The following is a 113910-nucleotide window of genomic DNA, read 5'->3' on the forward strand; positions in this document are numbered from 1 at the left end:
CGAGCATCGGCGGCATCGACCTCGACGTGGTCGGCTGGATCCTGATGGCGGCCGGCGTGCTCGGGCTCATCATGACCACCCTCATCTGGGGCCGGCGCCGCCAGGTGGTCAGCACCACCGAGCCCGTCGAGCCGGTGGAGTACCGGCGGGTCGAGGAGCGCCGGGACATCGCTCCGCCGCTCTGACCGCACCGGCGCGGCCGACGGAGCTGGACGGTCGCGACGGCGACGTGCCGACCACCACACCGGTGGCCGGCGCGTCGCCGTGCGCGGGTCAGCGCATCAGGGTGTTCAGCGCCCCGTAGTCGAACCCGCCGGCGAGCGACTGGTACGTCCCCGGGCCGAACGCCTCGTCGGCGGCCCGCCGGGCCACCGCGTACGCCGCCTCGGCCACCGACGAGCCCAGGCTGACCCGGGCGACCCCCAGCCGGGCCAGCTCCGGCACCGCCGGGGCACCCGCACCGGCCAGCACGTTGACCGGCGCCGACAGGTCGGCGACCAGGGCCCGGATGGTCTCCGGGTCGACCACGCCCGGCACGAACACCCCGTCCGCGCCGGCGGCCAGGTACGCCCTGGCCCGCGCCACGGTCCCCGCGACCCCGGCCACGCCCCGCAGGAAGGTGTCCGTACGGGCGTTGACGAACACCGGCACGCCCGCGGCATCGGCCGCCGCCCGGACGGCGGCGACCCGGGCGCACTGGTCGTCCACGTCACGGAGCACCGGCCCACCGTCGTACCGGGCGTCCTCGATGTTCACTCCGACCGCGCCGGCCGCGATCACCGCCCGCGCGGTCTCGCCGACCTCCGCCGGATTCGCCCCGTAACCGGACTCGATGTCCGCCGAGACCGGCACCGGTACCGCGGCGGCCACCCGGCGCACCAGGTCGACGGCCGCCTCGCGGCCGAGGGCGTCGCCGTCCGGCGCGCCGAGGCTCCAGGCCACGCCGGCGCTGGTGGTGGCCACCGCGCGGGCGCCGGCGGCGGCCACGATCCGGGCGCTGGCCACGTCCCAGGCGTTGACCAGGACCAGCGGCGAGGCGGCGGTGTGCAGGGAACGGAACAGCTCTGCTCGGCTGTGTTGGTCACTCACCCGGCCAGTCTGGGCGGGTCCGGCCGCCGGCAGTATCGTTTCAGTCCCAGCTGAATCCACCGGGGGTGCCGTGGTCTCGATCGGGCTGTCCGCGGCCGGCGTCGCCCGGATCCGCTTTGCCGTCTCCTGCCTCTGGGAGGTGGCCGCCGGCGTCCGGGTGCTCCGCGAGCCCGGCCGCCACGCCGTACACCTGCCCTGGGCGCGCCGGGTGCGGCCGCGCCTGGTCGAGGCCGGGCTGGTCGGCCCGGACGGGCTGCTCTGGCAGCTGATCCCGGCCGCCCCCGGCTACTTCCCCGACTTCCTCACCCCGCCGCCGGCCGGCCTCACCCCCGACCTGGCCGCCGAGCTGGCGGTGCTGCGGGCCACCCCGGCCGCGACCGTACGCGCGCAGCTCGACCTCGGCCCCGGCGACCGGCCGCCCGCGGTGGCCGCCCTGTACGCCGACCCGGAGGCGGGCCTGCGCCGGCTGGCCGGGGAGATCGAGGCGTACTGGCGGATCGCGGTGGCCGCCGACTGGCCCCGGATCCGGGTGCTGCTCGACACCGAGGTGTTCGCCCGGGCCCGCCGGCTGGCCGAGGACGGCGTCGCCGCACTCCTCAACGACCTGCACGAGTGGGTCCGCTGGGAGGACGACACACTACGCATCGCCCAGCGGCACTGCGCCGCCCCCGACGTGCCCGCCGGTGGCGCCCTCGTGCTGGTCCCCTCGGTCTTCGTGTGGCCGTCGGTGCTCAGCGTCGCCGCCGGGGACGCGCCGCAGCTCAGCTACCCGGCCCGCGGGGTCGGCACGCTCTGGGAGAGCCCGGCCGGCGCCCCCGGGGCGCTGGCCGCGGTGCTCGGATCGGGGCGGGCCCGGCTGCTGGCCGAACTGGCCGCGCCGACCGCCGGCGGCGAGCTGGCCCGGCGCACCGGGCTGTCCCCGGCCGGGGTGTCGCAGCACCTCACCGCGCTGCGCGCGGCCGGGCTGGTGACCACGCACCGGCAGGGCCGGACGCTGCTCAGCGTCCGCACCGAGGTCGCCGAGGCGCTGCTCGCCGCCGCCGGCTGACCCACCGGCGGCGAGGGTTCGGATGCCGCCCGACGCCGGTCCGACAACCCATCAAACGCATTTGATGTAAAGTCGGCCCATGGTGCCATCGAGCCCCGACGCCCCGGCCTTCCTGTACCTGGCCGCCCACCCGCTGCGCTGGCGGCTGTTGACCGCACTCGCGGCTGGCGACTACCGCGTCCGGGAGCTCGCAAGGCTGGTGGGCGAGCCGCAGAACCTGGTGTCCTACCACCTTCGGCTGCTGCGTGACAGCGGGCTCGTCACCGCCTCGCGCAGCAGCTTCGACGGCCGCGACAGCTACTACCACCTCGATCTGGACCACTGCGCGCAGGCGCTGGCCGACACCGGAGCGGCCCTGCATCCTGCACTGCACCGTGCAGCGGCGCCCCCTCCGGTGGACCCGCAGCGCTCGCCGCCGCTCGATGTGCTGTTCGTGTGCACCGGCAACAGCGCCCGGTCGCCGATCGCCGAGGCCCTGCTGGGCCATCGCACCGGCGGCCAGGTCCAGGTTCTCAGCGCCGGCACCCGGCCCAGACCGAGGCTCCATCCCTACGCCGTACGGGTGCTGCGCGACAGCTTCGGCATCGACGTCACCGGACAGCAGCCCCGGCACCTCGACACGGTGACCGACCGCCGGTACGACTACGTGATCACGTTGTGCGACAAGGCCCGCGAGGTCTGCCCCGACTTCGCGGACGAGCCTCGGCGGATGCACTGGAGCGTCCCCGACCCTACGACGACCGGCGAAACCGGCGACCCCGACTACTCCGCCTTCCAGCGCGCCGCGACCGACATCGACACCCGCGTCAGACATCTGCTGCCCATGCTCAGCGCCACCCGGCCCGCGAAGGAGACTCGGCCATGACAGCACCCAGCCAGTACGCGAGCGTGCGTTACCTCGTCGACGACGTCCAGGCCGCCGTCTACTTCTACACGACCCATCTCGGGTTCACCGTCCACACCAGCGCCGCTCCTGCCTTCGCCGACGTGGTGCGCGGCCCGCTACGGCTGCTGCTGTCCGGACCGACCAGCTCCGGCGCCCGCGCCACCCCCGCCGACGCCGCCACCGCCGGACGCAACCGCATCCACCTCGTCGTCGACGACCTGGATGCCGAGATCGACCGCCTGCGCGGCAGCGGACTGACCTTCCGCAGCGAGGTGGTCGCCGGCCTGGGCGGACGCCAGATCCTGCTCACCGACCCCGCCGACAATCTCATCGAACTGTTCCAGCCCGCCGACAGAACGCCCACCGCACCAGTCACGCCCTGACCAGAAGCCCGCCGGCTACTCCTCACCGACTGTCCGACGCCGCTGATATGTTCGCCCGCGCTGAACGGTGCTGGACCGGCGTAGGAGGCAGTTGTGGTTGACGTGGCGTTGCGGCCGATCGACGACTCCGATCTCGACGCGTTGTTCGAACAGATGCGGGACCCCGAGTCGGTCCGGATGGCCGCCTTCACCGCCGAGGATCCCGCCGACCGCGCCGCGTTCGATGCCCACATGGCGAAGGTCAGGGCGTCACCCACGGCCATCAATCGCGCCATCACCGCCGAAGGACGGCTGGTCGGCAGCATCGCCGCCTTCGTCATCGACGGAGTCACCGAGGTCACGTACTGGATCGACCGGGCCTACTGGGGGCAGGGCATCGCCAGCCGAGCACTCGCCCTGCTCCTCGAGTCGGTTCCCGTCCGGCCCCTGTTCGCCCGCGTCGCCAGTGACAACGCGGGATCGCTCAAGGTGCTGCGGAAAGCAGGCTTCGCCATCACCGGCACGGAGATCGCGTACGCCAACGCGCGGAAGACGGAGATCGAGGAAACGATCCTGCGCCTCGACGAGCCCGCCAAGACAGCACCGTCCGGTGCGGCGAGCGGAGAAACGGCCTAAGGATCAAGCGGGGCTGTCGCGGATGGCGAGTGCGGCCTGGACGAGCGCGGCGTGGTTCAGCGTCTGCGGATAGTTGCCGAGCTGGGCCCCGGTCGCGGGGTCCAGCTCCTCGGGCGGTGGCCGGCCTGGACGAACACCCAGGCGACGTCGACCACCCAGCCGTAGCCGTCGAGCTGGTGCTGGTCGGCGGCGCCGTTGCCGACCCGTACCGGCACGCTGTCGTGGTAGCCGGGCCAGCCGGCTGGCGTGCAGCAGCCACGCCAGGAAACCGTGGGCCTCGTCGAGTTTGCCGACGCCGAGGAACGCGTTGACGCCGATGCTGGCATCCCTGGGCCAGACATAACGGTAGTCCCAGTTCCTCGCCCCACCGGGATCCTCGGGCAACGACGTCGTCGGTGCGGCCACCGGGGCCCGCGAGGGGGAATAGGTCAACAGGCGCATGGTCATCAGGCTGCGTACGCCGAACAGCGCACCGACCCACCAGGTAGCGCGGTCCAGCAGGGCGAACGCGGCCGCGTACCCCCAGGGCGAAGCCCTGACCGGCGATGAGGTGGACGAAGAAGCCGACGACCCGCGCCCGGTCGGGGTCCTCGGTGACGAGGGTCCCGAGCACCAGGGGCAGGTCGAGGCGAGTGAGCCCGGCCAGTTGCGCCGCGATCATCGCTGCGGTGAGCGCGGCGGTCGCGACCAACCCGAACACCGCCCATCCGGCCCAGTCCATCTCAGCGGCCGTCGGTCACGCACGCCCGCGCGGGTAGCGGACCGGGTCTGGAGCTGTCGAGCGGCAGCCTCCCTGCGTCCCGTACGCGGCCACGCGCACTTGTCTCGGACATCGATGCCTTCCGGCTGGACACACGAGGCCGGGGCGCCCGCCTCGCGACCGCTCTCGAGGGCGCTGGTCGCCCGGGTCTCCACCCTGGGCCCACCAGACCCCGGACACCGTCGGCTTGCCGGAATGCACACCGCGCACAACCGGGGAAGCCGTACGGCCACCACCGCCGCCGGTGGCTGTCAGTGTGCGGACCGGAGTGTGTCCACGACCGGGCGCCGGGCGGCGACCATCGCGGGGATGGCGGTGAGCGCGGCGATGGCGAGCAGAACCCCGAGCGCGGTGGTGAGCAGCCAGGACCCGGGCGGGTACCGGACGTCGCCGGTGCTGACCACCTCGAGGAGCCCGATGCCCGCCGGGATCCCCGCGACGACACCGGGTATGGCGGGAAGCAGTTGCGCCACCGCGAGGCCCATGCCGGCCTGCGCGGGCGTGGCGCCGAGCGTCCGCGCGACGGCCAGCGGCTGCCGGGCGTCGAGGACGGCGGTCCAGGTGCTCACGACGGCGTTGACGAGCGCGAGGACGCACAACACGACGATGACGACGAGCAGGGCCCGGTCCATTCGCTCGCTGCGCGGGTTGGCGAGTTCGGTGTAGCCGAGGTCGAAGTGCTCCACCCGGGCGTTGACCATGAGCATGGCGACGAGCGCGGTCATGGTGATCAGCGTGTTCACCGTGACCAGCCGGGCGCGGCGCGGCCGGCGCGCGTTGATCCGCACGCCGATCAGCAGAGCGGTGGGCAGCCGCCGCGACAGCCAGATCCGCCACCGCCGGCGTCGCGGTGGCGTCGCCGCGTCGGCCAGCGCGTGGACGGTGCTGCTGGCGGCGGCGCGCACCACCGGCACCAGGGTCGCCGCCACCGCGATCGTGAGGGCGAGGGCGGTGACGGCGACCACCGTGCGCAATGCGGGTGGTTGGGCGTTGACGGAGCCGATGAGCCCGGCGCTGGGGCGGATCAGCACCGGCGCGGCGATCCAGCCCGCGGCCAGCCCGGTGGCGGCGGCGGCAAACCCGATCACGAGGTACTCGGCGAGGTGGACGGCGGCGATCATGGCCGGTCCGGCGCCGACGGCCTTGAGCAGCCCCACCCGGCGGCGCTGACCGATGATCCGGCCCGCGACGATGCCGCCGACGCCGGCCAGTGCAAGGCCGGTGAGCAGCCAGCTGCCGACGAGCAGCGTCATCCGCGCGTCGCCGTACAGCCGACCGTTGAGGTAGCTGACCTCCTGCCAGGTGGTGAGGTGGGGGCCGACGTCGTGCTCGGCGCTGGCCGCCGGGTCGGCGAGTTTGAGTTTGGCGGTGTACGACAGCGGTTGGCCGCCCGCGAGCGTGCCGATGTCGCTACGGTCGACCCAGACCAGGCCGCCGCGCTCGACCAGGATGCTGCCCGGGTGGTGCCATCCGGCGTAGGGATACGTCGGTCTCGCGGCGGTGACCGCGGTTCCGATCACGCGCAGCGGATGACCGTCGATGCTGACCGTGTCGCCGGTGCGGATGCCGAGGGCGTCGGCGAAGGCACGCTCGACGACCACGCCGCCGGGGCGTACCCAGGTGCCGTCGGTCACGGCGGGCCGGTCGACGGACGCGGGTGCGGCGTCCCGGCCCTCGACGACGGTGTGCGCGGACGTGCCGCCGGCCGTCATCGTCAGGTAGGCGATCGGGAACGGACCGCTGTGCTCGGTGACGCCGGCCGCGCTGGTCAGCGATGCGAGCTCGTCCAATGCCGCCTGGCCGGTGGCCAGGGGCGTCACGGCCACGTCCGGGCCGGCGGTGGCGGTCCGGGTCTGCTGGTACGGCCGGTCGGCGATCTCGGTGAGGGCGAGGCCGACGGTCAACGTGGCGGTGGCGGCGGTGATGGCGGCCAGCAGCAGGGCGGTCTCGGTCCGGCGGCGGCGCAGGTCCCGCACCAGCAGCCGGCAGACGAGCAGCAGGCGGCCGGCCACGTCAGCGCCGCCCGTCGTAGCCGGTGCGGGCGAGCCGGTTGTCGTCGACGAACGCGCCGTCACGCATGGCGATCACCCGGTCGGCGACCGCCGCGATGCGCGCGTCGTGGGTGACCACCACCAGGGTCTGCCCCGCGGTGCGCAGGTCCTCGAACAGCCGCAGCACCTCCAGGGTGGCGGCGCTGTCCAGGCTGCCGGTGGGTTCGTCGGCCAGCACCACCAGCGGCTCGTTGCTCAACGCGCGGGCGATGGCGACCCGCTGGCGCTGCCCACCGGACAGCGCCGAGGGAAGGTGCGCGGCGCGGTCGGCCAGCCCGACCCGGTCCAGCAGGTACATCGCCCGCCTGCGGGCCTGTCCCGGTGACCGGCCGGCCAGCAGCGCAGCCAGCTCGACGTTCTCCACCGCGGTCAGCTCGTCCATGAGGTGGAACGACTGGAAGACGAACCCGATCCGGTCGCGCCGCAGCCGGGCCAGGGCTCGCTCGCTCATCGCGTCCATCCGGCATCCGGCCAGCCACACCTGCCCGCCGGTCGGGCGTTGCAGCCCGCCGAGCAGATGCAGCAGGGTGGACTTGCCGCAGCCGCTGGGTCCCATCACCGCCAGCGCCTGCCCTGCCGGCACGTCCAGATCGACCTCGTCGACCGCGCGGACCAGCGCGTGCTCGCCGCCGTACCGCATGCTCAGCCCACGCGCCTGCAACACCGTCGACCCGGTCACGCTCCCGCCTTCCGTCCGGTCCGGTCACGCCCGCTCCACAGGCGTTCACACGCCTCCAGCCAGTCCAGGTCGGCCCGCAGCCGCAGCACGACACCCTCCAGCAGCAACCCGGCGACCGGATCCACCGCCCGGTCCAACGCGGCCCGCTGGGCGTCCCGCAGCCGGCGCAGCACCTCACGCCGCTGCGCGTCGACCAGAGCCAGCGGGTCGGCCAGCCGGGCGGCCGCGGCGGCCACCAACTTGAGATGGAACTCCGCGAGGTCCGGCTTCGGCCAGTTCACCTCGGTCAGCCAGGCGGCGACCCGCTGCTGTCCCGCCGGGGTCAACGCGTACACCCGGCGATCGGGCCGGTCCGGCAGGCCCTCGGCCCGCTGCGAGGTCACCAGCCCGGCCTTGGCCAGCCGGGCCAGCGTCACGTAGATCTGCCCGGCGTTCATCGCCTCGCCCAGCGGGCCGAGCGCGGTCCGCATCCGGCTGCGCAGCTCGTACCCGTGCGCCGGCTCCTTCGCCAGCATGGCCAGCACCACGTCCTGCACCCGGGCAACCCCTTCGATCAGATCGCTAATGGATAACCGTTAGCTACGGCGCTGTCAAATCGCCGCGGCGTGTGCGGACGCGGTCGGCCGGCGACGTGAGTGTGTGCCGGGTGCGCCGACCCGCAGACGTTCCGTGCGCACTCCGGCGCGGCCGCGAGCGGCTGTCACGCCCGGGCGGCCAGTTGGACGGGCGGAAGCGTCGGGCCACCGGCCGAGGCTCGTGCGGGCCCGGTCGTAGCGCAGGCGGTGCACGGGTCGGCGGCGGCGATCGGCCGCCCGGCCTGCTGCTCACAGCCGGGAAGCGAAAGGCAGCGGGCCCGTCACCGATCGGTGACGGGCCCGCTGTACTTCTGGTGGGCGATACTGGGTTTGAACCAGTGACCTCTTCCGTGTCAAGGAAGCGCGCTCCCACTGCGCCAATCGCCCGCGTCTGTGTCGAGGTGGGGACGGGATTTGAACCCGCGTACACGGCTTTGCAGGCCGTTGCCTCGCCTCTCGGCCACCCCACCGAGGTTGCCCCCGTCATGCGTGGCGGCAGCTCCGAGCGGACGACGGGATTCGAACCCGCGACCCTCACCTTGGCAAGGTGATGCGCTACCAGCTGCGCTACGTCCGCGTGCCCCCGGCATTCCCCGGTGACGGATGAGAACTTTAGCCGAGCCGACGAAGGGTTGCCAACTCGGGGGGCGACTCGGCGCGTCCGTGTCGGTACACACGCCCTCCAGAGCTTCCTAGGAGGATCTCTGAGCCTCGGCCGGCAGCGAGCGCCGATCCTCGCAAGGCAATGACCGACGACTATTCGTGATTCACGTTTTCGCAGGTCAGGAAGTGTCCGACATCTGACTTTAGCTTCGCGGCAGGCCGTTTCGGTAACGGCTCGTGTTCGGGCAAATGGGTTACGGTGACGGGCGTGACGAGACGTGCGGCCGAGATCCGCCTGGATGCCCTGCTGCGCACCGCCTGTGACGTGATCGCCGAACGTGGCCTGGCCAACACCCGGACGGCCGACGTGGCACAGGCCGCCGGAGTGAGCCAGGCACTGGTCTTCTACCACTTCGCCACCAAGGACCGGCTGCTCGCCCAGGCGTTCGCGTACGCCGCCGAGCAGGACCTGGCCCGGCTCGACGCGGTGGTCCGGTCCAGCGCCCCGCCGCTGACCAAGCTACGCCGGATCCTGAAGATCTACACCCCAGCCGGGCGGACCATCTCCTGGGCCATGTGGATCGACGGTTGGGCCGAGTCGCTGCGTACCCCCGAGCTGGAGAAGGTCTCCCGCCGGCTGGACCTGCGCTGGCGGGAGGACCTGGCCACGGTGATCGCCGACGGCGTTCGCGACGGCACCTTCCAGTGCGCCGACCCGGCCGGCGCGGCCTGGCGGATCAGCGCGGTGATGGACGGCCTGGCGGTGCAGCTGGCGGTGCACGACCGGGTCATCTCCCGCCGGCAGTTCACCGAGTGGGTCCGCCTGGTCACCGCGCGGGAACTCGGCCTCGACCCCGCCGAGCTGGACTGACCGCCGCCGCGCGGGGAGCCGGACCGGTTCACGGCGCCTCGACCGGTCGGTGGGGCCGGCGGTCGCCGTGGGTGGCGGCGCGCCGGCGGTGCCGCTCGTGCAGCCGGGGCAGGGCCGGCGGGTGCACGTTGGCCCGCTCGATGTCGCCGGCGTAGTGCTCAATCACCCGGTGGTCCATCATCCGCCGCCACAGCGGCGGCATCAGCGCGGCGACCACCATGGTCGCGTAGCCGGCGGGCAGCTGCGGCGAGCTGTCGAAGCTGCGCAGCGTCTGGTAGCGGCGCAGCGGGTTGGCGTGGTGGTCGCTGTGCCGCTGGAGCTGGAAGAGGAACACGTTGGTGACCACCCGGTCGCTGTTCCAGCTGTGCCGCGGATCCACCTTCTCGTACCGGCCGGCCGCGGTCCGCCACCGGGCCAGCCCGTAGTGCTCCAGGTAGTTGACCGCCTCCAGCAGGGAGAACCCGACCACGGCCTGGAGCAGCAGGAACGGCAGCACCCCCGGGCCGAACGCGACGACCAGCGCCGCGAACAGCGCCACCGTCATGGCCCAGGCGTTCAGCACCTCGTTGCGCCAGGTCCACGGCGACCGGCCGCGGATCCGGAACCGGCCGGTCTCCAGCCGCCAGGCCGAGCGCAGGCTGCCGACGACGGTACGCGGCCAGAACCGCCAGAAGGTCTCCCCCAGTCGGGCGCTGGCCGGATCCTCCGGCGTGGCCACCCGTACGTGATGGCCCCGGTTGTGCTCGACGTGAAAGTGCCCGTACCCGGTCGGCGCGAGGGCCACCTTGGACAGCCAGCGCTCCAGCCGTTCCCGCTTGTGGCCCAGCTCGTGCGCGGTGTTGATGGCGATGCCGTCGACCACCCCCGCGGTGAGCACCAGGCCGGCGGCGCCGAACGGGGAGAGCCGGCCGTCGGCCCACACCGCGCAGCAGAGCACCAGCGCGGCGTACTGGGCGGGCAGATAGAGGTAGGTCAGCCAGCGGTAGTAGCCGTCGGCGGCCAGCTCGGGCACGGCCGCCTCCGGCGGGTTGCCGCGGTCGTCGCCGATCAGCAGGTCGACGACCGGGATCAGGCCGAAGACGATCGCCGGGGTGAGCCACCACGCCCAGCCGCCGTCGGTGCCCCGCCAGGTCGCGTAGCCGAGGAAGGGCAGCGCCGGCACGAGCAGCGCCAACGGCCAGAACGGGCGGCGCGGGTCGCGCCAGCGGTCAGTGGGGACGGTCGCGCGGACACCGGTCGCCATCGTCAACCTCCGATGCGGGACAGTCCCGACCCTGACACCGGAGCGGGACCTTTACAAGGCTGCTCCTTTTGTAAAGAGCCTGGCCGCGAAAACGGACAGTCGCCGACCTTGTCGCCACCGTCACCGGCTGATATCCACAGATGCGCATGCGTCACCGCGCTGCGCCGGGCCGGCGAGGTGCCGGCCATCCCGCTCCCACGAGGAGGACCCGTGGCACAACCGGAGTGGACACCCTGGATGAGCCGGCGCCGACGCCGGCTCATCCCCGTTCTGGCGGCGACCGCGGTGGTCGCCGCCCTGCTTCCCGCCGGCCCCGGCACCGCCGCGCCCGCCGGCGGCGGCGCCACCCAGGAACGGCGCTCCGGCCCGTTCGCGGAGGGCCACCAGCACGCCGACGTGGACAACCGCGCCGGCACCGCCGCCCCGGACGCCCGCCAGCGCGGACTGGCCCGCAAGGCCGACCCGGACGTGCGGTGGAACCGGCTGGGCACCCCGCACGCGCTCGGCCCCGGCAACGCCCCGCTCGCCACCGGCCTGCCGGCCGACCCGGAGGCGGCCGCCCGCGCCTACCTGACCGGCAACCAGGACCTCTTCGGCCTCGGCGCGGCCGAGGTGGCCGCGATGGACCGGCTGCTGGTGCGCCCGGTCGGCACCGGCGCGGTGGTCACCCTGCGGCAGCGCTTCGGTGACCTGCCGGCCGGACACGACGGCCTGGTCACCCTCGCGGTCGCGGACGGCAAGGTGCTCTCGGTGAGCTCCTCGCTGGCCCGCGACGCAACGGCGCCGGCACCGGCCACCCTCACCGAGGAACAGGCGTACGCGGCCGCGCTGGCCGACGCCGGCCTGGAGCCGGCCGGGGTACGCAGCCACACCGTGCACCGGGTCGCCGTGCCCACCCCGCTGGACGGGGCCCGGGACGCGTACGAGGTGACCCTGATCGGCGCCGACGCCGACCACCCGACCGCCTACACCACCTACGTCGACGGGATCACCGGTCAGGTGCTGGTCCGCGAGGACCTGGTCGACTACGACTCGGACAACCCGAGCTGGGCGGTCTTCCCCGCCACCCCGCCCCGCGACCTCGGCCCCGGGGTGGACCCGCGGGTGCGCTGGTGCGGCGACCCGGCCCCGGACTGCCAGGCGGCGTTCCGCGACCCGGCCACCGGCCAGCCGTGGGACGTCGACGCGGCCACCGGCACGCCGACCCTCACCTCGCGGGGCAACTCGGCCAACACGGTGCGCTCCTGGGGCGCCGGCACCCCGGCCGTCCCGGCCACCCAGAGCCCGGAACGCCGCTACGAGTACCCGTTCACCGACCAGTGGCACCAGGCCCGGTGCAACCCCGAGGTGTTCACCTCCGCGCAGCGCAACGACGACGACGCGGCGATCGCGAACCTCTTCGCCATGCACAACCGGATGCACGACTGGGCCTGGCACCTCGGCTTCACCGAGGCGACCTGGAACCTGCAGGCGGTCAACCTCACCCCGGACGGCCTGGGCGGGGACGCCGAGCAGGGCCGCGCCCAGCAGGGCGCGCTGAGCGGCAACCGGAACAACGCCAACCAGGGCACGCCGCGCGACGGCCTGCCGCCGACCACCAACATGTACCTGTGGCAGCCGCAGGCCGGCGGCCCGTACCCGCCGTGCGTGGACGGCGACTACGACATGACGGTGATCGGGCACGAGTACACCCACGCCATCACCAACCGCATGATCGCCGGCCCGAACAGCGGAATCGGCGGGCACCAGGGCGGTTCGATGGGTGAGTCGTGGAGCGACCTGCTCGCCGCGGAGTACCTGTTCCAGCACGGGCTGCGCGCCCCGGGGGAGACGCCGTACATCACCGGCGGGTACGTCACCGGCAACCTGGTCAGCGGCATCCGCAACCACGACTTCAGCCGCAGCCCGCTGAACTACTCCGACGTCGGCTACAACACCGGCGGTCCGGCGGTGCACGCGGACGGCGAGATCTGGAGCGCCACCAACTTCCGGGTCCGCGCCGCCCTGATGAAGCGGTACGGGGTCGGCACCCCGCAGCGCCAGCTCGACTGCGCGCGGGGCAAGGTGCCGGTCGATCAGTGCCCGGGCAACCGGCGCTGGTCGCAGTTGGTCTTCGACTCGTTCCTGCTGCAGGCCGCCAGCCAGGTGAGCATGCTCGACATGCGGGACAACCTGCTCACCGCCGACCTGCTCCGCTTCGGCGGCGCCAACCAGGACCTGATCTGGGCCGAGTTCGCCCGCTCCGGGATGGGCCGGGACGCCGCCACCAACGGCGCCTCCGACACCGATCCGACGCCGAGCTTCGCCGCCCCGAACGCGGACAACGCGCTGCTCACCCTGCGGCCGAAGGGCGACAGCGCCGACGCGCCGATCCGGGTGTACGTCGGGGCGTACGAGGCGCGGGCGGTGCCGGTGGCCGACACCGACCCGGCCACCCCGCTGCCGGACACCATCGAGCTGGTACCCGGCACCTACCAGTTGCTGGCCGTCGCGCCCGGCTTCGGGCACCAGCGGCTGACCGTGGTCGCCAAAGCCGGCAAGGAGGGCTACGTCGACCTGCGGATGAGCCGGAACCTGGCGTCCACCGCGTCCGGCGCGACGATCAGCGGGGACGGCGTCAACCTGGACCGGATCGCCGACGACACCGAGGCGACCAACTGGGCCTCGCTGGACGGGGTGGCCGGCCGGCAGGTCACCGTGGCGCTGCCCGGGGACGCGCCGCAGGTGGTGAAGCGGGTGAACGTCAGCGCCATGCTGCGCCCGGCGATCACCGGCGACACCGACCCGGGCAGCCAGAACTCGCTCAGCGCGCTGCGGTCGTTCGCGGTGTCGGCGTGCAACGCGGGGACCACCGACTGCGCGGATCCGGCGAACTGGCGGCGGATCTACACCAGCGCGGCGGACGCCTTCCCGGGTGGGGCGTACCGGGCCTACGTGCGGGACATCAACCTGCGCGAGTTCCGGGTGCCCACCACGCTCGCCACCCACCTGCGCCTGGAGGTGCTGGCCAGCCAGTGCACCGGCGGCCCGGCCTACGCCGGTGAACAGGACGACGATCCGGCCACGACCACCGACTGCGCGACCGCCAGCCCGGCCCGCGACCAGGTGCGGATCGCCGAGTTCCAGGCGTTCTCGAAGTGACGCCGCCCGGGGCCGGTCGGCACGCGCCGGCCGGCCCCGGGACACCGGCCGCCCATCACGGCCCGCAGGTCACAGCCCGCCGGGTCACGGCCCCGCCGGGCACCCGCCGCCGGGTCACGGCCCGCCGGTCACCACCGCCGCCGACCGGTGGGCCGCTCCCACCGGTCCAGCGATTCCGGCTCGCCGTCCCCGGCGGCGGTCCGGGTCAGGTGGCGCAGCCGCAGCAACAGCCCGACACCGAGGAAGAGCAGCAGCCCGCCGAGCAGGAACGCGGCCTGCACCACGCCGAACCCGCCGGACTGCGCGACCGGCCGGCCCGCGGCCGGCGGCACCTCGGCCACCGGCTCCTCGGCCGGCTCAGCCGCCGCGGTCTCCTCGGCCGGCTCGCTCGGCGGTGCCGGTGGCGTGCTCTCCGGCGCCGGCTCGGTCGGGGTGGCCGGGGCGTCCGGCCCCACCACCGACCGGGTGGCCGTCTGCCGGGCCAGCAGGCGCAGGTTCGCGTCGTACGCCTCGGCCGCCAGGGTGACCCGCCCCCGGGTGACGTCCTCGGCGAAGGCCAGCCGGTAGCGGGCGGTGACCGTCCGGTCCGGGCAGAGCGTGCCCGGGTCCAACTGCCGGTCGGTCAGCCGGGCCACGTCCCCGTCGGTCCGGATCTCCAGCGGGAACGAGCCGGTCTCCTCGACCCGGTCCACCTTCACCTGGTCCAGCCGGATCCCGCGCACGGTGAGGACCATCGACCAGCGCACCTTGACGCACCGGCCGGGGTCGGTCCGGGAGACCACCGCCGAGACGGTGGCCACCCGGTCCCCGGCGGTGAACTCGTCGGGCAGGCCGCTCAACTCGGTGGCGAACGCCGCCCGCGCGGGCGCGGCCGGGCCGAGCGCCATCCCGCTCAGGCAGGCCAGCACCACCCCGGTCCGCAGCGCGTACCAGCGCATCGTCACCGCTCCGCCCTCCCCGGGTCGCCTCCTTGCCGGCAACGCTAGGAGCACGCCGGGCCGGCGACCAGACGGGTGTGTTCGCACCGATCGCCAAGCGCGGGGGCGGATATCACCGAGCGTGGTGAACCGATCACCCCTCCCCCGCGACACGCCGGGTCGGCGGGCCGGGCGAGAATCACCCGGTGTCCGAGCTCTCCGCCGCCTTCGTCCGGCTGCACGCCCGCCTCGCGCCGGTCGCCTTCGTCCCCGAGGTGCGGCTGCACCAGGCGGACGAGCCGATCGGGCTCTGGGAGCTGACCGAGGGCGAGTTCCGCAGCGCTCAGCCGCCGCCGTTCTGGGCCTTCGCCTGGGCCGGCGGGCAGGGGCTGGCCCGCTACGTCACCGACCACCCGGAGCTGGTCGCCGGCCGCCGGGTGCTCGACCTGGCCGCCGGCTCCGGGCTGGTGGCGATCGCCGCCGCCCGGGCCGGCGCCGCCGCGGTCCGCGCCGTCGAGGTCGACGAGCTGGCCGTCGCGGCGGTCGCGCTCAACGCCGAGGCCAACGGGGTACGCGTCGACGCCGAACTCGCCGACGTGCTGGACGGCGACGCCGGGGACGCCGAGGTGGTGCTCGCCGGGGACGTCTTCTACAGCGAGGCGATGGCCAACCGGATGCTGCGCTTCCTGCTGCGGGCCGCCCGGTCCGGGGCGCGGGTGCTGGTCGGCGACCCGGGCCGGGCGTTCCTGCCCCGGGACCGCTTCGACGAGCTGGCCAGCTACGACGTGCCGGTGCCGGAGGCGCTGGAGAGCGTCCGGGTGAAGCGCACCACGGTGTGGCAGCTGCGACCCGGCCGGCCGGGGGCAGCCGGCTAGCGTGTCGGCGTGCTGTTCCGCAGCTGGGCGCAGGCCGCCGACGCGTCCTGGCCCGACGTCGCCCGGGTCGCCGACCACACCGGCGTCGAGCATCTGGTGGTCACCCGGCACGCGCTGGTCCGCCAGGTGCTCACCGACCCGGTCACGTACCGGCCGGACAACGCCCTGGACGCGGTGACGCCGATGCCGGTGGCCGCGCTGCGGGTGCTCGCCGGGCACCGGTTCCGGCTGCCGGCGACGCTGGCCAACAACTCCGGCGCCAGCCACCCGGCGATCCGGGCGGTCGTCGCCGACGCGCTGCACCCGACCCGGGTCGCCGCCCAGCGGCCCTGGCTGACCGACCTGGTCCGCGGTCGGGTCGCGGCGCTCGCCGCCGAGCTGGACGCCGGCGAACCGGTGGACCTCTACGCCCGGCTCGCCGCCGACCTGCCGCTGCTGGTGCTGGCCCGGCTGGTGGAGCTGCCGGACGCGCCGGTCGGCGCGGTGAAGGAGTTCGCCCGGGCCGCGCTGGAGCTGTTCTGGGCGCCGCTGGACGCCGACCGGCAGCTCGCCCTCGCCGCCGAGGTGGGCCGGTTCCACCGGGTGCTGCGGGAGTTCGCGGCCACCGGCGGCGGGCTCGCCGCCGACCTGCGGGCCGCCGGCCACCCGCCCGACACGGTGGTCGGCGCGCTGTTCTTCCTGCTGGTCGCCGGCCAGGAGACCACCTCGCAGTTCCTCACCCTGCTGCTGCACCGGCTGGCCGGCGAGCCGGCCGTGCTGGCCGGCCTGCGCGCCGGCGCGGTGCGGGTCGCCGACGTGGTCGAGGAGGGGCTGCGGCTGGAGCCGCCGATCGTCACCTGGCGGCGGGTGGCAGCGACCGACACCACGCTGGGCGGGACGGCGGTGCCGGCGGGCAGCAGCATCGTGCTCTGGCTGGCCCGCGCCGGACGGGACCCGGACACCGTGGACGCCCCCGACGAGTTCCGCCCCGGCCAGCGCGGGTCGCGCCGCCACCTGGCCTTCGGCGCGGGCCCGCACCGCTGCGTCGGCGACCAGCTGGCCCGGATGGAGGCGGCCGTGGTGGTCACCGAGGCGGCCCCGCTGCTGACCGGGGCGACGGTGGTCCGCCCGCCCTGGTGCCCGGACAACCTCACCTTCCGGATGCCCGACGCCTTCGTGATCCGCCGGGGCTGACCGGACCGGGCGGTGCCTCACCGCTGCGCTGCCGGCTCCAGACCGAGGCGGGCGGGCAGGCCGGCCACCGCCGCCTCATCGCCCAGATCATCCGAGTTGCGACATCAACCAGCTCAGCTTCAGAATTTCCAATCGCCGCAGGAGGTTGGCCCGATCACGCTCCATGTCAGTTGTCATCGCGAGCATCATCTTGACGTGGCGGTCTGCCGATGCGGGGGCTCACCGCCGCGACCGGCCCGTCAGCTGAGGGCCGGCCTGCGGAACCGATATCTGTCTATTGTCCGGGCGTCACCAGCCCACATTCGAAGGCGAGGATGACGGCCTGTACGCGGTCCCGGCTGCCTGTCTTCGCCAGGGTCCGTCCGACGTGTGTCTTCACGGTCGATTCGCCGAGGTGCAGCATCGCGGCGATCTCGGTGTTGGACAGGCCGCGGCCGATGAGGGTGAGCACCTCGCGTTCCCGGTCGGTCAGGGTGGCCAGGCGCGGGTCGGCGGCATCTGCGCGGGGACGCGCCACCCATTTCTCGATGAGCCGCCGGGTCAGCGCCGTGTCCAGAAGCGCGTCGCCAGCGGCGACGGCGCGTATCGCATCGATTAGGCGCGCAGGTCGGGCGCTCTTGAGCAGGAACCCGCTCGCCCCGGCCCGCAGGGCGTCGTAGACGTACCTGTCGAGGTCGAACGTGGTGAGGATCAGCACCTTGGTGTGGAGCCCACGCCGCCGTAGCTCCGTTGTGGCCGCGATACCGTCCAGGACCGGCATCTGGATGTCCATCAGCACCACGTCGGGGCGTTCACGTTGCGCAACGTCGACCGCTTCCCGGCCGTTTGCGACCTCGGCGACCACGGTGAGATCCTGCTGAGCGTCCACCATCAGGCGCAGGCCGCTGCGGAACAGCGCCTCGTCATCGGCGATGACGACCCGCAGCGCAGTCGCGCCGGTTGCGGGCATCTCGCCGGCGGTCACCGGCGGCTCCCCGCTGCCACCGGGTGTGGTTGGTATTGCAGCGGGATCGTCGCGCGCACCCGGAATCCGCCCGTCTCGTCGGCTCCGGCGTCGAACTGGCCGCCGAAGATGGTGACCCGCTCGCGCAGTCCGATCAGGCCGTTTCCGGTGCCCACCGCCGACCCCGGCACCCGCTGCCCACCCAGTGACACATGCGTGTTCACAACCGACACCTCCAGCTCCCGTGCCGTTCGCCGCAGGCCGACGCGCACTGATGCCCCGGGCGCATGCTTCATCGCGTTGGTCAACGCCTCCTGCAGGACCCGGTACGCCGTCAGGTCCACTGCCGGCGGCAGCGCGTCCAGATCACCCTGCGGCTCGACGTCGACCGCCAGGCCCGCGCCGCGTGCCGTGGCCACCAACGCATCGAGCTGAGCCAGCCGCGGCAGCGGGGCGGTCGCCGACTCATCGGCCGCCCGCAGCAGGCCGAGCATGCGGCGCAGCTCCGTGACCGCGTCCTCGCCGGCCTGCTGCACAGTGTCGAGGGCCTCGCGGGCACGGGCTGGACGTTCCACCAGCAGCTCCTGCGCCGCACCCGCATGCACGACCATGATCCCGATCGCGTGCGCGACGATGTCGTGCAGCTCGCGTGCGATCCGGGCACGCTCATCGGCGACCGCTTGCTTCGCCTCCCGCTCGCGGGCTTCGGCGAGTTCGGCCGCGGCACGGCGTGCTCGCTCGCTGCGCCGCGCGGCGACGCCCGGCGCCCATGCCCCGAGAGTGAGGGTGGCCATGAAGACCACGTCACCCCAGCTAAAGTCACTTTGCACGGAGGCGATCAGGGTCACCCACCACAGCGCCAGCGCTGCCAGCGACTGCCGAAACGGTAGATGTGCCCCGGAGGCGTAGCTGCCGACGATCCAAATTGCCAGGTAGAAGACGTCACCCGGGCCCGTCCCCGTGATCAGCAGCGTGATGACGGTGGCCGCCAGCGTGCCCAGGGTCGACACGAACGGATTCACCCGGCGAAAAGCCAGCGACAACGCGGCGACCAGCTGCGCCACCAGGGTCACCGTCGCCGAGCCGTCCGACAGCAGCGACACCAGCGAACCGGCCGCTAGCCCCGCGGCCAGCGCGATGTCAGTCCGGGGTATCCGCACAAAGCCGCACGCTAGCAGCACGGCTGCCACGCCGGATCATGCGCAGATACCAGTGCCGTCCACCCCTGGGAGGACGACGCGGATACGCCAGGGCACCAAGCGGGCACCGCGGGCGGACGCCGCGCCGCGCCGGCCAGATGACGCTGTACCGGCCCGCCCTGACCGACGGAGGAAGCACGATGATCCGCAAAACCCTAGCCGCCAGCCTGGTGGCCGCACCGATCCTGTTCACCGCCACGGAGTTCACCCGGCTGCTCGTTGAAGCCGGCGGCACCGACGATCCGGGAGCCGCGCTGGCCCGCATCCAGCAGTCCCGCAGCACATGGGAACTGTTCGGCTGGCTCGTGTTCGTCACAGCGCCCGTCTGGGTCGCCGCCATCGTGGGTCTCGTCGAGAGCCTGCGTCAGGCCCGCGAGCGGTGGGCCACCGTCACCGGCATCATCGCCGTCGCCAGCGCTGTGTCATGGGCCATGCACCAAGCCAGCTACGTCGAGCTCAACGCGGTGGTGGCGCACCACTACGGCTCGGCCAGCCAGGTCGCCCTGGCCATGTACGACGGTGTCGGCGGCACCGGAATGGAGGACGCGACGCTGATCGGAATGGCCCTCGGCCTGCTCCTCGGCCCACTGCTGGTGCTGCTCGGTCACGCCCGCGCCGGCCTGGTGCCATGGTGGGCGTTCGCCTGTGTACCGGCGTGGATGGCCATCACACTGCTCTCCGGCGGCATGTCCCCCATGTTCGCCCTGGCCAACCTGCTCCTGCTGCCGCCGTTCGTGCTCGTCGCGCGGACGCTGGCCCGTCCAGCCACACGTCTCGAGGCCGAGGTCGAGGCATCCGGGAAGCTCGTCGGCTGACCTGCGTCACCGATCCCGCTCGCGCCTTGGCGCGAGCGGGATCGGCACGTCCGGCTCATCGGCCAGGTCCGGTCGCTGCTACCCCGCAAGATCGACGCCCTCTTCCCGGCTACCTGTTCCATTGACCTACCACCGCGGCCCAGAAGCGGACACCGAGCGGCTCGCCATTGAACGGCCGATCGTTACACAACGTCACGGATCGCGCTCGCGGCCGATCCACGGCCACCCGGCACCGCGCCAAGTACCGACGAAGATTCGCAGATAGCCGTCGGCTCCTCGCCGGGCCATGGCTGATCCCGGTACGCGGTCACCGGCGACCCGCGCCGCCGGCCCCCACCGATCATGACCGGGTGGCGGCACGTACATGACGAAAGTGAGGGGCGGGTGGTGCCGTTCGGGCGCGGTGCCGGCCCGGGCCGGCCACCTAGCGTCGACACATGATCACACTACGTGGGTTGACCAAGCGGTTCGGGCGGACGACGGCCGTCGACGACCTGACCGTCGACATCGCACCCGGCCGGGTCACCGGGTTCCTCGGCCCCAACGGCGCGGGGAAGTCCACCACCATGCGCATGATCCTCGGCCTGGACCGGCCCACCACCGGGCGGGCGCTGATCGACGGCCGGGCCTACCGGGAGCTGCGCCGACCGCTGCGCGAGGTCGGCGCGCTGCTGGACGCCCGGGCCATCCACCCGGCCCGGTCCGGCCGGGCCCACCTGCTGGCGATGGCCCGCAGCAACGGCCTGCCCGTCCGCCGGGTGGACGAGGTGCTCGGCACCGTCGGGCTGGACGCCCGCGCCGCCGCCAAGCCCGGCCGGACCCTCTCGCTCGGCATGGCGCAGCGGCTCGGCATCGCCGGCGCCCTGCTCGGCGACCCGCCCGTGCTGATGTTCGACGAGCCGGTCAACGGCCTCGACCCGGACGGGGTGCGCTGGGTCCGGCAGCTGATGCGGTCGCTGGCCGGCGAGGGCCGGACGGTCTTCGTCTCCAGCCACCTGATGAGCGAGATGCAGTTGACCGCCGACCGGCTGGTGGTCATCGGCCGGGGCCGGCTGCTCGCCGACGCGCCGATCGACGAGGTGATCGCGGGCAGCGCGGTCGCGGTACGGGTGCGCAGCCCGCACCCGGCCGGCCTGGCCGCGCTCGCCGAACGGCTCAGCGCCACCGGGGCCGCCGTCGACCCGGCCGGCCCGGACGAGCTGACCGTCACCGGCACCACCGCCGACCGGATCGGCGACCTGGCGTACGAGCTGGGGGTCCGGCTACACGAGCTGAGCCCGCACGGGGCCTCGCTGGAGCAGGCCTTCATGGAGCTGACCGCCGGCGGCGTCGAGTACGCCGGCACGCCGACCGGAGGGACCACCCGATGAACACGATCGCCGCCGAATGGACCAAGTTGTGGTCGGTGCGCTCCACCTGGTGGACGGTGCTGGCCGGGCTGCTGCTCACCGCCGCGACCGCCGGCCAGCTCGCCATCTACGCCGCCAACGCGAACACCAACGACGACCCGGCCGACGACGCCGGCGTCGTCACCGTCGGCAGCGTCGTGATCGGCTCGGTCGAGCTGACCCAGTACGCCGTGCTGGCGCTCGGCCTGCTGATCATCACCAGCGAGTTCACCAGCGGCACCATCCGGACCACCCTGCAGTGCAGCCCGTCGCGCGGCCGCGTACTGCTGGCGAAGGCCGCGGTGACCGGGGCGGTGACCTTCGCGCTCGGCCTGCTGCTCGGCGCGGTCGGCGCGGCGGTGGCCCGGCCGGTGCTGGGCCGGTGGGGCACCGCGCCGGCCGCGGAGACGCTCGCCGACGTCGCGGCGGTGGCGGTCTACCTGGCGCTGGTCGGCGTGCTCGCGCTGGGCCTGGCCGCGGCGCTGCGCAGCGCGGTGCTCACGCTGACCGTGCTGGTCGCCACCCTGATGATCGTGCCGCTATCGTTGCAGGAGCCGGACATCGCGGTGCTGAACCGGATCGCCGACGCCTTCCCGGGGGTGGCCGGGGCGCACTTCCTGGCCGGCGACAGCGACCCCTACCCGGCGGCCGTCGGGCTGCTGCTGCTCGCCGGGTGGGCCGCCGCCGCGCTGGCCCTGGGCCGGGTCGCGCTGCGCCGCCGGGACGCCTGACGTGCGCGGGCGGGGCGGGTCAGCCGGCCGGCTCGACCAGCCCCGCCTCGTACGCGAGGATCGCCGCCTGCACCCGGTTGCGCACCTCCAGCCGCGTGAAGATGCTGGTCAGGTAGCTCTTCACGGTCCCCTCCACCAGGTGCAGCCGGCGGGCGATCTCGGCGTTGGACAGCCCGGCCCCGACCAGCGCCAGGACCTCCCGCTCCCGGTCGGTGAGCCCGGCCAGCCGGTCCCGGGCGGCCGGGCGCCGGGCCAGCCGCCCGCCGCCCAGCTCGATCACCCGGCGGGCCACCCGCGGCGACAGGTACGCCCCGCCGTCGGCCACCGCCCGCACCCCGGCGATCAGCTCGCGCGGGTCGCCGGCCTTGAGCAGGAACCCGCTCGCGCCGTGGCCGAGCGCCCGGGCGACGTGGTCGTCCTCGCCGAAGGTGGTCAGCATGACCGTGGCGGTCTGCGGGACCAGCCGGCGGATCTCCGCTGCGGCGCTGAGCCCGTCCAGCTTCGGCATCCGGATGTCCAGCAGGGCCACGCTCGGCCGGTGCGCCCGGACCAGTTCCACCGCCGCCCGGCCGTCGCCGGCCTCGGCCACCACCTCGATCTCCGGGTCCGCGGCGAGGATGGCCCGGACGCCGGCCCGGATCATCGCCTCGTCGTCGGCGAGGACGACCCGGACCGGGCCGGTCGGCGTGCTGTCGGTGCTCACTGGTTGATCCGCTCCTTGCTGACCAGCCGGCCGTCGGCGAAGCAGAGTCGCCAGGTCGGCTGGGCCAATGGGAAGTTTCCGTCGGTGTAGTACTCGCAGCCGGCCGGGTCGGTGCCGGCGGGCCGGTCGAGCTGGCGGCGGGGCAGCCCGGTCAGCTCCGCCCGGACCGTGCCGATCCGCATCGCGTCGAAGGTGGCCTGGTCCAGCACCGTCCCGGCGGTCGCCACCGGGTAGTAGACGAGGGAGAGCACCAGGGCGAGGCCGGCCGGCGCCCCGAATGCGGCCAGCAGGCTGCGCCGGACCCGCCGCCGGGCGTCGCGCAGCCGCCGCTCCGCCTCGGCCGGCCGCTCCGGCGGCTCCGCCCGCCCGGTCCGGTCGCCGCCGGCGGCCGGACCCACCACCGACCCGCCCGCCCGGCCCGGGTCCACCCGCGCCGGCTCGTCCACTCGCCCGGGCACGTCGAGCCCGGTCGGGCCGGTGACCGGCAGCCCGGCGCGTACGGCGAAGCCGCCGTCGGGCCGCGGGCCGGCGTCGAGGGATCCGCCGGCGAGGCGTACCCGCTCGGCGAGCGCGAGCAGGCCGCTGCCGTGCGACGGCGGACCGGGCAGCGGGCCGGCCGGCGGCGGCGCGTTGACCACGGCCACCTCGATCCGGTCACCGGCCCGGGTGAGCCGCACGGTGACCGCGGCGCCCGGGGCGTACCGGGCGGCGTTGGTCAGCGCCTCGCGGACCACCCGGTGCGCGGCGTGCCGGACCCGCGCCGGCAGCTCGGCCGCGTCGGGGATCGCCGCCAGCCTCACCGCCATGCCGGCTTCCCGGGCGCCGTCGACCAGCTCCGCCACGCTCTCCTCGGCCGGCCGGGTGGAGCTGGCGCCGCCCGCCTCGCGGAGCAGCCCGATGATCTCGTGCAGCCGTTCGGTGGCGGTGGCGACGCTGGCCCGCAGCTCCCCGGCGGCAATCCGGTGCCGCGGGTCGAGATCCGCGGCGACCTCCAGGGCGGCGGCGCGCAACGCGATCAGGCTGAGGTCGTGGCCGAGCGAGTCGTGCATCTCCTGGGCGATCCGGGCACGCTCCCGCAGCCGGATCCGCTCGGCGGCACCGCGCTCCTCCCGGACCAACGCCTCGGCGTGCCGGCGGCCCGCCTCGGTCAGCTCGTGCTGCTGGCGCCGGTACCGGCCGACCAGCCAGGGGAACACCCCGGCGAAGAGCAGCACGGAGGCGAGCAGGAACCAGGTGGCCGCGCCGGCGCCGAGCAGCCCCAGGTTGAGCACGGTGCCGCCGGCCGCGAGCGCGACGAAGGCGACGGCGGCCGGCGTGGCGGTGGCGCCACGGCGCCCGGCCAGGTAGCTGAACACCGGGATCGCGAACAGGAAGTTGCCGTTCAGCAGCGAGCCGAGCACCGCCATGACCAGGGCGGCCACCGGCCAGCGCCGGCTCACCCCGACCGCGGCGGTGAGCACGAGCAGCGCGCAGACCGTCAGCACGGTGTCCCGTCCGGAATGCGGCGGGGTCACCCCGGCGTATCCGATCGGAGCGGCGGTCACCAGCCACAACAGCGCGTCGCCGGCCCACCGCCGGTGATCGGCACGCGACCACCGCCCGTCGCCCACCCGGGCCACCCACCAGCTCGTCACGGCGGCCAGGCTACCCACGGCCGCCCTGGGCGGGCACCGACGAAAGTCAGGTGTTCAGCTGATCTCCTCGGCCCAGGCCCGCCAGTCGTCCAGCACCCCGTAGAGCGCCGGGGTGAGCCAGCCCGGCGCGGACCGCCGGAACACCCCGGGGTCCATCGCGCCGGCGCCGGCGGGCAGCGCGCCGAGCAGGTTCGGCACCAGGTCGGTGAGGTTGGCCCAGTGCACCAGCTCCGGCTCGGCGGGCCAGGCGCCGATGACCACCCCGGCCGGCACCGCTCGGCGGTCCAGCGCCTCCAGGGTGAGCGCTGTGTGGTTGAGCGTGCCCAGCCCGGCCCGGGCCACCACCACCGCCGGCGCGCCCAGCGAGACGGCCAGGTCGGCCACCGTCCACGGCTCGCCCGACGGGCGCAGTCCCATCGGCACCAGCAGCCCGCCGGCGCCCTCGACCAGCACCAGGTCGTGCTTGTCGGCCTCCTCGCGGACCGCGTCGACCGCGCTGTACAGCTCCAGCGGCTCCCGCTCGGCGACCCGGGCGGCGGCCAGCGGGGCCAGCGGGTCGGGGAAGCTGGCCAGGGTGCGGCCGGTCAGCGGGGCCGCCAGCCGGGTCACGTGGTCGACGTCGCCGGGCTCGCCGCCGGCCGTACCGGTCTGGCCGGGCTTGACCACCGCGACCCGCAGGCCGGCCGCCTGCGCGGCGGCCGCGATCGCCGCGGTCACCACGGTCTTGCCGACCTCGGTGTCGGTGCCGGTGACCAGCACCGGCCCCCGCCACGGCTCGGTCATGCGCCCACCTCGGTTCGCGACTGCGGGGCTCGCAAACCCGGCTCACTCCTCGCGCTCACGGTGCCACCTCGGTTCGCGACTGCGGGGCTCGCAAACCCGGCTCACTCCTCGCGCTCACGGTGCCACCTCGGTTCGCGACTGCGGGGCTCGCAAACCCGGCTCACTCCTCGCGCTCACGGTGCACACTCCACAATGACCTCCAGGGCCCGCTCGAAGTCCGCCCGGGGCACCCCGGCGCCGATGGTGAGCCGCAGCCGGGACCGGCTGTCCGGGGTCGACGGCGGTCGGAAGCAGCCGACCGCGACGCCGCGGTCACGGCAGTCGGCCGCCCAGGCCGTCGCGGCCTCCGGGCCGGGCGCGGTCACCGAGACGACCGCCGCGTCCGGTGCGGAGACGTGCAGTCCGGCGGCACGCAGCCGGCGCACCGCCAGCGCGGCCCGTTCGGCGATCTCGGCGCGCTGACCGTCGCCCGCCCGGGCCCGCGTGACGGCGGCGTGCACTCCGGCGGCGACCGCCGGGGGCAACGCGGTGTCGAAGATGAAGGTGCGCCCGGTCTCCACCAGGTGTCGGACGAACTCGGCCGGTCCGGCGACCACCCCGCCGGCGCCGCCGAGGGCCTTGGACAGGGTGGCGGTGACCACCACGTCCGGCTGGCCGGCGAGCCCGGCGGCGGCCACCCCGCCGGCCCCGGCCGGGCCGAGGACGCCGAGCGCGTGCGCGTCGTCGACCAGCAGCAGCGCGCCGTGCCGGCGGGCGAGCGCGTGCAGCTCGGCCAGCGGGGCGAGGTCGCCGTCGACGGAGAAGACCGACTCGGTGACCACCACCGCCGGCCGGCCGGGCGCGGCTTCCAGCGCGGTGGCCACCGCGGCCACGTCGTTGTGCGGGGTCACCACGGTCTCCGCGCCGGAGATCCGGCAGCCGTCGATCAGCGAGGCGTGGTTGTGCGCGTCGGAGACGAGCAGCGTACGGGGCTGCGTGAGCGCCCGGACCGCGCCGAGGTTGGCCAGGTAGCCGGAGGAGAAGACCAGGGCCCGGTCGGTGCCGAGCCAGTCGGCGAGGGTGTCCTCCAGCGCGTGGTGGGCGTCGGTGGAGCCGCGCACCAGCCGCGACCCGGTGGCTCCCAGCCCGTACGCCGCCAGCGCCCCGCCGGCCGCGGCGGTGACCTCGGGGTCGGTCGCCAGGCCCAGGTAGTCGTTGCCGGCCAGGTCGACCACGGCGTCGCCGGCCGCGCGGGGCCGCAGCCGGCGGGTCAGCCCCGCCTTCGCCCGCAGCTCGGCGCGGCGGTGCAGCGCCGCCAGCCAGTCCGCCACCGTCACCCCCACACCGCCGGTCGCGGCCGCCGTCGCCGAGCACGGCCGCCGGGCGAAATTACCATCCGTGACCCGGGGCCCGACGCTTCCACCCCGGCCGGCGTCGCCTCGTCACCGCAGGCCGCGCGGCCGTTCCTGTCGATCCGGCGGGCTTGTAGGGTACGAACCATGCCAGAGATCCTCGACCAGGCCCGTACCCAGGTGCTGGAGAACGGTGTCGGCCTCGACGAGGCCGGCGTCCTCGCCGTGCTGAACCTGCCCGACGAGCACCTGCCCGCCGCCCTCCAGCTCGCCCACGAGGTGCGGATGCGCTGGTGCGGCCCGGAGGTGGAGGTCGAGGGGATCGTCTCGCTGAAGACCGGCGGCTGCCCCGAGGACTGCCACTTCTGCTCCCAGTCCGGCCTGTTCACCTCGCCGGTGCGGTCAGTCTGGCTGGACATCCCGTCCCTGGTCGAGGCGGCGAAGCAGACCGCGGCCACCGGGGCGACGGAGTTCTGCATCGTGGCCGCCGTCCGCGGCCCGGACGCCCGGCTGATGAAGCAGATGCGCGAGGGTGTCGCCGCCATCAGGGCCGAGGTCGACATCCAGGTGGCCGCCTCGCTCGGCATGCTCACCCAGGAGCAGGTCGACGAGCTGGTCGACATGGGCGTGCACCGCTACAACCACAACCTGGAGACCTGCCGCTCCTACTTCCCGAACGTGGTCACCACGCACTCCTGGGAGGAGCGCTGGGAGACGCTGCGGATGGTCCGCGAGTCCGGCATGGAGGTCTGCTGCGGCGGCATCCTCGGCCTCGGCGAGACGGTGGAGCAGCGGGCCGAGTTCGCCGCGCAGCTCGCCGAGCTGGACCCGCACGAGGTGCCGCTGAACTTCCTCAACCCGCGGCCGGGCACCCCGCTGGGCGACCGGCCGGTGGTCGAGGGCAAGGACGCGCTGCGGGCCATCGCCGCGTTCCGGCTGGCCATGCCGCGCACCATCCTGCGGTACGCCGGCGGCCGGGAGATCACCCTGGGCGACCTGGGCACCCGCGACGGCCTGCTCGGCGGCATCAACGCGGTGATCGTCGGCAACTACCTGACCACCCTGGGCCGGCCGGCCACCGAGGACCTGGCACTGCTGGACGACCTGAAGATGCCGGTCAAGGCGCTCTCCGCGACGCTGTGAGGGGTTGACGGTGACGGACGCTGCGGGGCTGGTGACGCCGAACGGGGCGGCGCCGGCCTGGTGCGACCGCTGCGGCGAGGCCGCGGCGGTCGGGTCGCACGAGGCGTGCGTGGCGGCGCGCGCCCTGGAGCCGCCGCGCTTCTGCGCGCGCTGCCGGCGCCGGATGAAGGTGCAGGTGCTGCCGGTGGGCTGGGCGGCGGTCTGCGTCGAGCACGGCGAGATCCGCGGCTGAGGCCCCGGTGACCCCCCCGCTTCCTCGTCGCCGGCGGGCCGATCCCGCGGCCGGAGTCCCGGTGGCGCCGGTGACCGGGGAACTGCGCGGGCGGGCGGTGACGCTGCGCCGGGCCGGCGCCGCCGACGTGCCGGCGCTCGCCGCGATCCGGGCCACCCCGCAGGTGCGCCGCTGGTGGCGCGGCGGCGACGACCTGGCCGCCGCCGTCGAGGCCGACCTGGCCGACCCCGACCTGACCGTGTACGCGGTGCTGCACGACGGCCGGGTGGTCGGCGCGATCCAGTGGTACGCCGAGGACGACCCGGACTACCGGCACGCCAGCCTGGACATCTTCCTCGACCCGTCGGTGCACGGCCGGGGGCTCGGGCCGGACGCCATTCGCACCCTGGTCCGGCACCTGGTCGAGGCGTACCGGCACCACCGGTTCACCATCGACCCGGCGGCGGCGAACACCCCGGCGATCCGCAGCTACGCCAAGGTCGGCTTCCGCCCGGTGGGCGTGCTGCGCCGCTACGAGCGCGGCGAGGACGGGCGCTGGCACGACGGGCTGCTGATGGACCTGCTCGCCGACGAACTGGTCGACTGACCCCGTTCCGGTACGTTCCGGGCAGCCCGCCCATGTCCCGATCCGAGGGTCACCTGTCCGTCCGGCCGGCCATCAGCCACCGGCCTTCCCCGGTTCCACCTGATCAGCGGGTCGAACGGCCCGCCGATCAAGGAGGAACCCATGTCCCGATTCCAGCGCTGGCGGGAACCGCTGACAGCGCTCGGCCTGGCGGCCGGGCCGGTCGTCGCGCTCGGCTTCACCCGGTTCGCGTACGCCCTGCTGCTGCCCGCGATGCGCGGCGACCTGCACTGGACGTACGCCCAGGCCGGCGGATTGAACACGGCGAACGCCGCCGGCTACGTGATCGGCGCCGGGACGGCGGTGTTCTGGGCCCGCCGGTTCGGTGACCGGGCCGCCTTCCTCGGCACCCTGGCGGTGAGCGCGCTCGCCCTGCTGCTCACCGCGACCACCGCGAACTACCAGGTGCTCAGCCTGCTGCGGTTCGTCGGCGGCGTGACCACCGCGGTCTCCTTCGTGCTCGGCTCGGCGCTGGCCGCCCGGGTCGCCGCCGGCGGCGGGCAGCGGCGCGCCGCGTCGCTGGTCGCGCTCTACATGGCCGGCGTCGGCGTCGGCGTGCTGCTCTCCGGGATCGCCGTGCCGGCGGCGCTGGCCGAGGCCGGTGACGCCGGGTGGCGGGCCGGCTGGCTGCTGCTCGGTGTGCTCGCCGTGGCCGCGGTCGCGCCGGCCCTGCTCGCGGTGCGCCGGGTCGCGCCGGTCGCCGGCGCCACCAGCGCCGGACTGCCCCGGGCCGACCTGGCCCGGCTCGCCCCGACCTTCGCCTGGTACGTGCTGTTCGGCGCCGGCTACGTCAGCTACCTGACGTTCGTCGTCGCGCTGCTGCGCGACCAGGGGCTGGGCACCCCGGGCATCGCCAGCTTCTTCGTGCTGCTCGGCCTGGCCTCGGCGGTCGCCACGCTCACCGTCTGGGGACGGGTGATCGGCCGGCTGCCCGGCGGCCGGGCGCCCGCGCTGGTGTCGCTGCTGGTCCTGCTCGGCGTGCTGCCAGTGCTGCTGCTGCCGGCCGGCCTGCCCGCCGCGCTGCTGTCGGCCGTAGTGTTCGGCAGCTCGTTCATGGCCGGCCCGACCGCGGCCACGGTGCTCGCCCGGCGGGCGTTGCCGGCCACCGGCTGGACCGCCGGGATCGCCCTGCTGACGGTGGCCTTCTCGGTCGGCCAGGCGGTCGGACCGCTGGCCAGCGGCGTGCTGTCGGATTCCGGCGGGGTCGCCGTCGGGCTGTGGCTCTCGGTCGGCCTGCTCGCCGCGGCCGGGCTGGTCGCCCTGCGGCAGCGCGACGGCGAGCCGGTCGCCCCGGCCGCCGCCGAGCCGGCGCTCGCCGCCCGCCGCTGAGCCTCCGCCCGCTCGGCGGGCGCGGCGGGCCGGCTGCGTCGCCTGCTCAACGGTCGGTGGCGATGCCGGTGGTGCGGAACCGGGACCGGAACGCCCCCGGGGTGATGCCGATCTCCCGGAGGAAGACCCGCCGCATCGTCTCGGGCGAGCCGAAGCCGGCCCGCCGGGCCACTACGTCGAGCGTGTCGTCGCCCCGTTCCAGCAGGCCACGCGCGGCCTCCACGCGGACCCGGTCCAGCCACACGGCGGGAGTGGCGCCCAGTTCGGCCCGGAACATCCGGCCCAGGTGCCGCACGCTGACCCCGGCCAGCGCCGCCATGCCGGCCAGGTCGTACGGCCGGGCCGGGTCGGCGGCCACCGCGTCCAGCACTCGGCGCAGCGCGTCGTTGCGGGTGCTCGGGGTGCTGGTGCGGACGCTGAACTGGGACTGGCCACCCGGCCGCTGCATGAACACCACCAGGTGCCGGGCCACCGCGCGGGCCACCTCCGGCCCGAGGTCCGCCTCGACCAGGGCCAGGGTCAGGTCGATGCCGGCGGAGATGCCGGCCGAGGTGATGATCCGCCCGTCGGTGATGAAGATCGGGTCGGGGTCGACCACGACCGCCGGGAAGTGCGTGGCGAGCTGGTCGGCCAGGTCCCAGTGGGTGGTCGCCCGCCGGCCGTCGAGCAGCCCCGCGGCGGCCAGGGCGAAGGCCCCCGCGCAGACCGACGCGGTCCGTTTCGATCCGGCGGCGAGCCGGCGGATCTGGTCCAGCATCGCCCGGTCGGCGGCCACCGCCTGCCAGTCCGGCGCGCCGGGCACCACCAGCGTGCCCACCGGCGCGGCGACGTCGGGCAGCGCCCGGTCGACGCCGAGCCGGACGCCGGCGCTGCTCACCACGTCCCGGCCGTCCGGCGAGGCCAGCACCGTGCGGTACGCCCCGCCGTGCTCGTTGGCGACGGTGAGCACCTCCAGCGGCCCAGTGACGTCGAGCAGCCGCACCCCGTCGTAGACGACGAAGACCACGGTGTGGCACCGGCCCGGAGCTCGCACGGCTCGACCCTAGTCAGCCGCCCGGGTGCCGGGCGGCGGATCGTCCGACACCGGCGCGACGGGCGACGGTCAGCCGTCCCAGACGAGATCGTGGTCGCCGTCGCGGCGGGCGCCGGCGGCCGGCCGGTGCGCGGCGAGCCGGCCGTCCGGCATCAGGTGGTTCACCGGCACGTCGTGGCCGAGCACCGCGACGTCGGCGATCAACCGCCGGTGGCAGCGCCACCAGACGCTCTCGCTGCACATCACCGCCGTGGTCCGGGCCGCCGCGTCGGCCAGCACCGCGCCGAGCGCCGCCCGGAAGTCCGGCGTACGGGTGTACGCCGCGTACGCCCGGAACGCCGCCACCGTCCACCAGGTGTCCGGCTCCGGTGTGCCGGCCGGGGTGTGCCGCCGGCCGCCGAGGCTCGGCTCCCAGCGGTAGTCGATCCCGGCCCGCGGCAGCCAGCGTTCCAGCTCCTCCCGGCGGACGTCGGGGTTGGTGCGGCTGGCGGGGAACCGCCGCACGTCCACCACCAGCTCGATTCCCGCCCCGGCCAGCAGCTCGCCGAGCCGGGCCCGGTCGGCCGGACCGTGCCCGACAGTCACCAGCGCCCGCTCCACCACCACATCCTGCCCCGAATCCCGGGCAGTCACCGTTCGCGACGAACGGTGACTGCCCGGGATCTCGACAGAGCGGTGGTCAACCCAGGGTGCAGGGGGCGCCGTTGAGGGTGAAGGCGGTGGGTCTCGGGTTGCTGCCGGTGTGGGTGCCGTTGAAGCCGAAGCTGGTCGACGCCCCCGGGGCCAGCACGCCGTTGTAGGAGACGTTCGTCGCGGTCACCGCCGTCCCGGTCTGGCTGTACGTCGCCGACCAGCCCTGCCCGACCCGCTGCCCGGTGCTGGGGAAGCTGAAGGCGAGGGTCCACCCGTTCAGCGCCGCGGTGCCGGTGTTGGTGATGGTGATGTTCGCGGTGAACCCGGTGCTCCAGTCGCTGGTGACGTACCCGACCCGGCAGTCGGCGGTCGGCGTCGGGGTGACCGGGGTGGTCACCTCCAGCACCGGCGAGGCGGCCGAGCGGTTGCCGGCGCCGTCGCGCGCCCGCACCGAGAACCGGTACGTCCGCTCCGGCGTCAGGCCGATCACCGCGAGGGAGTTGGTGGCGGCGGTCAGCAGGACCAGCGCGTCGCTGCCGACCTGCTCCTGGGTGACCTCGTAGCCGGCCAGGCCGCTGCCCCCGGCATCGGTGGCGGCGGGCCAGGTCAGGGTGAGGCCGGTCGGCGTCAGCGCCGAGGCGACCGGGGTGCCCGGCACGGTCGGCGCGGTGGTGTCCGGCGTGCCGGGGCCGGGCTCCGCACCCCAGACCCGGGTGCCGCCGGAGTAGAGCGGCACCGTTCGGTTCGGGCCGGCGTCGGCCTGGTACGACGGGTCGTTGGTCGGGTCCCAGGTGCCGCCCTCCGGCACGCCGACCTTGAACTGCACCTCCATCCGGTGCTGGGACTGGCCGGCCGGGGCGATGGTGTGCCCGGTGCAGTCCACCTCCACGTACCAGATGTCACCGGAGTGCTGCCGGGCGCTGGTCGGCGCCGGGCAGCCCTGGGAGTAGCCGGGGGTGACCTGCACCGGGCCGGGGCCGTCCGGGCGGAAGTAGTACCGGAACCGGCCGTCGGTGAGCGCCCGGGCCGGGAAGCCGGACCGGTTGTAGACGATCGCCTTCAGCCCGGTGGCCCGCGGCTCGGCCTGCATCACCGTAGTTTCCACGGTGAGTTCGTCCAGGTCCGGCGGCTCCGGGGTGGGGAAGTTCGCCAGCGGGGTGCCGCCGTACTCCTGCGCGAGCCGGGCCAGCGCCGAGGTGAAGCCGGCGTTGTAGTCGGTGGCCACCTCGTTCATCACGTAGTCGGAGCGGTTGTCGGTGTAGGCGTCGTTGGCCGTGGAAGGGCCGCCGACCAGCGCGCCGTACAGGGTGTGCCGGGTCTCGGTGGGCACGGTCTGGCTGTCCCACCACGAGCCGTGCGCGGTGCGGTGGTGCGGGTTGCGCGGCGGGTTGGCCCCGAAGCCGATCACGTAGCTGGAGTTGCGCGGGTTGTCGCCGAGCGCGTAGCCGATCTGCCGGACGGCGAAGTCGTGGTAGCGCGCCTTGCGGGTGGCGTCGGTGGTCCGGTCGCTGTAGACGAGCGCGGCGAATGCGGTGTTCGCGGCGTAGCGCAGCGCGCCCCAGGAGTCGAGCACGGCCATCCCGCCGGGCGAGTACGCCACCCGCTGCCCGTTCACCCCGACGGTCCACCAGTCCAGCCAGCGGTTGGCGTCGTCGACGTACTTCTGCTTGCCGGTCAGGTTGGCCAGCAGCACGTACGCGCCGAACTGCTTGTTGTCCCAGGCGATGGTCCACTTGTAGGACCGGGTGGTGGTCTGGTTCTCGGTGCCGAGCTTGTCGTACTCGCTCTCCGCCTTGGCCAGGTAGGCGGCCTCGCCGGTGGCGCGGTGGAGCCAGATCGCGCCCCAGACCAGTTCGTCCTGCCAGCCGCTCCAGGAGCGGTAGAAGTTCGTCGCGTCGGTGATGCACTCGTGGTAGCTCCTCCGCACCGTGTCGGCGAAGGTGTAGAGCTGCCGGGCGTGGCCGAGCAGCGTGTCGGCGTAGCTGGGGTCGGTGGGGCGGAACACCATCGAGGAGGCGGCCATCGCGGCAGCCGTTTCGCCGGCCAGGTCCGCGCCGCCGCAGCTGGCATCGATCTTGTACGCGGGCCGCGCCATCGGCAGCACCTCGGCCGGCCCCCACCACTTGTGGTCGTCGTCGCCCTTGCCGACCTGTCCGTAGAGGACGTTCGGTGCCGGGTGCGCCTTGATGAACCAGTCGTTGACCCAACGGAGGTTGTCGAGCAGGTGCGGGAGCTGACCCGTGGCGGCGTAGCCGGCCCGGTACTCGACAGCGCCCCAGGCGAGCATGGTGGCGCTGAACGCCATCGGGAAGCCGAACTTCACGTGATCACCCGCGTCGTACCAGCCGCCGGTGAGGTCGAGGCCCACGTCGGCGCCGTCGGTCAGCGCCGAGTCGCCCCGCCAGGAGACCCGGTTCCAGTCCGGTAGCCGGCCGGACTGCTGCGCCTCGTAGAACAGGAGCGACTTCTGCAGCGCCTCCGCGTAGTTGAACGCGGGAGCGGCAGGCGCGGGCGTGGCCGGCGCGACGACCGCGAGGGCGAGCCCGGTGGCGAGCGCGGCGCCGGCGGCCAGCAGGCGACGCGGCCAGGGTTGGTCGGCCGGTCGGGGCCGTCTCGGGTGGGGCATGGCGTGCTCCTGTCGGTGGCGCCGCCGGGCGGGACGTCGTCGGATCCGACGTGGACTGCCGGCGGTGGTGGTGGTGGTGAGGGTCGCCACGGGCACCGGGAGCGCTCCCATGGATATTCAGCAATGTAATCTCACCCTCACCGGTTTGGGAAGACCGCCGGCGGCCGCCCTCGCCCCACCTGCGGGGCGGTCGCAGCGTCACGCCGAGCATTTCCGTTACAGCGACACGCCTGCGGAGAGTAGTGGATTTCGCCGGACGGCCGGCTTCCGGCGGCATGTCCGCGCACGTCAGACCGATCACCTGATGTCGACGGCGATCACCGTCCGTGCGATCATGTGCTGTCCCCTCGATCCATTCCGGAGGAATCCTCATGCCACAGCGTCGGCGCGTGGCGCGCACGGCCGTCTCCACGGCCGCCGCCACGGCCCTTCTCGCCATCGCCACCCCCGCCTGGGCATCCAGCACGATCCCGCTGCACGAGCCCCATGAGGGCAAGAAGGCGGGGTTCCAGGAGCAGTGCGGCGACGACAAGTTCACGGGCCGGCCGGCAGATCACGACGGCTGGCACTTCGTCCTCGACGGTGGCCGGAAGACCGCGGGCGACTTCGAGAATCTCACCCTCACCTTCCAGAACCTGGCCGGCGCCACGGTGACGGTGAAGATTCCGGACGGCACCGACGCCTACCCTGACTTCCTCTCCGCCAACGGCGAGGACGGCCAGGTCAAGCACGCCTACCTGTTCACCCCGGCCGGATGGACCCTGCTCGGCGGCAGCGCCACGATCAGCGGCGTCGCCGACAGCTTCAATCTGAGCCACACCTGCGCCGGCACCCCGGTCACGCCGAGCCCGTCGACGCCGACGACCCCGACCACGCCGACCACGCCCGCGACGCCGACCACGCCGGCCTCGCCGTCCGGGTCGGTCACGCCGTCGACGTCGGTCACGCCGTCTGACTCGGCCACGCCGTCAACGTCGGTCACGCCGTCGGAGGGCACCGGCGTCGGGGGCGGCGGTGGTGACAACGGGGGCGGTTTGCCGCTGACCGGTGTCGCCACCACCAGCATCGCGCTGGGCGGCCTCGCCCTGATCGGCGCCGGCACCCTGCTGGTGCTGCGCCGCCGCCGGGACAACGTCACCTTCACCAGCTGACCTGACGCAGCACACCCGAACGGCCGCCGGACACCCGTCCGGCGGCCGTTTCGCGTGCCCACCCCAGCGCCGGCCATCGTGCGGACCTCAGCACCGGCCATCGTGCGGCCCGTCCAGTGGCCCGCCCGTCGGCGGGCGGCCGGGATGCGTCGGGCCACACCGAGGAGGCCCGGATTGATCCCTTCCGGAGCGAGATCCGTACCGACGGGTAACCCGGTCGACGGCGCCCGGAGATAGCTCACATTATCGATATACATGGATGTGCTGGCCGCGTACACCCAGGTCAGGACGTTCGGGATCGACCGCGACCCGCGGTCGGGGCGGGCGCCGCGCGAGCGTCGCGTTCCGGCATACGAACGTACTGTTGCCCGGCCGCCGCGCGACGCGCGACAGTACGCGACACCAAGCGGTGCCATCGACGCCGCCGCTCCCCGGACGAACCTGAGGAGATCGCGATGGCTCTACGACTCGCCGACGGCACCGCCTGGTCGGACACCCTGGCCCGCGCGGTAGCCGCCGCCCCGGAGGCGTTCGGCCCGCCGGCCGACGGCGTCGCCACCCTGCACAACCTCGTCGAGGGCGACTGGCGTGCGGTCGGGGCGCCCACCCCGGTACGCACCCCGGTGGACAACACCGTCCTGATCAACCTGCCCCGGCTGGACGCGGAGAGCGCCCGAGCCGCCGTGGTGCACGCCGCCGCCGCGCACCGGGACTGGGCCACCACCCCGCTGACCGAGCGGAAGGCCCGGGTCACCGACGCGCTCGACGCGCTCACCGCGCACCGCGACCTGCTCGCCCTGCTGCTGGTCTGGGAGATCGGCAAGCCGTGGCGGCTGGCCTGCGCCGACGTGGACCGCGCGCTGGACGGCGTGCGCTGGTACGTCGGTGAGATCGACCGGATGCTCGCCGACGGCCGGGAGCCGCTGCCCGGCCCGGTCAGCAACATCGCGTCCTGGAACTACCCGATGAGCGTGCTGGTGCACGCGGAACTGGTGCAGCTGCTGGCCGGCAACGCGGTCATCGCCAAGACGCCCTCGCAGGGCGGCGCGGTCTGCCTGACCGTGGCGCACGCGCTGATGCGCCGGGCCGGGCTGCCCGCCACGCTCGTCTCCGGCAGCGGCGAGGAACTCTCCGAGGTGCTGGTCCGGGCGCCGGAGATCGGTGCGGTGGCGTTCGTCGGTGGCCGGTCCAACGGCGGCAAGGTGGCCGCCGCGCTGCTCGACTCCGACAAGCGGCACTTCATCGAGCAGGAAGGGCTCAACGCCTGGGGCGTCTGGAACTTCTCCCAGTGGGACCTGCTCGCCGGGCACCTGAGGAAGGGCTTCGAGTACGGCAAGCAGCGCTGCACCGCGTACCCCCGGTTCGTGGTCCAGCGGGACCTGGTCGACGAGTTCCTCGACATGTACCTGCCGGTGGTGCGCTCGGTCCGGTTCGGACACCCGCTCGCCGTCGGCGACGACTGGTCGGCCGGCGACCCGCTGCCGGAGCTGGACTTCGGCCCGCTGATCAGCGCCGCCAAGGCCGACGAGCTGCGCCGCAAGGTCGACGAGGCGGTACGCGGCGGCGCGGTGCCGCTGCACCGGGGCAAGCTCGACGGCGCGCCGTTCCTGGACGGACAGGACACCTCCGCGTACGTGGCGCCGGCGGTGCTGCTCGCCCCGCCCGGCCGGTCCCGGCTGATGCACGCCGAGCCGTTCGGGCCGGTCGACACCATCGTGGTGGTGGACACCACCGACGAACTGCTCGCCCAGATGAACGCCTCCAACGGCGCGCTGGTCGCCTCGCTCGCCTGCGACGACGAGGAGTTGGCCGGCAAGCTCGCGGTGGACCTGCAGGCGTTCAAGGTGGGCATCAACAAGCCCCGCTCCCGCGGTGACCGGGACGAGCCGTTCGGCGGCCGGGGCGCCTCCTGGAAGGGCGCCTTCGTCGGCGGCGACCTGCTGGTACAGGCCGTCACCCAGGGCACCGACACCCGCCTCTACGGCAACTTCCCCGACTACAGCAGCTACCCCACCACCTGACTTACTCCCCCACCCCGCGATCTTGCACTTTCGGCCCGTGAAACGCGGCATGTGCCCCGTTTGCCGGGGCGGAAAGTGCAAGATCGCGCGGGGCCCTCAGCGGGGGTGGGCGGGGGTGGGGGTGGTGAGGGGGACGGTGAGGGTGAGCAGGGCGCCGTCGCGCTCGGTCGGGGTCGGCCGGGCCAGCCGGCGCAGGGTGCGCAGCATCGGGGTGTTCTCGGCCTGGACGTGCAGCAGCAGCGCCGCGTAGCCGGCCCGCTCGGCGTGGCCGACCAGTCGCCGCAGCAGCGCCGAGCCGAGCCCGCGCCGCTGCCAGTCGTCCCGCACCAGCAGCGCCACCTCGGCCTCGTCGCCCTCGGCGAGCAGGTTCGCCATCGCCACCACCGGCTCCCCCGCGCCGCGGCAGCCGGGCGCGGAGGCGAGCAGGGTCAGTCCGCGCGCCGGTTCCAACAGCCGGCGCAGCCGGGCCGGCGACGGGGCCGCCGCGCCGCCCAGGTAGCGCCGGTACCGGCTGCGCGCCGAGCACGCCTCGTGCAACTCGACCACGCCGGCCAGGTCGTCCGCGCCGGCCGGTCGTACGCCCAGCTCGGCGCCGTCGGGCAGGACCAGGGTGACCTGCTCGGCGGCCCGGCGCGCGACGGTCGCGGCCAGCTCGACCAGGGCCTGCGCCCGGGCGTACTCGGCCGGGGTGAAGTCCGGGGCGGCCCGGTGCAGCTCGAAGGACCCGCCGCCCGGGTCGGCCAGCAGCATGGTTCGTCCGTGGATGCCGCTGCGGACTCCGGCGGGCACCGGCCGCCAGCTGACCGGGTCCGCGCCGAGCAGCGCGCGCAGCGCCTCACCGGTCGCGTCCGGGTCGCGCACCAGGCGGTTGGCCAGCCCGAGCACCCGGGTCGGCTGGTCGGCCAGCCCGCGCGCCTCGCTGCGCGCGACCCAGCAGTCCCGGCCCCGGCCCCGCTCGACGGCGGCGACCAGGTCGGCCTCGCCGAGCGTGTCCGGCGCGTCGACCAGGAAGTCGTCGACCGCGCCCCGCTCGGTGGTGTGCACCTGCACGGTGAGGATGTTGACCCCGCGCAGTGCGAGGCTGGCAGTGAGCACCGACAGGTAGCCCGGCCGGTCGTCCACGGTGGCTCGGATCCGCCACAACGTCATGGTTGCCTCCCTTCCCCGGGTACGACCCTCGCGGGTGGCTGTTGCGGGCCGGTTGCCCCGGGGTGACGGCTCCGGAACCGGGTGCGCGACCTGCGCCACACCCGACGCACGGGCCGGCTCGAGCACAGCTTCGGGGCCGGGCGTCGCGCCGTGGACGGCGGTGGTCGGGAAGCGGTCCTTGCCGGTCAGGGGCCGGCCACCACCGGCGGTACGCCGACCAGGTCCAGCCGGTCGCCGAGGATCACCGCGCTGGCCCGGACCAGCTGCGCCAGCCGGTCCACCTCGGTGCTGTGGAACGCCGGCGCGGCCAGCGGTTCGGTGTGCTCCCGAGCCACCACCAGCACCAGGCCGGCCCGGCCGAACGGAGCGACCGCGAAGTGACCGCCGTCGGGCGTACCGACCGCCCGGGCGCGCAGCGGGGTCACCTCCGGCAGCGGCGGCGGGACCGGCGCCCGCCAACTGGCCTGCCCGATGGTGGGCGTCCCGCCGCCGGCCCGGGTGGCCCAGTCCAGCGGCACCACCGCGGCGACCGCCCAGTCGGCGGCGAGCAGTCCGGGCACCGCGTCGACCAGGGTGGCGACCCCGTCGGCCGGGTTCGCCGCCACCTGGGCCAGCAGCTCGGCGTCCTGGCCGGTGGTGGTGGGCGCGCCGATCGCCCGCCACACCCCGTCCACCCGTACCCCCGGGATCGCGGCCAGGCCGGCCAGCAGTCGCTCCACCCGGGCCGCGCCCGGCCAGACCACTGTGAAGTCGTCCACCGCCCGCCCGCCGAGCCGCTCCAGCACCACCACCTGGACGATGTCCGCACCGGAGACGCCCATGGTGCGGGCCACCTGGCCGAGCGTGCCCGGACGGTCCGGCAGCGTGACCCGAACTCGCAGCAACATCTGTGTACCCTCCGCTCGGCGGGGCCGGCAGCGTGGCCGGCAGGCTGGGCACCAGCCTGGCCGGTGCCCATTTCGTCCCTGTTGCCGCGGCATGTCCCGGGGGAAAATCCGACCTTGACAACCCGGTCGGGCTGCCATCAACTAGTCGGATGACCGATCCGGCCGTCGACGCGCTCCGGCCGGGGACCGCCCCGGCCACCCCGCCGGAGCAGGGCTCCACCCCCACGGCGCCCCCCGCCGGCGTCGACCTCGACCGGCTCGCCGGCTACCTCGCCGAGCACCGGCCCGAGCTGGCCACCGGCCCGCTGCGCGCCCGGCTGATCGCCGGCGGCAAGTCCAACCTGACCTACCTGCTGCGCGGCGGCGAGCACGAGGTGGTGCTGCGCCGCCCGCCGCTCGGGCACGTGCTGGCCACCGCGCACGACATGGCCCGCGAGTTCCGGGTGATCTCCGCGCTCGCCCCGACCGACGTGCCGGTGCCCGCGGCCCTGCTGCACTGCCCGGACCCGGAGGTGATCGGCGCGCCGTTCTACCTGATGGAACGGGTACCCGGCGAGGTGTTCCGCACCCGCGCCCAGACCGACCCGCTCACCGCGGCGCAGCGGCGGGAGCTGGCCATGGCGATGATGGACACCCTCGCCGCGCTGCACGCCGTCGAGCCGGCCTCGGTCGGGCTGGCCGACTTCGGCCGGCCGGAGGGCTACCTCGCCCGGCAGGTGCGCCGCTGGGCCGGTCAGCTGGAACGCTCCCGCAGCCGGCCGCTGCCGGGCATCGAGGAGCTGCGCGACCTGCTCGCCGCCACCGCGCCCGAGGGGGCCAACGCCGGCCGGATCGTGCACGGCGACTACCGGCTGGACAACCTCCTCGCCACCGTCGACCCGGTGGCCGTCCGGGCGGTGCTCGACTGGGAGATGGCCACCCTCGGCGACCCGCTGGCCGACCTCGGCCTTCTGCTGACCTACTGGGACGTGCTCGGCGGCAGCGAGACCGCGGCCGGCAACCCGGTCGCCGACGGGCTGGGCCCGCGCGCCGGCTTCCCCTCCGGCGGCGAGCTGATCGAGCGGTACGCCGGCCGCAGCGACGTCGACGTCGGCCCGCTGCACTGGCACGTCGCGCTCGGTTGCTTCAAGCTCGCGGTGATCTGCGAGGGCATCCACTACCGACACACGCTGGGGCAGACCCTCGGCGAGGGCTTCGACCGGATCGGCGAGATGGTGGCACCGCTGGTCGCGCACGGGCTGACCGCCGCCAGGGAGCGCTGATGGACTTCGCGTACGACGCCCGCACCGAACAGCTGCGCGGCGAGCTGACCGCGTTCCTGACCGAGCACGTCTACCCGGCCGAGCCGGTGCACGCCGAGCAGGTCGCCGCCGCCGGTGACCCGTGGGCCCGGCCGCCGGTGATGGCCGAGCTGAAGACCGAGGCGCGCCGGCGCGGCCTGTGGAACCTCTTCCTGCCCGACCCGCGCTACGGCGCCGGGCTGACCAACCTCCAGTACGCCCCGCTGGCCGAGCTGACCGGGCGCAGCCCGCACCTCGCCCCGGAGGCGGTCAACTGCGCCGCCCCGGACACCGGCAACATGGAACTGCTCGCCGAGTTCGGCTCCGACGCACAGCGCAAGCGCTGGCTGGAGCCGCTGCTCGAGGGCGAGATCCGGTCGGCGTTCTGCATGACCGAGCCGGAGGTCGCCTCCTCCGACGCCACCAACATCGCCACCCGGATCACCCGCGACGGTGACCACTACGTGATCAACGGCCGCAAATGGTGGTCGTCGGGGGCGATGGACCCGCGCTGCGAGATCTTCATCGTGATGGGCAAGACCGACCCGGGCGCGGACCGCCACCGGCAGCAGAGCATGGTGCTGGTCCCCCGGGACACCCCGGGGGTCACGGTCCGCCGCGGCATGACCGTCTTCGGCTACAGCGACGCCCCGCACGGTGGGCACGCCGAGATCGACTTCGTCGACGTACGGGTGCCGGCGGAGAACCTGATCGGCGCCGAGGGCGCCGGGTTCGCCATCGCCCAGGCCCGGCTCGGCCCCGGCCGCATCCACCACTGCATGCGGCTGATCGGGATGGCCGAACGGGCCCTGGAACTGCTCTGCCGGCGGGCCGGCGAGCGGGTCGCGTTCGGCCGGCCGCTGGCCGAGCAGGGCGTGGTGCGAGAGTGGATCGCCGAGTCCCGGGTGCGCATCGAGCAGGTCCGGCTGCTCGTGCTCAAGACCGCCTGGCTGATGGACACGGTCGGCAACAAGGGCGCGCACACCGAGATCCAGGCCATCAAGATCGCCACGCCGCTGATGGCCGAGTGGGTGATCGACAAGGCCATCCAGGCGCACGGCGGCGCCGGCGTCAGCCAGGACACCCCGCTGGCCGCGCTCTGGGCCCAGGCCCGCACCCTGCGCCTCGCCGACGGCCCCGACGAGGTCCACCGCGCCTCCCTGGCCCGCCGCGAACTCCGCCGCTGGACCCAACCCCCCGCCTGACTACCGGCCGGACCCACCCCGGCCTGTTCCGAGCCGTTGATCATGAAGTTGTTGCACGTGACATCGGCGTGTCACGCAACAACTTCATGATCAACGGGGTCAGGCGGAGGCCCGTTCGACCAGTTGGGTGTCGAGGAGGATGTGGGGGGCGGGGAGTTCGTCGCCGCGGATCCGGGCGACCAGCAGCTGGGCCATCTGCCGGCCCATCTCCTCCACCGGCTGGAACACGGTGGTCAGCGGCGGGTCGGCCTGCCGGGCGACCGGCGCGTCGTCGAAGCCCACCACCGCCACGTCCTCGGGCACCCGCCGGCCTGCCTCGCGCAGCGTGCGCAGCGCGCCGAACGCCATCAGGTCGGAGGCGACGAAGACCGCGTCCAGGTCGGGGCAGACCTCCAGCAGCCGCCGCATGCCGGCCGCCCCGCTCTCCTCGCTGAAGTCGCCGTACGCCACCAGGTCGGGGTTGACCCCGCTGCCCGCGGCCCGGACCGCCTCCGTGTAGCCGGTCAACCGGGCCAGGCCGGCGCCCATGTCCTGCGGGCCGGCGATGGTGGCGATCCGCCGTCGCCCACGGCCGGCGAGGTACTCCACGGCGCGGCGGGCGCCGCCGACGTTGTCCACGTCGACGTACCAGGCCGGCTGGGCGCCTGGTTGCAGCATCCGGGCCGGGCGGCCGCCGAGCACGGCGGGCAGGCCGCGCTCCTCGAGCAGGGTGGGCAGCGGGTCGGCGTCGTGCAGCGACAGCAGCAGCACCCCGTCGACGTGCTGGTTGGTCAGGTGGTGCTCGACCCGCTCCCGCTCCACCGGGGACTGCGCCATGGCCAGCCAGAGCTGCATCGGCGTCTCCAGCAGCGCGGAGCTGATGCCGCGCACGATGCCGGCGAAGAACGGCTCGGTGAAGACCCGGTCGCCGGATTCGGAGACGACCAGCGCGACGGAGTCGGTGCGCTGGGTGACCAGGGCGCGGGCGGCCCGGTTCGGCACGTACCCCAGCTCGGCGATGGCCTGCTGCACCGCGGCCCGGGCCTCCGGACTGACCTGGGGCGAGCCGTTGACCACGCGGGACACCGTCCCGCGGCCGACGCCGGCGCGGGCGGCGACCGCGTCGAGGGTCGGGCGGCCGAGCGACCGGGTGCGCTGCGTTGTCATGGTCTGCTCCTCCGACGTCGGGCGGGCCCGGCGCACCTCGCGGGAGGTGGCGCCGGGACCGCCCGGTGCTGGCTGGTCCTCGCTATTGTGCGGCCAGACCGTTACGTCGGATCACCTCGGCGTACCACCTGGCGCTGGACTTGGGGATGCGGGCCTGGCTGTCGTAGTCGACGTAGATCATGCCGAACCGCTTGGTGTAACCCCAGGCCCACTCGAAATTATCCATCAGCGACCAGGCGAAGTAGCCGCGCAGGGGCACCCCGGCACTGATCGCCTCGTGGGAGGCGCGCAGGTGGGCGTCGAAGTAGGCGAGCCGGTCGGTGTCGTCGACCTGCCCGTCGACCACCGCGTCGACGAACGCCGAGCCGTTCTCGGTGACGTAGAGTGGCAGGTCGGTGTACTCGCCGCGCACCCGGCGCAGCGTCTCCACCAGGCCCGGCGCGTCGATCTCCCAGTTCATGTCGGTCACCGGCACGCCCCGGGTGACGAACCGGACGTCCTCGCTGCCCGGCCAGCAGGACGGCGACCGCCAGTACTTCTCCGGCGCGACGCCCTCGACCGGGGCGGCCACCACGTGCCGGCTGTAGTAGTTGATACCGACCAGGTCCAGCGGGCTGGAGATCACCGCCAGGTCGCCGTCGCGCACGTGCCCGAAGTCGGTGACGGTGGCCAGGTCGGCCTGCAGGTCGGCCGGGTACGACCCGCGCAGCAGCGGGTCCAGGAAGAACCGGTTGGCCAACCCGTCGATCCGCCGCGCGGCGTCCGCGTCGGCGGGCGAGTCGCTGGCCGGGGTGACCGGGTAGAGATTGACGGTCACCCCCACCTGGGCGGACGGCCGGGCCGCGCGCAGCGCCCGCACGGCGAGGCCGTGGCCGAGCATCAGGTGGTGCCCGGCCCGGACCGCGTCCGCCCCGTTGGAGCGGCCCGGCGCGTGCACGCCGGAGCCGTAGCCGAGGAACGCCGAGCACCACGGCTCGTTGAGCGTGGTCCAGTAGCGCACCCGGTCGCCGAGGGCGTCCGCGACGAGTTGGGTGTAGTCGGCGAACCGGCCGGCGGTGTCCCGGGCCGGCCAGCCGCCGGCGTCCTCGAGCGGCTGCGGCAGGTCCCAGTGGTAGAGGGTGAGCCACGGCTCGATGCCGTGGGCCAGCAGCCCGTCGACCAGCCGCCGGTAGAAGTCCAGCCCCTCCTGGTTGGCCGGGCCGGAGCCGCCGGGTTGCACCCGCGGCCAGGAGACCGAGAACCGGTACGACTTCAGCCCCAGCTCGGCCATCAGCGCGATGTCGGCGTCGAGCCGGTGGTAGTGGTCGCAGGCCACGTCGCCGGTGTGCCCGGCGACCACCCGCCCCGGCGTGTGGCTGAAGGTGTCCCAGATCGACGGGGTCCGGCCGCCCTCGGCCGCCGCGCCCTCGATCTGGTACGCCGCGGTGGCGGCGCCCCAGAGGAAGCCGGGCGGGAAGGTCAGCGGCGAACGCTCGTCGAGCACGCCGAGGGCGGGTGGGGTGGCGGGGTTGCTCACGACTTGACGGCGCCTTCCATGATGCCGCCGATGATCTGGCGGCCGAAGATGATGAACACGATCAGCAGCGGCAGGGTCGCCAGCGCGGTGCCGGCGAACAGCGCCACGTAGTCCGTCTGGTACGGCCCGGACGAGAGGATCTTCAGGGAGTACTGCACCGTCGGGGTGTCCGGGGTGAGCACGATGAACGGCCAGAGGAACTCGTTCCAGGTCTGCATGAAGGTCAGCAGGCCGAGTACGGCGGCCGCCGGCCGCAGCCCGGGCAGTACCACGTTCCAGTAGATCCGCCAGGTGGAACAGCCGTCGAGCCGGGCCGCCTCGATCAGCTCGTCGCTGATCGCGGACATCGCGTACTGGCGCATCATGAACACCCCGAAGCCCTGCACCAGGAACGGCACGATGACCGCCTGCAGGGTGCCGGTCCACTCCAGCTCGACCATCATCATGTAGAGCGGGATGACGCCGAGCTGGGTCGGCACCATCATGGTCAGGATGATGATCAGCAGCAGCGCGTTGCTGCCCCGGAACTTGAGCTTGGCGAAGGCGAAGCCCGCCAGGCTGGAGAAGAAGATCACCGAGATGGTGACCACGCTCGACACCACCGCCGAGTTGACCAGACCGTAGACGAATGCCGCGTCCTCGTTGGCCAGCATCCGGTCGATGTTGTTGAACAGCTGGTCGCCGGGGACCGGCGGCATCTCGTAGACCGCGCTGTTGTCCCGCGAGGCGATGATGAACGACCAGATGATCGGGAAGACCGAGAGCACCGAGCCCATGATCAGCGCGAGGTAGGTCAGCGGGCTGGCCTGCCAGAGCTGAGCACCGGGTACCCGGCCGCGCCGGCGGCGCCGAGGGGCCGGCGGGGGTGGGGTCACCGACCGGGGAAGGGTCTGTGCGGTGGTCACTTCTTCTCCCCCTTCACCGAACGGCGTACCAGCGCGAAGTTGATCAGCGCGAAGATGATGATCATCATGAAGAGCAACCAGGACATCGCCGAGCCGTAGCCGTACTCGGCGTTGCCGGTGAAGGTCTGCTCGTAGATGTACATGGCCAGGGTCTGGAACTGGTGGTCGGCGCCGCCACGGACCAGACCGAACCCGTACATCAGGGGCTCGGTGAAGATCTGGAAGCCACCGATGGTGGAGATGACGACCGTGAAGAGGATCGTCGGCCGGATCAGCGGCACGGTGATCGTCCAGAACTGCCGCCAGGCCGAGGCGCCGTCCAGCGCGGCCGACTCGTACAGGTCCTTCGGGATGGCCTGCATGGCGCCGAGGTAGATCAGCGCGTTGTAGCCGGTCCACCGCCAGTCGACCATGAACGAGATCGCGAACCAGGAGGCGTAGCGGTTGTCCCGCCAGGCGATCGGGTCGAAGCCCACGGTGCCGAGCAGCCAGTTGATCAGGCCGTACCGGTCCGCGAAGATCAGCGCGAAGATGATCCCGACCGCGGCCACCGAGGTGATGTTGGGGATGAGGATGCCCATCCGCAGCACCGTGCGGGCCCGCATCTGCCGGTTCAGCAGGTTGGCGAGGATCAACGCCACGACGAGCTGCGGCACCGTGCTGAGGATGAAGATGCCGACGGTGTTGTACGCCGCGTTCCAGAACTGGGCGTCCGCCATCAGGACGCGGTAGTTCTCCAGCCCCGCGAACTCCTTGGTGCCGCTGAGCAACTCGTAGTCGAAGAGCGAGACGTAGACGGTGTAGAGGACCGGGAAGAGGCCGAAGACCCCGAAGAGGACGAAGAACGGAGCGATGTAGAGGTACGGCGAGTACTTGATGTCCCAACGGCCGAGTCGGAACGACGGGCGCCGGTGTTGCGGGGTGGACGGGGGCGGGGAGGCGGCAGCCGATGGTGGCACCGCGCCGACGGTGGAACTCATTGCGGGTCCTTCCGGAAGTTGGGCGTTGGTGACCTCGGCGCAGGTCGCCGTCGGGCGTCCGCGGGGTCGGCGCCCACACCCGGGCCGGGTGTGGGCGCCGCCGCCGGTCCGCGGGCACCTGACGCCCGCGGACCCGACCGGTCACCGGCGACTCAGCTGGCCGCCTTCTTGGCCTCGTCCATCGCCTTCTTCCAGGCCGCGTCGGAACTGAGCCGGCCGCGCTCGGCCGCCTGCATCTGCGGCTCGACGATGGTCTCCCAGATCTGCTGGTGCTTGGCGCCGAGGAAGACCGGCTTCATGTTCTTGACGCTCTCCCCGAAGATCTTTCCGGTGGGCGCGCCGCTGAAGTACTCGCTCGTCTTGTCCTTGAACGCCGGGTCCTCGAGGCCGGCGATGTCGGACGGCATGGCGCCCGCCTCCTTGAACGCCGCCAGGTGCCCCTCCTTGCTGGTCAGGTACTTGGCCAGCAGGTACGCCTCCTTCGGGTGCTTGGTCTGGGCCGGGACGGCGAGGTACGACCCGCCCCAGTTGCCACCCCCGCCGGGGATCCGGGCGATGTCCCACTTGCCGGCGTTCGCCGGGCCGGAGCGCTGGGCGATGACGCCCTCGGTCATCCAGGCCGGGCAGGGCAGCGTGGCGAAGGCGGAGTTCTTGAAGGCCGCGTCCCAGTCGGCGCTCCACCGCTGCGCCTTGGCGGTGAGGCCATCGGCGGCCATCTGCAGGCCCATGTCCCAGGTCTGCTTGACCACCGGGTTGGTGTCACCGATGAACTTGTTGTCCTTGTCGAAGAAGAACGTCTCGGAGTTCTGCATGACGTGCGGCTGCATCAGGCTGGTGGCGCTGTCCAGCCAGGCCGCCTTGACCTTGCCGCTGGCCTTGAACTCCTTGCCCAGCGCGATGTAGTCCTGCCAGGTGCTCATCCGCTGGGAGACCTGTTCGCGGTCGGTGGGCAGGCCCGCCTGCTGGAACAGGTCCTTGCGGTAGCACATGGCCAGGCCGCCGACGTCGGTGCCGAGCCCGATCAGCTTCTTACCGTCCGGCGTCAGCGCGTTGTTCCACTTCCACTCGGGGAAGTTGGCCTTCAGCTCACCGGCGCCCAGGTCGAGCAGGTTGGTGAACTTGTCGTGGTTCTGGACGTACCCGAGCAGGACGCCCTCCTCCAGACCGACCACGTCGCCGGCCCCGCTGCCCGCGGCGAGCCACTGCACCAGCTTCGGCTGGAAGTCGCGCAGCTCGCCCATCTTCTGGTGCTCGACCTTGATGTTCGGGTTGGCCGCCTCGAAGTCCTTGATGGCCTGGTCGTAGCCGAAGTTCTGGAAGGTCTGCAGGACCAGCTTGACCTGCCCACCCTCGCCGCTTGCCTGGTCGTCGTTCTTCTTGCTGCACGCCGTGCCGCCAAGGGCCACGCCCACGGCGAGCGCGGCGACCGCGACAGTGCGGAACCGGCGCCCGATGACGCTCATCCCTGACCCCTCTCAGGTGGTGCTTCGTGTGGTGGTTGCGGATGCCTGACGCTGCTTCGTCGGTGGTGGCTTCCGGAGGTGTTCCAGGCTCGTGTGAGGTCCGCCCGCCGCCGAGCCGGGCGCCGAGCGGGTACGCCCCGTCGGGAGCGCTCCCATGAGATTGCTGGGGTGTGTCGGAGGTGTCAATAAGGTCGATGGGAGCGTTCCCAGATCGTTACCGCGCGTCGCCTGCGCGGGCGGCCGCGCGCGCAGCGGCGGCGGGGAGCAGGGGTGGCCGCGGCTCAGCGGAAGCGGGGCGGCAGGGGTGGGCGCGGGTCAGCAGAAGCGGCGCAGCAGGGTGTCGGCCCGGCCCGGGTCGAAGGCGGCCGGATCGAACCGGTCGCCCACCCACTCCCGCATCGACCGGTGCTCGGGATGGCGCGGGTCGGCCAGCGCGGCCAGCAGGGCGTGGTAGCCGACCGGTCCGCCGATGTCCTCCGGCGGGCAGGCCCGCGCGCCGTCCAGGCAGGACGGATAGCGCACCTCCGGGTCGGCGGTCACCGCGTCCTCCACCACCAGGTCGTGCTCCCACCAGTCGCCGAAGTCGTAGGTGTAGTGGAACCGGCTGCCCTTGCCCACCACCGCGTCGAGGCGGACGTCCAGCTCGTCGGTGAGGGCCAGTTCGCCGTCCGGGTCGGGCTCGCCGTACTGGATGCCGTCGATCTCGAACGAGTGCAGGTGACAGTCGCGCCAGCCCATCGCGTGCTGCACCACCCGGTGCAGCCGGTCGAGGGTGTAACCACCGGGGACGAGCACCCGACGCCAGACCGTCGGCCGGACCCCGGCCAGGGAAATCTTCAGCTGGAAGATCTGACGCGGCATGCTGTTCCATCCTCCCTCGGCATAGGCTTGCCAGCATGATCTGCCGAGCGTGCCGGGCGAGGCGGCACGACGACTGTCCGGGCCGGAACTGGTGCGACTGCCAGCACCGTACCCCCCGGCCCACCCCTCCGGTCACCGGTCCGGCCAGCGAATGACCGGCAAAATCCTGATTTCCCGGCTCTGGCCCGCCCCGCACCCGCAGCCCCTCGACGACGACGCGCTGGTCGCGCTCTACCCCCGCGGCGACCGCCCGCGCCTGCGGGTGAACTTCGTGACCAGCGTCGACGGCGCGGTCAGCGTCGACGGCTACTCCGCCGGGCTCTCCGGCCAGCCGGACAAGCGGGTCTTCGGCCTGCTGCGGATGCTCTGCGACGCGCTCGTGGTGGCCGCCGGCACGCTGCGGCACGAGGGCTACCGGGCGGTCCGGCTCAGCCCGCAGCGGCGGGCCTGGCGGCGGGCGCACGGGCTGGCCGAGTATCCGACGCTGGTGGTGGTCTCCGGCGCCCTCGACCTCGACCCGGCGCAGGCCGCGTTCGCCGACGCCCCGGTCCGCCCGGTGGTGCTCACCCACGCCGGCGCCGCCGCGCCGCCCGGGCTGACCGAGGTCGCCGACGTGGTGCGCTGCGGCACCGGGACCGTCGACCTCGTCGCCGGCCTGGCCGAGCTGCGCCGCCGCGGCCACGACCAGTTGCTCTGCGAGGGCGGCCCGCGGCTGTTCGGCGCGCTCACCGCGGCCGACCTGGTGGACGAGGTCTGTCTCACGGTCGCCCCGCTGCTCGCCGGTCCCGGCCCCGGCCGGATCACCGCCGGCGACCCGAGCCCGGTGCGGCAGCTGCCGCTGCGGCACGTGCTCGCCGCCGAGGACGGGGTGCTGCTGCTGCGCCACGCCCGGGACTGACGGCGGTCCGGGTCACCGCGGAGGTGGCCGGCCGCCGGCCCGCCGGCACCTGACGCCGAAGGCCACGTCGCGGGCCGATGCTTCACCCAGGGCACCCACCCGGTCCCGGTCGGTGAACGCCGCTCGTTCTCCCCGTGGCGTCCGCCGCGTCGCGTGGCGGCCTGTCGTACTCCTCGGGCAGGATGCAGGGCGTGCCTCCCCACCCCGACGACCAGCCGACCGGAGTTGCGATGACCGACGACGACGTCGACGGCCCCGGCGAGGGGGTCGGCCGGGTGCTGGGCACCGCCGACGCCACCCCGCTGCAGTTCTGGACGGCGGTCTCCCCCGGCAGCTACCTGCAGCTCGACGACGTGGTGGTGACCCGGCGCGAGCTGCCCGACCGGGAGCCGGTGACCATCGCCGGCGTGGTCACCCAGGTGCGCGCCCGGCACGAGGGCGCCCAGTTCGACTCCGACGTCTTCGCCATCGCCGACGGCACCCTCCCCGCCCAGGTGCAGGAGGCGGCCGAGATCACCACCACCCGGGTCGACCCCGAGCTCTACGTGCCGCCGTCGCCGGGCGCGGTCGTGCACCGCGCCGAGGGCGACGCGCGGGCCCGCGCGCTGCACTTCGACCGGATGGAACGGCGGATCCCGATGGGCATGGGCCGCGACGGGGTGCCGGTCTACCTGAACGCCGACTTCCTCGACGGCAGCCGGGGCGCGCACGTCTCCATCTCCGGCATCTCCGGGGTGGCCACCAAGACCAGCTTCGCCACCTTCCTGCTCTACTCGGTGTTCCGCTCCGGCGTGCTGGGCGGCGACGCGGTCAACGCCAAGGCGCTCATCTTCAACGTCAAGGGCGAGGACCTGCTCTTCCTCGACCATGCCAACACCCGCCTCGACGACGGCACCCGCGCCGGCTACGCCCGGCTCGGGCTCACCGCCGGCGCCTTCCCCGACGTCCGGGTCTACGCCCCGCCGCGGGTCGGCGACTCGTCCGGCACCCCCGACGTGAGCAGCCGGCTCACCGGAGTCGACAGCTTCTACTGGACGCTGAGCGAGTTCTGCGCCGACCGGCTGCTGCCGTACGTCTTCGCCGACGCCGACGACGAACGCCAGCAGTACACGATGGTGGTGCACTCGGTCGCCGCCCACCTGGCCCGGCACGCCCAGCCGGCCGACGGCGGGGTGAGCCTCGACGGGGTGCGGCTCGGCTCGTACGCCGACCTGGTCGACCACGTCGTCGAGCAGCTCAACGACGACGAGACCCGGTCGGAGTGGGCCGGCAGCGCGGTCGGGCTCGGCACGGTCAACGCGTTCGCCCGGCGGCTGATCGGCAGCAAGAAGGACCTCTCCCGGCTGATCCGGGGCGACCTGGCCACCCGCCGCCCGCACTCGATCAACACCGCCGAGAGCGCCCAGGTCACCGTGGTCGACCTGCACAACCTGCCGGACCGCGCGCAGCGGTTCGTGGTCGGCGTGACGCTCAAGAGCGAGTTCGAGCGCAAGGAGAAGGCCGGCACCGCCAAACCCCTGCTCTTCGTGGTGCTCGACGAGCTGAACAAGTACGCCCCCCGGGAGGGCTCCTCGCCGATCAAGGAGGTGCTGCTCGACATCGCCGAGCGGGGCCGGTCGCTCGGGGTGATCCTGATCGGCGCCCAGCAGACGGCGAGCGAGGTGGAGCGGCGGATCGTCACCAACTCGGCGATCCGGGTGGTCGGCCGGCTCGACCCGGCCGAGGCGTCCCGCCCCGAGTACGGCTTCCTGCCCCCCGCCCAGCGGCAACGCGCGCTGCTGGCCAAGCCGGGCACGATGTTCGTCAACCAGCCCGACATCCCGGTGCCGCTCTGCCTGGAGTTCCCCTTCCCCGCCTGGGCGACCCGGGTCTCCGAGGCCGGCCGGGCCCCGTCCGAGACCTTGCGCTCGATCACCCAGTCCGCCGACCCGTTCGCGGTGGTCGGCTCGGGCGGCGGCGCCGACGACGACATCCCGTTCTAGGGGGCGAACCCGTGAAGATCCTGCACACCTCGGACTGGCACGTCGGCAAGGTCCTCAAGGGGCAGTCGCGGGCCGAGGAGCACAAGCAGGTGCTGGCCGGGGTGATCGACATCGCCCGGGCCGAGCGGCCCGACCTGGTCATCGTCGCCGGTGACCTCTACGACACCGCCGCGCCGACGCCGGAGGCCACCCGGCTGGTCACCCGGGCGCTGACCGCGCTGCGGCGCACCGGCGCCGACGTGGTCGCCATCGGCGGCAACCACGACAACGGGCAGGCCCTGGACGCGCTGCGCCCGTGGGCCGAGGCCGCCGGCATCACGCTGCGCGGCGGGGTCCGCGACAACCCCGATGAGCACGTCGTCGACGGCACCACCACGGGCGGCGAGCGGTGGCGGCTGGCCGCGCTGCCGTTCCTGTCCCAGCGCTACGCGATCCGCGCGGTGGAGATGTACGAGCTGACCGCCGCCGAGACCACCCAGACGTACGCCGACCACCTGGGCCGGGTGCTCGGCCGGCTCACCGAGAGCTTCACCGAGCCGGACCGGGTGCACCTGGTCACCGCGCACCTGACGGTGGTCGGCGCGGCCACCGGCGGCGGCGAGCGGGACGCGCACACCGTGCTCGGCTACGCGGTGCCGGCGACGGTCTTCCCGGGCACCGCGCACTACGTGGCGCTCGGCCACCTGCACCGCTCCCAGCGGGTGCAGGGCCCCTGCCCGATCCGCTACAGCGGCAGCCCGCTGGCGGTGGACTTCGGCGAACAGGAGAACGTCCCGTCGGTGACGCTGGTCGAGGTGACCGCGACGACAGCGGCGCAGATCCGCGAGGTGCCGGTAGCCGCGGCGACCCCGCTGCGGACGGTCCGCGGCACGCTGGCCCAGCTCGCCGAGATCGACGCCCCGGAGGGCTGGCTGCGGGTGTACGTCCGGGAGCAGCCGCGCGCCGGGCTCCGCGAGGAGGTGCAGGAGCTGCTGCCCCGGGCGTTGGAGATCCGGATCGACCCGGAGCTGGTGCCGGCGCCGGGCAGCGGCACCCGGGTCGCCCAGCGGGCCGGCCGCTCCCCGAGCGAGCTCTTCGCCGACTACCTGAGCAGCCGGGGGCACGCCGACGACGGAGTCCGGGAACTCTTCGACGAGCTCCTGGAGGAGGTGGAGCACTGATGCGCCCGATGCGGCTGGACATGGCCGGCTTCACCGTCTTCCGCGACGAGACCACCGTCGACTTCACCGACGCCGACTTCTTCGCCCTGGTCGGCCCCACCGGCTCCGGCAAGTCGACGGTGCTGGACGCGATCTGCTTCGCCCTCTACGGCACGGTGCCCCGCTGGGGCGGCGCCCGTGGCCTGGCCAACGCCCTGGCGCCGTCGGCCACCGAGGCCCGGGTCCGGCTGGTCTTCGAGTCCGGCGGGGCCCGCTACGTGGCCACCCGGGTGGTGCGCCGGGACGGCCGGGGCAACGTCAAGACGGCCAACGCCGGCCTGCAGCTGATGCCGGCCGGGTTCGACGTCACCAAGCTGGACACCGGGCTCAGCCCGGAGGATCTCGGCGAGGTGGTGGCCGGCACCCCGGCCGAGATGGACGAGGCGGTGCTGGAGGCGGTCGGGCTGCCGTACGAACAGTTCACCAGCTGCGTGGTGCTGCCGCAGGGCCAGTTCGCCGATTTCCTGCACGCCAGGCCGGCCACCCGGCAGCAGATCCTGGTCAACCTGCTCGGCCTCGGGGTCTACGAGGAGGTGCAGAAGAAGGCGACCGCGCGGGCCGCGCAGGCCGAGGCGCGGTTGGAGACGGTCGACCAGCTGCTCGGCGGGCTGACCGACGTCGACGACGCCGCGCTGGAGGCGGCGACCGCGCAGGTCGACCGGCTGCGCGAGTTGGCCGGGGCGGTGGCCGCGGCCGTACCGGAGCTGGACGCGGCCCGGGCCACGGCGCTGCAGGCGCAGGCGGCGCTGGCCGCCCTCGACGCCGACCTCGCCGTGCTCGGCGCGGTGCGGGCGCCGGCCGGAGTGGCCGAGGTGGCCCGGGCGGTGACCGCCGCGCGCGCCGACGCCGACGCGGCGGCCACCGCGGTGGCGCTGGCCGAGGAGCGGGAGGAGAAGCTCCGGGGCGAGCTGGCCGCCGCCGGCGACGAGAGCGCGCTGCGGCTGCAGCTGAAGGCGTACGCCGACCGGGAGAAGCTGGCCGGCGAGGCGGACGCGGTCCGGGCGGCGCTGGCGGTGGCCGGCGCCGAGCACGACGCGGCCGTGCGCGCGCTGGCCGAGGCGCGGGCGGCGGCCGAACGGGCCGAGGAGGAGTTGGCGGCGGCGTTCCGGGCGCACGAGGAGGCGAAGGCCACCGACCAGGCCGTGGCGCTGCGGGCGCACCTGGCCGACGGCGACGCCTGCCCGGTCTGCGAGCAGGTGGTGGCCACGGTGCCGGCGGTCCCCGCCGGTTCGGCGGTGGCCCGCGCGGTGGCGGCCGGCAAGGCCGCCCGGGCGGCCAGCGAGGCGGCCGGGCGGGTGGTGCGGGAGCGCGACACGGCGGCCCGCGACCTGGAGCGGGTGCTGGTGCAGGCCCGCGCCCGGCAGGATCAGGTGGACGGCCGGTTGGCCGAGCTGGACGCTCAGCTCGCCGGGGCCGCGACGGCCGAGGCGCTGCGGGACCGGCTCGCCGAGCACGCCCGGCTGCGGCGGTCCCTGGAGGAAGCGGGCGCGGCGGTCCGCGCCGGCCGGGAGTCGGCCCGGCAGGCCCGCGGCGCGGTGGACGCCGCCGAGCAGCGGCTGCGCGCGGCGTGGCGGGCGTTCGACGCGGCCCGGGACGGGCTGGCCCGGTTCGGCCCGCCGGCGGCCGACCGGGAGGACGTCGCGGCGGCCTGGACCACGCTCACCGGCTGGGCCGCGGCCGAGGCGGAGCAGCGCCGGGCGGAGCGGGCCGGGCGGGCCGGCGCGGTGGCCGAGGCCGAGGCGGCCGCCGCCGCGGCTGCGGAGCGGATCGCCGGCATCTTCGCCGCCGCCGGGTTGCCGCCCGCGGACGACCCGGTCCGCGCCGCCGCGGTGGCCGTCGAGCGGGCCGAGGCCGACCGGCGGCAACTGCTGCAGCGGCGGGAGCAGGCGGCGGGGCTGCGCGAGCAGCGCGCCGGGCACGAGCGTGAGGCGCAGGTGGCCCGGGCGCTCGCCGGGCACCTGCGGGCCAACAACTTCGAGCGGTGGCTGCTGGCCGAGGCGCTGGACCTGCTGGTCGACGGCGCCTCCGGGATCCTGCGGGACCTCTCCGGCGGCCAGTACGACCTGGTGCACGACAAGGGCGAGTTCTTCGTCGTCGACCACCACGACGCCGGGCTGCGCCGGGGCGTGCGCACCCTCTCCGGCGGCGAGACGTTCCAGGCGTCGCTGGCGCTGGCGCTGGCGCTCTCCGAGCAGCTGGCCGGGATGTCCACCACCGCGGCGAGCCTGGAGTCGATCGTGCTGGACGAGGGCTTCGGCACGCTCGACGCGGCCACCCTGGACACGGTGGCCGCCACCCTGGAGAGCCTGGCCGCCCGCGGTGACCGGATGGTCGGCGTGGTCACCCACGTGCCTGCGCTGGCCGAGCGCATCCCGGTCCGGTTCGAGGTACGCAAGGACGCCCGCTCGGCGCGGGTGGAACGGACCGGCCGATGACCGCCCGGTTCTTCGTCGACGCGTGGGATCCCGCGTACGGGGCGTCGTTCGAGGCGTCGTCGGCCGGGCCGGCCGCGCCGAGCAGCGCCCAGGTCGACCCGGACGCCGAACTGCCCGCGGTGGACTGGCGGGCCATCGACGCGCGCCCCGGCCTGCGCGCGCCGGACGTGGTGCTGCTGGTCGACGGGGTACGCCGGATCGACGCCAGCGTCTGGACGGCGGAGGCCGACGGCGGATCGTTCCCCGGCCTGGCCGCCTCCTACGCCGCCGGGGTGGTCCGCTGCGACCTGCAACGGGGCGCGGCGCAGTTGGCGGGCACCCGGGTGGGCCGGGGTCTGTTCACCGCGAGCCCCTCCGCCGAGGACGTGGTGGCCGGGCGGGTCCGCTATCCGGTGCACCGGGTCAGCGGCACCGGTGAGCTGGCCAAGCTGCCGGCGGCCGTGCAGGGTCCGCTGACCGCGCTGGAGGTGGAGGTCTCCGGCGCCGCCCGGGTCGACGGCGACCTGCTGGTGGTGGACGGGCCGCTGCGCAACCGGCGGCAGCTGCCCCGCACCCTCGGCTACATCAAGACCCAGCACAGCCAGTACCTGGACGCCCGGCTCACCGCGGTGGTCACCGGGTTGGCCGCCGGCCAGCGCTCCCCCGTCTTCCGGCTCGGCACGGCCTGGGGCGGCTGGTCGTGGTACCTGCGGTTGCCGGTGGCCGCCGGGGCGCCCTGGGCGGGCATCGTCCGGCTGGAGTGCTCGGCCGACCTGACCATCACCGAGGCGGTCGAGCTGGCCGACCTGTCCCTGGTCACCCTGCCCCGGTTCGCGTCCACGCCGTACAAGGACCCGCGGGCCCCGCAGAACCTGATCCCGATCGCCGGCCTGGAACGCCGGCTGCGGGCGCTGCTCGGTGACGCCCGGCTGCTGCACCGGGCGCTGACCGCCGCCGCCCGCCCCTGACCGCCGCCGGGATACTGGGTGGCATGGGGCGCAGGCGGGCCGGGGACCGGGTGGTGGAGCAGGTCGACACCGGGCACGCCGAGCTGGTGCCGGACCCGGACCGGGCCGACTCGTGGACGCTGCTGCTGGACGGCGCGCCGCAGTCGCACGTCGACCTGGCCGACCCCACCCACCTGGAGTTCGAGTACGTCCGCCGGCTGGCCGCGGCGATCGACCTGGTCGCGCCGGCCGGCGCCCCGCTGCGGGTGCTGCACCTGGGTGGCGGCGCGCTGACCCTGCCCCGGTACGTCAGCGCCACCCGTCCGGGCTCGACGCAGCGGGTGGTCGAGGTGGACGGCGCGCTGATGGACCTGGTCCGGCGGGTGCTGCCGTGGCGCGCCGACCCGCGGCTGCGGGTCCGGGTCGCCGACGCCCGGGCGGTGCTGGCCAGCACCCGGGACGCCAGCTGCGATCTGGTCGTCGCCGACGTCTTCGCCGGCGCCCGGACCCCGGCCCACCTGACCTCGGTCGAGTACACCGCCGAGGTGGCCCGGGTGCTGCGCCCGCAGGGCTGGTACCTGGCCAACGTCGCCGACGGCCCGCCGCTGCGGTACGCCCGCGGCCAGCTGGCCACGGTCCGCTCGGTGCTGCCCCGGGCCTGCCTGGTCGGTGACGCGGCCGTGCTGCGCGGGCGGCGCTACGGCAACCTGGTGCTGGTGGCCGGCCGGGTGGAGCCGCCGGTGCCGGAGCTGACCCGGCGGGCCGCCGGGGACTGGTTCCCCGGCCGGGTGCTGGCCGGGGCGGACCTGGACCGCTTCGTCGGCGGCGCCCCGGTGGTGCGGGACGCCGGTGCCACCGCGTCGACGCCACCACCGCCCGGGATTTTTTCCGTCCGCCGTTGATCCGTTCGGCCCGGCGCTGCGTACCACCGGGCGGCCATGCCCGTGGGGGGAGGGCCGATGTCATCGGACACCCGGAGGTCTGCATGCATGCGGTGGCGGTCGGCTGGCACGGCGACTCGGTGCGGGCGGACTGGATGTCGGCGCGGTCCCAGTCGCGGTCGACCCGGTCCGCACGTGGGGTCGACGCCCGCCCGTCGTCTCGCCAGAATGACCCGGTGACGCCGCGACCGGCGCCGGGACGCCACCAGGCGGCGTCGTCCGAGGCCGCTCACTCCGACCAGTTGATCCGGCTGCTCTACGCCGAGCACGCCGGGCCGCTGCTGATGTTCGTCATGCGGCTGACCGGTGGGGACCGGCAGCGCGCGGAGGACATCGTGCAGGAGACCCTGCTGCGGGCCTGGCGCAACGCGCACCGGCTGGGGGCGCAGGGGCAGGGGTCGCTGCGACCCTGGCTGGTCACCGTGGCCCGCCGGATCGCCATCGACGAGCACCGCAGCGAGCAGGCCCGGCCGGCCGAGACGTACGACCGGGACCTGACCGCGTTCGCCGAGGCGGACAGCACCGACCGGGTGCTGCGCACGATGACCGTGGCGGACGCGCTGCGTACGCTGAGCCAGTCGCACCGGGAGATCCTGGTGGCCACGTACTTCCGGGGCCGGACGGTGCCCGAGGCGGCGGAGGAGTTGGGGCTTCCGCTGGGCACCGCCAAGTCGCGGGTCTACTACGCGCTGCGCGCGCTGCGCACGGCTCTGCAGGAACGGGGGGTGACGGAATGAGCCGGGCGGACCACATGGACGTCGCGGCGTACGCGCTGGGCGTGCTGGACGAGCAGGACACCGAACGGTTCGAGGAGCACCTCGCCACCTGCTGGGCGTGCGCCGCGGAGCTGGAGACCATGGTCCCGGTGGTCGGGCTGCTCTCCGGCATCGACGGCGAGACGATGTCCGCGCTGGAGCAGACGCAGACCGACCCGGCGCTGCTGGACCGCACCCTGGTCGCGGTCCGGGCCGACCGGCGGCGTACCCGGTTCCGGCAGTTGCTGGCCACCGCGGCCGCCGTGGTGGTGCTCGGCGGCCTGACCGGGATCGGCTTCGCCAGCGTGGTCGAGCGGGACGACGCTCCGCCGGACGTGATCGCCGGGCCGACCACCAGCGCCCCGCTCACCCCACCCCCCGGGACCCGCTCCGCCGGCCCCAACGAGCCGAACGTGGGCGGCAACGAGGAGGAGGGCGACCAGCACGACGTGGTGGACCCGAGCACCGGCGTGAAGACGACGTTCTTCGTGGTGGCGAAGGAGTTCGGCACCCGGGTCAACTTCAGCCTCTCCCGGCTGCCCGGGCCGCGGACCTGCCGGCTGGTGGTGGTGCGCAAGAACGCCACCACCGAGGTGATCTCCACCTGGTCGGTGCCGGCCGGCGGGTACGGCACCAACACCAACCCCCAGTTGCTGACCCTGTCGGCGGCCACCTCGACGCCGGTCGACGACATCAAGCAGTTCCAGGTGCAGTCGGTGGACGTGAACGGGGTGGCGAGCCCGCTGGTGACCGTACCGATCTGACCGTCGATGCCGATCGGCGCCGGCCAGGAACAATGGCCGGCGCCGATTGGTCGTTGGTTTCTCCGAATGGCGGTCGTCGATGGCGCACACGCGTCCGAGGCGCGCCCGGTTCACGCATTCCTTGTGAAATTGGCCACGGATCCGATTTCAACCTTGACAGCCCTCGTGCCGTATTACCCGGTGAACTGCCAAGCATGAGGAGGGCACGTGGCACAGATGAAGCGGACCGTCATCGTCGCGAGCGCGATGGTCGCACTTACGGCCTGCGCTCCCGCGGGTTACGACGGGGCGAACCAGAGCGCGGCCGAGCCGGTCGCCGTCGCCGCGGCCGAGCCCACCGCGACGGCTGAACCGGAGGCGTCGGCATCGGCGGAGGCCCCGGTGGCCGACGCGCCGCCGCCCGCCGACGTCGAACTCACCGACCGGCTCATCGGCAAGAAGGTCGCCCGGATGGGCAGCGTGGTCACCGACCAGGACGGGTGGATCCTGTACCGCTTCGACAAGGACACCAACGACCCGGCGGCGTCCAACTGCGTCGACAAGTGCGCGGAGGTCTGGCCGCCGGCGCTGACCGACGGCAACCCGCAGCTGAACGGCGTCTCCGACGACAAGGTCGGCACCGTGACCCGGCAGGACGGTACCCGGCAGATCACCCTGGACGGCTGGCCGCTCTACCGCTACATCGGTGACAAGAAGCCCGGCCAGTGGAAGGGCCAGGGCGTCGGTGGCACCTGGTTCGTGGTGGCGCCGGACGGCAAGAAGAACCTGACCTGCCTGCCCACCGGCACGCCGAAGCCGGTGGCCCCGCCCTCGGACGACCAGGGCGCGCAGGGCGGCGACTCCGGCTATTCGTACTGACCCGCTCCAGGGCCCGGTGGCCGGTCGCAGCCGGGGAGGGCGCGGCCGGTCACCGTCGTCGCTCGGGTCGGCGGCACCGGCCGCCGGTCCCGGCGAACCGGGAGCGGGCCCGGGTCGGTGGCGCGCCGACGCCAGCAGGCGCTGCCCACCGAGGTCCCCCCAACCCGCACCCACGGCCGATCCCGGCCGGTCCGCTCCCGAGGCACCGCCGACGCCACGCGCGTCGGCGGTGTCGTGTGTCACCCGGACCGCCCGTGACAGCATGTCCCGGTGACCGAACCCACCGCGCGCCGGGCGCTGCGCCCACCGGCCGGCTACCGGCTGGCCGCGTCGGTGCGGGCGCTCACCTTCAGCCCGTACGACCCGTGCGCCCGGATCGCGGACGGCACCCTCTGGTGGGCCACCCGCACCCCGGCCGGGCCGGCCACCCTGTCCCTGCGCCCGGCCGCGGGCGAACTGGTCGCCGAGGGGTACGGCGCCGGCGCCGACTGGCTGGTGGACCGGGCGGACGCAATCGCCGGGCTGCGCGACGACCTCACCGGTTTCGCCGCCCTCGCCGCCGCCCACCCGGTGGTGGCCCGGCTGGCCGCGCAGCACCGGGGCCTGCGGATGCCGGCCACCGGGCTGGTCTTCCCCCGGCTGCTGCGGGCGGTCTTCGAGCAGAAGGTGACCGGCAAGGAGGCCTACCGGGCGTACGCGGCGACGGTGCGCCACTTCGGCGAGCCGGCCCCCGGGCCGCTGCCGCTGCTGCTGCCCCCGGAACCGGCCGCCGTCGCGGCCACCCCCTACTGGGTGTTCCACCCGTTCGGGGTGGAGCAGCGCCGGGCCGAGACGCTGCGCCGCGCGGCCGCCGCCGCGGACCGGTTGCAGCGCTGCGCGGACGCCGCCGAGGCCACCCGCCGGCTCACCGCGATCGCCGGCATCGGCCCGTGGACCGCCGCCGAGGTGGTCCGGGTCGCGTACGGCGACCCGGACGCGGTCAGCGTCGGCGACTACCACATCCCGAACACGGTGGCCTGGGCGCTCGCCGGGGAGCCGCGGGGCGACGACGCCCGGATGCTGGCCCTGCTGGAGCCGTTCCGCGGCCACCGGGGCCGGGTCTGCGTACTGCTGGAGGCCGCCGGAGTCCAGGCGCCGAAGTTCGGTCCCCGCGCCCCGATCCGCTCCTTCGCCCGGTTCTGACGGCCGGTCCGCCGGCCGGTGCGGACGGCGGCGGCCGATCCGTCCTATCCGGGTGGGCGGGCGCAGAGCCGGCGCAGGGTGCGCCCCAGCCACCAGGCGTACCCGTGCTGGAAGAGCCGGCCGGCCGGGCCGGCCGCGCGCATGACGAACCCGCCCGGCCGGCTGAACGCCACCACCTCGAACCAGACCCGGCCGGCGGCGTCGCGGCCGACCACGAACGCCTCCTCGCCCCGCGCCGGGTGCCCGGGCAGCGTGCCGTACCCGAAGCCGGCCCGGTCCGCGTCGTCGACGGCCCAGACCACCTGGCACGGCGCGGCCAACCGCAGCGGACCGACGCCCAGCCGGGAGACGACCCGCACCCCGGGCTCGGCCCGGGCGGCGTCGGTGTCCATCCGGATCCCGGCGGACCGGTGCAGGCGCCAGGAGAGCACGGCCGCGCCGGCGGCGGCGAAACAGCCGTCCGGCAGCCGGACCCGGTGCCGCACGTGCCGCCAGCCGTCCGGCAGCCGGCCGTCGCGGGTGGCGCCGACGTGCGGATAGGTCAGTGCCGGCACGCGCACCCCCAGGCTCGACGGATCACCGCCAGCCTACGGGTGGGCGGGAGACGAAGCGCCCGCGTGCCGGGCACGGGCCGGCTCAGGCCGCCTCGTGCAGATCGGCCAGACCGAGCGGGGTACGTCGGCGCAGCAGCTCCTCCAGTTCGGCCACCGAACCGACCTCGCCGAGCACGTTCTTGCCGCCGCCGAACTGCCGCGGATAGCGGTGCACCAGCCGGTAGCGGTACCGGCCTCGGACCAACTCGACGGTCACCCGCCAGCGACCACAACACCCGCAGACCCACTCGGACACCCCGCGAAAGTAGCTCTGAGCTGCGGTTATCCGATTCGGCCGGCGGGGCGGAAGGGGGACGGGGGCGGACACGCCGCCCGCGTACCGGCGGTGATCTGCCTCACCGTTGTCGGTGCCGTCTGGTTGACTGGTCGCCGTGGAGCTGCCGATCAATCCGCCGGTCGAGCCGATGCTGGCCAAGAGCGTCCCGAAGATCCCCACCGCCGCCGGGATGACCTACGAACCGAAGTGGGACGGCTTCCGGTGCATCGTCTTCCGCGACGGCGACGAGGTCGAGCTGGCCAGCCGCGGCGGCAAGACGATGACCCGCTACTTCCCGGAGGTGGTCGAGCAGGCCCGGCGGCAGCTGCCCGAGCGGTGCGCGGTCGACGGCGAGCTGATCGTGATCCGCCGCGACGGCCCGGGCGGCCAGCCCCGGCTCGACTTCGAGCTGCTGGCCCAGCGCATCCACCCGGCCGCCTCCCGGGTGAAGCTGCTGGCCGAGACCACCCCGGCCGACTTCGTCGCCTTCGACCTGCTCGCGCTCGGCGACGAGACGCTGCTCGACCAGCCCTACCCGCAGCGGCGGGCCCGGCTGGAGGCCGCGCTGGCCGGGGTGCGTCCGCCGGTGCACGTCACCCAGATCACCACCGACCCGGACACCGCGCACCGGTGGTTCGACGTCTTCGAGGGCGCCGGCCTGGACGGGCTGATCGCCAAGCCGGCCGACCTGCCGTACGAGCCGGGCAAGCGGCTGATGTTCAAGGTCAAGCACGCCCGCACGGCCGACGTGGTGGTGGCGGGGTTCCGCTGGCACAAGTCCGGCCCGGTGGTCGGCTCGCTGCTGCTCGGCCTCTACGACGACGCCGGCGTGCTGCACCACGTCGGGGTGAGCGCGTCGTTCACCATGGCCCGGCGGGCCGAGCTGCTGGACGAGCTGGCGCCCTACCGGGACGCCGGCGCCGACCACCCGTGGGTGCACGGCGACCACGAGCGGGGCCAGCGGATCCCCGGCGGGGTCAGCCGGTGGACCGGCACGAAGAACCTGGAGTGGGAGCCGCTGCGCCCCGACCTGGTCGTCGAGGTCGGCTACGACGCGATGGAGGGTGACCGGTTCCGGCACACCGCCCAGTTCGTCCGCTGGCGGCCCGACCGCGACCCCCGCTCCTGCGGCTACGACCAGCTCGACCGTCCGGTCCGGTTCGACGTGGACCAGGTGCTGCGTGGCGACCCGGCGGCGATCGTCGGGTCCGCCGCGGGCTCCGCGTAGCCTGGCCGTCGACCCGATCACGGAGGCTCGCTCGTGACCCGCACTTCCGACCGGATCCGCCGGTTCCGGCTCACCCTGGCCGGGCTGGCCGGGGCCGCGCTGATCGCCGCCGGCTGCACCCTTCCGGCGCTCGCGCCGCGGACGGACACCGACGGCGAGGCCGCCGCACCGGGCACCGCGCCGACCTGGCGGGCCTGCCCGGAAGTGGCCGAGGAGTTGGTCGGGCGGGGCGCCCCGGGCATGCGCTACGAGTGCGCCCGGATCGCGGTGCCGCGCAACTGGGGCACCGGCACCGGGGCCACCGCCGGTCCGGGCGTCGGCGAGACCTTCGAGATCGCGCTGCTGCGGGCCCGCTCCAGCAAGCAGCGCGACCGGATCGGTTCGCTGGTGGTCAACCCGGGCGGCCCCGGCGGCTCCGGCGTGGACACCGCCGTCTACCTCTCCTTCGGCCCGGCCTTCGGCGGCCTGCCGGCCTCGGTGACCGACCGCTTCGACATCGTCGGCTTCGACCCGCGCGGGGTGGCCCGGTCCAGCCCGGTGAAGTGCATCTCCGACGCCGACCTGGACGCCAGCTTCGGCTACGACCCCGATCCGGAGAGCCAGCCGGCGTTCGACGGGTTCGTGGCGCTCAGCCAGCGGATCGGGCGCGGCTGCGGCGAACGCTACGGCGACCAGTTGCCGCTCTACGGCACCGAGCAGGCCGCCCGGGACATGGACGCGGTGCGCGCCGCCGTCGGCGACGACAAGCTGACCTACCTCGGCTACTCCTACGGCACCCTGCTCGGCGCCACGTACGCGCAGCTCTACCCGCAGCGGGTGCGCGCCCTGGTGCTGGACGGCGCGGTCGACCCGAAGCTGGGCCTGATCGCCGGCTCGGAGAGCCAGGCCAAGGGCTTCGAGCGGGCGTTCGACAACTTCACCCGGTGGTGCGCCGCGAACGCCGGCCGCTGCCCGATCGCCCCGGACGCCCGGGCCGCGGTCACCTCGGCGATCGACAAGGCGCGGGTCTCCCCGGCGCGGGGCGCCGACGGGCGGGAGGCGACCCCGGGCTGGGTCTTCTACTCGGTGATCTCCTCGCTCTACACCGAGTCCGGGTGGCAGGAGCTGGCCCGGGCGATCGAGCGGCTCGAGGGCGGCGACCCGGAACAGGTGTTCCGCCTCGCCGACGCGTACGCCGGCCGCGAGGACGACGGGCGCTACACAAACCTCTTCGACGCCAACCTGGCGGTGAACTGCGCCGACGAGGAGGAGAAGCCGAGCCGGGAGCGGATCCGCCAGTTGCAGTCGCAGTGGCGGGAGAAGTACCCGCTGTTCGGTCCGGCGCTCGCCGTCGGCATGCTCTCCTGCACCGAGTGGCCCGGTGGCCGCGACCCGTATCCGACGGGTCGGGCCGACGGGGCGCCGCCGATCGTGGTGGTCGGCACCACCGGCGACCCGGCGACGCCGTACGAGCAGACCGGGGCGCTGGCCACGATGCTCGGGGTGGGCCGGGTGCTGACCTGGGAGGGTGAGGGGCACACCGCCTACCCGCAGACCGCCTGCATCACCGCTGCCGTCGACGCCTACCTGATCGACCTGACCGTTCCCCGGGCGGGGCTGCGCTGCCCGGCCCGCTGACCGGGCGCTCCGCCGGCAGGTCCGGCAGCTCGATGCCGTGCCGGGTGGCGATCTCCTCCAGCAACGCCCGCATCCGGCGTACGTCGGCCTTGAGCTGCTCCTGCTCCTCGTGCTCGAAGGCGTCGTCGTCGACGATGAGCTGGCTGGCGAAGTGCGCGGTGATCAGCGGGATGACCAGCAGCACCATGGTGGAGATGAGCAGCGCGGCCAGGGTGCGGCCGGCCCAGCTGGTGGGTGAGATGTCGCCGTAGCCGACGGTGGAGGCGGTCACCACCGCCCACCAGACGGCGTCGGCGGGGCTACGGTTCTCCACCTCGCCGTAGATGATACCGGCCACCACGATCATCAGCAGGTACGAGGTGATCAGCGTCCGGGGCGAGTTGGCGAACCAGACCAGCCCCTGGTAGATCCACCGGAACGGCAGCAGCAGGGCGTCCATGTCGCATCATGCTGCCCGGTGCCGGCAACCGGTGCCCACTCATCGGCCCAGGTCGCTGTGCCACGCTCACTGGCATGAGCGACGTGATCTTCCGTGAGGCGGTCCGGGCCGATCTGCCCGCGATCGTCGCCCTGCTCGCCGACGACGTGCTCGGCAAGGCGCGCGACCACGCCGAGGTGGACGCGGCGTACGAGAAGGCGTTCGCCGACATCACCGCCGACCCGCGCAACCAGCTGATCGTGGCCGACGCCGGCGGTGAGCTGCTCGGCTGCATGCAGTTGACCTACATCCCCGGGCTCGGCCGGCACGGCGCCGAACGGCAGCTGATCGAGTCGGTGCGGGTCCGCTCCGACCGGCGCGGCCAGGGACTCGGCCGGACGATGATGACCTGGGCGATCGACCAGGCGAAGCGGCGGGGCTGCGCGCTGGTGCAGCTCACCACCGCCAAGACCCGGCACGACGCGCACCGCTTCTACCTGGGCCTCGGCTTCGTCGCCAGCCACGAGGGCATGAAGTTGCCGCTCTGACGGCTCCCCCGCGGCGGGGAGCCGGGTCCCCCGGCGGCGGGGTGTCCGGCCCGCCCCGGCCGGCCAGGCTGGAATGGTCGCCGAGGAACGGAGTCCGTCATGACCAGCGCAACCGCCATCGCCGCCGCCCCGTCCCGCCACAGCAGGGACGGACGACCGGCACCCCGGTGGGCGGTGCGGACCGCCCACCTGATCCCCCTGCTCACCCTCCCGTCCGGGTTGTGGCGCATCGCGCTGGTGGCCGGCGTACCGCTGGGCACGGTGGGCGTGGACGAGCCGATCCGGGGGTGGCTGGCCGTCTACATCGTGTCGCTGAGCGTGCTCTCCGAGGCGCTCGCACTGCTCTCACTCGGACTGGTCCGGCCGTGGGGCGAGACCTTCCCGCGCTGGCTGCCGCTGGTCGGCGGCCGGCGGGTGCCGCCGCCGTTCGCCGTCACCGCAGCCACCGCGGGCGCCGTCGCGCTCATCCTGATCTGGGGGTACGCCGCGGTGAACCTGGTGCTGCGCGACCTGACGGGCTTCACGCCGGGCGGGTTCGCGCTGATGGTGGCCTGCTACGCACCGCTGCTGCTCTGGGGGCCGCTGCTGCTCGCCCTCACCGCGGCCTACCACCGGCGCCGCTGCCGGGCCTGAGACCGGACGGCACCGGGCTGCGCGGTCATGGTCGCGGTCGACGGAGCGCCGGACCGGGCCCGACGGCGGGTTCGCACCGCCCCAGGTGCGAACCCGCCGGGGCTCAGCCGTCGACCAGGTGGCCGTCGCGCAGGGTGAGGACCCGGTCGGCCAGGTCGATCAGGGCGGGGTCGTGCGTGGCGACCAGGGCGGTCATCCCCCGGGCGTGCACCACCGCGCGCAGCAGGTCCATGATGGACCGGCCGGTCTCCGAGTCGAGCTGACCGGTGGGCTCGTCGGCGATCAGCAGGTCCGGCTCGTTGGCCAGGGCCCGGGCCACCGCCACCCGCTGCTGCTGGCCGCCGGAGAGCTCGTACGGCCGCTGCGCCGCGTGCCCGCCGAGGCCGACCATCTCCAGCAGCACGGCCACCCGCTCCTCCCGCTCCGCCGCCGGCACCCGGGCCAGCCGCAGCGGCACCCCGACGTTCTCCGCGGCGGAGAGAATCGGCACCAGCCCGAAGGTCTGGAAGACGAACCCGATGGTGCCCCGGCGCAGCTCCAGCAGCTCCCGCTCGCCGGCGCTGGTCACCTCGTGCCCGGCCACCACCACCCGGCCGGCGTTCGGCCGGTCCAGCCCGCCGACCAGGTTCAACAGCGTGGTCTTGCCGGCGCCGGAGCGACCCCGGACGGCGACCAGCTCGCCCCGCTCGGCCCGGAACGAGACGTCCCGGACGGCGTGTACGGCGTGCTCGCCGCGCCCGAAGGTCCGGCTGAGCCCCGCCACCCGGACCACCTCGTCGGTGGCCACCGCGCTCGCGCCGGCCGCCAGACCCCGCACCACGACATCCTCGCTCATGCCGGCACTCCGCTCCGCTCCGTGCCGCCGTGAGGCACCACCGCGCTCAGCCTGATGATTCGCTCGCATCGGTCGCTCATGCCCCCGCCTCCCGCTCGTCCCGGGCACGGTCGCCCGGGCGTACCTCCACGTGGTCCGGCTCCAGGTTGAGCCGGACCCGGTCGCGCAGCGACAGCGCCTCGACGAACGGCGCCGGCAGCTGCATCCGGCCGGACCGGTCGAGCACCGCGTACTCCTCGGCGACCAGTTCGGTGTTGCCGTCGGCGCCGACCCGCGCGGTCCGGCGTACCTCCGAGGCGGTCCGGCCGTCGCGGATCGCGACGGTCCGGCGGACCTGCTCGGCCACGGCGTGGTCGTGGGTGACCACGACGATGGTCACGCCCAGTTCGGCGTTGATGGTCCGCAGCGCGCCGAACACCTCGGCGCCGGTCGCCTCGTCCAGCTCGCCGGTCGGCTCGTCGGCGAAGAGCACCTCCGGGTCGTTGGCCACCGCCACCGCCACCGCGCAGCGCTGCTGCTCGCCGCCGCTGAGCTGGCCCGGCCGGCGGTCGGCGCAGTACCCGACGCCCACCATGTCGAGCAGCTCACGGGCCCGCTGCCGGCGGGCCCGCCGGCCACCGCGTCCCGCCAGCTGCATCGGCAGCTCGACGTTCTCCAGCGCGGTCAGGTACGGCAGCAGATTGCGGCCGGTCTGCTGCCAGACGAACCCGACCATCTGCCGCCGGTAGCTCAGCCGCCGGCGGGCGGAGAGGTCGAGCAGGTCGTAGTCGCCGACCCGGGCGATGCCGGCGGTCGGGGTGTCCAGCCCGGAGAGGATGTTCAGCAGGGTGGACTTGCCGGAGCCGGACGCGCCCACGATCGCCACCAGCTCGCCCCGGTCGATCACCAGGTCCAGCCCCTGCAGGGCGACCACCTCGACGCCCTCGGTCTTGAAGATGCGCACCAGGCCGTCACAGACGATGTGCCCGCGCAGCCGGTGCCGGCCGCCGGCCCGCTCGGCCGCGCGCTCGGCGGCCCGCGCCTGGAGGGCGGCCAGGTCCGGCACCATCGGAGTCTGGGCGGTAGCGGTCATCTCAACTCTCCTCTCCGAGCCGGAGCACCTCACCGAGGCGCAGCCGGCGGTTGTTCAGGGTCTCGACGGCGACCGCGAAGCCGAGCGCGACGGCCCCGAGCACGACGACCCCGGCGACCAGGCCGGGCTCGAACGCCACCGTGACCGGCGCGCCGCTGGTGAAGGTGGACAGGTTGAGCCGCGGGGTGAGCAGCAGCGGCAGCAGCGCCCCGACCAGCGCGCCGGTGAGCACCGACGCGCCCACCAGCGGCGCCAGTTCGACCAGCAGCAGGCCCCGCCACTGCCGGCGGGACAGCCCGAGGGTGCGCAGCCGGGACAGCACCTGCCCGCGGGCCCGGGCGCCGGCCAGCACGCAGAACGCGACGGCGAGCAGGCCGAGCACCGTGCCGCCGGCCGCGCCCGCGACGAACCCGAACACCAGCACCCCGTTGGCCCCGCCCTCGCCCACCTGGCGACGGACGTCCGCCCAGGTGAGCACCGCAACGCCGCGCGGCCGTTCGCCGCCGGTCACCGCACCGCCGGTCTGGTAGCGGTTCTGGCCCTCGTCGCCGGCCCGGCGCAGCGCCTCGGCGTCGAGGCCGTCACCGGCCACGAGGAAACCGGTCGGCACCGGGTCGTAGTCGCGGCGCGGCAGCGACTGCCACGGCAGGATGACGAACCGGCTGTTGGTCGGCCGGAGCAGCGGGAAGCTCTCCGTCCGGTCGGCGACCCGGAACTCGTACCGCTGGCCCTGCACGGTGACGAAGGCGGAGTCGGCCAGCCCGGCCTCGGCCAGGTCCGCGGCGACCGCCGGGGAGACCACGGCGGGCAGCGGGCCGTCCTGGCCGGCCGGGGCGAGCAGCGCCGCGGGCACCGTCACGTCGACGCCGGCCGACCGGGTGAGCCGGTCCAGAGCCGGCCCGTCCACCAGCAGCACCGTCGCCGCGTCCATCCGGGCCTCGGTGCCGACCGCGTCCGTCGCCGGCCGCTGCGCCGGCTCGTCCAGCACCGGGGCGGTGGCCCGCACACCGGGCAGCCGCTCCAGTTCGGCGCCGGTGTCCGGCGCGAGCCGGTCGCCGCGGATCAGCGCGTCGCCGGGCACGGTCCGGTCGGCGACCCGGTCGCGGCTGGCCTCGATGCCGGCGGCGACCACCGCGCAGAACGCCGCGGTCGCGATGGCCAGCACCACGACGATCAGCGGGGCGGCCACCACCGACCGGCCGGCCCGCGCGGTGCCGAGGAACGCGACGCTGCCCCGGGTCCGCGCGGCGAGCCGGCTGACCAGCCGCAGTGGCCACGGGTACGCGCGCAGCGTCAGCACCGCCGCGGCGACCGCGAGCAGCACCGGGACCGACACCAGCAGCGGGTCGACCGCGCCGGGGGTCAGCCCCCGGCGCACCAGCAGCACGGTGGCCAGCGCGGCCAGCGCCAGGACGGACACCTCGACCGTGAGCCGGCGGGCGGACGGGCGCGCCCGGATCAGGTCGCGACGATCCGGACCGCCGACCGGGGCGACCAGCGTGGCCACCGGCAGCACCAGGGTGAGCAGCGCGGCCGTCCCGACGGCGAGCGGCAGGGTGCCGCTGGGCTCACCCGGGACGAGCGTGCCGAGCAGCCAGCCCGCCGCCGCTGCCGCCGGTATGACCAGCAGCGACTCGGCCAGGCTGCGCCGGGCGCCGGCGGCCGCCGAGCCGCCCCGGGCGCGCAGCAGGCTGAACTCCTCCCGCCGTCGACGGGTGCTCAGCGCGGCGGCCAGCGCCACCAGCCCGGCCAGGGTGGCCAGCACCCCGGCAGCGATCACCGCGAGCAGCGTACGGGCGGCGTTCAGCGCGGCGGCGAAATCCCGCAGCGGGATGTCGAACCCCTGCACGAGGCTCCGCCGCGGCGGCGTCTCCCGCTTCATCTGCTCGATGCTGTCGATCAGCTGGTCCAGCTTCCGGGCGTCGACGCCCTCGGCGCCCATCCGGTAGCGCCAGCTGAACCGCAGCGGCATCCCGGCCACCGCCTGGCTGTCCAGCGCGGCGGCGCTGACCAGACCGACGGCGACGAACGGCTGGGCGTCGCCGGGCGGCTCCACCACCTCCAGCGCGGACGGCAGATTGTCCCAGATCCCGTCGGACCGGTCGATCGGCTCGAACAGCCCCACCACTGTCAACGGCAGCCGCGGCGAGGTGTCCCCCGGCCTTCCGGTGGCCATGTTCAGCCGGCTACCTACGCTCAGGTTCAGCCGCCGGGCGACGTCGGTGTTCAACGCCACCTGCACCGGCTGGCCGGGCCCCCACCGCTCCTCCGGCCAGCGGCCCTCGGTCAGCCGGGCCGCCTCCGGCACGCCGGGCACCGTCCGCAGCGCGAGGTGGACGAGGAGGTTCTTCGCCGCCAGGTGTGGACCGGTCACCCGTAGCTGCTCGGACTCGGCGACGTACCAGCGCTGCGCCACCGCGTTCCGCACGTCGGGCGGCATGCCGGCCTGCAGCGTGTCCAGCTCCTGCTCGAACGCCTGGGCCAGCGAGGTCGCGCCGGTGGCGGGGGTGAGCGGCTCGGTGCTGTAGGTCAGGTCCCGGATCGCCGCCGGCTGGTTGGCCAGGTGTTCCCGCAGGCCCTGCTCGGCGAGCCGGTTCACCACCCGGGGCACCCCACTGATCAGCAGCGAGACGACCAGGGTCAACATCGCCAGCAGCAGGAACTGCCCGCCGTGGGCCCGGACCCGGCGGATGGCCGCGCCGATGCTCATCGCGCCGTCTCCCCGCACTCGCTGGTCAGTCTGTTCCGCCCGGTCACCGCTCTCCCCCGATCCGCAGTTGCGCCGCCGCCACCCGCTGCCGGATGCCGAGGGCGATGAACACGCTGAAGGCCAGCGCCGCCAGCAGCAGGCCGACCGCGGTCGCCCCGATCGGCGCCCAGTGCAGCGCGAACGCCGCCTCGGGCACCGGCCGGCCGCCGGCCGGCGTGAGGATGACCAGCGGGGCCATCGTCGCGCCGACCGCCGCGCCGAGCAGCAGGCCGACGCCGACGCCGATGCCGGCCAGGAAGGTCTGCTCGGCCAGCAGCGCCCGGGCCAGCAGCCGCGGGCTCGCGCCGAGGGTGTGCAGCACGGCGAACTCGGACAACCGGTGCCGTGCGGTGGCCCAGACGTCCACCACCAGGCCGACCAGCGCGAGCAGCACCGAGCCGAGCGCGGCGGCCAGCAGCCCGGTCCGGGCGCCCTGCCAGTACGGGTCGCGGGCCGCCTCCGCGGCCACCTCGCGCCGGTCGAGGACGGTGGCGCCGGGCAGCTCGGCGGCGGCCCGGGCCGCCGCGTCGTGCCCGCCGGCGGTGGTGCTCACCCACCATTCCGGCACCGGACGCACCGCGCCCTGCTCGCGGATCAGCCAGTCCATCGCCGCGGGCAGGTCGAGCAGCACGCCGGCACCGGCGGCGGACGGCAGCGCGTCCACCTCGCCGACCAGGATGATCGGCACCGACACGCCGGAGAGGGCGAGGGTGTAGGTGTCCCCCTCGCGCAGGCTCAGCGCCTCCCGGACGGCCGGGGTCATCAGCGCCGGCACCGGGGGGTTGTCGTCATCGGGCACGACGGCGAACCGGGACGGCGGCTGGAAGGCGAACCGGCCACCGGCGAGGTATTCGACCCCGTGCTCGGCGGTCAGCCCGGTCGGCGTCACCGACGCGGGACCGCGGTCGCCCAGCAGCCCGCTGGTGGCCGCCCAGGTGCCGGCCAGCTCCGCCGGGCGCGCCGTGCCGTCGGCCCCGACCAGCTTCAGGTCATCGACCACCAGCCCGTACGACCGGCCCGCCGCATCGCCACCGTCGGCCTCGAAGCCGGCCAGCCGAAGGGCGCCGCCGGTCTCCGGCAGCTCGACGGTGAACGGGACGGCCCGACCGTCGCTGCCGGCGGTGGCCACCGGCAGCCGGAAGGCCAGCCCGTCACCCTGGCTCAGCAGGACCGACACGGCAATCTGGTGCGGGCGCACCGCCTTCTGGACGGGGGTGCTGACGGTCCCGGTGAGCTGCCGGGTGCCGGCGGGCAGCTCGACCCCGGCCGGGGCGGCCCGCCGGCTGACCAGCCGGTCGTACAGCGCCGGCGGCGGGACGTCGGCGAGCCGCTCGTCGAGCCGCATCACGTCGGCCGCGGCGGCCGCGTCCACGGCCACCACGGTCACCGGCAGGTCGTCCCGGCCGACGCGCACCTCGTCCCGCCAGGCCGGCAGCGTCCGGTCGGTGCCGGCCAGCGCCGCGATCTCCCCGGCGCGCCGCCCGGTGGCCTCGACCGGCACCCCGCCGGTCCGCTCCACCACCCGCAGGTCGGCACCGACCGTGTGGTCGGCCTGGTCGAGGTGGGACCGCTCGCCGGTGGCGACCAGCGACCAGGCGAGGGTGCTGCCGCCGACGGCGAGGGCGAGCAGCAGCACCGGCCCGGCGTGCGGGCGGCGGCCGGCCTGCCACATGCCGAACATGGTCGCCGTCCACAGCTTGCGGTCGATGAACCGTTCGGCGAACCGGGTGGCCGGCGGGAGCAGCCGCAACGCGACCACCGCGCCGGCCAGCACGCCGAGCGTCGGCGCGGCGACCAGCAGCGGGTCGAGCCCGAGCCGGCCGGCGGCGCCGGCCAGCGGGGACGAGTACTGGCGCAGCTGCACCCAGGCCAGCACGGCGAGCGCGACCAGCGCCAGGTCGAGGCTGGCCCGCTGCACGGTGGCGGAGCGGGCGGGCCGGGACAGGGCGGCCATGTCGGCCACGTACGTGCCGGCGCCGCGCAGGGTCGGGGCGACCATGGCCACCAGGCACCCGGCGGCCGCCGCGGACGCCGCCGCCCAGACCAGCGTGCCGCCGCCACCGGTGGTGCTCAGCTCGGCCGGCCCGCCGGTGCCCACCAGCCGCAGCGCCTCGCCGGCCAGCAGCGGCCCGAGCAGGGCGGCCGGGAGGACGACCAGGGTCGCCTCGCGGGCGGCGAGGCCGGCCAACTGCCGGCGCGCGGCGCCCCGGGCGCGCAGCAGCGCGGTCTGGCCCCGCCGGTCCTCGTGCAGCAGCGCGGCGACCAGCACCAGCGCGTACCCGCCGAGGACCACGATCAGCAGCAGCGGGGTGGCCAGCGCGGAGCGGCCCACCAGGTCGGCCCGGCTGATCCGGTCGATCAGCCGCTCCATCGACGTGACGGTGCGGGCGGAGGAGCCGAGGTCGGCCGCCTCGGGCACCTCGGCCACCGCCTCGGTCATCGCCTTGCGCAGCTCGGGCAGGCGGCCGATGCCGGCCGCCACGAGGTCCGGCTGGACCACCCAGGACGCGGAGACCGAGCCCGGGAAGATCGTCTCGAAGTCGGCCCGGTCCAGCACGAACGGCCCGTACGAGCTGCCGGAGTCGGCGATGCTGCCGGCGCCCACCCCGGGGGCCAGCTGCCAGTACGGGTCGGTGGTGTCGCGCGGTCGCCAGGTGCCGGCGAGCACCACCTCGCTGGACCGTTCGGTGGCCCGGTCGCGCAGCGGCACCCGGGCGCCCGGCGTGAGGCCCAGCGCGCCGGCGACCTTCTCGGGCAGCGTCACCTGCGCCGGCACCGCCCCGGCGGTGGGCCAGGCGCCGCCGGTGAGGTCCGCGTGGGCGGGCAGGTCGTCCAGCGTGGCGAGGTTGGCGAAGATCGGGTCGTCGGTCCGGACCACCGGGCCGAGGTCGCCGGTGAGTTCCCGGCCGGTGCCGTAGCGGGCCCCGGTGACCACGAACGGGGCGTCGCCGAGGGCGGCGGCGAAACCGTCCCGGATGGCCCGGTCGCGGGTGGCGAACTCGGCGACGTCCTTGCCGCCGGAGCCGGTCACCAGCAGGCTGCGCTCCTCCATGGGCGCCCGCGCGAGCAGGGCCTGCTGCCCCGCCTCGACCGCCCGGCGGCTGTAGTCGGAGAGCCCGGTGACCAACGCGACCGCGACCAGTGCCGCCACCACGGCGGCGGCCAGCAGACCCCGCGCCGCCCGGGCCCGCCTCCACACCAGCTTCATCCGACGCCCTCCCCTGGCCCCCGTCGGGCCGACGAACAGCTAAAGCGGCGACGGGTGGGGAAAGGTTCGCGGCCGTTACTTGATCGTTACCCGACGCTCCCGGCCGGGCACGGCGCGCGGGCGCTGCCTTGATCCACCCGAGGTGCGGCATCCCGGGCTGTCGCCGGCCCCGGGACGCCCCGACCTGCCGCGACCCGAGGTGACCACCCCGGCGGGATTCCCACCATGTCGCCGATCTGGCGGTATCGGCCCTGGGTGGATACCGCCACCTCGGCGGTGCGGAGGGGACCGAAGGCCACGCCGGGCGCTGGCACCGGAGTGCTTCGATCGGCGGCGTGGAGGCTCCCCTCACCGTCCTGCTGGTGGCCGTCGTCGCGCGGGGCGACAAGATCAAGGCGATCGCCGCGTATCGGAAGGCGACCGGCGCCGACCTCCGCTCGGCCAAGGCGGCCGTCGAGGCGATCAGCGGCCCCCGCTGAGAGCCCTCCGGGCCCAGGTGTGAGCGATCCTTGATCGGATGATGGTCAGCAGGTCGTGAAGCGGTGATCCGGCCTGCTCACCATCAGACGATCATGAGTGGGCGCAGCGGCGGTCGCGGGGGTCAGCGGGGGCGGTCGCGGTCCTTGGAGGGTTGGACGCGCTTCGGCTCGCCGGGCATCTTGGGGTGGTCGGGCGGGTAGGGCATGTCGCCCTGGCCCGCGGCGGCGTCCCGCTCGGCCCACTCCAGCAGCGGGGTGATGTCCCACGCCGCGTCGTCGATACCGGCGTGCGGGTCGCCCCGCTCCGCCAGCCGGGCCGGCACGGTACGCAGGTCGAAGTCGTCCGGGTCGACGTCGGGCAGCTCGTCCCAGCCGACCGGGGTGGAGACGGTCGCCCTCGCGTTGGCCCGCAGCGAGTAGGCGCAGGCGATGGTGCGGTCCCGGGCCATCTGGTTGAAGTCGACGAAGACCCGGGTGCCGCGCTCCTCCTTCCACCACGCGGTGGTGACCAGGTCCGGCCGGCGGCGTTCCAGCTCGCGGGCCAGCGCGATGGTGGCCCGGCGCACCTCGACGAACGTCCAGCGCGGCTGGATCCGCAGGTAGACGTGCACTCCCCGGCCACCGGAGGTCTTCGGCCAGCCGGTGGCGCCCAGCTCGTCGAGGATCGCGCGCAGCTCACCCGCGGCGGCGGCCGCGTCGGCGAAGTCGGTGCCGGGCTGGGGATCGAGGTCGACGCGCAGCTCGTCGGGGCGGTCGACGTCGGCCGCGCGGACCGGCCACGGATGGAACACGACGGTGCCCATCTGCGCGGCCCAGGCCACGTGGGCCAGGTCGGCCGGGCAGAGTTCGGCGGCCTTCCGCCCGCTCGGGAAGCTGATCTCGGCGGTCGCCACCCACGGCGGTACGCCCCGGGCGGGCACCCGCTTCTGGAAGAACATCTCGCCCTCGATGCCCTCGGGGAAGCGTTGCAGCGTGGTCGGTCGGTCGCGCAGGGCGCGCATGATCCCGTCGCCGACCCCGAGGTAGTAGTGGAAGACGTCCGCCTTGGTGAACCCACGCTGCGGGAAGATGACCCGGTCGGGGCTGGTCAGCCGGACGGTGTGCCCGGCCACGTCGAACTCTTCGGCCGCTGCCTTCGTGCCACCCATTGCGCGACCATATGCCACCGGTCCGACGACCGACGTACCGTTGGCGGGTGAGTCTCGACGACACCGAACTGCCCCGCACCGAGGACGAGTGGCGGGTCCGGCTCAGCCCCGAGGAGTTCCGGGTGCTGCGCGAGGCCGGCACCGAGGCCCCGTGGACCGGCGAGTACGTGAACACTAAGACGCCGGGCGTCTACCACTGCCGGGCCTGCGGGCTGGAACTCTTCGCCAGCGACACCAAGTTCGACTCGCACTGCGGCTGGCCGAGCTTCGACGACGCCATCTCCGGCCGGGTCAAGGAGATCGAGGACCGCAGCCTCGGCATGGTCCGGACCGAGATCCGCTGTGCCCGCTGCGACAGCCACCTCGGGCACGTCTTCCGGGGCGAGGGCTTCACCCCGAAGGACACCCGGCACTGCGTCAACTCGGTCTCGATCCGGCTGGAACCGCGCTGACCGCCGGCCGGCGCGGGCCGGCCGACCGCTGAGGCGCCCATCCCGCCGCTCCCCGCCGTGGGTCGGGTGCCCGGCTCAGCGACCGGCGGCCGGCCGCCCCGCCATCAGCTCGACCTGGGCGGTGCGCGACTGCTCGACGCGCCGGGCGAGGTCGGCGACCTCCGGGGCGACCGCGGTCGCCCGGTGCGCCCGGGCGAGGTCGGCGGCCGCCTGCTGGTGCGCGGAGAGCACCTCGCGCAGCACCCGGTCGACTTCTGCCCCGGTGGCCGAGCGCAGTCGGTCCAGGTCGGCGGCGTCGGCGTGCCCGGCGTGGTCGTGCCGGCCGGCGGTCGCGGCCGGGTCGGCGGCACGCAGCCAGCCGCGCATGGTGGCCAGCTCGTCCGCCTCGGTCGCCTCGATCGCGGCGACCAGGGTGCGCAGCCCGCCGTCGGTCAACCGCTCCCGCACCAGCCGGACGATCTCCAGCGTCCGCTCGGTGTGCGCCACCATCATGGTCAGGAACACCACGTCGAGGCCGCGGACGGCGGCACTCGCCGTGCCGGCGGGCGCGGGGGCGCCCGCCGGTGGCGGCGCGGGGTCGGCGGCGCAGCCGGTGACCAGCAGCAGGCCGAGCAGCGCGGCGAGGCCCGCGGGGCGACGTCTGCCGGCGGCCCGGTCGCCCCGTCGGGCGGTGCCGGGTGCGGCGCACGCGGGCACGGGCCGCACCCGTACGGTCAGATCCGGGTCCACAGCGCCGGCACGTTCGGCGGTTCCCAGCCGGGCAGGGCGGTGTGCGCCTGCCGGCAGCGGTAGCTCTGCCCGTTGTAGGTGACCTGGTCACCGACCTGGTAGGCGCGACCGGCCGTCCAGCTGCCGCCCGGGGCGGGCGGGGTGGTGGGCGACGTCGGCGTCGGGGTGGGCGACGCGGTCGGCGGCGGGGTCGGCGTGGGGCTGGGCGTCGGGCCGCCACCGCCGCCGATCTGCAGATCCACGCAGGAGTAGAAGGCGTTGGCGGTGTCGGCGATGTTCCAGATCGCGAGGACCTTCTGCCGGCCGGAGTAGCCGCCCAGGTTGACGGTGTGCGACACGGTGGCGCCGGGCTGCTGCCCGCCACCGTTGAAGACGGCGATCCGGGTACCGCCGATGTAGTACTCCCAGTTGCTGGTGGCGTGCCGGGCGGTGTTGACCCAGGTGAAGGTCACCGAGCTGCCGACCGAGGTGGCCGGCCAGCCCCGGCTGTCGTCGTTGAGGACGGCGAAGTGGGCGATGTTGGCGTGGCAGTTGCGCAGCCCCTTCGGGCCCTCGACGCTCTGCGGCTCGTACTTGATCTGGCCGCAGTCCGGGACCCGGTTCTGCGCGCAGAGCGCCTGTCGGCTGGGTGGCGACGAGACGTAGCCGTGCGCCTGCGCGGGGGCGGCGACGGCGAGCGAGGACACGACGGCGCCCGCCGCCACGAGCGGGACGGTGATTCTTCGACGCATGCTGGCAACTCCCTCGGCTCGGGCCTGCGGTGGTGTGCCAACAACGTAAATTAAACCTTGTTAACAGTAAAGACTCCTGTCTATAAAATCATCGACATCACTCAACTTCTGACCAGCCGTGGCGGGGCGGCTCCGCCGGGTGAGAGTCAGAGCCACAACAACCCGCCCCGCTCGTCGACCTCGCCGGCGGAGTCGTCGTCGAGCCCACACGTCGCCGGTGGCGAGCTACCAAATCCCGACACGCCGGGGGTGACACGCCGCCGGCCGGGCCCCGTCGGCCCGTTTCGTCCCCCCGGCCCGGCCGGTGCCGCAGGCTGGAGGAAACGTTCCGTTCGGAGGGATCTGTCGTGGCAACCTGCGAGGTCTGCGGTAACGACTACTGGATGGCGTTCGAGGTGCGGACGGTCAGCGGCGACGTGCACACCTTCGACTGCTTCGAGTGTGCGGCGCACAAGCTCGCCCCGATCTGCGAGCACTGCCAGATCAAGATCATCGGCCACGGCGTGGAGGTTTCCGGCCGCTTCTTCTGCTGCGCACACTGCGCCCGCGCCGAGGAGGGCGCCCAGGGCGCCGAGATCCGCGACGCCGTCGGCGCCCGCCCCGCCTGACCCCCGCCACCCCGCACCCGCCGCACAGGCCACACGCCGCACGCGGTGCTCGTGATCGTGCGCTGAACAGCAGGGCGACCCGCCGGGCCGGCCCTGCGTGCGATCAGACGACCAGCGGCTCCGCCCACGGGAGCCGGCGTCGGGCGGGGCGGAACTAGGATCGCGGGATGCCGTCGTTGAGTATCGAGGTCCGGGTCGCCCGGTTCGCCGACCTGGACGCCCGCACCTTCCACGACCTGCTGAGGCTGCGCATCGACGTCTTCGTGGTCGAGCAGCGGTGCCCGTACCCGGAACTCGACGGTCGGGACGTCGAGCCCGGCACCCGGCACCTCTGGCTGGAGCACGACGGCGTGCCGCTGGCGTACCTGCGGATCCTGGCCGACCCGGGCGGCGCGGCCCGGATCGGCCGGGTGGTGGTGGCGCCGGAGGCCCGCCGCGGCGGCCACGCCGGCCGGCTGATGGCCGCGGCGCTCGCCGAGGTCGGCGACCGGCCGTGCGTGCTGGAGGCGCAGTCACACCTGGTCGACTTCTACGCCCGGCACGGCTTCACGGTCAGCGGGGCGGAGTACGTCGAGGACGGCATCCCGCACACCCCCATGCGGCGGGAGCCGATTGACGACTGACGATCGATGTGGCAGCCTGCCGGGCAGAGCCACACGGGAGCCACGCGAGCGCCGGGAGGGGCAACTCCCGGCCGTCCGGGCGTCGTCGTCCGATCTCTGCCCTGGGGGCTCCCCTTGTCCACTCAGCTCCGACAACCACGCGTCCTGTGGCTGCTCGCCGTCGCGGCGGCCGCCGTCCTCCTGCTGACCACGGCGCTGGCCAACCCGGTCGCCGCGCACGGCTCCGTGGTCGACCCCGCCTCCCGCAACTACGGCTGCTGGCAGCGCTGGGGCGGCGACTTCCAGAATCCCCGGATGGCCACCGAGGACCCGATGTGCTGGCAGGCCTGGCAGGCCAACCCGAACGCCATGTGGAACTGGAACGGCCTGTTCCGCGAGGGCGTCGCCGGCAACCACCAGGCGGCCATCCCGAACGGCCAGTTGTGCAGCGGCGGCCGCACCGAGGGCGGGCGGTACGACGCGCTCGACACGGTCGGTGCCTGGAAGACCGCCCCGGTGGCGAACAGCTTCCGGGTCCGCCTGTACGACCAGGCCAGCCACGGCGCCGACTACATCCGGGTGTACGTGACCCGGCAGGGCTTCGACGCGCTCACCGAACCGCTCGGCTGGGACGACCTGGAACTGGTGGGCCAGATCGGCAACACCCCGGCGTCGCAGTGGAAGCCGGAAACCAACGGCGTCTCCATCGAGATCCCGGCGAACGCGCCGGGTCGCACCGGCCGGCACATCGTGTACACCATCTGGCAGGCCAGCCACCTCGACCAGTCGTACTACCTGTGCAGCGACGTCGACTTCTCCGGTGGCGGCGGGCCCACCACCCCGCCGCCGACCACGCCGCCGCCGACCACGCCGCCGCCGAGCACCCCGCCGCCGGCCGGCGCGTGCACGGCGACGTACCGGGTCACCGGGCAGTGGGCCGGCGGCTTCCAGGGCGAGGTGCAGGTGACCAACGGCGGGTCGCCGATCAGCGGCTGGTCGGTGACCTGGACGTACGCCGACGGCCAGCAGGTCAGTTCGGCGTGGAACGCCACGGTCAGCACCAGCGGGAACCGGATCGTCGCGCGCAACGTCGGTTACAACGGCAGCCTCGGCGCCGGGGCGAGCACCACGTTCGGCTTCATCGGCTCGTGGAACGGCAGCAGCAACACCGCGCCGATGCTCACCTGCACGACGAGCGGCTGATCCCCGGCCGGGGCCGCGTCCCCCTGCCTCCGGACGCGGCCCCGGCCGGCCAGCGCGGCCCGCACGGCCGGGTGCGGGTCAGCCGGCCTGGTGGACGGCGCCGGCCGGGACTCAGACCAGGCAGTTGACGATGTCGGCGATGGACCGGCGGCGACCGGTGTAGAACGGGATCTCCTCCCGCACGTGCCGGCGGGCGCCCGCGGCGCGCAGGTCGCGCATCAGGTCGACGATCCGGTGCAGCTCGTCGGCCTCGAAGGCGAGCATCCACTCGTAGTCGCCGAGCGCGAACGAGGCGACCGTGTTGGCCCGCACGTCCGGGTACCCGCGCGCCATCCGGCCGTGCTCGGCGAGCAGCTCGCGCCGCTCCGCGTCCGGCAGCAGGTACCACTCGTACGAGCGGACGAACGGGTACACGCAGAGGTAGGCGCGGGCCTCCTCGCCGGCCAGGAACGCCGGGATGTGGCTCTTGTTGAACTCGGCCGGCCGGTGCAGCGCCATCTGCGACCAGACCGGAGTGAGCGCGCGGCCCAGCGCGGTCCGGCGGAACCGCAGGTACGCGTCCTGGAGCGCGTCGCTGGACTCGGCGTGCCACCAGATCATCAGGTCCGCGTCGGCGCGCAGCCCGGCCACGTCGTACGTGCCGCGGATCACCACGTCCTTGCCGGCCAGCTCCTCGAAGAGCGCCTCGACCTCGCTGACGACGTTGTCCCGCAGCGACGGCAGCGGACTGCTGGCCCGGAACACCGACCACATCGTGTAGCGGATGGTCGCGTTCAGCTCGCGCAGCCGGGCCGCGTTGGTCTGCTCGGTCATCTCGCCGATCCCTCCAGTGCTGTGATGATCTCGTCGGCCGCCGTCGCTCCGGAGCGCACGCAAACCGGGATGCCGACCCCGTCGTACGCGGCGCCGGCCAGCGCCAGGGTGGGGTGACCCACCCGCAGGGCCGCCCGGGCGGCGGCGACCCGGTCGGCGTGCCCGGGGGTGTACTGGGGCAGCGCACCGCCCCACCGCTGCACGTGCCCGTCCACGGGGGCGGGCAGCGGGACGCCGAGCACCGCCGACAGCTCCCGGTGCACGGTCGCGGCCAGGTCCTCGTCCGTACGCTGCAGCGACGCCTCCTCGCCGTACCGGCCGACCGAGGCGCGGACCAGCGCCAGCCCGTCCGGCCGGCGCAGGTGCCCCCACTTGGTGGTGAAGAACGTGGACGCCTTGATCAGCAACCCCTCGGTGCTCGGCACCAGGAAGCCGGACAGCTCCGGCAGCTCCGGCTCGGGCAGCGCCAGGGTGACCAGCGCGACGCTGGCGTAGTCCAGCCCGCCGACGGTGTCCGCCAGCTCCGGCGCGGGCCCGGCGAGCAGCCGGGCGGCCGGGCGGGCCGGCACGGCGAGCAGCACCGCGTCGACCTCGACGTGCTCCGCGTCCCGGGTCGGGCCGACGGTCAGCCGCCAGCCGGCCGGCGTCGAGGTCAGCTCGCGGACGGCCGCGTTCCGGCGGAACCTCGCGCCGCTGGCCCGCGCCGCCGCCTCGACCAGGGTGCCGAGCCCGCCGGCGAGGGTGCCGAAGACGGGGGCGCCCGGTGCGCGCGGCGCGGCGGCCTGCGCGGCCCGCACGGCGCCGACCAGGGTGTGCTCCACCCGGGCGGCCCGGGCCAGCGCGGGCATCGTGGTGACCAGCGACAGGTCGTCGGCCCGGCCGGCGTACACCCCGCCGAGCATCGGGTCGACCAGCCGGTCCACCACCTCGTCGCCGAACCGGGACCGGACCAGCGCGCCGACGCTGACGTCGTCGTCCGGACCGAGCAGCGGGCGGCCCTCGTCCCGGTCGGCCGCCGCGTCCGGCCGCGCCACAGTGCTCACCGTGGCCAGATCCCCCGGTACGCCCACCAGGGTGCCGCCCGGGATCGGCCGCAGCCCGCCGGCCAGGGCGAGCGCGGCCCGCCCGACCGTGGGGTGGACGATCCGGTCGGCCAGTCCGAGCCGGCGGACCAGGGCGACCGCGGCGGACTCGCCGCCGGCCGGGTCGCGCATCAGGAACGACTCGGCGCCGAACTCCACCGGCTGGCCGGCCAGCTCGCCGGTGCGCAGCTTCCCGCCGAGCGCGCCGGACTGCTCGTACACGGTGATCTCGGTGCCGTCCGGGGCGCGGTCGCGCAGCTGGACCGCGGCGGCCAGCCCGGCGATCCCGCCGCCCACCACCGCCACCCGCCACGGCCGCGCCACCGTGCTCAGCTCCCGTCGGCCGGGCGCGCGGACAACTCGTGCACCAGCGCGACCACCCGGGTCAGCACGTCGGGGTCGGTCTCCGGCAGCACGCCGTGGCCGAGGTTGAACACGTGCCCGGGGGCGGCCCGCCCCTCGGTCAGGATCCGCCGCACCTCCGCCTCGACCACCGGCCACGGGGAGAGCAGCACGGCCGGGTCGAGGTTGCCCTGCACGGCTTTGTCGGGGCCGATCCGCCGGGTCGCGGTGTCCAGCGGCGTACGCCAGTCGACGCCGACCACGTCCGCGCCGGCCTCGCCCATCGCGGTGAGCAGTTCGGCGGTGCCCACCCCGAAGTGGATCCGTGGCACGCCGGCGTCGGCCAGGCCGGCGAGCACCGCCGTCGAGTGCGGCAGCACGTAGCGGCGGTAGTCGGCCTCGGACAGCGCGCCGGCCCAGGAGTCGAAGAGCTGCACCGCGGAGACCCCGGCGTCCACCTGGACCCGCAGGAAGGCCAGGGTCACCTCGGCCAGCCGGGCGCAGAGCGAGTGCCACAGCTCCGGGTCGCCGTACATCAGCGCCTTGGTCTTCGCGTGGGTGCGCGACGGCCCGCCCTCGACCAGGTAGCTGGCCAGCGTGAAGGGCGCTCCGGCGAAACCGATCAGCGGGGTGTCGCCGAGTTCGGCGACCAGCAACCGGACCGCCTCATCCACGTAGGAGACGTCGGCCCGGGTGATCGGGCGGATCCGCTCGACGTCGTCGGCGGTGCGCACCGGCTCGGCCACCACCGGCCCGGTACCGGGCACGATGTCCAGGTCGACCCCGGCCGCGGCGACCGGCACCACGATGTCGCTGAACAGGATCGCGGCGTCCACCCCGTGCCGGCGCACCGGCTGGAGGGTGATCTCGGCCACCAGCTCGGGACGCCGGCAGGATTCCAGCATCCCCACGTTGGCCCGGATCTCCCGGTACTCCGGCAGCGACCGGCCGGCCTGACGCATGAACCAGACCGGGGTGTGTGGGCCCGGCCGGCGCCGGCAGGCCCGGACGAAGGGCGAGTCGGCCGGTCCGCCGGGGCGGGGTGCCTCGTCTCGGGCGGCGGTGCCCGTGGTGTCGGTGGTCATCGCGGCCATCGTGCCACGGTGCCCGCCCGCGCCCGCGCCCACCGCCGCCTTTTGTGATGTGGAACGAGAGGGCCGAACGCCGCTGGCCCGGCGCGCGGGCCGCCCCGCTCGGCGTGCCGTCCCGGTCGTCGGCCGGACGCGGGCATAGGCTGCCGGCATGGCCCCCCCGATCGCGCTTCCGGAGACCTTCGCCCGCGCGGTCGCCGGGTTGCGGTCGGCGACACCCCGGCCGGAGATCGTGCTCGAGGAGGTGGGCGCGCCCCAGCGGCTCGCCCCGTACGCCTTCGCGCTCTCCGCGGCCGTGCTGCGCGACGGCGGCGAGGTGGCCGCCGGTCGGCTGATCCTGCTGCACGACCCGGCCGGCCACGAGGCCTGGCAGGGGACGCTGCGGCTGGTCAGCTACGTGACCGCCGAACTGGAGGTCGACCTGGCGGCCGACCCGCTGCTGCCCGGGGTGGGTTGGACCTGGCTGACCGACGCCCTGGACGCCCAGGACGCCCGGCACCGGGCGATCGGCGGGACCGTCACCCAGACCATGTCGACCCGGTTCGGCGAGCTGGCCGGCCCGCCCGCGGCCGGCGACATCGAGATCCGCGCCTCCTGGACGCCGGTGGACGACGACCTGGCCCCGCACCTGCTCGCGTGGTGCGCGCTGCTCGCCTCGACCGCGGGCCTGCCGCCGCCCGGGGTCACCGCCCTGCCCGAGCGGCGCCCCGCCGGCGCCGCCTGACCCCGCCGGTCATGGCGTGCGGCGCACCGCACGCCATGACCGAGTGCCGGATCAGTGGTGCCGGGTCAGAGGTAGTCCTCGGCCTCGTTGCAGACCTTGTCCAGGCCCTTGCTGGCCTTGTCGAACGCGGCACGATTGCCGGCGGCGGCCGCGTTCAGCGCGGTGGTGAGCTTGTCCAGGCAGGTCGCGATGACCTTCTTCTGCCGGGCCTGCTCGTCGCGGTCGTTACGGGTGCCGGTGAGGTCCTGCTCGGTGTCGGCCAGTTTGTCCTGCACGCTCTGCAGGTCGGCCTTGAGCTTCTCGATCTCCGTGGCGTTCGCCGCGATGGTGCCGTCCCGCTCGCTGACCTGGCTGGCCATCTCCTTCTCGGTCCGGTCCAGCTTGCCGCTGGTGGTGACGAAGAGGCCGGTCATCACCCCGCCGAGGACGAAGAGCAGGCCGGCCACCACGGCCAGGACCAGCACGGCGCGCCCCTTGCCGGCGGCCGGCGCGGCGCCGTACGGCGGCACCGACCCGGGCGGCCCGGACATCGGCGGCCCCGACATCGGCGGTCCGGACATCGGCGGCGCGGACATCGGCTGGCCGTACGCGGGCGCGGAGGCCGGGCCGCCGTAGGACGCGCCGGTCGGGGCGTAGCCGGTCGGGGCGTAGCCGGTCGGGGCCGGTGCGGCCGGGTCGGGGGCGGGCTGGGCCGGGGGCGTGGACTGCGGGACGCCCGCGTACTGCTGCGGCGCGGGCTGGCCGGTGCCGTACACGGTGCCGCCCGCGGGCGGCTGACCGGGCGCGGCCGGCGGCTGCGGCGGGTACGGCGGCGGGTACCCGCCCGGCCCGGTCGGTGGCTGGGACATCTCTGCTCTTCCTCCAGGTGCGTGGTCCGGGCAGGGTCGGCCCGCCGGATCGGATCGGTACGGGTCGGTGGCTGACCGGGGTCAGCAGATCTTGAAGCCGTCGCAGGCGGTCTTGATGGGTACGGCGAGACCGATGCCCTCGGCGTCACGCGCCTTGGCGGTGGCGATGCCGACCACCTGCTTGCTGCCGTTGACCACCGGGCCGCCCGAGTTGCCGGGGTTGATCGGCGCGTCGAACTGGATCACCGGACCGTCGCCGCCCTCGGCCTTGCGGAACGCGCTCACCACACCGGTGGTGACACTGTCCTCCAGCCCGAGCGGGGCGCCGACCACGACGATCTGCTGACCGGACTTCACCGCGGCGGACGCGGCCACCAGCCCGGTGAACTTGCTGGTGGTGCGCAGGTGGGCGATGTCGTTGGCCTCGTCGACCTTGACGATGGTGGCGGGGAACCGCTGGTCGGTGCGCTCCAGGAAGACCTCCCGGCCGCCGCCGTCCCAGACCGCCTCCACCACGTGGAAGTTGGTGAACAGGTTCGTGCCGCCGCCGGCGGCGGGCTTGCCGATGGCGAACGCCGTGCCGGTGAACTGACCGGCCCGGACCCGGAACACGCTGGGCAGCACGGCGCTGGCCACCGCCTCCGGGTTGAACGCGGCCCCGGCCTGCTTCTCCAGCGCCTCCGCGCGCTGCTCCAGCCCGTCGAGCCGGGTGCCGTCGGCGGCCTGGGCGGTGTCCAGCCGGCGGCCGGTGTCGCCGAGCCGGTCGGAGAGCCCCTTGATCTGGATCGCCTGCACGATGGTCACCACGGCCAGGACGGCCGCCACCAGCGAGACCACGATCGTGCGCCAGCGACCCCGCGCGGGTGCGGCCGGGGCGGGCTGGCCGGCTCCCGGCCAGCCGTCGCCGGCCGGCGGGAAGCCCGGGGCGCCAGCCGCCGGGAAGCTCGACCCGGTCGCCGACGGGTAGCCCGGCGCGTTGCCCGGGGCCGGCGGGTGGCCGGGCGCGGCGGGTGGCCGGGCGTCGGGGTTGGCGGCCGGCGGCGCGCCGGCCGGCGGGTAGGGCGGGGCGGTCGGTGCCGCGCTCGCGGGCTGGCCCCACTGCCCCTGCTGCGGCGGGGACCAACCGCCCCCGGCCGGCGGACCCGCCGGGTACGCCGCGGCGGGCGGCCGGGGCGGCTCGACCCGGGGCGGCAGTGGGCCGGGCCGGCCGTAGACCCCGTCCGGCGGCGCACCGCCCGAGCCGTCGCCCGCCGCCGGTCCGCTACCCGCCGACCCGTAGCCCGCAGTCATGTTCGCCACGCCCTCCCCGTAGCCGCCCCCAGTGGCCGCCCCCGGCTGGGGAACGCGCACCAGCGGGGCGGCCGGATGGACCGTACCTGCGTGATCGGGGTTTGTCTTCCCCGATGTCCGACCCGTCGGACACCTGAGGGTCACCTGACCGACACACGCCGGACCCCGGCTGCACCCGCGGAATCCGGTGGCGCACTAGGGTTGTCAGGTGACCGACGAACCACCCCTGCGCCGTCGGGCCGCCGAAAGCCGTACGGGAAACGCACCGCACGACCCGCCGTCGGCCCGGCCGGAGCCGGCGGACGCGGGAGACGACCCGACCGCCGGCGGGCCCGTGCCGCTGACCGCTCCGCGGGAGGGCACCCCTGAGCCGGTGGCCACGCAGAGCGAGCTTGACGAGGTCGTGGCCCGTTTCGCGGCGGGCTCCGGCCCGGTCGCCCTGGACGCCGAGCGCGCCTCGGGCTACCGCTACAGCCAGCGTGCCTACCTGGTCCAGCTGCGCCGGGCCGGTGCCGGCACCGTGCTGGTCGACCCGCTGCCGCTGCCCGACCTGACCGCCCTCGACGAGGTCATCGGCGAGGCCGAATGGGTGCTGCACGCGGCCAGCCAGGACCTGCCCTGCCTGGCCGAGCTCGGGTTGCGTCCGCGCCGGCTCTTCGACACGGAACTGGCCGCCCGGCTGGCCGGATTCGAGCGGGTCGGCCTGGCCGCGCTGACCGAGCAGCTACTCGGGTTCAGCCTGGAGAAGCATCACTCGGCAGCCGACTGGTCGACCCGGCCGCTGCCGGAGTCGTGGCTGACCTACGCCGCGCTGGACGTGGAGCTGCTGACCGACCTGCGTGACGCGCTCGACGCGGAGCTGATCCGGCAGGGCAAGAGCGAGTGGGCGGCCGAGGAGTTCGCCGCGCTGGTGCGCACCGGCGCCCGGCCGCCCCGGGTGCGCGCCGAACCCTGGCGGCGCACCTCCGGCATCCACCGGGTACGCGGCGCACGGGCGCAGGCCCGGGTCCGCTCGATGTGGTACGCCCGGGACCAGATCGCGGCCCGGCGGGACGCGGCTCCGGGCCGGGTGCTGCCGGACTCGGCGATCATCGCGGCGGCCGAGCTGGACCCGAAGGACGAGCAGACCCTGCTCACCCTGCCCGGCTTCGGCGGCCGCTCGGTACGCCGGCTGGCCCGCACCTGGCTGGCGGCCTTGGACGACGCCCGGCAGTTGCCGGACGACGCGCTGCCGGTGACGCCGGCGGCCGAGGGCCCGCCGCCGCCGCACCGCTGGGCGGAACGGGACCCGGTGGCGGCGGCCCGGCTGGCCCGGTGCCGGGAGGTGGTGACCCGGGTCGCCGGCGAGCACAACCTGCCGCCGGAGAACCTGATCGCCCCGGACTCGGTCCGCCGGCTGGCCTGGGTTCCGCCGGAGGAGGTCACCGAGCAGGCGGTGGCGGACACGCTGCGCGGCTTCAACGCCCGCGAATGGCAGATCCGCCTCCTCCTTCCCGCCCTCGCCGAAGCCCTCCAGCCCCCACCCCCCGCCCCCTGACCGCCCACCCCCACCCACCCGCTCGCTCGGCCCGTTGATCAAGAAGTTGTTGTCGTCCCGCCCGGCGTGTCGCGACAACAACTTCATGATCAACGCGCGCGCCACGGAGGGGGCGGCCGGGAGGGTGGGCGGGGGTGGGTGTGGGGTGGGCCACACGGGGGGTGGTGTCGGGTTTGGTTACTGGCGAGTAGCATCCGAGGGACCACGCCCGTGCCGGCGACCTTCATTCGGTCCGTGCGCCGCCCGGCGGCGCGGCGACCGGATCATGGTCGAAAAGGAGGCTCTCAAGTGCCCCGTGAAGTTCGGGATGTCGTCTTCGTCGACGGCGTCCGCACCCCGTTCGGCAAGGCGGGTGGCATGTACGCCAACACCCGCGCCGACGACCTGGTGATCCGCTGCATCCGCGAGCTGCTGCGCCGCAACCCGCAGCTGCCGCCGGAGCGGGTCGAGGAGGTCGCCATCGCCGCCACCACCCAGATCGGCGACCAGGGCCTCACCATCGGCCGGACCGCGGCCCTGCTGGCCGGCCTGCCCAAGACCGTACCCGGCTTCGCCATCGACCGGATGTGCGCCGGCGCGATGACAGCGGTGACCACCGTCGCCGGCGGCATCGCCATGGGCGCCTACGACATCGCCATCGCCGGCGGCGTGGAGCACATGGGCCGCCACCCGATGGGCGAGGGCGTCGACCCGAACCCGCGGATCATCGCCGAGAAGCTGGTCGACCCGTCCGCGCTGGTCATGGGCGCCACCGCGGAGAACCTGCACGACCGGGTCCCGCACATCACCAAGGAGCGCACCGACGCGTTCGCGCTCGCCTCGCAGCAGAAGACCGCGAAGGCGTACGCCAACGGCAAGCTCCAGCCCGACCTGGTGCCGGTCGCGGTCCGCGACCCGGAGGCCGGCTGGGGACTGGCCACGGTGGACGAAGCGCCGCGGGACACCTCGCTGGAGAAGCTCGCCACCCTGAAGACCCCGTTCCGCCCGCACGGCAAGGTGACCGCGGGCAACGCGGCCGGCCTGAACGACGGCGCCACCGCCAGCCTGCTGGCCGCCGAGGAGACCGCCCGCGAGCTGGGCCTGCCGGTCGCCATGCGGCTGGTGTCGTACGGCTTCGTCGGGGTCGAGCCCGAGGTGATGGGCGTCGGCCCGATCCCGTCCACCGAGAAGGCGCTGCGCATCGCCGGTCTGAGCATCGACGACATCGGCCTGTTCGAGCTGAACGAGGCGTTCGCCGTGCAGGTGCTCGCCTTCCTCGACCACTTCGGCATCGCCGACGACGACCCGCGGGTCAACCCGTGGGGCGGCGCGATCGCCATCGGCCACCCGCTGGCCTCCTCCGGCGTGCGGCTGATGACCCAGCTCGCCCGGCAGTTCGCCGAGCACCCCGAGGTCCGCTACGGCCTCACCGCCATGTGCATCGGCATCGGCATGGGCGGCACCGTGATCTGGGAGAACCCCCACTGGGAGGGCAACAAGTGAGCGCGCTCGCGGCACCGAACGAGGTCGTCACCAAGGCGCTGCTGCGCCAGGTGAACGTACCGGGGCTGGATCGGCCGGCCGCCCTGATCACCCTGGACAACGGCTTCGACCACACCAAGCCGAACACCTTCGGCCCGGGCGGTCTGACCAGCCTGGACGAGGCGATCACCGGCGCGCTGGCGGCGAACCCGGCGTTCATCGCGGTCACCGGCAAGCCGTACGTCTTCTGCGTGGGCGCCGACATCGTCGGCCTGCCGGCGCTGGCCGACCGCGAGCAGGCGCTGGAGATCGGCCGGCTCGGTCACCGGGTCTTCGCCCGGCTCAAGGACAGCCAGATCCCGACCTTCGCGTTCGTCAACGGCGCGGCCATGGGCGGCGGCCTGGAACTGGCCCTGCACTGCCACTACCGGACCCTCTCCGGCGGCGCCGCGGCGCTGGCCCTGCCCGAGGTCTCGCTCGGCCTGGTGCCCGGCTGGGGCGGCACACAGCTGCTGCCGAACCTGATCGGCATCCCGGCCGCGACCCAGGTGATCATCCAGAACCCGCTGATGCAGAACAAGATGCTCAAGCCGAAGCAGGCCGCCGAGATGGGCATCGCGGACGTGCTGCTGGAGCCGGCGGACTTCCTGGAGCGGTCGCTGGAGTGGGCCGCCGGCGTGGTCCGCGGCGAGATCACGGTGACCCGGCCCGAGGTCGACAAGGACATGTGGGCGGGCGTGCTCTACTTCGCCCGACAGACCCTCGACCAGCGGCTGCACGGCGCGGTCCCGGCCGCGTACAAGGCGCTGGACCTGCTGGAGACGGCGAAGGACGCGGACTTCGCCACCGGCACCGCCGCCGAGGACGAGGCGCTGGCCGACCTGGTCTTCTCCGAGGAGCTGCGCAGCGGCCTGTACGCCTTCGACCTGGTGCAGCGGCGGGCCAAGCGGCCGGCCGGCGCGCCGGACAAGGGCCTGGCCCGCCCGGTCACCAAGGTCGGCATCGTCGGCGCCGGCCTGATGGCCAGCCAGCTCGCGCTGCTGTTCGCCCGCCGCCTCCAGGTGCCGGTGGTGATGACCGACCTCGACCAGTCCCGGGTGGACAAGGGTGTCGGCTACGTGCACACCCAGATCGAGAAGGCCGTCAGCAAGGGCCGGATGGACAAGGGCACCGCCGCCAAGCTGTACGGCCTGGTCAGCGGCTCGGTGGACAAGTCCGTCTTCGCCGACGCCGACTTCGTCATCGAGGCGGTCTTCGAGGACCTGAACGTCAAGAAGCAGGTCTGGGCCGAGCTGGAGAAGATCGTCAAGCCGGAGGCGGTGCTGGCCACCAACACCTCCAGCCTGTCGGTCACCGCGATGGCCGCCGACCTGGAGCACCCGGAGCGGGTGGTCGGCTTCCACTTCTTCAACCCGGTCGCGGTGCTGCCGCTGCTGGAGATCGTCCGGGGCGAGCGCACCGACGACGCCACGCTGGCCACCGCGTTCGCGGTCGGCAAGCAGCTGCGGAAGTCCTGCGTGCTGGTCAAGGACGCCCCGGCGTTCGTGGTCAACCGGCTGCTCACCCGCTTCCTCGGCACGGTCTTCGCCGCCGTGGACGCGGGCACCCCGCTGGACGTGGCGAACAGCGCGCTGGACCCGCTGGGCCTGCCGATGCGCCCGCTCGCCCTGCTCCAGCTGGTCGGGCCGGCCGTGGCGTACCACGTCGGGGGCACCCTGCACGGCGCGTTCCCGGACCGGTTCGGGGTCAGCGAGAACCTCAAGCGGATCGCCGACTCCGGCCAGCCGATCGTGGTCGACGACGAGGTCAACGCCGAGGTGGCGAAGCTGCTGGTGGTCGGCGACCAGCCGCTGACCGCCGAGCAGGTACGGCAGAACGCGCTCGACGCGCTGGCCGAGGAGATCCGGCTGATGCTCGACGAGGGTGTGGTGGCCGAGGCGCAGGACATCGACCTGTGCATGATCCTCGGCGCCGGCTGGCCGTTCCACCTGGGCGGCGTGACGCCGTACCTGGACCGCACCGGCACCAGCGAGCGGGTCACCGGCCGGCGGTTCCTGCCGCGCGGGGTCGCCAGCCTGCCCGCCTGATCCACCCCGCTCCCCCGCGACCGCGGTGGTCGGTCGCGTCCGTCGGACGCGATCGGCCACCGCGGTCGTCTCTGCCACCCTGTCGGGAGCCGGGCAGCGCCATCTTGATCGACGTCACTAGGATCGCCGTGACCTCGACAGATCTGGAGCTGACTGATGTCCCAGCCGCCGGCCAGTCCCTACGGGGACCACGGCTCGTACCCGCCCCCGTCCGGGGGCTACCCCACGTCGCCGCAGCCCGGGGGCTACCCGGCGCCGCAGCAGGGCGGTTACCCGTCCCGGCAGCCCGGCGGCTACCCGCCCCAACAGCCCGGCGGCTACCCACCCCAACAGCCCGGCGGCTACCCACCCCAACAGCCCGGCGGCTACCCACCCCAACAGCCCGGCGGCTACCCACCCCAACAGCCCGGCGGCTACCCACCCCAACAGCCCGGCGGCTACCCGCCGCAGGGCGGCTATCCACCCGCCGAGCCCGGCCACTCGTACACCCCGGCCGGCCCGCCGCCGAAGAAGAAGTCCGGCGCCGGCAAGATCGTGCTGATCGTGCTGGCCGTGGTGCTGGTGCTCTGCCTCGGCGGCGCCGCGGTCGCCTGGTTCGCGGTCAAGGACGAGGTGGGCGACGCCGTGGACGCGGCCAACACCCGCGTGGTCGCCCCGACCACCCTGGCCGGCCGCCCGCAGATCACCGACCCGGACCTCAAGTCGGTCGCCGACGAGATGGTCGCCGAGATGAAGTCGACGGTGCAGAACGAGACCAGCGCCGTCGGTGCCTTCTACGGCGACCCCGCCAAGCAGGACATCGTCATGATCGCCGCCGCGTCCGGGCTGATGGCCGACCCGAAGAAGGAACTCGAGGTAGCGGTCACCGACCTGTCTTCCCAGCTGGCCGTCAGCAACATGGCCGACATCGACCCGGGCCCGCTCGGCGGCGAAGCCCGTTGCGGCGACGGTAAGATCGACGATGCGCCACTCGGCGTCTGCGTCTGGGCCGACAAGGGCAGCGTCGGCATGATCGTCATCTACTTCTCCTCCGCCGACAAGGCGAAGGCCGAGTTCGCCGGCATGCGCGGCCAGATCGAGCAGCGTTCCTGAGGTCGTGACCCCACGGGCCGGGCTCCCGCCACCTCGGTGGCGGGAGCCCGGCCCGCGTCGTACCGGGGTCAGGCCGACGGGGCCTCGCCGGCCAGGGCGGTGGCCGCCGCGGGGGCAGACGCACGGCGGCGCCCGCTGGTCAGGCTGCCCGGCTACGAGGCGTTGCAGGAGTCGATCAAAGCGGTTCTGGTGCTGCACCTCTGTGCGGGTGATAGCTGGCGCGGCAGGGCCATTCGATCCGGGCTGAGCAACCGACCGGCCCTGTCGACGAGACGACATCGGGCAACTGCATCGACGCCGGGACCGCGGCTGACCGGGAATGGGTCCCGAGACAACGGGTACAAGGTCCCGTGCCTCGGACGCCCTCGCCAAGATGACGCTGGTGGTGGCCCGGCCCATGATCGTGACCCGGGCGACGGTCGACCGTGCGGGCGCGCACGGCGTTGAACGATAACCGGTGGCTAATCCGGCGGTTCGATCTTTTGCGTTGTTCCACGCCGACGGCCCGGCGATCGTTGGTGCCATGAACGAAGCCTTGACCGAGATCATCGCGGCGCCGGGTCACCCGGGTCTGGCGATGGCGGGCCATGGCGCCGCGCGGCTTCGTGGCCGGGGTGGCCACGCTACGGCCGATCATCCCGTTCGGGCTCGATTTCCTCCTGCCAGCGGCCCCCGCGCTGAAGCCGGGCACCGCCGACCTCGGCCTGTACGTCGAGCCGGCGTGGCGGCGCCGCGGGATCGGCTCCCGGCTCCTCGCCGCCGTCCGGGAAAGGACGGCCGAGCCCCGCCTGGTCACCGACGTGGCCGCGGGCTCGCCCGGGGAGGCGTACTGCCGATGGCACGGCTTCCGGCACACCCAGTCCAGGCGGCATGACCTGCTGACCTACTGCGATGTCCACGAAGCCTGGCTGGGTGAGCTGATTGACGCCGCGCACCCCGGATACAACCTGCCCACTGGAGCGGCGACCTCTCCGACGTGTCCCGCGTCGAAACGCTGCTCCGCAGCCCGAGCCGTCCCGGTAACGCCCTGCTGACCGCCGCGGAGGCGAACGGCGACCTGGCGGCCTACGCCATGGCGGTCGTCGGCGCCCCGCCCCAGCCGCGCGCCCGCCAGTACGGACCGGCCGTGTCCCCCGAGCATCGCGGACGGCGGCTGGACCACTGGGTTCAACGCCGCCCTGATCCAGCGACTGCGCGAGGTCCACCCACACGTCAACGAGATCCAAACCCACCCGGCCTGGGGCGACCCCGACCTGCTCGCCACGCGCGAGGACCTCGACTTTCGCCCCCTCCGGCGAACTCACCGCTACGAGCTCGCCCTGTCATGACCCCAAGCGGCACGCGGAGCCGACCCGTGCTGTGGGAGAGAGGTCTGCCATGAAGTGTCAGTGCGCACCGTCAGCGACGCCGTGAAAAGCCGCGACCCGCCGAACGGCGCGAAACGTCCGACAGCAAGGCCCGTGAGCCGTGGATCGAGCATTGAAGACAAGGAGATCGAGATGGAGTTCGGCAATGGCGGCCTTTCCAAGTCGGGGCTGCACAGGCTGCGCGAGGTGCTGCAACGGCATGTCGAGTCCGGGCGTATTCCCGGGCTGGTCGCGCTGGCCAGCCGGGGTGACGAGACGTACGTCGAGGCGATGGGGACGATGGCCCACGACGGTGGGCCGCCGATGGGCCGGGACACGATCTTCCGGATGGCGTCGACGTCGAAGCCGGTGTCGATCGCGGCGGCGATGGTGCTGCTCGACGAGTGCCGGCTGCGGCTCGACGACCCGGTCGAGCCGTGGCTGCCCGAGCTCGCCGACCGGCGGGTGCTCAAGCGGATCGACGGGCCGCTGGACGACACCGTGCCGGCGCGGCGGCCGATCACCGTGCGGGACGTGCTGACCTCCACGTTCGGGCTCGGCATGGACATGACCGTGCTGGGCACCCCGATCATGGGGGCGATCTTCGAGCAGGGGCTCACCCCCAACCTGCCCGAGCCGATGCCCGAGCCGGACGAGTGGATGCGCCGCCTCGGCGAGCTTCCGCTGATGCATCAGCCCGGAGAGCGCTGGCAGTACCAGATCAGCAGCGACCTGGTCGGTGTGCTCGTCGCCAGGGTCACCGGCCAGCCGTTCGAGACGTTCCTTCGGCAACGTGTCTTCGACCCGCTGGGCATGAAGGACACCGGCTTCCACGTAGCCGCCGACAAGATCGACCGGCTCCCTCCGCTGTACGCACCCGACCCGCGGACCGGCGAGTTCCACGTCTGGGACGAGGCCGAAAGCGGCCGGTGGAGCCAGGCCCCGGCGTTTCCGGGCGGCGGTGGTGGCCTGGTCTCCACCGTCGACGACTACCACGCCTACTTCCGGATGCTGCTCAACCATGGCATGCACGGCGGCGAACGGATCCTGTCCCGGCCCGTGGTGGAGTTGATGACCAGCAACCGGCTGACCCCCGAGCAGAACGCCGCCCGAACCGCGATGGCCCGCGACAACGTCCACATCTCGTTCGGCCAGGGCCAGCACGGCGGCTGGGGCTTCGGGATGGCGGTGCGCACCTACCGCGGCGACTACGCTCCGATCGGTCAGTTCGGCTGGGACGGCGGCAGCGGCGCCTCCACCTACGCCGACCCGCACAACGACGTCGTGGGCATCCTGCTCACCCAGGTCGGCACGTCCGCGCCGAACTCGGCGCACGCGTTCCACGACTTCTGGACCACGCTTTACCAGGCAATCGACAACTGACACCAGCCCGCCCGTGACGGGAGCACTCACCATCGCCCGTGCAAGAAGGAGCACACCGCATGTCCCCTCACCCTCACCGACCAGGACAAGATCACCCTGCGCATCGCCGCGTACGCGCGGTCACGCTGCTCGCCACCGCGGACACCGCCGGCTCGCCGCACGGGGTCGCCGCCACCGGCTCCATCGCTCTGCGTCCGCGACGGGCCCGGTCGGGCACGTACTCGCCGAGAAGGCCAAGGTGCCGAACCTGGACGGCAAGTCCGTGGCGGAGATCGCCGACCACGTGCTACCGGCCCTGACGGCAACCATGATCCTGCTCGCCAAGCAGGACCCGGCGGAGGCCGAGAACTTCCGCAGCACCGTCCTGGTCGCCGTCGATGCAGCCGCCCGGACCCGGGAGAGCGAGCCCAGCCCAACCTTGACGGAAATGACCCGCAAGATCACTCAGGCGCTCGACGCCGCGTGACGCGATGACGTCCCGCAGCGGCTGACGATCGCACCCGACCTGATGCACCTCGCCATGGCCGCGTTCATGGCGAGGTGGACGCTCCGGGCCCGGGTCGTTCGCCGGCGGACTGGTGATCGAGTTGCCCCTGCGCAGGGGCAACTCGATCACGTTCACCAGGTGACGAGTTCGGTCAGCGCGGTACTGGTGGCTTCGTCAGCCGGCAGGAACGCTTCCAACTGTGCGGCGCCCTGGCTGACCGGTTTGAGACCTTCCTTTTTCGCGGCCCTGCTTCCCTCCTTTTCTCGCCCATCCGCAGCCTGCGTGCGCTGCCAACGATTGACCATCGAAGGAAACTGACTGTGCTGACGATCCGCCCCGCCCGGCCCCAAGAACTACCCGCCCTGACGGCGTACCCGAACGACGACGAACGCAACAGCGCGACCGCGGCCTACCTGTCTGGGCTGCTCGACAGCGGCTGCACTCAACCGGCCTGGTGCCTGGTGGCCGAGCAGGACAACGAACTCGTCGGCAACGTCGTGCTGTGGACGGTCCCCGGCCGCTCGGTGCCCATGGACGTGGTGCTGCTGGAGCCGGGCGACGACCAGACCGCCGCCGCCCTGCTGACGCACGCCGCCGAACTGGCTCGCTCGCTCGGTGCGCGAACGCAGGGTCACGTACTGGACACGCCGAGCCAGGCCCCCCAGCTCCAGCGCGACCCGCAGCGACGCGAGCAGTTGCTCGCCTCGCACGGTTTCTCGGTCACCCGCGACGGACGGCGGTTCCTCTGGCAGAACGGCGATCCGCTTCCCGCCCAGGACGACCGGCTGCACTGGCGGTCACTTACTGAGCTGGGCGAGGAGCCGTTCGTCGACCTGCTCGCCGACGCCTTCACCGACACGAAGGATTCAATTTTCCTCGCCGAGATCGCCGAACACGGCCTGCGCGGCGCGGCCGAGCGCAGCCTCGCCGACATGCTGGAGCTGGACCACGAGCGGGACTGGTTCGAGATCGGCTACGACCAGCAGGACCGGCCGATCGCGATCAGCCTGCCCGCCCGTACGCCGAGCTCCGCGGTAATCGGCCTGGTCGGCGTCGCCACGACCGGACGTGGTCACGGCTACGCCACCGCCGTCGTGGCTCGCGGGACGAACATCCTTGTCGCTGCCGGGGCAACGGAGATCCGTGGCGACTGCGACACCGGAAACATCGGCATGGTCAAGGCCTTCCAGCGCGCCGGCTACCACAACTTCGCCAACCGCAAGATGTTCAGCCGTCCACTGTAGATCCCCGACGTCAGACCCGCTCGGCAGCACCGCACTAAACCCTGAGCTCGTTGTCCTCCGGGTCGGCCATCGTCACCACGCCCATTACTGGACCGGAAGGTGGCGACCCGGACGGCAGGAATTCCTGGCCGCGGTCGGCACCGGCCGCAGCCGCGATCCACGCCTCGATTCCATCCGGCCTGCGCTCGTCGGAGACGACGGTCGTCCTGATGCACGCAACCACTCCACCTCTCGGTCACGCGGATCGACGGTAGGCATGAGGTCGACGTGAACCGGCCAGGGCATAGGTGTCGCGGCAGTCGATGCCGATGTTGTGGATAGGGCGCTCACTGCTGTTCCTCCATCTGGGCCGTACCTGCCCGTTCCGCCGCGCTGCGCAGGAGGCAGAACTCGTTGCCCTCCGGGTCGGCCAGCACCACCCAGCCCGTGCCGTCGGCGCGCCGCCGGTCGTCGACCAGGACGGCGCCGAGCCCGAGCACCCGGTCGACCTCCTGATCCCGGGTCCGGCCGGCCGGCTCCAGGCAGATGTGCACCCGGTTCTTGACCGACCTGGCCTCGGGAACCTGCTGGAAGAACACGTTCGGGCCGGCGCCGTCCGGTGGCAGCAGCACCGCCTCCGGGTCACCCGGGAAATCGTCGGCGTGTCGGGCGTAGCCGAGCACCGCCGACCAGAAGCCGGCGAGGGCGTAGGTGTCGTGGCAGTCGAAACTGATGTTGTGGATCCGTGGAAACACGGGTGAAGCCTCCGTGGTCGAGGCGCCCCGTGTGCGTGAGCGTCAGCCGGCGAGACGGGGCGCGGACGTCATGACGATGGACATTCGACGCACCCCCCTCCGACTTCGGGCTGACGGCATGATCCTTCCATCCGCCCGGCGGTGGCCGCAACCCCGGTCAGCGACTCCCCGCCGGCCCGGCGTGCTCCTCGGCGGTCACCGCCGGAGCCGCGTCCGCCGCCGGCAGCGTCACGGTCACCTCCAGGCCGCCGCCGGGCTGGGCGACGGCCTGCACGGTGCCGCCGTGCGCGTCGCAGACCGCGCGGACGATGGAGAGCCCGAGGCCGGAGCCGCGGGCGCCGGTGCGTTCCCGGCCGCCCCGGCGGAACGGCTCGAACAACCCCGGCACGTCGGCCGGGTCCACCTCGAACCCGGTGTTCCCCACCACCAGCCAGGACCGGCACCCGTCGGAGCCGGTGCGCACCCAGAGCCGGCCGTGCAGGTGGTTGTAGCGGACCGCGTTCTCCACCAGGTTGCCGGCCAGCCGGTCCAGCAGCCCGGGATCGCCGACCACCGGCGCCGACTCCAGCGAGGTCTGCACCCGCAGCCCGATCCGCTCCACCTCCCGGCGTACCGCCGACAGGGCGTTGGCGGTGCCGGCGGCCAGGTCGCACTCGGTACGCCGGCCGAGCCGGCGGCCGGCCTGCGCCTCGCTGCGGGCCAGCACCAGCAGCGCGTCGACCAGCCCGTTGGCCCGCTCGGAGGCGTCCCGGACGACGGTGGCCATCCGCCGGTACTCGGCGGTGTCCGCCTCGTCGTCGCTGAGCGTCACGTCGATCTCGGTACGCATCACGGCGAGCGGGGTCCGCAGCTCGTGCGAGGCGTTCGCGACGAACCGCTTCTGCGCCTCGAACGCGGCGGCGATCCGGTCCAGCATGGCGTCGAACGTCTTGGCCAGCTCGGCCACCTCGTCGTCCGCGCCCGAGTAGCCGATCCGCTGGTCCAGGGTGGCCTCGCCGAGCCGCTGCGCGGTGGCGGTGACCTGGTGCAGCGGCCGCAGCGCGCGCCCGGCCACCGCGTACGCCCCGGCGACGCCGACCACGCTGATCGCCAGCAGCGCGACCAGCCCCTTGGCCAGCAGCTCCGCGGAGGCGGCGTCGACCAGTTGCCGCTGCCACTGCCCGGCGTCCAGCGTGCGCCCGTCGGCCAGCACCACGGTGGTGCCGGGGAGCAGCTCGTCGGTCGGGCGCAGCGCGTCGCGGACCAGCAGCCAGGCCAGCAGGACCATGATCGCCCCCGCGCCGATCAGCAACACGCCGTTGAGCAGGGTCAGCCGCAGCCGCAGGGTGGGCCGTAGGCGGGGCGGGCGGCTCGTCCGCTCGCTCATGCCGGCACCTCGGCGGTGCGGTAGCCGGCGCCGACCACCGTCTCGATCAGCGGCGGGTCGCCGAGCTTCTTGCGCAGGGTCATCACGGTGACCCGGACGATGGTGGTGAACGGGTCGGTGTTGGCGTCCCAGACCCGTTCGAGCAGCTCCTCGCTGGAGACCACCGCGCCCCGTGCCTTGAGCAGCTCGCACAGCACGCCGAACTCCTTGTTGGTCAGGTCGACCGGCACGCCGCCGCGGGTCACCACCCGGCGGGCCGGGTCGAGCACCAGATCGGCCAGGGACAGCACCGGCGGCGCGGCCGGGGTGGCCCGCCGGCCGAGCGCCTGCACCCGGGCCACCAGCTCGTCGAAGGCGAACGGCTTGGGCAGGTAGTCGTCCGCGCCGAGCTGCAACCCCTCCACCCGGTCGGCCACCGTGCCGCTGGCGGTCAGCATCAGCACCCGGGTCAGCGTGCCGGAGGCGGCCAGTTCGGCGCAGATCTGGTCACCGTGCATCCCGGGCAGGTCGCGGTCGAGCACCACCACGTCGTAGCGGGTGACGAAGGCCAGCTCGTGACCGCTGTCGCCGTCGTAGGCGACGTCCACCGCCATGCCGCGCCGGCGCAACCCGCGCGCGATCGCGTCCGCGAGGTTCCGCTCGTCCTCGACCACCAGCACCCGCATCCCGGTCCTCCTCGCCGCTGACCACCCGACAACCTAGTGCCGGCCGCCAAACCAGCGTTTCGCGCCGTCCCGATCGGCCGCCATTGCAGAAAACCTTCGTCGTACGTAATGCTGCTGGCGGGAAACTACAGAACGGACGGATCTGTCATGACCGACGCGGCGGCCCGGCGGGACATCGCCTACCGGGGCTTCCAGCTGCCCGGCGACCTGGCCGACGGGGAGGCGGCCGGGGTACGCGCGGCGGCCGGGGGCCTGGCGCTGGCCGAACCGGCCGGCCGCCGGGAGCACCGACTCCCCGACGGCACGACCGCGATGTACGAGTGGGGCAGCTGGACCGCGCCACCGGTGCCGGTGGGCTTCGCCGTGCACGAGGTGGTGCCCTCCTGGACCGCCGACAGCCCGGCGGGCTGCTGGCTCCGGGTCGAGCTGCGCGGCTGGCACGACGACCGCCCGGCCACCGGCTGGTACCTGCTCGCCGACTGGGCCGCCGACGACGCCACGGTGCGGCGCACCTCGGTGCCCGGGCAGCGCGACGGCGACGCCCGGGTGGACACCGACACGCTCGTCGTCGGCGAGGCGACGGTCACCGGCTGGCAGGCCCGGGTGACCCTGTTCCGGCCGGCCGGCGCGGCGGCCGGCCCGGTGCTGCGCTCGGTCGGCGCGGTGGCCTCCGGCCGGCCGGTCGGCGCCGCGGTCCGGCCCCCGGCGGGTGGCCCGGACGCCCCGGGCCCGGACGGCGTCCGCCCGGCACCGGTGGCCCCGGCACCGGCCGGCGCACCCGGGCGGCGGCCCGGCTGGGGCACCGTGCTCGACGTGCCCCGCTACTCGCAGCGGCTGCACGCCGGCGAGCACGCGCACTGGGGTGGCGGGGGCGACTCCTGGTGCAGCCCCACCTGCACCTCGATGGTGCTCGCCTTCTGGGGCGCCGCCCCGGCCCCCGAGCGGTACGCCTGGGTGCGCCCGCCCGGCCCCCGCCCGGTGGTGGTGCACGCCGCCCGGCACTGCTACGACCACGCCTACGCCGGGGCCGGGAACTGGCCGTTCAACACCGCCTACGCCGGCCTGCACGGGATGGACGCCTTCGTCACCCGGCTGCGCTCGCTCACCGAGGCGGAGGCGTTCGTCGCCGCCGGCATCCCGCTGATCGTCTCCGCCGCCTTCCAGGCCGGCGAGGTGCCGGGGCTGGACTACGACACCCGGGGGCACCTGATGGTGCTGGTCGGCTTCACCGCGACCGGCCACCCGGTGCTCAACGACCCGTACGCCCCGGACGACGAGGGGGTGCGCCGCACCGTCGACCGGGACCGGTTCGAGGCGGTCTGGCAGGCCGGCAGCGGCGGCGTTGCGTACGTCGTCCGCCCGCCCGGGGTGCCGCTGCCGGCGGCCCCGGTGCAGGCCAACTGGTGACTCACGGCAGCCGCCAGATCCGCAACGTGTTCCCCGGCGCCTGGCAGACCAGCATGCCGGCCTGCGCGCCGCACCGCCGCGCCCAGTTGGGCAGCACGGTGAGCACCCGGGCCCGGGCGGCCGTGACGTCCAGCTCGGCCAGGAGCACCCGCCCGTCCGCCAGCCGGCGCAGCCCGTACCGCGGCTGGCCTGCCGGCCACTCCCAGAGCGCCTGCCAGCGGCCCAGCTCACCCAGCACCCGGCCGGTGGCCGGATCGAGCACCGCCAGCGGCCGGTCCTCCCGGTCGTCCGGCCGGCCCGTTTCAGCGAGCAGCCGGTCACCGACCAGTGCCAGGTGCGACCAGCGCGGGTCCGCCCAGCGGGTCCGGCCGGTCGCCGGGTCGACCGCCCGTACCCCGGTGTCGGGCCGGTGCAGGCAGATCGCCGGTCCGCACGGGCTCGCCCAGCCCGCCTGCGGGTCGGGTGGCAGGGCCCAGCGCCGGCGCAGCGACGGCACGTCGTAGCCGGCGATCCCGCCGGTCCCGTCGCCGACCAGCAGCGCGTCCCCGATCAGCTCCAGGTAACGGTTCCCGGCCTGCCCGATGCGCGGCAGGTCGGCCGCGCCGAGCCGGGCGCCGGTAGCCGGGTCGTACAGCTCCACCCGCCCTGTTGGGGAGACCGCGGCGACCAGGTCGACGGCACCGCCGGCGTACCGATAGGCGGCGAAGCCCTCGGCCACCGGCACGGACCAGCCCGGTTCCCCGGTGGCCGGATCCACCGCCCGCACCGTGTACCCCGGCCCCGGCCGGTGCGCTTCCAGCAGCACCCCGCCGCCGGCCACGGGCAGGGCCCGGCCCGGTCGGTGCCACCGCGGCTCGCCGCCATCCAGGGTGAGGGCGCTGGTGGACACGTCGTCGCCGTCGGGCGACCCGGTGCTGACCAGGAGCAGGTCGCCGTGCACGGTCAGCCCCATCGGGACGTCGTCGTCCGGCAGCGCCCGGCGCCAGAGCGGCTCACCCCCGGGCAGCCGGTACGCGACCAGCTCGCGGGCCGTGCCGTCGGTCGGCAGCAGCCCCTGCAGCACCAGCAGCCGGTCACCGAGCAGGACGAAGTCGGCCGGATCGGTCGCGGGCACGGTCACCGTCGGCGGGCCCGCCGGTGGGGCCGCCCCGGCGGTGAGCGTGCCCAGGGCGAGCAGCAGCGGCAGCGCCACCCGCCACCAGCGGGCCGGCGGCCGGGGCCGGCCGGCAAACAGCTCGGGCTCGGGGCCGCGCGGCCGCTCCCCCAGGTCGATGACCATGTCGCCGCTCATGCCGGCACTCCACTGTGCTGCGTGCCGCCACGAGGCACCACCGCGCTGAGCCTGATGACTCGCTCACTCCGCTCGCTCATGCCGGCAGCCGCCGCACCAGGAAGCCGTCGCCCGGTCGACGGCACAGCATCAGGTCCCCCTCGAGCTGGCAGTCCCCCGCCACGTCCCGGAGCACGTCGTGCCCTCGCGCCCGGGCGGTGGCGGGGTCCAGTTCGGCGACCAGCAACCCGCCGCCGGGTACCGGCCGGGTCCCGACGACCCGGTCGTCCACCGACCGGGACGGCACCAGCTGCCAGGCGCCGAGGTCGGCGAGTTCCCGGCCGGTCGCCGCCTCCACCACGACGACCCGGTCCGCCCCCGACGGGGTCGGCGCGAACGCGAGCATCGCGCCACCCCGCTCGCTCGGCAGGGCCGTGCGGCTCGCGTCACTCCACCGGAGGAGGCCGGTGGCCGGATCGACCGCCCGGATCCCGCCGGTCCGCCCGCCCGCGCAGAGCAGGGCACCGCACGGGTAGAGGTAGTCCACCAGCGGCAGCTCCGCCTCCCAGCGCCGCCGTAGCCCGTCCAGGTCGTACGCGGTCACCCGCCCCGCCGGTTGCCGCACCACCACCAACAGGTCCCCAGCGACCTGCGGGTACACGTCCGACTGCTCCTGCCCGCCCGGCTCGCCCAGCGGCAGCTCGTTCCGGCTGACCAGCGCGCCGGTGCCGGCGTCGTAGATCTCCACCCGCCCGCCGTCGATGACCACGACCTGCTCGATCAGGCCGTCGCGGCCCCGGTACTGCGCTCCCCGCAGCGGGACCGGCAGCAACCACAGGGCCCGGCCGGAGGCGAGGTCCACCGACCGGAGCGTGCCAGCACCGTCGCGGCCATTGGTCTCCAGCAGCAGCCGGCCACGGGTGTCCAGCCGGGCCAGGCCGGGCTGCTGCCATCGCGTCCGCCCGGTCTCGGCGTCGAGGACGATGGTGTCGCCCTGGGAGCCGTCGAATCCGGCGACGGAGAGCAGCACCGCCCCGTCCCGGGCGTGGAATCCCCAGAGGTCGCCGCCCCTCGGCATCGGCACCCGCCACAGCGGCGCGGGCCGCTGCGGGGTGGCCGTCGCCCGCTCGGGCAGCGGGTAGGCGAGCAGATCGCGGCTGCCGTCGGTGACTCCCTCCGCCGGCCGCACGACGTAGAGCCGGTCACCGGCGAGGAAGGCGCGCGCGGAGGCGGGGCCGGGCACGACGGCCGTGACCCGGCCCGGCGGCGGGGCCGCGCCGGCCACGACCGCCAGTACCAGCGCGAGCATCAGCGCCGTCCGCAGTGGACGGCCGGCCGGCCGGAGCCGGCGGGGTCGCGCCGTCCACTCCGGCTCCGGCGCGTCACGCAGCTCACCGAGGTCGATCAGCGTCACGTCGTCCTCCCCGTCGGCCCGCGCCCGCCCGGCAAACCGGCCGTGGCCGTACCGGGCCGGCAAATGCGACGCATCACGCCTGTACGATGGCGCGTCGTGGCTGCGCCGATGGTAGACCCCGCACCGACCCGAGTCGCCGACCCAGTCGCGGAGCGGCCGTCCCGGCGCTCCCGCTGGCGGCCGGCCCGCGCCGACCTGCTGGCCGTGGCCGCCTACCTGGCGCTCGGCGTCCTCGTCTGCCTCAACTACTGGGTGGACGTGCAGCACCGGGTCTCGTCGCACCTGCCCACCGACCACAGTTGGTTCGAGTGGCTCTTCTCGCACGGCGCGTACTCGGTGCGGCACCTGGAGAACCCGCTCTTCACCACCCGGCAGAACGCCCCGGACGGGGTGAACATGATGGCGAACACCTCGCTGCTCGGGGTGACGCTGCCGCTGGCGCCGCTGACCATGCTGCTCGGCCCGCAGGTGATGTACGCGCTCTACCTGGGCGCCGCGCTGGCGGCGACCGCCGGCACCGGGTACTGGGCGCTCTCCCGGCACCTGGTGCGCTCCCGCGCGGCGGCCTTCGTCGGCGGCGCGTTCCTCGGCTTCGCGCCCGGCATCGTGCACCACGCCAACGGCCAGCCCAACTTCGTCTCCAACTTCCTGCTGCCGCTGATCGTGGTGCGGGTGCTGCGGCTGGGCGAACCGGGCCGCTGGCGGCGCAACGGCGTCGTGCTCGGCCTGCTGGTCGCGTACCAGATCTTCATCAACGAGGAGATGCTGCTGCTCACCGCGCTGGCCTGCCTGGTCGTGGTGGTGGCGTACGCGGTCATGCGGCCGCGCCGGGCGTGGGCGATGGCCGGCACCTTCGCCGCCGCGCTCGGCGTCGGCGGCGGGCTGGCGCTGCTGCTCACCGCGTATCCGATCTGGTTCCAGTTCACCGGCCCGCAGTCCTACCGGGGGTTGCAGGGCGGGGTGTTCCACAACTGGGGCGAGGACCTCAAGGCCTTCGTCACCTTCGCCCGGGACACCGTGGCCGGTGACGAGGCGGTGGAGCAGACCATCGGGCTGACCGAGCAGAACACCTGGTTCGGCTGGCCGCTGGTGCTGCTGTCGCTGGTGGCGCTGGTGCTGCTGGTCCGCCGCTGGTTCGCCGCCCGGATCCTGGCCGTGCTGGTGGTGGTCTTCACGGTGGCCTCGATCGGCCCGAAGGTGCGGTTCGACGGGGTGGAGACGGAGACCGACGGCCCGTGGGCGTACATCCCGGACGACCTGCCGCTGGTCGAGATGATGATGCCGACCCGGCTGGCCCTGGTGGTGGTGGCCGCAGTCGGCGTGCTGCTCGCGCTGGCCTGGGAGGCGGTGTCCGGGGCGGGCCGCCCGCCGGTGCCCGCGCAGCGCACCGACGAGGCGGACGCGCCGACCCGGCCGCGCCGCCGCTGGCTCCGGCCGGTCGGCTACGCCGCAATCGCGCTGGCCGTGCTGCCGCTCGTCCCGCGTCCGCTGCCCGCGCAGCCGGTCGACCCGCCGCCGCACTTCATCACCGCGGGCGGCTGGCGGCCGTACGTGCCGCAGGGCCGCACCCTGGTGCCGGTGCCGATCCCGAGCAACGTGCACGGCCTGCCCACGCTGCGCTGGAGCGCGCTGACCCAGCACGCGTTCCCGATTCCCGGCGGCTACTTCATCGGCCCGAACGAGCTGGGTGAGGGCGTGTTCGGGGCGCCGAACCGGCCGACCAGCAGCCTGATCTACACCACCATGGACAAGGGCGTGGTGCCGGCGCTGACCGAGGAGAACCGCCGCCAGGCGGTCGAGGACCTGCGCTTCTGGAAGGCGTCGGTGGTGGTGCTCGGGGCCCACCCGCGCGAGGCGGTGCTGCGCGAGCTGATGACCGCCCTGCTCGGCCCGCCGCAGCGGGTCGACGACGTGTGGCTCTGGGACGTCCGCCCGCTGGTGCCCTGACGCCGACCCGCGCCCCCGCGCTCAGCGGGCGGTCAGCGCCCGCTCGGCGTACGCCCAGAGCCGGTCGGCGGCGGCCGGGTCGACGGCGTGGGCGGCCACCCCGCCGGTGGCATCCGGGCCGCCGGCCACCACCGCCGCCTCCTGGTTGTCGTCGAAGTACCGGCCGGTGACCCCCTCGACCAGCGGTGACGCGGCCAGCAGCACGGTGGTAGCCGCGCCCTGGGCGGGCGTCTTGTAGTACGGCAGGTCTACCCGGTTGCCCGCCTCGTCCAGCACCCCGAACGCCCGCAACGTGTCGTCGTCCAGGTGGCGCTGCAGGTTGGTGTTGATGTAACCGGGGTTCAGGGCGTTGGCGGTGATGCCGTCGGCGGCCCAGCGCCGGGCGATGCCCGCGGCGAGCAGGACGTCCGCCGTCTTCGACCGGCCGTAGGCCGACCACGGGTCGTACATCTGCCGCTCGAACTGCGGGTCGGCGAAGTCGAACGCCTCCCGCAGGTGCGCGCCGGAGCTGACGACCACCACCCGGGCGGAGCCGGTGGCGCGCAGGTTGCCGTGCAGGCCGCGGGCGAGCGCGAAGTGACCGAGGTAGTTGGTGCCGAGTTGGAGTTCCCAGCCCTGCGGGGTGAGCTGCCGGGTCGGGATCGCCATGATCCCGGCGTTGGCGACCAGCGCGTGCAGCGGGCCGTCCCAGGCCGCGACGAAGGCGTCGACCGAGGCCAGGTCGGCCAGGTCGAGGGCGGCGGCCCGGACGCTGCCGGGGCCGGCGAACTCCGCCACCAGGGCGTCGGCGCGGGCCGGGTCGCGGGTGGCCACGGTGACCTCCGCCCCGGCCCCGGCCAGGGCCCGGACGGCCGCCGCGCCGATCCCGGAGGCGCCGCCGGTGACGATCATCCGGCGGCCGGTGAGGTCGACGCCGGCGAGGATCTCGGCGGCGGTGGTGCGGGCGGTGTACGGGGTGGTCAGGCGTGCCGTGGCTGTCATGACGACAACGCTAGGGACGCCACCGCTGGACTGCCTATAGTCTAGGATCCGCCACTCTTTAGCGATAGTCCGGGAGGTGCCGGGTGGACCCGTTGGAGGACGTGCTGGCGCTGCTCGCCCCGACGAGTCGGGTGTCGTCCGGTCTGGCCGCGGGCGGACGCTGGGCGCTCCGGTTCCCCCCACCGGCCGGGGCCAAGTTCAACGCGGTGCAGCGGGGTCGTTGCTGGCTCCGGGTGGACGGCCTGCCCGACCCCGTCCGCCTCGCCGAGGGTGACTGCTTCCTGCTGACCCGGCCCCGGGCGTTCACCCTCGCCAGCGACCCCGACCTGCCGGCCGAGCCGGCGCAACCCGTCTTCGCCGCGGCCGTCGCCGGCGTGGCCCACGCCGGCGACGGCGACGACGTGCTCCTCATCGGCGGCGCGTTCTCCTTCGCCGAGCGGGCCAACGCCCTGCTGCTGGACAACCTGCCACCGGTCATCCACGTGCCCGCCGGCACACCGGAGGCCGCCGCCGTGCGCCGGGCCGTCGGCGAGATCGACGCCGAGCTGCGCCGGCGGCCGGTGGGGGCCACGCTCGTCGCCGAGCACCTCGCCCTGGTCATGCTGATCCGGATCCTGCGCCTGCACCTCGCCCAGGACGGCGGTGGCCGGTCGGGCTGGCTGGCCGGGCTGGCCGATCCGGCGGTCGGCGCGGCGCTGCGGGCGATGCACGACCGGCCGGCCCATCCGTGGACGGTGGCGGAGCTGGCCCGGGCAGCCACCGTCTCGCGGTCGACGCTGGCGGCCCGGTTCAAGGAGGTGGTCGGCAAGGGCCCGCTGGAGTACCTCACCGAGTGGCGGATCGAACTCGCCGCCGACCGGATCCGGCGCGGCGGCGAGACACTGGCCACCATCGCCCGGTCCGTCGGGTACGGCTCGGAGAGCGCGCTCAGCGTCGCCTTCAAGCGGACCACCGGGCGCACGCCGCGCGCCTACCGCGGTGAGCGGACCCGCTCCGGCTGAGTCTCCGCCCGGCCGGGCCGCCGACCTCGCCGGCCCGGGCGCGGGGCACGGCCGGGCCGGCGGGCGCCGCCCGGTCAGCCGACGAGGGACCGCACGTCCCAGACCCAGGCGCCGGCGACCTCCCGGCCGGGGCCGAGCAACTGGTCCACCGTGCGGCGCACCGGGTCGCCCCGGTGCAGTCCACCCTGGACGACCACGGCGGCCCGCCAGTGCCGCAGGTCCTCGACCGCCCGGCGGCGGTCGGCGTCGGTGACCACCGGCACCTCGCCGGTCTCGGCGACCCGGCGCAGCAGCACCGAGGTGGGCCGGTCCGGAGCGCCCCAACGCGCCGCCGGGTCGTCGGCCGACCGGGGGCCGATGAAGTAGCCGCCGGGCGCGTCGAAGGCCAGCCCGGTCCGGGCCGACCAGAGCATCGCCGGGCTCAGGCCCGCGCCGGTCACCGGCGGCACCGGCACCACGGTGCGGCCGGCCGGCACGGCCGCCCGCCAGCCGCCCTCGGCCACGTACGCCGGCACCGGCCACGCCGGCACGGTCCGGATCGGCGTCGGGGTCAGCGGAAGCAGCGCGGCAGCCACCGCGCCGGTCCACAGCAGCCGCACCGGCGCCCCGGCCGCCGGACCGGCGTCGGCCGCCGGCCGGAGCGACCGGACCCGGTCCAGCGAGAGGGCGAGCAGGATGCCCAGCACCGGTACACAGACCAGGGACAGCCGGGCCGGCACCGCCAGGTCCAGCAGCGGCAGCCCGGACACCAGCCGGTACGGCCCGGGGATGCCGGTCGGGGTGCCGTCCAGCCGGATCTGTTCACCGAGCGAGAGCAGGGCGAACAGCACGCCGCAGACGGCCAGCGCCTGCACCAGCGGCCGGCGCCACAGCCAGACGACGACCACCACGGCGAGCACCAGCAGCCCCGGGCCGAAGAACGAGTTCTCCTCGGTCGGGTTCGGCGACAGCAGGCCGGGCAGGTAGTCGTCGCCCAGCACGGTCTGCCGGGCCGACGCGGTGAACGAGGCTGCGTCCAACTGGTAGCCGTGCGCGTGGAAGGGCATCCCCCGGTAGTGGCCGGGGCCGAAGAACTGGAACCACAGCGGGTACGCCAGCACCGCCACCGCCACCGCCGCGCCGATCCCGATCCGGGCGAACATCGCGGGCGCCAGCCGGCGGGCCGACGCCCGGTCGGCCAGCGCGTACGCGACCACGAACACGCCGGCCGCCAGGGCCACGAAGACCAGCACCTCCTCGCCGAGGAAGACCTGGTAGGTGACGGTCAGGCCGAGCAGCACGCCGGAGCGCCAGACCCGGTCGGGCGCCGGCCGGAACACCAGCGCGAGGATCACCGGCACCAGGAACTGCGCCGCCATGTGCAGGTGCGCCCCGGCCTGGGCCACCATGCCCGGGGCGAAGCCGCAGCACAGCCCGCCGACGGCGGCGGCCACCCGGGAGTCGACCAGCCGGCGGCGCAGCAGCACGTACCAGGCGGTCGCGGTGCCGGCCAGACAGCACACGACGGCGGTGAGGAAAGCCGCCTGCGAGCCGAACAGCAGGGTGACCGGGGTCAGTGGCACGCCGAGGCCGAGCACCGAGGTGTTGGCCATCAGGTTCACCCCGTCCGGGGCGTTCAGCGCCGTGCTGTGCAGCGGGTTCTCCGCCTCCACCACGGACCGGGCGGCGCGGGCCAGCATCCACTCGAAGAGAACCTGGTCACCGGCCTGGTGGAACAGCCGGTCCGGGCGCCCCCACTGGCCGCTGGTGAGCAGCACCGCCAGCGCGAGGTAGCCGGCGACCACCAGCAGGTCCGGCCGGCGGACGACCGGCCACCGGCGTCGGCGGGCGGGCGGGGCGTCGGCGGGTGCGGTGGTGGTGCCGACCGCCATCAGGCCGGCTGGTCGGTCAGCGCCCGAACGTCCCAGACCCAGACGTCCAGCTCCCGGCGGCCGGGGCCGACCAACTGCTCGACGGTGCGCCGCAGCGGCTCCGCGTGGTGCTGGCGCACCGGCAGCACCAGGATGGCCGCCCGCCAGTGCCGCAGCTCGTCCAGCGACCGGCGGCGCTGCCGATCGTCCAGTTTGGGGGTACGCCCGGTGCTCGCCACCTCCTCCAGCAGCTGACCCAACCCGCTCGGGCGACCGCCGAAGCGCCCCGGGTCGCCGGTGTTGCCGTTGCGCGGGGCGAGGAAGTAGCCGCCGGGAATCTTGAAGTCCAGGTTGGTGGCCGCCGCCCAGCGCATCCCGTTCGTGTTGCCCATGCTCGGCACCGGGATCGGCACCAGGGTCTGGTCCGGCCCGACGTAGCCGCGCCAGCGGTCGGCGGTGATGAAGTCCGGCACCGGCGGGCGGGAGGTCATGTGCAGCGGCATCGGCGCGATCGGCAGCAGCGCCAGCACCAGCCCGGCGACGGTGAGCGTCCGCACGGTACTCCGGTCGAGCGGCAGGGACCGGGCCCGCTCGACGGCGAGCGCCAGCAGCACGCCGATCACCACGCTGGTGATCAGGCCGAACCGGGTGGGCACCACCGCGTCGAGCAGCGGCAGCCGGACCAGCCACTCCCACGGCCCGGTGAACAGCTCCCGGTCCCACCAGGACACCCGCTCGCCGAGGGAGAGCACGGCGAAGAACACCCCGGTCGCGGCGAGCGCCCGGACCAGCGGTTCGCGGCGCAGCCAGAGCACGATGCCGACGGTGAGCAGCCCCAGGCTCCAGCCGAAGAAGGCGTTCTCCTCGGAGTAGTTCGGGGCCAGGTTGACGTTGGCCCGCTGGTTGCCGCCGATGGTGGGCGAGCCGGGGGCGACGAAGGCGGCGATGTCGTTGCCGTAGTCGCGCACCGCGTCGCTCAGCCCGTGGTACGCCATCGGCCCGCCGAACTGGATGTAGAGCGGGTACGCCAGCAGCGCGCCGGCGAGCACCGCGCAGACCGCCAGGCCCGCGCCGAGCGGCCGCCACGCCGCCGACCAGAGCGCGGGCCGCTGGACCAGCACGGCGAGCAGGAAGACCCCGCAGGCCAGCGCGGTGAAGAGCAGGATCTCCTCGTTGATGAACGCCTGCGCGGTGACCATCAGGGCCAGCAGCACGCCGTCGCGCACCGGCCGCCTCGACCGGGTGAGCACCAGCACCCGCCAGACGATGAACGGCAGCAGGAACTGGCTGATGATGTTCGGGTGCCAGCTGGCGTGCGAGAGCATGGCCGGCGAGAACCCGCAGAACCAGCCGCCGACCACCGCGGCCAGCGGCGCGCGTACGACGTGCCGGGAGAGCATCACGTACCAGGCCGTGGCGGTGCCGGCGAGGCCGAGGGTGACCAGCACCACGAAGGTCACCGCGGGGCCGAACAGCAGCGTCACCGGCACCATCGGGATGCCCAGCGCGAGGATGGCGGTGTTCGCCATCAGGTTCACGCCGTCGGGGTAGTTGAACTGCTCGGTGAAGAACGGGAACTCGCCGTGCAGCACCACCCGGACCGAGTGGGCGAGGAAGAACTGCACCTGGGCCGGGTCGCTGCTGTAGAGCGGGGCGACCCGCCCGGCCGGGTCCACCCAGATCTGGCTGGTCACCCAGAGCGCGGTGAGCAGGAAGAGCCCGAAGACGGCCAGGTCGGTGCGGCGGCGGCGCCACCACCGGGGCCGGGGCGCCGCCCCGGCGGACGCCTCGCCCTCGCTGTCCGCCGCCGGCTCGACGGCGGCCTGCCCCGGCTCGACGGCGGGAGCCCGGTCCTTCTCCGGCCCGGTGGGCGCGGTGGGCGCGGTGGCCGGCTCGGCCCCACCCACGCCGGGGTCCGTGGTGGACGGTGCCGGCAGGGTGCCGACCCCGGCGCGGGCCGTCCCGTTCGGGGCCGGCGCGCCGTCCGGGGCGGGCTGACCGTTCGAGGTGCCGCCGTTGGCCGGGTGGCCGTTCGCCGTGCCGCCGCCGACGGTCACCGGATCGGACGCGGTGGTGGCGTCGGATTCCGGCGAGGACTCGGCGCGGGTCTCGGCAGGCGTCACAGTCGGCGGAGTCTACCGGAGCGGGAAAATGTCCCCAAAGACACTGCGAGGTCCCTTGTGGTGGCTCGCGCCGGGCCCGGTGGCGGCGGTGGGAACGGGGACGAGGCGCCGCGTCCGGGTGACCGGACATCTCGTACTATGGCGCTTTCACGACGGCAGCTCGACCGAGGGGGCGTACAGGTGGCTCCAGCCCGCCGGCGCGGCACGACGGCCACCGCACTGCTGACCCTGCTGCTGACCGCCACGGCCTGCGGCCCGGTGGCCGACCGGCAACAGCCACGCGAGCTGCGGGTGGGCTACGACAGCCGGGACGGCTCGCTCGCCGTCTGGCCGCCGCGCGGCACCCTGGCCGGCGACGCCGCGGTGACCGCCGCGGTGACCGCGGCGGTGAGCGACTGGCGGTCACCGGTCGACGACCGGGTGCACCTGCCCACGTCCGGCATCCTCTACGCCGGCGAGGTGGACGGCGCGCCGCTCGCCCTGGTCGCCGCGGACGTGCCCGGGGAGAGCGCCTCCTGGCTGCTGCAACTCACCCGCGACGGCGACCGGTACGCGGTCACCCGGGCCACCGAGTACACCGACCCCGGCTACCTCGTCTACTCCGACGTGCTGCCGGTGCAGACCGCCGGCGGCCGGCGCTACCTCACCTCCGCCCGGGTGCAGCGCCTGCTCGGCCCGGACGGCAAGGCGTTGACCGGCACCGACGGCCTCACCGGGCCGGTCGACGTGCCGGCCTGCCGGGCGGTGGCGGTGACCGCCACGCTGCGGTCCACCGAGTCGCTGCCCCGGGGCCGGGCCGCCGACCGGCTGCTCGACCTGGGCACCGGCACCGCCGAGCCGCGCTACCCCCTGGTCAGGGACGAGAGCGGGTCGGGCAAGCGGGCACTGGCCGGCCTGGACACCTGCGCGCTGGCCGGCGAGGAGGGCCCGTTCGGCAGCATCTCGCGGCGGATCGGCGACCGGGACGCGCCACGCTCGGTGCCGTCGTCCTGGCCGATGGAGAAGGTGACCGTCCGCACCCTCGGCGAGGTGGCGCTCGGCGGCGGCGAGCCGGCCGAACTGCAGCAGCTGAGCTGGGAGACCGCCACCGGCCCGATGACCGCGGTGGTCTACCGGCCGGCCGACGGCGGTCCGGCCGTGGTCTCCCCCGCCGACCAGGCCAGTCCGTTGCAGACGTACCTGCTGCCGGTGCCGGGGCAGCCCCTGGTGGTGCTGAGCTGGCGGGCCACCCGGGACAGCTCCCTGTCGGTGCCACCGGGCACCCCCCGGCTGGTGGACCGGCCGGGGCTGACCGTGGTGCCGAAGCCGGCGCGCAACGAGACGTTCAGCCTGGCCGGTTCGGGCAAGACCCACTACCGCTCGGTCGGCGGCCGCTGACCCACGCCGGCCCGGCCGGCCCACGCCCGGTCGACCGATCCTGACGAACGTCGACGGCGGCGTCCCCGGTGACCCGGGGCCGCCCGCCGTCGGTGGCGCTCAGTTCGAGGCGGCCGCGTCGTCGGCGGAGAGCCCGACCGGCTCCACCGGCTCGACGTCGAGCCGGGAGATCCAGCCGGTGACGTCGCGGGCCACGTCCTGCGCGGTCAGGCCGAGGTCGGCCAGGATCTGCGCCCGGGTGCCGTGCGGGTGCCAGTCGGCCGGTACGCCCAGGTCGCGCAGCGGCACCCGGACGTCCGAGTCCCGCATCGCCTGGGCGAGCGCGTCACCGACCCCGCCGACCCGAACGCCGTCCTCGACGGTGACCACGAGGCGGTGCCCGGCGGCCAGCTCGACCAGCTCGGCCGGGATCGGGCGGACCCAGCGCGGGTCGACCACGGTGACCCCGTAGCCCTGCTCGGCGACCCGGGCGGCCACCTCCATGCCCAGCTGCCCGAAGGCGCCCACCGCGACCAGCAGCACGTCGGTACGCGCCGACTCGGCCAGCACGTCGACCGAACCGACCCGGCGGACGGCCGGCAGGTCGGCGGCCACCGTGCCGGTCGGGAAGCGCACCACGGTGGGGCCGTCGTCCACGGCCACCGCCTCGCGCAGCTCCTCGCGGAGGGTGGCGGCGTCCCGGGGCGCGGCGATCCGCAGCCCGGGCACCACTCCGAAGACCGACATGTCCCAGATGCCGTAGTGGCTGGGGCCGTCCGGGCCGGTGATCCCGGCCCGGTCCAGCACGAAGGTGACTGGCAGCTTGTGCATCGCCACGTCCAGCAGGACCTGGTCGAAGGCGCGGTTGAGGAAGGTCGCGTAGACCGCCACCACCGGGTGCAGCCCGCCCAGCGCCAGCCCGGCGGCCGAGGTGGCCGCGTGCTGCTCGGCGATGCCGACGTCGTAGGTGCGCTCCGGGTACTTGCGGGCCAGCGCGGCGATGCCGGTCGGCTCGGCCATGGCGGCGGTGATGCCGACCACGTCGGGACGCTCGTCGGCGATCGCGACCAGCTCCTCGGCGAAGACGTGGGTCCACTTCACCGACGGGGCGGCGACCAGCTTGCCGGTCTCGATGTCGAAGGCGCCGCCGGGGCCGTGCAGGCAGTCCGCCTCGTCCTCCTCGGCCGGCCGGTAGCCGTAGCCCTTGCGGGTGACCGCGTGCACGATCACCGGGCCGCCGAAGTTCTTCGCCGCGCGGAGCGACGACTCGACCGCCGA

101 protein-coding genes and 3 tRNA genes (2 of these 104 only partly in view) are annotated in these 113910 nt (G+C 74.4%); 52 read left to right on the plus strand and 52 right to left on the minus strand.

Features of this window, described 5'->3' with window-relative positions; genetic code table 11:
• Nucleotides 1-185, plus strand: partial view of a DUF6458 family protein gene (locus tag FHX32_RS23285; RefSeq protein ID WP_088995234.1) — the 3' portion only. Its footprint begins 64 nt before the window's first position; 185 of the gene's 249 nt are visible here — the last part of the coding sequence; its start codon lies off the left edge, out of view; the stop codon is at nt 183-185.
• An 88-nt stretch (nt 186-273) separates the two neighbouring features.
• Here the strand turns inward: FHX32_RS23285 and FHX32_RS23290 are convergent, their stop codons facing one another.
• Nucleotides 274-1089: an isocitrate lyase/PEP mutase family protein gene (locus FHX32_RS23290; RefSeq protein ID WP_167187154.1), complete on the minus strand. Its 816-nt coding sequence runs from the start codon at nt 1087-1089 to the stop codon at nt 274-276.
• Between the two features lie 70 nt (nt 1090-1159).
• Between FHX32_RS23290 and FHX32_RS23295 the strand changes: the two genes are divergently transcribed.
• The 4 genes from FHX32_RS23295 (at nt 1160) to FHX32_RS23310 (ending at nt 4021) form a co-directional block, all read left to right on the plus strand.
• Nucleotides 1160-2137: an ArsR/SmtB family transcription factor gene (locus FHX32_RS23295; protein ID WP_486481281.1), complete on the plus strand. Its 978-nt coding sequence runs from the start codon at nt 1160-1162 to the stop codon at nt 2135-2137.
• 79 nt (nt 2138-2216) lie between these two features.
• Nucleotides 2217-3002, plus strand: a complete 786-nt coding sequence (locus tag FHX32_RS23300) for an arsenate reductase/protein-tyrosine-phosphatase family protein (RefSeq protein ID WP_167187157.1) — start codon at nt 2217-2219, stop codon at nt 3000-3002.
• Complete coding sequence (locus FHX32_RS23305) at nt 2999-3406, plus strand: VOC family protein (protein WP_167187160.1); 408 nt, start codon at nt 2999-3001, stop codon at nt 3404-3406. Before FHX32_RS23300 ends, FHX32_RS23305 begins: the two co-directional genes overlap by 4 nt.
• Nucleotides 3407-3499: 93 nt before the next feature.
• A complete protein-coding gene (locus tag FHX32_RS23310) occupies nt 3500-4021 on the plus strand; it encodes a GNAT family N-acetyltransferase (RefSeq protein WP_167187162.1) in 522 nt (173 codons plus the stop codon).
• Between the two features lie 3 nt (nt 4022-4024).
• Here FHX32_RS23310 and FHX32_RS23315 read toward each other — a convergent pair whose 3' ends face one another.
• From FHX32_RS23315 to FHX32_RS23350, 7 genes are all read right to left on the minus strand, one after another.
• Nucleotides 4025-4468 (minus strand): glycoside hydrolase family 15 protein, encoded by a 444-nt coding sequence (locus tag FHX32_RS23315; protein ID WP_486481282.1) that lies wholly within the window; start codon nt 4466-4468, stop codon nt 4025-4027.
• Nucleotides 4469-5032: 564 nt separating this feature from the next.
• The gene (locus tag FHX32_RS23325) at nt 5033-6793 is read right to left on the minus strand and encodes an FtsX-like permease family protein (protein WP_167187165.1); all 1761 of its coding nucleotides are present in this window, start codon (nt 6791-6793) and stop codon (nt 5033-5035) included.
• 1 nt (nt 6794) lies between these two features.
• Nucleotides 6795-7511, minus strand: a complete 717-nt coding sequence (locus FHX32_RS23330) for an ABC transporter ATP-binding protein (protein ID WP_486481283.1) — start codon at nt 7509-7511, stop codon at nt 6795-6797.
• Nucleotides 7508-8047 carry a PadR family transcriptional regulator gene (locus tag FHX32_RS23335; protein WP_167187168.1) on the minus strand — a complete coding sequence of 180 codons (540 nt, stop codon included), beginning with the start codon at nt 8045-8047 and terminating at the stop codon, nt 7508-7510. The genes FHX32_RS23330 and FHX32_RS23335 overlap by 4 nt, the downstream gene beginning before the upstream one ends.
• A gap of 351 nt (nt 8048-8398) precedes the next feature.
• Nucleotides 8399-8473, minus strand: a tRNA-Val gene (locus tag FHX32_RS23340).
• A 12-nt stretch (nt 8474-8485) separates the two neighbouring features.
• Nucleotides 8486-8556, minus strand: a tRNA-Cys gene (locus FHX32_RS23345).
• A 34-nt stretch (nt 8557-8590) separates the two neighbouring features.
• Nucleotides 8591-8663, minus strand: a tRNA-Gly gene (locus tag FHX32_RS23350).
• A gap of 294 nt (nt 8664-8957) precedes the next feature.
• On the opposite strand from FHX32_RS23350, the gene FHX32_RS23355 reads away from it, so the two are divergent.
• On the plus strand, nt 8958-9560 hold the full coding sequence (locus FHX32_RS23355; RefSeq protein WP_167187171.1) for a TetR/AcrR family transcriptional regulator: 603 nt from the start codon (nt 8958-8960) through the stop codon (nt 9558-9560).
• A gap of 28 nt (nt 9561-9588) precedes the next feature.
• Here the strand turns inward: FHX32_RS23355 and FHX32_RS23360 are convergent, their stop codons facing one another.
• Complete coding sequence (locus FHX32_RS23360; RefSeq protein WP_167187173.1) at nt 9589-10803, minus strand: alkane 1-monooxygenase; 1215 nt, start codon at nt 10801-10803, stop codon at nt 9589-9591.
• A gap of 210 nt (nt 10804-11013) precedes the next feature.
• Between FHX32_RS23360 and FHX32_RS23365 the strand changes: the two genes are divergently transcribed.
• Entirely contained in the window at nt 11014-13944 is a 2931-nt protein-coding gene (locus FHX32_RS23365) for a M36 family metallopeptidase (protein WP_167187176.1), read from the plus strand.
• Between the two features lie 128 nt (nt 13945-14072).
• On the opposite strand, the gene FHX32_RS23370 is transcribed toward FHX32_RS23365, so the two are convergent.
• The gene (locus FHX32_RS23370; RefSeq protein WP_167189145.1) at nt 14073-14882 is read right to left on the minus strand and encodes a hypothetical protein; all 810 of its coding nucleotides are present in this window, start codon (nt 14880-14882) and stop codon (nt 14073-14075) included.
• 185 nt (nt 14883-15067) lie between these two features.
• Here FHX32_RS23370 and FHX32_RS23375 point away from each other — a divergent pair, with 185 nt between their 5' ends.
• Both FHX32_RS23375 and FHX32_RS23380 read left to right on the plus strand, forming a co-directional pair.
• On the plus strand, nt 15068-15736 hold the full coding sequence (locus tag FHX32_RS23375) for a 50S ribosomal protein L11 methyltransferase (RefSeq protein ID WP_167187180.1): 669 nt from the start codon (nt 15068-15070) through the stop codon (nt 15734-15736).
• A 9-nt stretch (nt 15737-15745) separates the two neighbouring features.
• Entirely contained in the window at nt 15746-16909 is a 1164-nt protein-coding gene (locus tag FHX32_RS23380; RefSeq protein WP_167187183.1) for a cytochrome P450, read from the plus strand.
• A gap of 274 nt (nt 16910-17183) precedes the next feature.
• Here the strand turns inward: FHX32_RS23380 and FHX32_RS23385 are convergent, their stop codons facing one another.
• Both FHX32_RS23385 and FHX32_RS23390 read right to left on the minus strand, forming a co-directional pair.
• Nucleotides 17184-17858 carry a response regulator transcription factor gene (locus FHX32_RS23385; RefSeq protein ID WP_167189147.1) on the minus strand — a complete coding sequence of 225 codons (675 nt, stop codon included), beginning with the start codon at nt 17856-17858 and terminating at the stop codon, nt 17184-17186.
• Nucleotides 17859-17869: 11 nt separating this feature from the next.
• Complete coding sequence (locus FHX32_RS23390) at nt 17870-19042, minus strand: histidine kinase (protein ID WP_167187186.1); 1173 nt, start codon at nt 19040-19042, stop codon at nt 17870-17872.
• A 149-nt stretch (nt 19043-19191) separates the two neighbouring features.
• Between FHX32_RS23390 and FHX32_RS23395 the strand changes: the two genes are divergently transcribed.
• From FHX32_RS23395 to FHX32_RS23405, 3 genes are all read left to right on the plus strand, one after another.
• On the plus strand, nt 19192-19866 hold the full coding sequence (locus FHX32_RS23395; protein ID WP_167187189.1) for a hypothetical protein: 675 nt from the start codon (nt 19192-19194) through the stop codon (nt 19864-19866).
• 437 nt (nt 19867-20303) lie between these two features.
• Nucleotides 20304-21236, plus strand: a complete 933-nt coding sequence (locus tag FHX32_RS23400; protein ID WP_167187192.1) for an ATP-binding cassette domain-containing protein — start codon at nt 20304-20306, stop codon at nt 21234-21236.
• On the plus strand, nt 21233-21985 hold the full coding sequence (locus tag FHX32_RS23405) for an ABC transporter permease subunit (protein WP_167187195.1): 753 nt from the start codon (nt 21233-21235) through the stop codon (nt 21983-21985). Before FHX32_RS23400 ends, FHX32_RS23405 begins: the two co-directional genes overlap by 4 nt.
• A 19-nt stretch (nt 21986-22004) precedes the next feature.
• Here the strand turns inward: FHX32_RS23405 and FHX32_RS23410 are convergent, their stop codons facing one another.
• The 4 genes from FHX32_RS23410 to FHX32_RS23425 form a co-directional block, all read right to left on the minus strand.
• Nucleotides 22005-22688, minus strand: coding sequence for a response regulator transcription factor (locus FHX32_RS23410; protein WP_167187197.1), 684 nt, complete (start codon nt 22686-22688; stop codon nt 22005-22007).
• On the minus strand, nt 22685-24322 hold the full coding sequence (locus FHX32_RS23415) for a sensor histidine kinase (RefSeq protein ID WP_486481284.1): 1638 nt from the start codon (nt 24320-24322) through the stop codon (nt 22685-22687). The genes FHX32_RS23410 and FHX32_RS23415 overlap by 4 nt, the downstream gene beginning before the upstream one ends.
• A gap of 54 nt (nt 24323-24376) precedes the next feature.
• Nucleotides 24377-25105: a dethiobiotin synthase gene (bioD, locus tag FHX32_RS23420; RefSeq protein WP_167187203.1), complete on the minus strand. Its 729-nt coding sequence runs from the start codon at nt 25103-25105 to the stop codon at nt 24377-24379.
• Between the two features lie 173 nt (nt 25106-25278).
• Nucleotides 25279-26415, minus strand: a complete 1137-nt coding sequence (locus FHX32_RS23425; protein WP_167189149.1) for an 8-amino-7-oxononanoate synthase — start codon at nt 26413-26415, stop codon at nt 25279-25281.
• A gap of 168 nt (nt 26416-26583) precedes the next feature.
• Between FHX32_RS23425 and bioB the strand changes: the two genes are divergently transcribed.
• The 4 genes from bioB (at nt 26584) to FHX32_RS23445 (ending at nt 29765) form a co-directional block, all read left to right on the plus strand.
• Entirely contained in the window at nt 26584-27579 is a 996-nt protein-coding gene (gene bioB / locus FHX32_RS23430) for a biotin synthase BioB (RefSeq protein ID WP_167187206.1), read from the plus strand.
• A 4-nt stretch (nt 27580-27583) separates the two neighbouring features.
• Nucleotides 27584-27811, plus strand: coding sequence for a biotin synthase auxiliary protein BsaP (gene bsaP / locus FHX32_RS23435; RefSeq protein WP_208419169.1), 228 nt, complete (start codon nt 27584-27586; stop codon nt 27809-27811).
• Nucleotides 27812-27881: 70 nt separating this feature from the next.
• Entirely contained in the window at nt 27882-28397 is a 516-nt protein-coding gene (locus FHX32_RS23440; protein WP_486481341.1) for a GNAT family N-acetyltransferase, read from the plus strand.
• 141 nt (nt 28398-28538) lie between these two features.
• Nucleotides 28539-29765, plus strand: a complete 1227-nt coding sequence (locus tag FHX32_RS23445) for a YbfB/YjiJ family MFS transporter (RefSeq protein ID WP_167187212.1) — start codon at nt 28539-28541, stop codon at nt 29763-29765.
• A gap of 46 nt (nt 29766-29811) precedes the next feature.
• Here the strand turns inward: FHX32_RS23445 and FHX32_RS23450 are convergent, their stop codons facing one another.
• The 3 genes from FHX32_RS23450 to FHX32_RS23460 form a co-directional block, all read right to left on the minus strand.
• Nucleotides 29812-30798 carry a DJ-1/PfpI family protein gene (locus FHX32_RS23450; protein ID WP_167187215.1) on the minus strand — a complete coding sequence of 329 codons (987 nt, stop codon included), beginning with the start codon at nt 30796-30798 and terminating at the stop codon, nt 29812-29814.
• Nucleotides 30799-30867: 69 nt separating this feature from the next.
• Complete coding sequence (locus FHX32_RS23455) at nt 30868-31431, minus strand: DUF488 domain-containing protein (RefSeq protein WP_486481285.1); 564 nt, start codon at nt 31429-31431, stop codon at nt 30868-30870.
• A 46-nt stretch (nt 31432-31477) separates the two neighbouring features.
• Complete coding sequence (locus FHX32_RS23460) at nt 31478-34057, minus strand: glycoside hydrolase family 9 protein (RefSeq protein WP_167187218.1); 2580 nt, start codon at nt 34055-34057, stop codon at nt 31478-31480.
• 389 nt (nt 34058-34446) lie between these two features.
• Here FHX32_RS23460 and FHX32_RS23465 point away from each other — a divergent pair, with 389 nt between their 5' ends.
• Entirely contained in the window at nt 34447-35208 is a 762-nt protein-coding gene (locus FHX32_RS23465; protein WP_486481286.1) for an LPXTG cell wall anchor domain-containing protein, read from the plus strand.
• Between the two features lie 455 nt (nt 35209-35663).
• Nucleotides 35664-37229, plus strand: a complete 1566-nt coding sequence (locus tag FHX32_RS23470; protein WP_167187223.1) for an aldehyde dehydrogenase family protein — start codon at nt 35664-35666, stop codon at nt 37227-37229.
• Between the two features lie 96 nt (nt 37230-37325).
• Here FHX32_RS23470 and FHX32_RS23475 read toward each other — a convergent pair whose 3' ends face one another.
• Together FHX32_RS23475 and FHX32_RS23480 are read right to left on the minus strand one after the other, a co-directional pair.
• Nucleotides 37326-38378 (minus strand): GNAT family N-acetyltransferase, encoded by a 1053-nt coding sequence (locus tag FHX32_RS23475; protein ID WP_167187226.1) that lies wholly within the window; start codon nt 38376-38378, stop codon nt 37326-37328.
• 185 nt (nt 38379-38563) lie between these two features.
• On the minus strand, nt 38564-39265 hold the full coding sequence (locus FHX32_RS23480) for an ACT domain-containing protein (protein WP_167187229.1): 702 nt from the start codon (nt 39263-39265) through the stop codon (nt 38564-38566).
• Between the two features lie 149 nt (nt 39266-39414).
• Here FHX32_RS23480 and FHX32_RS23485 point away from each other — a divergent pair, with 149 nt between their 5' ends.
• Together FHX32_RS23485 and FHX32_RS23490 are read left to right on the plus strand one after the other, a co-directional pair.
• On the plus strand, nt 39415-40527 hold the full coding sequence (locus tag FHX32_RS23485; protein ID WP_167187232.1) for a phosphotransferase family protein: 1113 nt from the start codon (nt 39415-39417) through the stop codon (nt 40525-40527).
• A complete protein-coding gene (locus FHX32_RS23490) occupies nt 40527-41750 on the plus strand; it encodes an acyl-CoA dehydrogenase family protein (RefSeq protein WP_167187235.1) in 1224 nt (407 codons plus the stop codon). The genes FHX32_RS23485 and FHX32_RS23490 overlap by 1 nt, the downstream gene beginning before the upstream one ends.
• Before the next feature lie 99 nt (nt 41751-41849).
• Here the strand turns inward: FHX32_RS23490 and FHX32_RS23495 are convergent, their stop codons facing one another.
• The 6 genes from FHX32_RS23495 to FHX32_RS23520 all read right to left on the minus strand — a co-directional run bounded on the left by FHX32_RS23495 (nt 41850) and on the right by FHX32_RS23520 (nt 48621).
• Entirely contained in the window at nt 41850-42896 is a 1047-nt protein-coding gene (locus FHX32_RS23495; protein WP_167187239.1) for a LacI family DNA-binding transcriptional regulator, read from the minus strand.
• Nucleotides 42897-42978: 82 nt separating this feature from the next.
• Nucleotides 42979-44412, minus strand: a complete 1434-nt coding sequence (locus tag FHX32_RS23500) for a GH1 family beta-glucosidase (protein WP_167187242.1) — start codon at nt 44410-44412, stop codon at nt 42979-42981.
• A complete protein-coding gene (locus FHX32_RS23505; protein WP_167189158.1) occupies nt 44409-45188 on the minus strand; it encodes a carbohydrate ABC transporter permease in 780 nt (259 codons plus the stop codon). The genes FHX32_RS23500 and FHX32_RS23505 overlap by 4 nt, the downstream gene beginning before the upstream one ends.
• A gap of 125 nt (nt 45189-45313) precedes the next feature.
• Nucleotides 45314-46297 (minus strand): carbohydrate ABC transporter permease, encoded by a 984-nt coding sequence (locus tag FHX32_RS23510; protein WP_167187245.1) that lies wholly within the window; start codon nt 46295-46297, stop codon nt 45314-45316.
• 152 nt (nt 46298-46449) lie between these two features.
• Nucleotides 46450-47760 (minus strand): extracellular solute-binding protein, encoded by a 1311-nt coding sequence (locus FHX32_RS23515; protein ID WP_167187249.1) that lies wholly within the window; start codon nt 47758-47760, stop codon nt 46450-46452.
• A 315-nt stretch (nt 47761-48075) separates the two neighbouring features.
• A complete protein-coding gene (locus tag FHX32_RS23520; RefSeq protein ID WP_167187252.1) occupies nt 48076-48621 on the minus strand; it encodes a plasmid pRiA4b ORF-3 family protein in 546 nt (181 codons plus the stop codon).
• Nucleotides 48622-48772: 151 nt separating this feature from the next.
• On the opposite strand from FHX32_RS23520, the gene FHX32_RS23525 reads away from it, so the two are divergent.
• From FHX32_RS23525 to FHX32_RS23570, 10 genes are all read left to right on the plus strand, one after another.
• Nucleotides 48773-49519, plus strand: a complete 747-nt coding sequence (locus tag FHX32_RS23525) for a pyrimidine reductase family protein (protein ID WP_167187255.1) — start codon at nt 48773-48775, stop codon at nt 49517-49519.
• Between the two features lie 230 nt (nt 49520-49749).
• A complete protein-coding gene (locus FHX32_RS23530) occupies nt 49750-51501 on the plus strand; it encodes an ATP-binding protein (protein ID WP_167187258.1) in 1752 nt (583 codons plus the stop codon).
• 11 nt (nt 51502-51512) lie between these two features.
• A complete protein-coding gene (locus tag FHX32_RS23535) occupies nt 51513-52661 on the plus strand; it encodes a metallophosphoesterase family protein (protein WP_167187261.1) in 1149 nt (382 codons plus the stop codon).
• Nucleotides 52661-55135, plus strand: a complete 2475-nt coding sequence (locus tag FHX32_RS23540; protein ID WP_167187265.1) for an AAA family ATPase — start codon at nt 52661-52663, stop codon at nt 55133-55135. Before FHX32_RS23535 ends, FHX32_RS23540 begins: the two co-directional genes overlap by 1 nt.
• On the plus strand, nt 55132-56082 hold the full coding sequence (locus FHX32_RS23545) for a hypothetical protein (protein WP_167187269.1): 951 nt from the start codon (nt 55132-55134) through the stop codon (nt 56080-56082). The genes FHX32_RS23540 and FHX32_RS23545 overlap by 4 nt, the downstream gene beginning before the upstream one ends.
• 23 nt (nt 56083-56105) lie before the next feature.
• Nucleotides 56106-56963, plus strand: a complete 858-nt coding sequence (locus FHX32_RS23550) for a fused MFS/spermidine synthase (protein WP_167187272.1) — start codon at nt 56106-56108, stop codon at nt 56961-56963.
• Between the two features lie 83 nt (nt 56964-57046).
• Nucleotides 57047-57739 carry a sigma-70 family RNA polymerase sigma factor gene (locus FHX32_RS23555; RefSeq protein WP_167187275.1) on the plus strand — a complete coding sequence of 231 codons (693 nt, stop codon included), beginning with the start codon at nt 57047-57049 and terminating at the stop codon, nt 57737-57739.
• Complete coding sequence (locus FHX32_RS23560) at nt 57736-58521, plus strand: zf-HC2 domain-containing protein (RefSeq protein WP_167187278.1); 786 nt, start codon at nt 57736-57738, stop codon at nt 58519-58521. The genes FHX32_RS23555 and FHX32_RS23560 overlap by 4 nt, the downstream gene beginning before the upstream one ends.
• Nucleotides 58522-58728: 207 nt before the next feature.
• Nucleotides 58729-59379, plus strand: a complete 651-nt coding sequence (locus FHX32_RS23565) for a COG4315 family predicted lipoprotein (RefSeq protein ID WP_109903738.1) — start codon at nt 58729-58731, stop codon at nt 59377-59379.
• A 270-nt stretch (nt 59380-59649) separates the two neighbouring features.
• Nucleotides 59650-60561, plus strand: coding sequence for a DNA glycosylase family protein (locus tag FHX32_RS23570; protein WP_167187281.1), 912 nt, complete (start codon nt 59650-59652; stop codon nt 60559-60561).
• A gap of 44 nt (nt 60562-60605) precedes the next feature.
• Here the strand turns inward: FHX32_RS23570 and FHX32_RS23575 are convergent, their stop codons facing one another.
• Nucleotides 60606-61115 (minus strand): DUF1990 domain-containing protein, encoded by a 510-nt coding sequence (locus tag FHX32_RS23575; RefSeq protein ID WP_167187284.1) that lies wholly within the window; start codon nt 61113-61115, stop codon nt 60606-60608.
• Between the two features lie 82 nt (nt 61116-61197).
• Entirely contained in the window at nt 61198-61410 is a 213-nt protein-coding gene (locus FHX32_RS23580) for a hypothetical protein (RefSeq protein ID WP_167187287.1), read from the minus strand.
• Nucleotides 61411-61546: 136 nt separating this feature from the next.
• Here FHX32_RS23580 and FHX32_RS23585 point away from each other — a divergent pair, with 136 nt between their 5' ends.
• Together FHX32_RS23585 and FHX32_RS23590 are read left to right on the plus strand one after the other, a co-directional pair.
• Nucleotides 61547-62659 carry an ATP-dependent DNA ligase gene (locus tag FHX32_RS23585; RefSeq protein ID WP_167187290.1) on the plus strand — a complete coding sequence of 371 codons (1113 nt, stop codon included), beginning with the start codon at nt 61547-61549 and terminating at the stop codon, nt 62657-62659.
• A 54-nt stretch (nt 62660-62713) separates the two neighbouring features.
• Nucleotides 62714-64276 carry an alpha/beta hydrolase gene (locus FHX32_RS23590; RefSeq protein WP_486481342.1) on the plus strand — a complete coding sequence of 521 codons (1563 nt, stop codon included), beginning with the start codon at nt 62714-62716 and terminating at the stop codon, nt 64274-64276.
• Here the strand turns inward: FHX32_RS23590 and FHX32_RS23595 are convergent.
• Nucleotides 64203-64715 carry a potassium channel family protein gene (locus FHX32_RS23595; protein WP_167187296.1) on the minus strand — a complete coding sequence of 171 codons (513 nt, stop codon included), beginning with the start codon at nt 64713-64715 and terminating at the stop codon, nt 64203-64205. The genes FHX32_RS23590 and FHX32_RS23595 overlap by 74 nt on opposite strands.
• Nucleotides 64716-64789: 74 nt before the next feature.
• On the opposite strand from FHX32_RS23595, the gene FHX32_RS23600 reads away from it, so the two are divergent.
• On the plus strand, nt 64790-65242 hold the full coding sequence (locus tag FHX32_RS23600; protein WP_167187299.1) for a GNAT family N-acetyltransferase: 453 nt from the start codon (nt 64790-64792) through the stop codon (nt 65240-65242).
• 99 nt (nt 65243-65341) lie between these two features.
• Nucleotides 65342-65875 carry a hypothetical protein gene (locus FHX32_RS23605; protein WP_167187303.1) on the plus strand — a complete coding sequence of 178 codons (534 nt, stop codon included), beginning with the start codon at nt 65342-65344 and terminating at the stop codon, nt 65873-65875.
• A gap of 103 nt (nt 65876-65978) precedes the next feature.
• Here FHX32_RS23605 and FHX32_RS23610 read toward each other — a convergent pair whose 3' ends face one another.
• The 4 genes from FHX32_RS23610 to FHX32_RS23625 form a co-directional block, all read right to left on the minus strand.
• Nucleotides 65979-66710, minus strand: a complete 732-nt coding sequence (locus tag FHX32_RS23610) for an ABC transporter ATP-binding protein (protein WP_167187307.1) — start codon at nt 66708-66710, stop codon at nt 65979-65981.
• A gap of 76 nt (nt 66711-66786) precedes the next feature.
• Nucleotides 66787-67782, minus strand: coding sequence for an ATP-binding cassette domain-containing protein (locus tag FHX32_RS23615; protein WP_167187309.1), 996 nt, complete (start codon nt 67780-67782; stop codon nt 66787-66789).
• Between the two features lies 1 nt (nt 67783).
• Nucleotides 67784-70492, minus strand: coding sequence for an FtsX-like permease family protein (locus FHX32_RS23620; protein ID WP_167187313.1), 2709 nt, complete (start codon nt 70490-70492; stop codon nt 67784-67786).
• Nucleotides 70493-70535: 43 nt separating this feature from the next.
• The gene (locus FHX32_RS23625) at nt 70536-73739 is read right to left on the minus strand and encodes an ABC transporter permease (RefSeq protein WP_167187316.1); all 3204 of its coding nucleotides are present in this window, start codon (nt 73737-73739) and stop codon (nt 70536-70538) included.
• Nucleotides 73740-74074: 335 nt separating this feature from the next.
• Here FHX32_RS23625 and FHX32_RS23630 point away from each other — a divergent pair, with 335 nt between their 5' ends.
• Nucleotides 74075-74218 (plus strand): hypothetical protein, encoded by a 144-nt coding sequence (locus FHX32_RS23630; protein ID WP_167187319.1) that lies wholly within the window; start codon nt 74075-74077, stop codon nt 74216-74218.
• 122 nt (nt 74219-74340) lie between these two features.
• Here FHX32_RS23630 and ligD read toward each other — a convergent pair whose 3' ends face one another.
• Nucleotides 74341-75366, minus strand: a complete 1026-nt coding sequence (gene ligD / locus FHX32_RS23635) for a non-homologous end-joining DNA ligase (RefSeq protein ID WP_167187322.1) — start codon at nt 75364-75366, stop codon at nt 74341-74343.
• Nucleotides 75367-75413: 47 nt separating this feature from the next.
• Between ligD and msrB the strand changes: the two genes are divergently transcribed.
• Complete coding sequence (msrB, locus tag FHX32_RS23640) at nt 75414-75818, plus strand: peptide-methionine (R)-S-oxide reductase MsrB (RefSeq protein WP_167187325.1); 405 nt, start codon at nt 75414-75416, stop codon at nt 75816-75818.
• A gap of 75 nt (nt 75819-75893) precedes the next feature.
• Here msrB and FHX32_RS23645 read toward each other — a convergent pair whose 3' ends face one another.
• Both FHX32_RS23645 and FHX32_RS23650 read right to left on the minus strand, forming a co-directional pair.
• A complete protein-coding gene (locus FHX32_RS23645) occupies nt 75894-76547 on the minus strand; it encodes a DUF305 domain-containing protein (RefSeq protein WP_486481287.1) in 654 nt (217 codons plus the stop codon).
• Nucleotides 76532-77278: a lytic polysaccharide monooxygenase gene (locus FHX32_RS23650; protein ID WP_167187328.1), complete on the minus strand. Its 747-nt coding sequence runs from the start codon at nt 77276-77278 to the stop codon at nt 76532-76534. Before FHX32_RS23650 ends, FHX32_RS23645 begins: the two co-directional genes overlap by 16 nt.
• 347 nt (nt 77279-77625) lie before the next feature.
• On the opposite strand from FHX32_RS23650, the gene FHX32_RS23655 reads away from it, so the two are divergent.
• The 3 genes from FHX32_RS23655 (at nt 77626) to FHX32_RS23665 (ending at nt 79691) form a co-directional block, all read left to right on the plus strand.
• Nucleotides 77626-77886, plus strand: coding sequence for a Prokaryotic metallothionein (locus FHX32_RS23655; RefSeq protein ID WP_088995293.1), 261 nt, complete (start codon nt 77626-77628; stop codon nt 77884-77886).
• Between the two features lie 167 nt (nt 77887-78053).
• Nucleotides 78054-78509 (plus strand): GNAT family N-acetyltransferase, encoded by a 456-nt coding sequence (locus FHX32_RS23660; protein ID WP_167187331.1) that lies wholly within the window; start codon nt 78054-78056, stop codon nt 78507-78509.
• 114 nt (nt 78510-78623) lie between these two features.
• On the plus strand, nt 78624-79691 hold the full coding sequence (locus tag FHX32_RS23665) for a lytic polysaccharide monooxygenase (protein ID WP_167187335.1): 1068 nt from the start codon (nt 78624-78626) through the stop codon (nt 79689-79691).
• A 111-nt stretch (nt 79692-79802) separates the two neighbouring features.
• On the opposite strand, the gene hemQ is transcribed toward FHX32_RS23665, so the two are convergent.
• From hemQ to hemE, 3 genes are read right to left on the minus strand one after another with little or no spacing between them, the layout of a single operon-like run.
• Nucleotides 79803-80504, minus strand: a complete 702-nt coding sequence (hemQ, locus tag FHX32_RS23670) for a hydrogen peroxide-dependent heme synthase (protein ID WP_167187338.1) — start codon at nt 80502-80504, stop codon at nt 79803-79805.
• Nucleotides 80501-81910, minus strand: a complete 1410-nt coding sequence (hemG, locus tag FHX32_RS23675; protein ID WP_167187341.1) for a protoporphyrinogen oxidase — start codon at nt 81908-81910, stop codon at nt 80501-80503. The genes hemQ and hemG overlap by 4 nt, the downstream gene beginning before the upstream one ends.
• Nucleotides 81911-81915: 5 nt before the next feature.
• Nucleotides 81916-83022, minus strand: coding sequence for a uroporphyrinogen decarboxylase (hemE, locus tag FHX32_RS23680; RefSeq protein WP_167187344.1), 1107 nt, complete (start codon nt 83020-83022; stop codon nt 81916-81918).
• Nucleotides 83023-83170: 148 nt separating this feature from the next.
• On the opposite strand from hemE, the gene FHX32_RS23685 reads away from it, so the two are divergent.
• Complete coding sequence (locus tag FHX32_RS23685) at nt 83171-83743, plus strand: DUF3000 domain-containing protein (RefSeq protein ID WP_167187347.1); 573 nt, start codon at nt 83171-83173, stop codon at nt 83741-83743.
• A gap of 65 nt (nt 83744-83808) precedes the next feature.
• Here FHX32_RS23685 and FHX32_RS23690 read toward each other — a convergent pair whose 3' ends face one another.
• Both FHX32_RS23690 and FHX32_RS23695 read right to left on the minus strand, forming a co-directional pair.
• Nucleotides 83809-84591: a hypothetical protein gene (locus FHX32_RS23690; RefSeq protein WP_167187351.1), complete on the minus strand. Its 783-nt coding sequence runs from the start codon at nt 84589-84591 to the stop codon at nt 83809-83811.
• Between the two features lie 81 nt (nt 84592-84672).
• The gene (locus FHX32_RS23695; RefSeq protein WP_167189164.1) at nt 84673-85881 is read right to left on the minus strand and encodes a S1C family serine protease; all 1209 of its coding nucleotides are present in this window, start codon (nt 85879-85881) and stop codon (nt 84673-84675) included.
• Between the two features lie 208 nt (nt 85882-86089).
• On the opposite strand from FHX32_RS23695, the gene FHX32_RS23700 reads away from it, so the two are divergent.
• The 7 genes from FHX32_RS23700 (at nt 86090) to FHX32_RS35380 (ending at nt 95253) form a co-directional block, all read left to right on the plus strand.
• The gene (locus tag FHX32_RS23700) at nt 86090-87418 is read left to right on the plus strand and encodes a ribonuclease D (RefSeq protein WP_167187354.1); all 1329 of its coding nucleotides are present in this window, start codon (nt 86090-86092) and stop codon (nt 87416-87418) included.
• A 288-nt stretch (nt 87419-87706) separates the two neighbouring features.
• Entirely contained in the window at nt 87707-88900 is a 1194-nt protein-coding gene (locus FHX32_RS23705) for a thiolase family protein (RefSeq protein ID WP_167187357.1), read from the plus strand.
• Nucleotides 88897-90966: a 3-hydroxyacyl-CoA dehydrogenase NAD-binding domain-containing protein gene (locus tag FHX32_RS23710; protein WP_167187360.1), complete on the plus strand. Its 2070-nt coding sequence runs from the start codon at nt 88897-88899 to the stop codon at nt 90964-90966. The genes FHX32_RS23705 and FHX32_RS23710 overlap by 4 nt, the downstream gene beginning before the upstream one ends.
• 156 nt (nt 90967-91122) lie before the next feature.
• Nucleotides 91123-92058 carry a hypothetical protein gene (locus FHX32_RS23715; protein ID WP_486481288.1) on the plus strand — a complete coding sequence of 312 codons (936 nt, stop codon included), beginning with the start codon at nt 91123-91125 and terminating at the stop codon, nt 92056-92058.
• 587 nt (nt 92059-92645) lie between these two features.
• Entirely contained in the window at nt 92646-93092 is a 447-nt protein-coding gene (locus FHX32_RS23720; RefSeq protein ID WP_167187363.1) for a GNAT family N-acetyltransferase, read from the plus strand.
• Nucleotides 93093-93557: 465 nt separating this feature from the next.
• Nucleotides 93558-94787 (plus strand): serine hydrolase domain-containing protein, encoded by a 1230-nt coding sequence (locus FHX32_RS23725; protein WP_167187366.1) that lies wholly within the window; start codon nt 93558-93560, stop codon nt 94785-94787.
• 238 nt (nt 94788-95025) lie between these two features.
• On the plus strand, nt 95026-95253 hold the full coding sequence (locus tag FHX32_RS35380; protein ID WP_486481289.1) for a hypothetical protein: 228 nt from the start codon (nt 95026-95028) through the stop codon (nt 95251-95253).
• 152 nt (nt 95254-95405) lie between these two features.
• On the opposite strand, the gene FHX32_RS23735 is transcribed toward FHX32_RS35380, so the two are convergent.
• Nucleotides 95406-95579, minus strand: coding sequence for a hypothetical protein (locus FHX32_RS23735; RefSeq protein ID WP_167187370.1), 174 nt, complete (start codon nt 95577-95579; stop codon nt 95406-95408).
• Between the two features lie 15 nt (nt 95580-95594).
• Between FHX32_RS23735 and FHX32_RS23740 the strand changes: the two genes are divergently transcribed.
• Complete coding sequence (locus tag FHX32_RS23740) at nt 95595-96518, plus strand: GNAT family N-acetyltransferase (RefSeq protein WP_167187373.1); 924 nt, start codon at nt 95595-95597, stop codon at nt 96516-96518.
• Between the two features lie 326 nt (nt 96519-96844).
• Here FHX32_RS23740 and FHX32_RS23745 read toward each other — a convergent pair whose 3' ends face one another.
• The 3 genes from FHX32_RS23745 to FHX32_RS23755 form a co-directional block, all read right to left on the minus strand.
• Complete coding sequence (locus FHX32_RS23745; RefSeq protein ID WP_167187375.1) at nt 96845-97252, minus strand: VOC family protein; 408 nt, start codon at nt 97250-97252, stop codon at nt 96845-96847.
• A 157-nt stretch (nt 97253-97409) separates the two neighbouring features.
• The gene (locus tag FHX32_RS23750; protein ID WP_167187378.1) at nt 97410-98618 is read right to left on the minus strand and encodes a sensor histidine kinase; all 1209 of its coding nucleotides are present in this window, start codon (nt 98616-98618) and stop codon (nt 97410-97412) included.
• The gene (locus tag FHX32_RS23755; RefSeq protein ID WP_167187381.1) at nt 98615-99283 is read right to left on the minus strand and encodes a response regulator transcription factor; all 669 of its coding nucleotides are present in this window, start codon (nt 99281-99283) and stop codon (nt 98615-98617) included. Before FHX32_RS23755 ends, FHX32_RS23750 begins: the two co-directional genes overlap by 4 nt.
• Nucleotides 99284-99430: 147 nt before the next feature.
• Here FHX32_RS23755 and FHX32_RS23760 point away from each other — a divergent pair, with 147 nt between their 5' ends.
• Nucleotides 99431-100690 carry a peptidase C39 family protein gene (locus FHX32_RS23760; RefSeq protein ID WP_486481290.1) on the plus strand — a complete coding sequence of 420 codons (1260 nt, stop codon included), beginning with the start codon at nt 99431-99433 and terminating at the stop codon, nt 100688-100690.
• Nucleotide 100691: 1 nt separating this feature from the next.
• On the opposite strand, the gene FHX32_RS23765 is transcribed toward FHX32_RS23760, so the two are convergent.
• Nucleotides 100692-101981, minus strand: coding sequence for an outer membrane protein assembly factor BamB family protein (locus FHX32_RS23765; RefSeq protein WP_167187387.1), 1290 nt, complete (start codon nt 101979-101981; stop codon nt 100692-100694).
• 76 nt (nt 101982-102057) lie between these two features.
• Nucleotides 102058-103374, minus strand: a complete 1317-nt coding sequence (locus FHX32_RS23770; RefSeq protein WP_167187389.1) for an outer membrane protein assembly factor BamB family protein — start codon at nt 103372-103374, stop codon at nt 102058-102060.
• Between the two features lie 108 nt (nt 103375-103482).
• Between FHX32_RS23770 and FHX32_RS23775 the strand changes: the two genes are divergently transcribed.
• Complete coding sequence (locus FHX32_RS23775; protein ID WP_208419281.1) at nt 103483-105321, plus strand: DUF6311 domain-containing protein; 1839 nt, start codon at nt 103483-103485, stop codon at nt 105319-105321.
• Between the two features lie 21 nt (nt 105322-105342).
• On the opposite strand, the gene FHX32_RS23780 is transcribed toward FHX32_RS23775, so the two are convergent.
• A complete protein-coding gene (locus tag FHX32_RS23780) occupies nt 105343-106302 on the minus strand; it encodes an SDR family NAD(P)-dependent oxidoreductase (RefSeq protein WP_167187396.1) in 960 nt (319 codons plus the stop codon).
• Nucleotides 106303-106385: 83 nt separating this feature from the next.
• Between FHX32_RS23780 and FHX32_RS23785 the strand changes: the two genes are divergently transcribed.
• Nucleotides 106386-107303, plus strand: coding sequence for an AraC family transcriptional regulator (locus tag FHX32_RS23785; RefSeq protein ID WP_167187398.1), 918 nt, complete (start codon nt 106386-106388; stop codon nt 107301-107303).
• A gap of 74 nt (nt 107304-107377) precedes the next feature.
• Here the strand turns inward: FHX32_RS23785 and FHX32_RS23790 are convergent, their stop codons facing one another.
• Together FHX32_RS23790 and FHX32_RS23795 are read right to left on the minus strand one after the other, a co-directional pair.
• A complete protein-coding gene (locus tag FHX32_RS23790) occupies nt 107378-109174 on the minus strand; it encodes a DUF6311 domain-containing protein (RefSeq protein WP_167187401.1) in 1797 nt (598 codons plus the stop codon).
• Nucleotides 109174-110886 carry a DUF6311 domain-containing protein gene (locus tag FHX32_RS23795; protein ID WP_167189167.1) on the minus strand — a complete coding sequence of 571 codons (1713 nt, stop codon included), beginning with the start codon at nt 110884-110886 and terminating at the stop codon, nt 109174-109176. Before FHX32_RS23795 ends, FHX32_RS23790 begins: the two co-directional genes overlap by 1 nt.
• Nucleotides 110887-111456: 570 nt before the next feature.
• On the opposite strand from FHX32_RS23795, the gene FHX32_RS23800 reads away from it, so the two are divergent.
• The gene (locus FHX32_RS23800; RefSeq protein ID WP_167187404.1) at nt 111457-112653 is read left to right on the plus strand and encodes a hypothetical protein; all 1197 of its coding nucleotides are present in this window, start codon (nt 111457-111459) and stop codon (nt 112651-112653) included.
• A gap of 99 nt (nt 112654-112752) precedes the next feature.
• Here FHX32_RS23800 and dxs read toward each other — a convergent pair whose 3' ends face one another.
• Nucleotides 112753-113910, minus strand: partial view of a 1-deoxy-D-xylulose-5-phosphate synthase gene (gene dxs / locus FHX32_RS23805; RefSeq protein WP_167187406.1) — the 3' portion only. The gene runs 798 nt beyond the window's last position; 1158 of the gene's 1956 nt are visible here — the last part of the coding sequence; the start codon falls outside the window, past its right edge — the gene reads right to left on this strand; the stop codon is at nt 112753-112755.

The organism is Micromonospora sp. CNZ280 (genome assembly GCF_011759515.1).

Excerpts from the sequence above, each read along its gene's own strand:
- FHX32_RS23300 (WP_167187157.1), top strand. The coding sequence starts at position 2,217 with ATGGTGCCATCGAGCCCCGACGCCCCGGCCTTCCTGTACCTGGCCGCC.
- FHX32_RS23305 (WP_167187160.1), top strand. The coding sequence starts at position 2,999 with ATGACAGCACCCAGCCAGTACGCGAGCGTGCGTTACCTCGTCGACGAC.
- FHX32_RS23315 (WP_486481282.1), bottom strand. The coding sequence starts at position 4,468 with ATGACCATGCGCCTGTTGACCTATTCCCCCTCGCGGGCCCCGGTGGCC.
- FHX32_RS23360 (WP_167187173.1), bottom strand. The coding sequence starts at position 10,803 with ATGGCGACCGGTGTCCGCGCGACCGTCCCCACTGACCGCTGGCGCGAC.
- FHX32_RS23370 (WP_167189145.1), bottom strand. The coding sequence starts at position 14,882 with ATGCGCTGGTACGCGCTGCGGACCGGGGTGGTGCTGGCCTGCCTGAGC.
- FHX32_RS23385 (WP_167189147.1), bottom strand. The coding sequence starts at position 17,858 with ATGCCCGCAACCGGCGCGACTGCGCTGCGGGTCGTCATCGCCGATGAC.
- FHX32_RS23395 (WP_167187189.1), top strand. The coding sequence starts at position 19,192 with ATGATCCGCAAAACCCTAGCCGCCAGCCTGGTGGCCGCACCGATCCTG.
- FHX32_RS23400 (WP_167187192.1), top strand. The coding sequence starts at position 20,304 with ATGATCACACTACGTGGGTTGACCAAGCGGTTCGGGCGGACGACGGCC.
- FHX32_RS23405 (WP_167187195.1), top strand. The coding sequence starts at position 21,233 with ATGAACACGATCGCCGCCGAATGGACCAAGTTGTGGTCGGTGCGCTCC.
- bioD (WP_167187203.1), bottom strand. The coding sequence starts at position 25,105 with ATGACCGAGCCGTGGCGGGGGCCGGTGCTGGTCACCGGCACCGACACC.
- bioB (WP_167187206.1), top strand. The coding sequence starts at position 26,584 with ATGCCAGAGATCCTCGACCAGGCCCGTACCCAGGTGCTGGAGAACGGT.
- FHX32_RS23445 (WP_167187212.1), top strand. The coding sequence starts at position 28,539 with ATGTCCCGATTCCAGCGCTGGCGGGAACCGCTGACAGCGCTCGGCCTG.
- FHX32_RS23460 (WP_167187218.1), bottom strand. The coding sequence starts at position 34,057 with ATGCCCCACCCGAGACGGCCCCGACCGGCCGACCAACCCTGGCCGCGT.
- FHX32_RS23470 (WP_167187223.1), top strand. The coding sequence starts at position 35,664 with ATGGCTCTACGACTCGCCGACGGCACCGCCTGGTCGGACACCCTGGCC.
- FHX32_RS23475 (WP_167187226.1), bottom strand. The coding sequence starts at position 38,378 with ATGACGTTGTGGCGGATCCGAGCCACCGTGGACGACCGGCCGGGCTAC.
- FHX32_RS23480 (WP_167187229.1), bottom strand. The coding sequence starts at position 39,265 with ATGTTGCTGCGAGTTCGGGTCACGCTGCCGGACCGTCCGGGCACGCTC.
- FHX32_RS23485 (WP_167187232.1), top strand. The coding sequence starts at position 39,415 with ATGACCGATCCGGCCGTCGACGCGCTCCGGCCGGGGACCGCCCCGGCC.
- FHX32_RS23490 (WP_167187235.1), top strand. The coding sequence starts at position 40,527 with ATGGACTTCGCGTACGACGCCCGCACCGAACAGCTGCGCGGCGAGCTG.
- FHX32_RS23495 (WP_167187239.1), bottom strand. The coding sequence starts at position 42,896 with ATGACAACGCAGCGCACCCGGTCGCTCGGCCGCCCGACCCTCGACGCG.
- FHX32_RS23505 (WP_167189158.1), bottom strand. The coding sequence starts at position 45,188 with ATGGGCTCGGTGCTCTCGGTCTTCCCGATCATCTGGTCGTTCATCATC.
- FHX32_RS23510 (WP_167187245.1), bottom strand. The coding sequence starts at position 46,297 with ATGAGTTCCACCGTCGGCGCGGTGCCACCATCGGCTGCCGCCTCCCCG.
- FHX32_RS23515 (WP_167187249.1), bottom strand. The coding sequence starts at position 47,760 with ATGAGCGTCATCGGGCGCCGGTTCCGCACTGTCGCGGTCGCCGCGCTC.
- FHX32_RS23520 (WP_167187252.1), bottom strand. The coding sequence starts at position 48,621 with ATGCCGCGTCAGATCTTCCAGCTGAAGATTTCCCTGGCCGGGGTCCGG.
- FHX32_RS23525 (WP_167187255.1), top strand. The coding sequence starts at position 48,773 with ATGACCGGCAAAATCCTGATTTCCCGGCTCTGGCCCGCCCCGCACCCG.
- FHX32_RS23530 (WP_167187258.1), top strand. The coding sequence starts at position 49,750 with ATGACCGACGACGACGTCGACGGCCCCGGCGAGGGGGTCGGCCGGGTG.
- FHX32_RS23540 (WP_167187265.1), top strand. The coding sequence starts at position 52,661 with ATGCGCCCGATGCGGCTGGACATGGCCGGCTTCACCGTCTTCCGCGAC.
- FHX32_RS23545 (WP_167187269.1), top strand. The coding sequence starts at position 55,132 with ATGACCGCCCGGTTCTTCGTCGACGCGTGGGATCCCGCGTACGGGGCG.
- FHX32_RS23550 (WP_167187272.1), top strand. The coding sequence starts at position 56,106 with ATGGGGCGCAGGCGGGCCGGGGACCGGGTGGTGGAGCAGGTCGACACC.
- FHX32_RS23555 (WP_167187275.1), top strand. The coding sequence starts at position 57,047 with ATGCATGCGGTGGCGGTCGGCTGGCACGGCGACTCGGTGCGGGCGGAC.
- FHX32_RS23560 (WP_167187278.1), top strand. The coding sequence starts at position 57,736 with ATGAGCCGGGCGGACCACATGGACGTCGCGGCGTACGCGCTGGGCGTG.
- FHX32_RS23595 (WP_167187296.1), bottom strand. The coding sequence starts at position 64,715 with ATGGACGCCCTGCTGCTGCCGTTCCGGTGGATCTACCAGGGGCTGGTC.
- FHX32_RS23600 (WP_167187299.1), top strand. The coding sequence starts at position 64,790 with ATGAGCGACGTGATCTTCCGTGAGGCGGTCCGGGCCGATCTGCCCGCG.
- FHX32_RS23605 (WP_167187303.1), top strand. The coding sequence starts at position 65,342 with ATGACCAGCGCAACCGCCATCGCCGCCGCCCCGTCCCGCCACAGCAGG.
- FHX32_RS23610 (WP_167187307.1), bottom strand. The coding sequence starts at position 66,710 with ATGAGCGAGGATGTCGTGGTGCGGGGTCTGGCGGCCGGCGCGAGCGCG.
- FHX32_RS23615 (WP_167187309.1), bottom strand. The coding sequence starts at position 67,782 with ATGACCGCTACCGCCCAGACTCCGATGGTGCCGGACCTGGCCGCCCTC.
- FHX32_RS23620 (WP_167187313.1), bottom strand. The coding sequence starts at position 70,492 with ATGAGCATCGGCGCGGCCATCCGCCGGGTCCGGGCCCACGGCGGGCAG.
- FHX32_RS23625 (WP_167187316.1), bottom strand. The coding sequence starts at position 73,739 with ATGAAGCTGGTGTGGAGGCGGGCCCGGGCGGCGCGGGGTCTGCTGGCC.
- ligD (WP_167187322.1), bottom strand. The coding sequence starts at position 75,366 with ATGGGTGGCACGAAGGCAGCGGCCGAAGAGTTCGACGTGGCCGGGCAC.
- FHX32_RS23650 (WP_167187328.1), bottom strand. The coding sequence starts at position 77,278 with ATGCGTCGAAGAATCACCGTCCCGCTCGTGGCGGCGGGCGCCGTCGTG.
- FHX32_RS23660 (WP_167187331.1), top strand. The coding sequence starts at position 78,054 with ATGCCGTCGTTGAGTATCGAGGTCCGGGTCGCCCGGTTCGCCGACCTG.
- hemQ (WP_167187338.1), bottom strand. The coding sequence starts at position 80,504 with ATGACCGAGCAGACCAACGCGGCCCGGCTGCGCGAGCTGAACGCGACC.
- hemE (WP_167187344.1), bottom strand. The coding sequence starts at position 83,022 with ATGGCCGCGATGACCACCGACACCACGGGCACCGCCGCCCGAGACGAG.
- FHX32_RS23685 (WP_167187347.1), top strand. The coding sequence starts at position 83,171 with ATGGCCCCCCCGATCGCGCTTCCGGAGACCTTCGCCCGCGCGGTCGCC.
- FHX32_RS23690 (WP_167187351.1), bottom strand. The coding sequence starts at position 84,591 with ATGTCCCAGCCACCGACCGGGCCGGGCGGGTACCCGCCGCCGTACCCG.
- FHX32_RS23695 (WP_167189164.1), bottom strand. The coding sequence starts at position 85,881 with ATGACTGCGGGCTACGGGTCGGCGGGTAGCGGACCGGCGGCGGGCGAC.
- FHX32_RS23715 (WP_486481288.1), top strand. The coding sequence starts at position 91,123 with ATGTCCCAGCCGCCGGCCAGTCCCTACGGGGACCACGGCTCGTACCCG.
- FHX32_RS23720 (WP_167187363.1), top strand. The coding sequence starts at position 92,646 with ATGGCGCCGCGCGGCTTCGTGGCCGGGGTGGCCACGCTACGGCCGATC.
- FHX32_RS23725 (WP_167187366.1), top strand. The coding sequence starts at position 93,558 with ATGGAGTTCGGCAATGGCGGCCTTTCCAAGTCGGGGCTGCACAGGCTG.
- FHX32_RS23735 (WP_167187370.1), bottom strand. The coding sequence starts at position 95,579 with ATGGTCAATCGTTGGCAGCGCACGCAGGCTGCGGATGGGCGAGAAAAG.
- FHX32_RS23750 (WP_167187378.1), bottom strand. The coding sequence starts at position 98,618 with ATGAGCGAGCGGACGAGCCGCCCGCCCCGCCTACGGCCCACCCTGCGG.
- FHX32_RS23755 (WP_167187381.1), bottom strand. The coding sequence starts at position 99,283 with ATGCGGGTGCTGGTGGTCGAGGACGAGCGGAACCTCGCGGACGCGATC.
- FHX32_RS23760 (WP_486481290.1), top strand. The coding sequence starts at position 99,431 with ATGACCGACGCGGCGGCCCGGCGGGACATCGCCTACCGGGGCTTCCAG.
- FHX32_RS23765 (WP_167187387.1), bottom strand. The coding sequence starts at position 101,981 with ATGAGCGGCGACATGGTCATCGACCTGGGGGAGCGGCCGCGCGGCCCC.
- FHX32_RS23775 (WP_208419281.1), top strand. The coding sequence starts at position 103,483 with ATGGTAGACCCCGCACCGACCCGAGTCGCCGACCCAGTCGCGGAGCGG.
- FHX32_RS23780 (WP_167187396.1), bottom strand. The coding sequence starts at position 106,302 with ATGACAGCCACGGCACGCCTGACCACCCCGTACACCGCCCGCACCACC.
- FHX32_RS23790 (WP_167187401.1), bottom strand. The coding sequence starts at position 109,174 with ATGGCGGTCGGCACCACCACCGCACCCGCCGACGCCCCGCCCGCCCGC.